Origin of the sequence: Chryseobacterium formosense, assembly GCF_900116415.1 — a bacterium.
In the GTDB taxonomy this organism is placed as follows: Bacteria; Bacteroidota; Bacteroidia; order Flavobacteriales; family Weeksellaceae; genus Chryseobacterium; species Chryseobacterium formosense.
The window spans coordinates 115,343-230,685 of record NZ_FPAP01000005.1 but is presented as its reverse complement, the minus strand read 5'-3'; the positions used below and the strand labels follow the sequence as shown (position 1 = coordinate 230,685).

At 35.1% G+C, this 115,343-nt stretch carries 102 protein-coding genes and 1 tRNA gene (2 of these 103 running past the window's edge); 47 read left to right on the top strand and 56 right to left on the bottom strand.

The window, feature by feature from the left end; translation table 11 throughout:
• The 4 genes from BM371_RS18070 to BM371_RS18050 all read right to left on the bottom strand — a co-directional run.
• Positions 1–671, bottom strand: the 5' portion of a protein-coding gene (locus tag BM371_RS18070; RefSeq protein WP_034679272.1) for a serine hydrolase domain-containing protein. It extends 412 nt beyond the left edge of the window; only the first 671 of its 1,083 coding nucleotides appear in the window; its start codon is at positions 669–671; its stop codon lies beyond the left edge, outside the window.
• A 177-nt stretch (positions 672–848) separates the two neighbouring features.
• Positions 849–1,445 (bottom strand): hypothetical protein, encoded by a 597-nt coding sequence (locus BM371_RS18065; protein WP_034678936.1) that lies wholly within the window; start codon positions 1,443–1,445, stop codon positions 849–851.
• A 41-nt stretch (positions 1,446–1,486) separates the two neighbouring features.
• A complete protein-coding gene (locus tag BM371_RS18060) occupies positions 1,487–2,191 on the bottom strand; it encodes a Dph6-related ATP pyrophosphatase (RefSeq protein ID WP_034678938.1) in 705 nt (234 codons plus the stop codon).
• A gap of 381 nt (positions 2,192–2,572) precedes the next feature.
• Complete coding sequence (locus BM371_RS18050; protein ID WP_034678943.1) at positions 2,573–5,920, bottom strand: methylmalonyl-CoA mutase family protein; 3,348 nt, start codon at positions 5,918–5,920, stop codon at positions 2,573–2,575.
• A gap of 210 nt (positions 5,921–6,130) precedes the next feature.
• On the opposite strand from BM371_RS18050, the gene BM371_RS18045 reads away from it, so the two are divergent.
• From BM371_RS18045 to rpsB, 4 genes are all read left to right on the top strand, one after another.
• On the top strand, positions 6,131–6,463 hold the full coding sequence (locus BM371_RS18045) for a hypothetical protein (RefSeq protein ID WP_034678946.1): 333 nt from the start codon (positions 6,131–6,133) through the stop codon (positions 6,461–6,463).
• 231 nt (positions 6,464–6,694) lie between these two features.
• On the top strand, positions 6,695–7,150 hold the full coding sequence (gene rplM / locus BM371_RS18040; protein ID WP_034678947.1) for a 50S ribosomal protein L13: 456 nt from the start codon (positions 6,695–6,697) through the stop codon (positions 7,148–7,150).
• Between the two features lie 7 nt (positions 7,151–7,157).
• On the top strand, positions 7,158–7,544 hold the full coding sequence (gene rpsI / locus BM371_RS18035; protein WP_034678948.1) for a 30S ribosomal protein S9: 387 nt from the start codon (positions 7,158–7,160) through the stop codon (positions 7,542–7,544).
• A 208-nt stretch (positions 7,545–7,752) separates the two neighbouring features.
• Entirely contained in the window at positions 7,753–8,514 is a 762-nt protein-coding gene (rpsB, locus tag BM371_RS18030; RefSeq protein ID WP_034678949.1) for a 30S ribosomal protein S2, read from the top strand.
• Positions 8,515–8,591: 77 nt separating this feature from the next.
• Here rpsB and BM371_RS18025 read toward each other — a convergent pair whose 3' ends face one another.
• From BM371_RS18025 to tsf, 10 genes are all read right to left on the bottom strand, one after another.
• Entirely contained in the window at positions 8,592–9,314 is a 723-nt protein-coding gene (locus BM371_RS18025) for a DUF6759 domain-containing protein (RefSeq protein ID WP_074958871.1), read from the bottom strand.
• An 81-nt stretch (positions 9,315–9,395) separates the two neighbouring features.
• Positions 9,396–9,851, bottom strand: a complete 456-nt coding sequence (locus BM371_RS18020; protein ID WP_034679275.1) for a DUF6759 domain-containing protein — start codon at positions 9,849–9,851, stop codon at positions 9,396–9,398.
• A gap of 103 nt (positions 9,852–9,954) precedes the next feature.
• On the bottom strand, positions 9,955–10,632 hold the full coding sequence (gene trmB / locus BM371_RS18015; protein WP_034678951.1) for a tRNA (guanosine(46)-N7)-methyltransferase TrmB: 678 nt from the start codon (positions 10,630–10,632) through the stop codon (positions 9,955–9,957).
• 86 nt (positions 10,633–10,718) lie between these two features.
• The gene (locus BM371_RS18010) at positions 10,719–11,498 is read right to left on the bottom strand and encodes a DUF6759 domain-containing protein (protein WP_034678952.1); all 780 of its coding nucleotides are present in this window, start codon (positions 11,496–11,498) and stop codon (positions 10,719–10,721) included.
• 156 nt (positions 11,499–11,654) lie between these two features.
• A complete protein-coding gene (locus tag BM371_RS18005; RefSeq protein WP_034678954.1) occupies positions 11,655–12,443 on the bottom strand; it encodes a hypothetical protein in 789 nt (262 codons plus the stop codon).
• Positions 12,444–12,566: 123 nt separating this feature from the next.
• Positions 12,567–15,989: a T9SS type B sorting domain-containing protein gene (locus BM371_RS18000; RefSeq protein ID WP_034678956.1), complete on the bottom strand. Its 3,423-nt coding sequence runs from the start codon at positions 15,987–15,989 to the stop codon at positions 12,567–12,569.
• Positions 15,990–16,104: 115 nt separating this feature from the next.
• Entirely contained in the window at positions 16,105–18,945 is a 2,841-nt protein-coding gene (locus BM371_RS17995) for a T9SS type B sorting domain-containing protein (RefSeq protein ID WP_034678958.1), read from the bottom strand.
• 137 nt (positions 18,946–19,082) lie between these two features.
• Positions 19,083–22,187 carry a T9SS C-terminal target domain-containing protein gene (locus tag BM371_RS17990; RefSeq protein WP_034678960.1) on the bottom strand — a complete coding sequence of 1,035 codons (3,105 nt, stop codon included), beginning with the start codon at positions 22,185–22,187 and terminating at the stop codon, positions 19,083–19,085.
• Between the two features lie 79 nt (positions 22,188–22,266).
• Positions 22,267–25,608 carry a T9SS C-terminal target domain-containing protein gene (locus tag BM371_RS17985; protein WP_034678962.1) on the bottom strand — a complete coding sequence of 1,114 codons (3,342 nt, stop codon included), beginning with the start codon at positions 25,606–25,608 and terminating at the stop codon, positions 22,267–22,269.
• Between the two features lie 197 nt (positions 25,609–25,805).
• Complete coding sequence (gene tsf, locus BM371_RS17980; protein ID WP_034678964.1) at positions 25,806–26,630, bottom strand: translation elongation factor Ts; 825 nt, start codon at positions 26,628–26,630, stop codon at positions 25,806–25,808.
• A gap of 149 nt (positions 26,631–26,779) precedes the next feature.
• On the opposite strand from tsf, the gene BM371_RS17975 reads away from it, so the two are divergent.
• Positions 26,780–27,481 (top strand): DUF6759 domain-containing protein, encoded by a 702-nt coding sequence (locus BM371_RS17975; RefSeq protein WP_034678967.1) that lies wholly within the window; start codon positions 26,780–26,782, stop codon positions 27,479–27,481.
• A gap of 57 nt (positions 27,482–27,538) precedes the next feature.
• On the opposite strand, the gene BM371_RS17970 is transcribed toward BM371_RS17975, so the two are convergent.
• From BM371_RS17970 to BM371_RS17960, 3 genes are read right to left on the bottom strand one after another with little or no spacing between them, the layout of a single operon-like run.
• Positions 27,539–28,495 carry an acetyl-CoA carboxylase carboxyltransferase subunit alpha gene (locus BM371_RS17970; protein ID WP_034678969.1) on the bottom strand — a complete coding sequence of 319 codons (957 nt, stop codon included), beginning with the start codon at positions 28,493–28,495 and terminating at the stop codon, positions 27,539–27,541.
• Between the two features lie 49 nt (positions 28,496–28,544).
• A complete protein-coding gene (gltX, locus tag BM371_RS17965; RefSeq protein ID WP_034678971.1) occupies positions 28,545–30,050 on the bottom strand; it encodes a glutamate--tRNA ligase in 1,506 nt (501 codons plus the stop codon).
• Between the two features lie 57 nt (positions 30,051–30,107).
• Positions 30,108–31,022: a glycosyltransferase family protein gene (locus tag BM371_RS17960; RefSeq protein ID WP_034678973.1), complete on the bottom strand. Its 915-nt coding sequence runs from the start codon at positions 31,020–31,022 to the stop codon at positions 30,108–30,110.
• Between the two features lie 98 nt (positions 31,023–31,120).
• On the opposite strand from BM371_RS17960, the gene BM371_RS17955 reads away from it, so the two are divergent.
• Positions 31,121–31,465 carry a phosphomannose isomerase type II C-terminal cupin domain gene (locus tag BM371_RS17955; protein ID WP_034678974.1) on the top strand — a complete coding sequence of 115 codons (345 nt, stop codon included), beginning with the start codon at positions 31,121–31,123 and terminating at the stop codon, positions 31,463–31,465.
• Between the two features lie 16 nt (positions 31,466–31,481).
• The gene (locus tag BM371_RS17950; protein WP_051883003.1) at positions 31,482–32,465 is read left to right on the top strand and encodes a glycosyltransferase family protein; all 984 of its coding nucleotides are present in this window, start codon (positions 31,482–31,484) and stop codon (positions 32,463–32,465) included.
• Here the strand turns inward: BM371_RS17950 and BM371_RS17945 are convergent.
• Positions 32,448–33,422 (bottom strand): hypothetical protein, encoded by a 975-nt coding sequence (locus BM371_RS17945; protein ID WP_131431014.1) that lies wholly within the window; start codon positions 33,420–33,422, stop codon positions 32,448–32,450. The genes BM371_RS17950 and BM371_RS17945 overlap by 18 nt on opposite strands.
• Before the next feature lie 74 nt (positions 33,423–33,496).
• On the opposite strand from BM371_RS17945, the gene BM371_RS17940 reads away from it, so the two are divergent.
• Entirely contained in the window at positions 33,497–34,387 is an 891-nt protein-coding gene (locus BM371_RS17940) for a glycosyltransferase family 2 protein (RefSeq protein WP_051883008.1), read from the top strand.
• Between the two features lie 11 nt (positions 34,388–34,398).
• Here the strand turns inward: BM371_RS17940 and BM371_RS17935 are convergent, their stop codons facing one another.
• The 11 genes from BM371_RS17935 to pdxA form a co-directional block, all read right to left on the bottom strand.
• Positions 34,399–35,610: a glycosyltransferase gene (locus BM371_RS17935; RefSeq protein ID WP_034678977.1), complete on the bottom strand. Its 1,212-nt coding sequence runs from the start codon at positions 35,608–35,610 to the stop codon at positions 34,399–34,401.
• Entirely contained in the window at positions 35,600–36,562 is a 963-nt protein-coding gene (locus BM371_RS17930) for a WaaS/CpsH family glycosyltransferase (RefSeq protein WP_034678978.1), read from the bottom strand. The genes BM371_RS17935 and BM371_RS17930 overlap by 11 nt, the downstream gene beginning before the upstream one ends.
• The gene (locus BM371_RS17925) at positions 36,559–37,548 is read right to left on the bottom strand and encodes a hypothetical protein (RefSeq protein WP_034678981.1); all 990 of its coding nucleotides are present in this window, start codon (positions 37,546–37,548) and stop codon (positions 36,559–36,561) included. The genes BM371_RS17930 and BM371_RS17925 overlap by 4 nt, the downstream gene beginning before the upstream one ends.
• Positions 37,549–37,638: 90 nt before the next feature.
• The gene (locus BM371_RS17920; protein WP_051883009.1) at positions 37,639–38,595 is read right to left on the bottom strand and encodes a WaaS/CpsH family glycosyltransferase; all 957 of its coding nucleotides are present in this window, start codon (positions 38,593–38,595) and stop codon (positions 37,639–37,641) included.
• Positions 38,596–38,612: 17 nt separating this feature from the next.
• Entirely contained in the window at positions 38,613–39,593 is a 981-nt protein-coding gene (locus BM371_RS17915; protein WP_165571797.1) for a glycosyltransferase family 9 protein, read from the bottom strand.
• 31 nt (positions 39,594–39,624) lie between these two features.
• Entirely contained in the window at positions 39,625–40,872 is a 1,248-nt protein-coding gene (rocD, locus tag BM371_RS17910; RefSeq protein WP_034678984.1) for an ornithine--oxo-acid transaminase, read from the bottom strand.
• Positions 40,873–41,115: 243 nt separating this feature from the next.
• Entirely contained in the window at positions 41,116–42,471 is a 1,356-nt protein-coding gene (accC, locus tag BM371_RS17905; RefSeq protein WP_034678986.1) for an acetyl-CoA carboxylase biotin carboxylase subunit, read from the bottom strand.
• A gap of 82 nt (positions 42,472–42,553) precedes the next feature.
• Positions 42,554–43,036 carry an acetyl-CoA carboxylase biotin carboxyl carrier protein gene (accB, locus tag BM371_RS17900; RefSeq protein ID WP_034678988.1) on the bottom strand — a complete coding sequence of 161 codons (483 nt, stop codon included), beginning with the start codon at positions 43,034–43,036 and terminating at the stop codon, positions 42,554–42,556.
• 127 nt (positions 43,037–43,163) lie between these two features.
• Positions 43,164–43,367: a 50S ribosomal protein L32 gene (gene rpmF, locus BM371_RS17895; RefSeq protein WP_034678990.1), complete on the bottom strand. Its 204-nt coding sequence runs from the start codon at positions 43,365–43,367 to the stop codon at positions 43,164–43,166.
• A 59-nt stretch (positions 43,368–43,426) separates the two neighbouring features.
• On the bottom strand, positions 43,427–43,951 hold the full coding sequence (locus BM371_RS17890; RefSeq protein ID WP_034678991.1) for a YceD family protein: 525 nt from the start codon (positions 43,949–43,951) through the stop codon (positions 43,427–43,429).
• Between the two features lie 83 nt (positions 43,952–44,034).
• Entirely contained in the window at positions 44,035–45,126 is a 1,092-nt protein-coding gene (gene pdxA / locus BM371_RS17885) for a 4-hydroxythreonine-4-phosphate dehydrogenase PdxA (RefSeq protein ID WP_034678994.1), read from the bottom strand.
• 49 nt (positions 45,127–45,175) lie between these two features.
• Here pdxA and BM371_RS17880 point away from each other — a divergent pair, with 49 nt between their 5' ends.
• The 3 genes from BM371_RS17880 to BM371_RS17870 are packed head-to-tail and all read left to right on the top strand — an operon-like array spanning position 45,176 to position 47,914.
• Entirely contained in the window at positions 45,176–45,772 is a 597-nt protein-coding gene (locus BM371_RS17880) for a riboflavin synthase (protein ID WP_034679283.1), read from the top strand.
• Positions 45,762–47,216 carry a sensor histidine kinase gene (locus BM371_RS17875; protein WP_034678996.1) on the top strand — a complete coding sequence of 485 codons (1,455 nt, stop codon included), beginning with the start codon at positions 45,762–45,764 and terminating at the stop codon, positions 47,214–47,216. Before BM371_RS17880 ends, BM371_RS17875 begins: the two co-directional genes overlap by 11 nt.
• Positions 47,216–47,914 (top strand): tRNA1(Val) (adenine(37)-N6)-methyltransferase, encoded by a 699-nt coding sequence (locus BM371_RS17870; protein WP_034678998.1) that lies wholly within the window; start codon positions 47,216–47,218, stop codon positions 47,912–47,914. Before BM371_RS17875 ends, BM371_RS17870 begins: the two co-directional genes overlap by 1 nt.
• Here BM371_RS17870 and BM371_RS17865 read toward each other — a convergent pair whose 3' ends face one another.
• On the bottom strand, positions 47,915–48,625 hold the full coding sequence (locus tag BM371_RS17865; protein WP_034679000.1) for a cell division ATP-binding protein FtsE: 711 nt from the start codon (positions 48,623–48,625) through the stop codon (positions 47,915–47,917).
• A 154-nt stretch (positions 48,626–48,779) separates the two neighbouring features.
• Entirely contained in the window at positions 48,780–48,938 is a 159-nt protein-coding gene (gene rpmH, locus BM371_RS17860) for a 50S ribosomal protein L34 (protein ID WP_034679005.1), read from the bottom strand.
• 222 nt (positions 48,939–49,160) lie between these two features.
• Here rpmH and BM371_RS17855 point away from each other — a divergent pair, with 222 nt between their 5' ends.
• The gene (locus BM371_RS17855; RefSeq protein ID WP_034679284.1) at positions 49,161–50,165 is read left to right on the top strand and encodes a DHH family phosphoesterase; all 1,005 of its coding nucleotides are present in this window, start codon (positions 49,161–49,163) and stop codon (positions 50,163–50,165) included.
• A gap of 6 nt (positions 50,166–50,171) precedes the next feature.
• Here BM371_RS17855 and BM371_RS17850 read toward each other — a convergent pair whose 3' ends face one another.
• The 7 genes from BM371_RS17850 to tilS form a co-directional block, all read right to left on the bottom strand.
• Positions 50,172–50,975, bottom strand: a complete 804-nt coding sequence (locus BM371_RS17850) for a patatin-like phospholipase family protein (protein WP_034679008.1) — start codon at positions 50,973–50,975, stop codon at positions 50,172–50,174.
• Positions 50,976–51,037: 62 nt separating this feature from the next.
• Positions 51,038–51,820 carry an alpha/beta fold hydrolase gene (locus tag BM371_RS17845; RefSeq protein WP_034679011.1) on the bottom strand — a complete coding sequence of 261 codons (783 nt, stop codon included), beginning with the start codon at positions 51,818–51,820 and terminating at the stop codon, positions 51,038–51,040.
• 11 nt (positions 51,821–51,831) lie between these two features.
• Positions 51,832–52,362 carry a hypothetical protein gene (locus tag BM371_RS17840; RefSeq protein ID WP_034679014.1) on the bottom strand — a complete coding sequence of 177 codons (531 nt, stop codon included), beginning with the start codon at positions 52,360–52,362 and terminating at the stop codon, positions 51,832–51,834.
• Positions 52,363–52,424: 62 nt separating this feature from the next.
• Complete coding sequence (locus BM371_RS17835; protein WP_034679017.1) at positions 52,425–52,955, bottom strand: ExbD/TolR family protein; 531 nt, start codon at positions 52,953–52,955, stop codon at positions 52,425–52,427.
• 192 nt (positions 52,956–53,147) lie between these two features.
• Complete coding sequence (locus tag BM371_RS17830) at positions 53,148–54,713, bottom strand: T9SS type A sorting domain-containing protein (RefSeq protein ID WP_051883011.1); 1,566 nt, start codon at positions 54,711–54,713, stop codon at positions 53,148–53,150.
• A gap of 143 nt (positions 54,714–54,856) precedes the next feature.
• Positions 54,857–56,923 carry a protein-disulfide reductase DsbD family protein gene (locus BM371_RS17825; RefSeq protein ID WP_034679019.1) on the bottom strand — a complete coding sequence of 689 codons (2,067 nt, stop codon included), beginning with the start codon at positions 56,921–56,923 and terminating at the stop codon, positions 54,857–54,859.
• A gap of 1 nt (position 56,924) precedes the next feature.
• Positions 56,925–58,286, bottom strand: a complete 1,362-nt coding sequence (gene tilS / locus BM371_RS17820; protein WP_228376804.1) for a tRNA lysidine(34) synthetase TilS — start codon at positions 58,284–58,286, stop codon at positions 56,925–56,927.
• A gap of 50 nt (positions 58,287–58,336) precedes the next feature.
• On the opposite strand from tilS, the gene BM371_RS17815 reads away from it, so the two are divergent.
• From BM371_RS17815 to BM371_RS17790, 6 genes are all read left to right on the top strand, one after another.
• Positions 58,337–59,170 carry an OmpA family protein gene (locus BM371_RS17815; RefSeq protein WP_034679025.1) on the top strand — a complete coding sequence of 278 codons (834 nt, stop codon included), beginning with the start codon at positions 58,337–58,339 and terminating at the stop codon, positions 59,168–59,170.
• A 365-nt stretch (positions 59,171–59,535) separates the two neighbouring features.
• Positions 59,536–60,183: an O-methyltransferase gene (locus BM371_RS17810; RefSeq protein ID WP_034679028.1), complete on the top strand. Its 648-nt coding sequence runs from the start codon at positions 59,536–59,538 to the stop codon at positions 60,181–60,183.
• A gap of 80 nt (positions 60,184–60,263) precedes the next feature.
• Positions 60,264–60,980 (top strand): C40 family peptidase, encoded by a 717-nt coding sequence (locus tag BM371_RS17805; RefSeq protein ID WP_034679029.1) that lies wholly within the window; start codon positions 60,264–60,266, stop codon positions 60,978–60,980.
• A 6-nt stretch (positions 60,981–60,986) separates the two neighbouring features.
• Complete coding sequence (locus BM371_RS17800; protein WP_051883013.1) at positions 60,987–61,454, top strand: DUF1648 domain-containing protein; 468 nt, start codon at positions 60,987–60,989, stop codon at positions 61,452–61,454.
• A 15-nt stretch (positions 61,455–61,469) separates the two neighbouring features.
• On the top strand, positions 61,470–61,985 hold the full coding sequence (locus BM371_RS17795; protein ID WP_034679030.1) for a hypothetical protein: 516 nt from the start codon (positions 61,470–61,472) through the stop codon (positions 61,983–61,985).
• On the top strand, positions 61,985–63,223 hold the full coding sequence (locus tag BM371_RS17790) for a 3-deoxy-D-manno-octulosonic acid transferase (protein WP_034679031.1): 1,239 nt from the start codon (positions 61,985–61,987) through the stop codon (positions 63,221–63,223). Before BM371_RS17795 ends, BM371_RS17790 begins: the two co-directional genes overlap by 1 nt.
• Here the strand turns inward: BM371_RS17790 and BM371_RS17785 are convergent.
• The 3 genes from BM371_RS17785 to BM371_RS17775 are packed head-to-tail and all read right to left on the bottom strand — an operon-like array spanning position 63,215 to position 65,598.
• On the bottom strand, positions 63,215–63,841 hold the full coding sequence (locus BM371_RS17785) for a hypothetical protein (RefSeq protein ID WP_034679033.1): 627 nt from the start codon (positions 63,839–63,841) through the stop codon (positions 63,215–63,217). The two genes, BM371_RS17790 and BM371_RS17785, sit on opposite strands and share 9 nt — an antisense overlap.
• Complete coding sequence (locus BM371_RS17780) at positions 63,841–64,599, bottom strand: glycosyltransferase family 2 protein (RefSeq protein WP_034679034.1); 759 nt, start codon at positions 64,597–64,599, stop codon at positions 63,841–63,843. Before BM371_RS17780 ends, BM371_RS17785 begins: the two co-directional genes overlap by 1 nt.
• A gap of 21 nt (positions 64,600–64,620) precedes the next feature.
• Complete coding sequence (locus BM371_RS17775; protein ID WP_051883015.1) at positions 64,621–65,598, bottom strand: acyltransferase family protein; 978 nt, start codon at positions 65,596–65,598, stop codon at positions 64,621–64,623.
• A gap of 200 nt (positions 65,599–65,798) precedes the next feature.
• Between BM371_RS17775 and BM371_RS17770 the strand changes: the two genes are divergently transcribed.
• The 11 genes from BM371_RS17770 (at position 65,799) to BM371_RS17720 (ending at position 76,353) form a co-directional block, all read left to right on the top strand.
• Complete coding sequence (locus BM371_RS17770) at positions 65,799–66,266, top strand: lipocalin family protein (RefSeq protein WP_034679036.1); 468 nt, start codon at positions 65,799–65,801, stop codon at positions 66,264–66,266.
• A 181-nt stretch (positions 66,267–66,447) separates the two neighbouring features.
• Positions 66,448–69,261 carry a leucine--tRNA ligase gene (gene leuS, locus BM371_RS17765; RefSeq protein WP_034679038.1) on the top strand — a complete coding sequence of 938 codons (2,814 nt, stop codon included), beginning with the start codon at positions 66,448–66,450 and terminating at the stop codon, positions 69,259–69,261.
• A 239-nt stretch (positions 69,262–69,500) separates the two neighbouring features.
• Entirely contained in the window at positions 69,501–70,364 is an 864-nt protein-coding gene (locus tag BM371_RS17760) for a MotA/TolQ/ExbB proton channel family protein (RefSeq protein ID WP_034679039.1), read from the top strand.
• 62 nt (positions 70,365–70,426) lie between these two features.
• Positions 70,427–71,038, top strand: a complete 612-nt coding sequence (locus tag BM371_RS17755) for an ExbD/TolR family protein (protein WP_034679040.1) — start codon at positions 70,427–70,429, stop codon at positions 71,036–71,038.
• Positions 71,039–71,050: 12 nt separating this feature from the next.
• Positions 71,051–71,620: an ExbD/TolR family protein gene (locus BM371_RS17750; RefSeq protein ID WP_034679041.1), complete on the top strand. Its 570-nt coding sequence runs from the start codon at positions 71,051–71,053 to the stop codon at positions 71,618–71,620.
• A gap of 24 nt (positions 71,621–71,644) precedes the next feature.
• The gene (locus BM371_RS17745; RefSeq protein ID WP_034679042.1) at positions 71,645–72,490 is read left to right on the top strand and encodes an energy transducer TonB; all 846 of its coding nucleotides are present in this window, start codon (positions 71,645–71,647) and stop codon (positions 72,488–72,490) included.
• Positions 72,491–72,561: 71 nt separating this feature from the next.
• Positions 72,562–72,759 carry a C4-dicarboxylate ABC transporter gene (locus BM371_RS17740; RefSeq protein WP_228376805.1) on the top strand — a complete coding sequence of 66 codons (198 nt, stop codon included), beginning with the start codon at positions 72,562–72,564 and terminating at the stop codon, positions 72,757–72,759.
• Positions 72,752–73,627: a PstS family phosphate ABC transporter substrate-binding protein gene (locus BM371_RS17735; protein ID WP_034679047.1), complete on the top strand. Its 876-nt coding sequence runs from the start codon at positions 72,752–72,754 to the stop codon at positions 73,625–73,627. The genes BM371_RS17740 and BM371_RS17735 overlap by 8 nt, the downstream gene beginning before the upstream one ends.
• A gap of 99 nt (positions 73,628–73,726) precedes the next feature.
• Positions 73,727–75,373, top strand: a complete 1,647-nt coding sequence (locus tag BM371_RS17730; RefSeq protein ID WP_034679050.1) for a tetratricopeptide repeat protein — start codon at positions 73,727–73,729, stop codon at positions 75,371–75,373.
• Positions 75,374–75,522: 149 nt separating this feature from the next.
• Positions 75,523–76,242 carry a bacillithiol biosynthesis deacetylase BshB1 gene (gene bshB1, locus BM371_RS17725; RefSeq protein WP_034679053.1) on the top strand — a complete coding sequence of 240 codons (720 nt, stop codon included), beginning with the start codon at positions 75,523–75,525 and terminating at the stop codon, positions 76,240–76,242.
• Between the two features lie 35 nt (positions 76,243–76,277).
• Positions 76,278–76,353: transfer RNA gene (locus tag BM371_RS17720), tRNA-His, on the top strand.
• Positions 76,354–76,470: 117 nt separating this feature from the next.
• On the opposite strand, the gene BM371_RS17715 is transcribed toward BM371_RS17720, so the two are convergent.
• Positions 76,471–76,806, bottom strand: a complete 336-nt coding sequence (locus BM371_RS17715; protein ID WP_034679055.1) for a DUF3276 family protein — start codon at positions 76,804–76,806, stop codon at positions 76,471–76,473.
• A 99-nt stretch (positions 76,807–76,905) separates the two neighbouring features.
• Entirely contained in the window at positions 76,906–78,567 is a 1,662-nt protein-coding gene (locus tag BM371_RS17710; protein WP_034679058.1) for an ABC transporter ATP-binding protein, read from the bottom strand.
• A gap of 90 nt (positions 78,568–78,657) precedes the next feature.
• Here BM371_RS17710 and nusB point away from each other — a divergent pair, with 90 nt between their 5' ends.
• The 4 genes from nusB to BM371_RS17690 all read left to right on the top strand — a co-directional run bounded on the left by nusB (position 78,658) and on the right by BM371_RS17690 (position 81,441).
• Complete coding sequence (gene nusB, locus BM371_RS17705; protein WP_034679060.1) at positions 78,658–79,563, top strand: transcription antitermination factor NusB; 906 nt, start codon at positions 78,658–78,660, stop codon at positions 79,561–79,563.
• 17 nt (positions 79,564–79,580) lie between these two features.
• The gene (locus tag BM371_RS17700; RefSeq protein WP_034679062.1) at positions 79,581–80,105 is read left to right on the top strand and encodes a DUF1573 domain-containing protein; all 525 of its coding nucleotides are present in this window, start codon (positions 79,581–79,583) and stop codon (positions 80,103–80,105) included.
• 11 nt (positions 80,106–80,116) lie between these two features.
• Positions 80,117–80,467 (top strand): preprotein translocase subunit YajC, encoded by a 351-nt coding sequence (yajC, locus tag BM371_RS17695; RefSeq protein WP_034679065.1) that lies wholly within the window; start codon positions 80,117–80,119, stop codon positions 80,465–80,467.
• Between the two features lie 242 nt (positions 80,468–80,709).
• Positions 80,710–81,441, top strand: coding sequence for an SDR family NAD(P)-dependent oxidoreductase (locus tag BM371_RS17690; protein ID WP_034679067.1), 732 nt, complete (start codon positions 80,710–80,712; stop codon positions 81,439–81,441).
• A 147-nt stretch (positions 81,442–81,588) separates the two neighbouring features.
• Here BM371_RS17690 and ligD read toward each other — a convergent pair whose 3' ends face one another.
• From ligD to BM371_RS17650, 8 genes are all read right to left on the bottom strand, one after another.
• Positions 81,589–83,463, bottom strand: coding sequence for a DNA ligase D (gene ligD, locus BM371_RS17685; protein WP_034679069.1), 1,875 nt, complete (start codon positions 83,461–83,463; stop codon positions 81,589–81,591).
• Positions 83,464–83,540: 77 nt separating this feature from the next.
• Positions 83,541–84,143: a DNA polymerase ligase N-terminal domain-containing protein gene (locus BM371_RS17680; RefSeq protein WP_034679072.1), complete on the bottom strand. Its 603-nt coding sequence runs from the start codon at positions 84,141–84,143 to the stop codon at positions 83,541–83,543.
• Entirely contained in the window at positions 84,143–84,928 is a 786-nt protein-coding gene (ku, locus tag BM371_RS17675; RefSeq protein WP_034679073.1) for a non-homologous end joining protein Ku, read from the bottom strand. Before ku ends, BM371_RS17680 begins: the two co-directional genes overlap by 1 nt.
• A gap of 70 nt (positions 84,929–84,998) precedes the next feature.
• The gene (locus BM371_RS17670) at positions 84,999–85,544 is read right to left on the bottom strand and encodes a YcxB family protein (RefSeq protein ID WP_034679075.1); all 546 of its coding nucleotides are present in this window, start codon (positions 85,542–85,544) and stop codon (positions 84,999–85,001) included.
• Positions 85,545–85,590: 46 nt separating this feature from the next.
• Entirely contained in the window at positions 85,591–87,345 is a 1,755-nt protein-coding gene (gene aspS / locus BM371_RS17665; protein ID WP_034679291.1) for an aspartate--tRNA ligase, read from the bottom strand.
• Positions 87,346–87,470: 125 nt separating this feature from the next.
• Entirely contained in the window at positions 87,471–87,905 is a 435-nt protein-coding gene (locus tag BM371_RS17660; protein WP_051883016.1) for an ankyrin repeat domain-containing protein, read from the bottom strand.
• 115 nt (positions 87,906–88,020) lie between these two features.
• Positions 88,021–88,227 carry a helix-turn-helix domain-containing protein gene (locus BM371_RS17655; protein ID WP_034679077.1) on the bottom strand — a complete coding sequence of 69 codons (207 nt, stop codon included), beginning with the start codon at positions 88,225–88,227 and terminating at the stop codon, positions 88,021–88,023.
• Positions 88,228–88,390: 163 nt separating this feature from the next.
• Complete coding sequence (locus BM371_RS17650) at positions 88,391–88,975, bottom strand: DUF2975 domain-containing protein (RefSeq protein ID WP_034679080.1); 585 nt, start codon at positions 88,973–88,975, stop codon at positions 88,391–88,393.
• Positions 88,976–89,130: 155 nt separating this feature from the next.
• Between BM371_RS17650 and BM371_RS17645 the strand changes: the two genes are divergently transcribed.
• Both BM371_RS17645 and BM371_RS17640 read left to right on the top strand, forming a co-directional pair.
• Complete coding sequence (locus BM371_RS17645) at positions 89,131–90,525, top strand: MATE family efflux transporter (protein ID WP_034679082.1); 1,395 nt, start codon at positions 89,131–89,133, stop codon at positions 90,523–90,525.
• A gap of 185 nt (positions 90,526–90,710) precedes the next feature.
• Positions 90,711–90,830 carry a 30S ribosomal protein THX gene (locus BM371_RS17640; protein WP_065720056.1) on the top strand — a complete coding sequence of 40 codons (120 nt, stop codon included), beginning with the start codon at positions 90,711–90,713 and terminating at the stop codon, positions 90,828–90,830.
• A 58-nt stretch (positions 90,831–90,888) separates the two neighbouring features.
• Here the strand turns inward: BM371_RS17640 and BM371_RS17635 are convergent, their stop codons facing one another.
• Complete coding sequence (locus BM371_RS17635) at positions 90,889–91,545, bottom strand: DUF937 domain-containing protein (RefSeq protein ID WP_034679085.1); 657 nt, start codon at positions 91,543–91,545, stop codon at positions 90,889–90,891.
• A 106-nt stretch (positions 91,546–91,651) separates the two neighbouring features.
• Positions 91,652–92,161 (bottom strand): DUF2480 family protein, encoded by a 510-nt coding sequence (locus BM371_RS17630; protein WP_034679086.1) that lies wholly within the window; start codon positions 92,159–92,161, stop codon positions 91,652–91,654.
• A gap of 108 nt (positions 92,162–92,269) precedes the next feature.
• Between BM371_RS17630 and lpxB the strand changes: the two genes are divergently transcribed.
• The 10 genes from lpxB to BM371_RS17580 all read left to right on the top strand — a co-directional run bounded on the left by lpxB (position 92,270) and on the right by BM371_RS17580 (position 105,715).
• Positions 92,270–93,379: a lipid-A-disaccharide synthase gene (lpxB, locus tag BM371_RS17625; RefSeq protein WP_034679087.1), complete on the top strand. Its 1,110-nt coding sequence runs from the start codon at positions 92,270–92,272 to the stop codon at positions 93,377–93,379.
• Positions 93,380–93,434: 55 nt separating this feature from the next.
• Positions 93,435–95,210, top strand: a complete 1,776-nt coding sequence (locus tag BM371_RS17620) for a ComEC/Rec2 family competence protein (RefSeq protein ID WP_051883018.1) — start codon at positions 93,435–93,437, stop codon at positions 95,208–95,210.
• A 144-nt stretch (positions 95,211–95,354) separates the two neighbouring features.
• On the top strand, positions 95,355–96,017 hold the full coding sequence (locus BM371_RS17615; RefSeq protein WP_034679089.1) for a succinate dehydrogenase cytochrome b subunit: 663 nt from the start codon (positions 95,355–95,357) through the stop codon (positions 96,015–96,017).
• Between the two features lie 15 nt (positions 96,018–96,032).
• Positions 96,033–98,045, top strand: coding sequence for a fumarate reductase/succinate dehydrogenase flavoprotein subunit (locus BM371_RS17610; RefSeq protein WP_034679091.1), 2,013 nt, complete (start codon positions 96,033–96,035; stop codon positions 98,043–98,045).
• Between the two features lie 24 nt (positions 98,046–98,069).
• On the top strand, positions 98,070–98,837 hold the full coding sequence (locus BM371_RS17605; RefSeq protein ID WP_034679092.1) for a succinate dehydrogenase/fumarate reductase iron-sulfur subunit: 768 nt from the start codon (positions 98,070–98,072) through the stop codon (positions 98,835–98,837).
• A 138-nt stretch (positions 98,838–98,975) separates the two neighbouring features.
• Positions 98,976–100,571, top strand: coding sequence for a TlpA family protein disulfide reductase (locus BM371_RS17600; RefSeq protein WP_228376806.1), 1,596 nt, complete (start codon positions 98,976–98,978; stop codon positions 100,569–100,571).
• A gap of 111 nt (positions 100,572–100,682) precedes the next feature.
• Positions 100,683–102,098: a 23S rRNA (uracil(1939)-C(5))-methyltransferase RlmD gene (rlmD, locus tag BM371_RS17595; RefSeq protein WP_034679296.1), complete on the top strand. Its 1,416-nt coding sequence runs from the start codon at positions 100,683–100,685 to the stop codon at positions 102,096–102,098.
• Between the two features lie 41 nt (positions 102,099–102,139).
• The gene (locus tag BM371_RS17590; RefSeq protein WP_081874595.1) at positions 102,140–104,611 is read left to right on the top strand and encodes a zinc-dependent metalloprotease; all 2,472 of its coding nucleotides are present in this window, start codon (positions 102,140–102,142) and stop codon (positions 104,609–104,611) included.
• 8 nt (positions 104,612–104,619) lie between these two features.
• The gene (locus BM371_RS17585; RefSeq protein ID WP_034679093.1) at positions 104,620–105,087 is read left to right on the top strand and encodes a DUF6452 family protein; all 468 of its coding nucleotides are present in this window, start codon (positions 104,620–104,622) and stop codon (positions 105,085–105,087) included.
• Complete coding sequence (locus BM371_RS17580; protein WP_034679094.1) at positions 105,053–105,715, top strand: DUF6048 family protein; 663 nt, start codon at positions 105,053–105,055, stop codon at positions 105,713–105,715. Before BM371_RS17585 ends, BM371_RS17580 begins: the two co-directional genes overlap by 35 nt.
• A 20-nt stretch (positions 105,716–105,735) precedes the next feature.
• Here BM371_RS17580 and BM371_RS17575 read toward each other — a convergent pair whose 3' ends face one another.
• Entirely contained in the window at positions 105,736–106,095 is a 360-nt protein-coding gene (locus tag BM371_RS17575) for a hypothetical protein (RefSeq protein WP_131431015.1), read from the bottom strand.
• Positions 106,096–106,332: 237 nt separating this feature from the next.
• On the opposite strand from BM371_RS17575, the gene BM371_RS17570 reads away from it, so the two are divergent.
• The gene (locus BM371_RS17570) at positions 106,333–109,266 is read left to right on the top strand and encodes a reprolysin-like metallopeptidase (protein WP_034679098.1); all 2,934 of its coding nucleotides are present in this window, start codon (positions 106,333–106,335) and stop codon (positions 109,264–109,266) included.
• 387 nt (positions 109,267–109,653) lie between these two features.
• Positions 109,654–113,745, top strand: coding sequence for a fibronectin type III domain-containing protein (locus tag BM371_RS17565; protein ID WP_081874590.1), 4,092 nt, complete (start codon positions 109,654–109,656; stop codon positions 113,743–113,745).
• A gap of 107 nt (positions 113,746–113,852) precedes the next feature.
• Here the strand turns inward: BM371_RS17565 and coaE are convergent, their stop codons facing one another.
• Both coaE and BM371_RS17555 read right to left on the bottom strand, forming a co-directional pair.
• Positions 113,853–114,488 (bottom strand): dephospho-CoA kinase, encoded by a 636-nt coding sequence (coaE, locus tag BM371_RS17560; protein ID WP_034679100.1) that lies wholly within the window; start codon positions 114,486–114,488, stop codon positions 113,853–113,855.
• 9 nt (positions 114,489–114,497) lie between these two features.
• Positions 114,498–115,343, bottom strand: partial view of an MBL fold metallo-hydrolase gene (locus tag BM371_RS17555; protein WP_034679103.1) — the 3' portion only. 21 nt of this gene lie beyond the right edge of the window; only the last 846 of its 867 coding nucleotides appear in the window; the start codon falls outside the window, past its right edge; the stop codon is at positions 114,498–114,500.

Here is a 115,343-nt window from a genome sequence, read left to right as displayed (position 1 = left end):
TTCTGACTTTTCGAATTTCCTACGTATGTTTTAGCAAAATTTTCTCCATCAAATGAAGTTCCGGTTGATGAATTTTTCATTCCAGCTTTTTTGAATAATTCCAGCATATTTTCATCAAAAGATCTTCCTGAAACATTTTCTACAATTTTTCCTAAAGCATTATATCCGTCGTTGGAATAATTAAATCCGCTTCCACTTTTGAACATTAATCTTTCCCCGAAATTATTAAGTCCCGAACTGTGATTTAGAAGCTGCTGAATGGTGATGTTTTCATATTCCTTTTTCTGGAAATCTTTAAAATATTTTGAGGCTTTATCGTCAAGATTCAATTTTCCTTCTTCCATTTGAAGTAAGATCAGAACAGCGGTAAACTGCTTGCTTATCGAGGCAATTGAAAATACTGTAGCGTTGTTGATTTCAGTTTTATTTTCAAAATTCGAGAATCCATTATTTCTTCGGTAAAGTTCAGTGCTATCTTTAAAAACACCGACACTTGCGTTAAAATGATAAGCATTAAAAACCGAATCTATTTGCGCTTTATATAGTTTTTGCTGAAATGCTGTAACTGCAGAATCAATAATTACCTTTTTATCAACAGGCTTGGAGATTTCAACTTTTTGACAGGAAAATAAAATTAAGAAGACGGAAATAATCGTTACTAAAAACTTCATGATGTGCTTTTGATTTCTCTAAAATAAGAAAAAAAGATTTTTAATCAAAGTTTAAGGTTACGAACTGTGTGAAACTAAAACTATTCTAAATCAAATCATAAAATAAGAGAACGTACTATTTAATTTATTCATTATTGTTGAATGTGAAAAAGTTGAAAAAGCTATCAGTAAAGAATTTTATTTTATAAAAACAATGTAAATGTCATGAATGTTTTCTTTTGGAGTGAAGAATTTCACAAACTCTTTAGGAATGTAATGAACCTCATATTTATTGGAATATAAAGAGTAACTTTTATTAAATATTTTATAGTCTAATTTTTTTCCTTCAACAATTATAAGAGATTTTTCTGTAGCTAAAGGTGGACCGTATGAAATTTCACCATACATTTTATCTAAACCATTATATTCTAACTTTATCAGTTGTTTTTTACCAAGATTTTGAATGGTATAAATAACCATTTTTTTGTCATAAGCATAGTCGTTAGGAGCAAACTCCAATAGGCTTTCGTATTTAAGAATATCTTTCGGTATTTCGAGATGATAGTAGCCGTTTTTATCTGTTCTTGTGGTATAAACTTTCAAAGCAGTAATAAAGCTAATCTCTGAAGGAATCGGCTTTGTGTTTTCAGAATCAACTATTCTTCCGGAGATCACAAAATTGCCGTTATCTTTTCGAGGTTCTTCGTTTTCGATTTTTATATTTGAATCGGCTGAGACAACTATTTCGTTTGAATGTGCAACAGTGGTTTGTGAAGGATAAGTATGGGGTCTCATTGATTAGTTTAAAGTAAAACGAAAATTTTAGATTATTATTTCTAAATCAAATCACAAAACCAGAAAACATATTCTCCACCTTCATCATTATCATCAGTTTTCGGTTTTGGATAGGTCTTCTTTACAATCTCACCAATTTTAAAATCTATAGGATTTTTAAAAATGGGACCGTCAAAAGTAAAGGTATGGAATTCTCCGTTTTCTCCGCAGGGATCTACATTTTCAGGTAAATCATTAATGAAATCTTGATCAATAATTCTTCCGGCAAAAGTTTTATCCAGATAAATTTCGTTTACGCAAGTGACGATCGTTTTAAAACCTAAATCTAAAAACTCATGGATGAGGTCTGTTGTATTGATTTTCCAAAGAGGAAAAACCGCTTCCATTCCAATATTATTAAGTTGATCTTCTCTATACTTTCTCAAATCCTCTAAAAAAATATCTCCGAAAATAGAATGATTGACGTCTTGAGATTGTATCTCATTCATCGTTCTGGTCATAATTTCTTGATATTCTTCCATTGTCGGTTCCTTCGGGATTTCCATTTTAATTAAAGGAAATCCTAAACTTTCCGCCTGTTTTTCTAACAAAGAAACATGAACACCATGCATCGAGATTCTTTGAAATTCCTGATTAATGCTTGTCAGCAAAGAAGTGACTTCAAATTGATTTTTTTTTAAAATTTTGTATAAAGCTAATGCAGAATCTTTTCCGCTGCTCCAGTTGAATATGGCTTTGGGTTTCATTCGCTATTTTGACCTGAATGACTTAAGATTTAAATCGTTCAATTTATTTATGATCTGGTCTACCGAAATTGTTTAGTTCATTAGGTTCGATCTTGTTTTTTTCAGTTTGTTGCCTTTTTTGTAATTCTTCTGTGTTCCTGTCCATATCGCTTTTGTGTGTGGCATCCATAGGGTATGAATTACAGCTTTTTAAAAATGTAACAGTGAAAATTATAATTGCTGTGATAAAGAATTTTTTCATTGATTTTTTAAGGAGTGTTAAAAATAATTATACAAATTATTCAAAAATACAAAAACCTCAAAGAAAAATTCCTTGAGGTTTTAATTTATAATTTTTGAAACAGTTTGTAGTCAAAAATCGTTTGCCCTACACGGGCCGGACTACATATTTCTTCTGTATTTACCGCCTACTTCAAACAAAGCATTGGTAATCTGCCCAAGAGAGCAATATTTCACGGCATCCATCATGACATTAAATAAATTCTGCTGATTGATGGCAGCGTGTTGTAATGTTTTTAAAGCGGCTTCGGACTTATCTTCATTAGCCTGTTGGAAATTATGAAGCATTTCGATCTGGAACTGCTTTTCTTCCTCAGTCGAACGGATAACTTCTCCCGGACGAACTGTTGGTGAACCGTCTTTTCCTAAGAAAGTATTCACTCCGATAATCGGATATTCTCCGGTATGTTTCAGCCATTCGTAATGCATTGATTCTTCCTGAATTTTTGAACGTTGATACATCGTTTCCATTGCGCCCAAAACACCACCTCTTTCTGTAATTCTGTCGAATTCTGCATAAACAGCTTCTTCCACAAGATCCGTCAATTCTTCAATAATAAATGAACCTTGAAGCGGATTTTCGTTTTTCGCTAATCCTAATTCTTTATTAATAATCAACTGAATCGCCATCGCTCTTCTTACAGACTGCTCAGTCGGAGTTGTAATTGCCTCGTCATAAGCGTTTGTGTGGAGTGAATTACAGTTATCATAGATGGCATAAAGCGCCTGGAGCGTCGTTCTGATGTCGTTGAAATCAATTTCCTGAGCGTGAAGCGAACGTCCTGAAGTTTGAATATGGTATTTCAACATCTGACTTCTTTCATCTGCACCGTATTTCAGTTTCATGGCTTTTGCCCAGATTCTTCTCGCCACACGTCCGATTACTGAATATTCAGGGTCGATACCGTTGGAAAAGAAGAAAGATAGGTTTGGTGCAAAATCATTGATATCCATTCCTCTTGACAAATAATATTCAACATAAGTGAAACCATTTGCCAGCGTAAATGCCAACTGAGAAACCGGATTCGCACCCGCTTCTGCAATGTGATAACCAGAAATAGAAACAGAATAGAAGTTTCTTACTTTTTCTGTAATAAAATATTCCTGAACGTCACCCATTAATCTTAGGGCAAATTCAGTAGAGAAAATACAAGTATTTTGAGCCTGATCTTCTTTTAAAATATCAGCCTGAACCGTTCCACGAACGGTCGCGATTGTTTTAGCCTTAATTTCAGCATAAGCCTCAGCAGGAATCACTTCATCTCCCGTTAAGCCTAATAATTTTAATCCTAAACCATTATTGGAAGGAGGCAATTCTCCGTTATATTTTGGTCTTTCTAAACCTTTGTCGTCGAATTTTGCTTTTAAAGCTTTCTCAACATTAGCTTCAAGCTTATGTTCAGTAATATATTTTTCAACATTCTGATCAATCGCCGCATTCATGAAGAAAGCCAACAACATCGGCGCAGGTCCGTTGATGGTCATTGAAACTGAAGTCATTGCATTCACCAAATCAAATCCGGAATACAGTTTTTTCGCATCATCTAATGTTGCGATAGAAACTCCCGCATTTCCGATCTTACCATAAATATCCGGTGGTAGGGCAGGATCCTGTCCGTATAACGTCACAGAGTCAAACGCTGTAGACAAACGTTTTGCATCCATTTCCGCAGAAACGTAGTGGAATCTTCTGTTGGTTCTTTCAGGACCGCCTTCTCCGGCGAACATTCTTGTTGGGTCTTCTCCTGTTCTTTTAAAAGGATAAATTCCGGCGGTGTAAGGAAATCCTCCCGGAAGATTTTCCTGTCCTTTCCATTTAATTAAATCACCCCAATCGTTGTATTTTGGTAAAGCGATTTTTGGAATTCTTAAATGAGATAAAGATTCTGTTGAGGTCTCCACTTTAATTTCTTTTCCTCTTACGAAATAGGAGTAAAATTCTTCATGGAAAGCCTTTTTCGTATCATCCCAAGTTTTTAGGAAGTCGATATTTTCCTGTTGAAGTTCTTTCTCTGCCTTTTGATATTCAGCGTCTAAAGTTTCGTTGGAAAGGAAATTTCTAACGCCTTCAATATGATACATTTTTCTTGCAAGCTCAGCTTGTTTTTCGATGTTTGCATCATAAATTCTGTTGTTTTCAACAATTTCAGATAAATAACGAACTCTTTTTGGAGGAATAATCGTCACTTCGTCTGTAATTTCCTGCTCAACAAAACCGTGTAAATTTAAGCCTGAATATTTTTCGTTTACTTTTGCAACTAATCTATTGTATAATTCAGTTGTTCCGTGGTCATTGAACTGAGATGCTTTTGTTGCGTAAACAGGCATATCATCCAACGGACTTTCCCACAGCAAATGGTTTCTCTGGAACTGCTTTCTAACCGCTTGAAGGGCATCTAAAGCACCTCGTTTGTCAGATTTATTTAAAGCAACTAAATCTGCGTAATCCAACATGTCGATTTTTTCCAACTGCGTTGAAGCTCCATATTCAGGAGTCATTACGTACATGGAAACATCTGCAAAATCTGAAACTTCCGAACCGGATTGTCCGATACCCGAAGTTTCCAGAATAATTACATCAGGATGAGCTAATTTCAACACATTCAACGCTGAATGAATGAAAGGCGAAACAGAAACGTTGTTTTCTCTCGTCGCCATCGAACGCATATAAACTCGTGGGTCATTGATCGCGTTCATACGAATTCTATCTCCCAATAATGCACCTCCGGTTTTCTTTTTTGAAGGGTCAATAGATATGATAGCAATTTTTTTATCGGTGTTGGAGCGTAAGAAACGTCTTACCAATTCGTCTGTCAAAGAAGATTTTCCGGCTCCACCTGTACCCGTGATACCGATGATCGGGATATTTAAATCTTTTGATTTTTCGTCAATGGCTTTTACCAATTCAGGTTTTTCGTCTGAAAAGTTTTCGACCGCAGAAATGATTTTAGCAATACTTGTAGAATTTTCAAAACTAATTGAATCTAAGTCATTTGCCGTCACATCTTTTCCTGTTGCGAAATCTGATCTTTTTACCAGATCGTCGATCATTCCCTGTAAACCAAGCTCACGGCCGTCGTCCGGAGAATAAATTCTGTCGATTCCGTAAGACATGATGTCTTCGATTTCTTCAGGCAGAATTACACCGCCGCCGCCGCCAAATATTTTGATTTGCGGAGAGTTTTTTTCTCTTAAAAGATCGTAAATGTATTTAAAATATTCGTTGTGACCGCCTTGGTAAGAGGTCAGTGCAATGGCGTTGGCATCTTCCTGAATAGCAGTGTTCACCACTTCTTCAGCAGATTTGTCGTGACCAAGGTGGATAACTTCGCATCCCGTTCCCTGAATGACACGACGCATGATATTAATCGCAGCATCATGACCGTCGAATAACGATGCAGCTGTTACGATTCTTACTTTATTTGTTGGAGTATATTTTTGGGTTTCCATAAAAAACTAGAAAATTTCTGAATTTCCAAATATAATAATAAAATAAGAACCGCTGATTTGTAGTCATTTAATTGATTTTTAAAGCTTTGTATGTTTTGTCAGTGTGATTTTTGTACCTGAACTAACATTCGTTCAGGTGTTTGCAAGGTTATTCTTTCATTTTGAGTTTTTCGGAATTAAATTTTTATTTTTGCACATAGAATTTTAGGAATGAAAAGAGCGTTAATCTATTTTGCATTGGGAACGGTATTGAGTTTTTTAATCAATTATCTATTTATAGATGGTGAACATATCGGTCTGGAAATATATTATGCAATCGCTTTCGGACTTGCTTGGGGAATGGCGTATTCTCTCGATAATCCTAAATTTTCTCTTGTTCAGAAAATGGGTTCTTCATTTGGAGTAATGGCTCTTCTGGTTGCGGTAGGTGCTGTTATTTTCAATCTTGAACTGGCAATTCCGTCTATTTTGAAGTTTTCTACTGTTTTTGTGGCTTATTATTTAATAGCAAGTTTCCGAGGGAGTAAATCTTTACGCAATTAAAAATTATTCTCAATATTCAATCTTTAAACTAAAGATTTTCAATTTTCAGATTTTATTTATCGTTTTTCGACTTTACAAAAGTTGAGATTTTGATTTCTTCAGATGTGATAACTTACTTAATATCACTATTTTCAATACTTTAATTCAAAATATATTTTCAGATTAGAAAAATATGTGTACCTTTGCACACCCTTTTAAGGGAAAATTATGTTTAATCTTTAACTAAAACGTGTGAATACATTAAGTTACAAAACTGTTTCAGCGAACAAAGCTACTGCTAATAAAGAATGGGTTGTGGTAGACGCTGAAGGACAACCGTTGGGAAGACTAGCTTCTACGGTTGCAAAGATTTTGAGAGGTAAGCACAAAGCAAACTTTACACCTCACGTAGATTGTGGTGATAACGTTATTGTTTTGAATGCTGGGAAAGTAACTCTTTCTGGAAACAAGTGGAACGATAAGACTTATATCTGGCATACAGGTTACCCTGGTGGACAGAAGTCTATGACTGCAGCTGAACTTCAGAAGAAAGATTCTTTAAAAGTATTGGAAAAATCTGTAAAAGGTATGTTGCCGAAAAACAGATTAGGATCTGCTTTATTGAAGAACCTTTATCTTTATGAAGGAACTGAGCACAAACATGAAGCTCAACAGCCTAAAACAATTAATGTTAACGAATTTAAATAATTAATTTATGTCTATAGTTCACAAAATCGGAAGAAGAAAAACTTCTGTAGCTAGAGTTTATGTAAAGCCAGGAACTGGTAACATTACAGTAAACGGTAAAGATGCTGCAACTTATTTCTCTACAGACGTGATGGTTTACAAATTGAACCAGCCGTTCATCCTTTCTGAAACTGTTGGTCAGTACGATGTTACCGTAAATGTTTTCGGTGGTGGTAATACAGGTCAGGCAGAAGCTATCAGATTAGGTATTTCTAGAGCGCTTTGCGAAATTAATGCTGAATTCAGATTAGCATTGAAGCCTGCAGGTTTACTTACAAGAGATGCAAGAATGGTGGAAAGAAAGAAACCAGGTCAGAAAAAAGCAAGAAAGAGATTCCAATTCTCAAAACGTTAAGATTTGCTGGTGGCGAATGGCTTTTAGCTATTGGCTTCAGGAATTTATTAAAATTTTTTTTAAACTTAATCTCGGCGAAAAGCCAATTGCCACAAGCAAAAAGCAAACCGCCAATTGCCCGTTACGTTTAGCATCCAAACGCTTCTCCCATCTAAAGAAGTTGTTGATTGTTTAAAAAACGGAAAGTAAACTAACAAAAACAGAAAACATGGCAAAAGCAAATGTAAAAGACCTTCTAGAGGCTGGTGTACACTTCGGTCACATGACTAGAAAGTGGAATCCAAATATGGCTCCATACATTTTTATGGAGAAAAACGGTATTCACATTGTAGACTTACATAAAACAGCAGTTAAATTGGATGAAGCTTGTAACGCTTTAGAAAAATTAACTTCTGCAGGTAAAAAAGTTCTTTTCGTAGCTACTAAGAAGCAAGCGAAAGAGGTGGTTGCTAAGCACGCTGCTGAACTTAATATGCCTTATATTACAGAAAGATGGCCGGGAGGTATGTTAACAAACTTCGTTACGATCAGAAAAGCTGTAAAGAAAATGAACGCTATCGACAAAATGAAAAAAGACGGTACGTTCGAAACTTTATCTAAAAAAGAAAGATTACAGGTAGACAGACAAAGAGCTAACTTAGAGAAAAACTTAGGTTCTATCTCTGACATGGTGCGTCTTCCTTCTGCAATCTTCGTTGTAGATATCATGAGAGAGCACATCGCTGTAACTGAAGCTAAGAAATTAGGTATTCCAGTTTTCGGTATTGTTGATACAAACTCTGACCCAAGAAAAGTAGACTTCGTTATCCCAGGAAACGATGATGCTTCTAAATCTATCGATATGATCTTGAATGTAGTTTCAGATTCTATCAAAGAAGGTCAGTCTCAGAGAAAAGCTGATAAAGAAAAATCTAAAGAAGAAGGAGAAGTAGTGTCTGCTGATAAAGATGCTGATTTCGATGCTGAATAATTAAAGATTTTCTTTAAAATACAAAAACCGCTGAAGTAATTTGGCGGTTTTTTGTTGTTCTGAAACTGAATGATTATTTATTTTTTCTTCTTTCTTTTTGCTGTTGATGTAGGCTTTGTTTTTGTGTTTTTTGGTGCTTTTCCAGAATTGTTTTGAGCAAGCAGATTTTTTTCATCAATCGATGGAAGTCCCGGATTTTGTAAAACAACAACCATACTTTTACTAATATCTTTAGAACTCTTATATTTTACATCACAAACATTTCCCGAAAAAATGTAAGAATCTTTATTCAGGACGATAAAATTTTCGCCTTTCGCGGGAACCGCCAGATTATAAAACTTCTTTCCGGAGATTTCTAAAATCAAGTTGCAGTCTGAATTATTTTTCAGCAAAACAATCGCTTCGTTATGATTAATATCTTCATTAAACATATTATTGAGAAGCTTTCTGGTTTTTTCTTTATGTTCATCCGAAGTTTCAGTCATCAGTTTTCTGAAAACCTCCTGATTGGCTTCATTATTTCTTTTATTAATCGAAAAATCGGGAAGTTCCATAAAAACGGGTCTTGCTTCCATGGGTTTTGCATTTTTTGCACCTTTTGTCCATTCTGTATTTTTCAGCGCAATGATTCGCTGTTTTAGAATTCCTCGTTTAGGATCTTGAGGATGTGCTTTTACAAGATATTCTTCAATCTTACTGATGTCTGTACTTCTGAGAACATCACCTCCGTCTGCAGTATTACTTGCGCAGGATGAAACGATAAGACTGAAGAAGAAAAAAGCGAAAGTATTTTTCTTCATCGAATTGTGTTTTAGTAATTTGTTCTGAATTTTGTTCAGAAATTATCGGATTGCAAATGTAAGCAATTAATTTTAAATCATTTAGTTAGACAACATGATGCTGTAAGAATTTGCAATAAATTTTGTTTTCTGATATTTTGAATTGCAAACCATTGCCGACAAACTGTAATTCTGATTTTTTGGAACCATAGCGTACCCAATCTTACCTGCCGCAATCGGAATTTTTTTGAAATAATTGTTTCCGCTTATCGTAAGAACCATATTGCATCTGGACTTATTTTCTACCGATACTGATGTTTTGGTATTGTTTGATGAGCTGTTCAGCAGGTCATTCAGAACATCTGCCGTTTCCGGCTTATATATTTTTAATAAAGCCTGGTATTCTTGCTCGGTTGTTGATGCAGGATTTGTTTTTGTTCCGGTGTTTGAGTTTTTAGGAAATGTATTTTTTGGAGTTGGCTTGGTATTATGATTTGTGCTTCCGCAGCTATTTAGAAATGAGAGGATAAGAATGATAAGAAGAAAATGTTTTTTCATATTAAAATTTAGCTTGAATTTAGTCATAAATAAAACTCGGAAATGCTCACTTTATTGTATTAAAAAAGGCTGTATTATGTACAACCTTTTCTTATTTTGAAAATTAATTAATTTTAAATTTAATATAAGTAATCGTTTTTCCTTTAGTAGAAAACAACTCTTCATAATGCGTTCTGATATCTCTTAAATGTGGTGTATTCGGATCGTATTCCAGAGCTCCGTAAATATCGTGATGAGCAGAAGTGATTTCGTATCCGGCACCCTGCAAATAACCTAGCGTATAGCCATGTAAAAATTCTGAATCTGTTTTTAAATGTACAATGCCGCCCGGTTTTAGAAATCTTTTATATCTTTCAAGAAAATCGGGATGTGTTAATCTATGTTTTGTACGCTTGAATTTGATCTGAGGATCGGGAAAGGTAATCCAGATTTCATCGACTTCATTTTCGGCAAAAAAATAATCTACAAGCTCGATTTGTGATCGTAAGAATGCAACATTGTTCATTCCGTTTTCTACCGCTTCTTTAGCTCCAAACCAGAATCTTGCACCTTTGATGTCAATTCCGATAAAATTTTTATCTGTAAAGGTTTTTGCAAGCCCTACTGTATATTCTCCTTTACCACAACCTAATTCCAAAACGATCGGCTGTTCGTTTTTAAAGAAATCTTTTCTCCAGTTTCCTTTAAGTTTAAAACCTTCGAGAGCTTCATCTCTGGTTGGCTGAATGACGTTGGGTAATATTCTGTTCTCTGCGAATCTTCTTAATTTGTTTTTGCCCATGAACTATGTATGAAAGTCTGCAAAATTACGAAAATTATGCAGCATTCAAGCTTTTAAAATGCAAGGTTACTATTTTGAATTTCAAATTATTTTGCAGAGCTGCCTAAAGCCACCATCATAGGTTTCTGAATGGTTTTTTGTGAAGCGTACTGAGCGCCGCAAACAATACTGGATAAAAGATAATCTCCTTTTTGTACAACAATCGAATTATCGCCATGTGCAGGAACAGGAAGTCTGTATTTGGTATTTCCGACTCCTTCAATCCTTACAATGATGTTGCAGTCTGATCTGTTTTCGATCATGACGATACATTCTTTTGCATTCGGATCGTTGTCGAATAATGAATTCAGGATCTTCACGGTTTTATTTTTATGCTCTGTTGAGTTTTCTCCCATCAGCATATTGAATTCCGATGCTTCGGTATCTGCAATCACTTTTGTGTTTTTTGTAGCAGTCGTATTGGTAACATATACATTCTGCGCAGTACTTGGTGTATAAACAACAGCAGACTGGCCCACCTGCAACTGCTTCTGGTATTTCAAGATTTGTTTCTGCTTGATCATGGCGTTCATCTCTTCAAAAGAAATTTTCGTTGAAGGACCTCTTCTCAGTCTTGCCAGATTTTCCTGCATCTCTTTTACTTTTCTGTCTCCCGGAGGTGCCGTTTTAATGTATTCTTTCATCATGTCCATTACTCTTGGCTTTAGGACAGATCTTCGGGGATCATCGGGATGAGCATCTCTCAGGAAAGCATTGATCTCGTAAATATTTTTGCTTTTAAGGATCTCGCTGTAATCTTTACCCTTTTTTTGAGCTGAAAAAGAAACAAATAATAAAGTAGTAAAAAGTAAAACTAACTTTTTCATTGAATAATATTTTATGGTGTGCAGTGCGTTTCTCAATATTGATGAAGTTTAATGAATGATTAGGCTCATTAAAAATAAACAAAATTTGAAAGAATATATTGCCTGAATTATTAAGATTTAATTTAATTAATGGTTTAGAGCTTCAAACTCATCAGATTAATTTACAATTTCCTGAAGATGAGAATTTTTCAGTCTTCTCTGATATATCGGCAGGTATTTTTCGATCGGAATCTTTACCGCTTCAATATTTCCGCTTTGTATATAAACATCGATATTTTCTGATGTATAAACAAACTGTAGGAAATTGTCGATAAGGTTTTCCGGAATCTTAAATCTTGTAAAGTATTCTTTTCCTAAATAATTTTTGACTTGGGTAACAGAATTGCTCATTCTTTCATAAGCGACCAATCTCTGTTTTTTCTTGCGTTCTCCCGAAAGAATATCAAAAATACTTTCAATGCTGAAAGTAAGACCTCCGTCTCTTAACCCGGCAACCGGAAGCTGAGGAGAAGTTCCGTCACCTTTAGGCTCGGGAAGACCGATTACTTTTTTCAGGGCTAAAGCCTTATCTTCTTTGCGAAGGGAATTCACATCATATCTTAGATTTCCTGTAGGACGGAATCTGCTGATGACCACTTCCTGAATATCGTGATAAGCAATCTTTAATTCAACCAGATTTTTAGAGTTGAACATTTGAGGAGTCAGCTTTACATCTTTTCTTTCTGTAACAATAGACGTGAAACGAATCACATCGCCCGGCTCAGCGTTGATGTTGAAATCTCCGTTGTATGTGGTAAGAACAGTTTTCAGGGTTGTGAGATTGGTGACATACACCTGATTAAGATACAATGATGAATTGTCTCTTAAAAATACCTCTCCCGAAAAAATCTGCGCATTAATTTTAACTGCAAAAACCAACAGCATTACTAGTATAAGTTTCTTCATATGTTGTGCAAAATTACATAAGAATTGCGTCAATTTTCATGCAGGATGAGCCAATAGGTGGTTAAAGTTATATTAAACTTTAGATTAAACTGTTAATGAATGTTATAGAAATTTTATTTGAATTTATTTATCCCATAAATTATCATTTCTGTGTTTTACCAGAAGCCAGCTCGAATACTTTACGGTTGTGATATTTCCGAGTTCTGTCCAGCTCAGGAAATACCAGTATGTTGCCGTTGGTACAGGTCTTCCTTTCATGTTGCCATCCCAGGTAAATTTGTTGGTTGGTGTACCACGGAATACTTCAGCACCATATCTGTCGAAAATTCGGAATTCAAGATTTTCTTTGTTCATTAATGAAGAATAATCGATTTCGTCATTTCTTCCGTCTCCGTTTGGTGTGATCGTATTGATCAGTTTAATGATCACAAAATTTTCTTTTACAATATCACACACTAAAGAATCTCTTACGTAAACGGTATATGTTCCTATGCTTAAATTGGTGAATGTATTTGAACTTTGCCAGTTGAATCCGTCAATTGAATATTCATACGCCGGGGTTCCACCGCTTACACCAATTATTACGGTTGTTCCGTTTATTTCTATTGAATTGATAACCGGTAATGTAGATTGGGAAACATTTACAAATTGTCTGTATGTACAGCCATCGAAAGTAAGGTCTACCCAATAATTTCCGACAGTGACATTTGAGATTGCAGGTGTTGTAGCACCGGTACTCCAAAGATAAGCGTCAAAACCTGAGCCTGCATCGAGATTAGTCGCCGTATCCGGACAAATAAACTGATCTTTCAGAATATCTGATTTTTTTGGAACTTTTAAAGTAACATTTATTGTTGCTACATCCGGACAGAATCCGCTCTTTTCAAATCGGACATAGTAAGTATGCACACCTGTAAGAGTTACGGCGGCGCTTATGGGAGCAACATCATTCTGAGCATCTGCCAATGTTGCATGATAGCTTGCCGTTACGAGAGGATCTGTTGTGAACTGATTTAAGAATTGGGAAAGATTCATTGGTTTCACTCCGTCTAAATCGTCATCACAGAATGTCGTTGTAAGTGTTTTCGTTATTAAGGTTAATTTTGATCCGACTGTGAAATTTACCGGCTGAATTACCGGTGCACAACCATTTGGAGAATCTACTCTGATATAAATTGTTGTATTAACCGTGTAGCTCCAGTTATTGGGAAGCGTATTGGCATTTCCTGCGTTTGCGTCTGTTAACTGAGCATAATATCTTACATTGGTAAAATAGGCCGGGTTATTTAAAATTAATTGTGTAATGTCTGATAAAACTATGTTTACGGTACCGTCAAGATTTTCATCACACTGAACACCCATATTTACTGGTGTAACAACGGCTAACGGATAAAGATTCAAAGTAATCTGGGCAATATTTTTACATCCTGTGCTATTTTTCACAACCGCATAAACAATCGTTCCGTTGGGTGCAGGATATGTATTTGGCACCGTGATTAATGCCGACGGTGTTTCATTCTGTGCAGTTGCAAGAGAGGGGTAGTATGTAATTGTTACCGGTGAATTTGTTGTAACATTGGCACTTGTAAGATCAAATGTTCCTGAACCATTTACATTACATGCATTTATAGTTGCATTATTTACTGTAACAGGCTGAATATTAATTGTAACGGTTATTGTTTCACAATCCGGAAATTCAGTGTTATTTCCGCAAAATGTATAAACAAAAGTATCTGTTCCTCCTGCTGCCGGATTGGTAGCGGTGTATGTAATAACTCCTGTAGCAGTATTTACAGTAGCTGTTCCTAATGTTGGAGTTGTGGTAATCGATACGGTTGATGCAACCGGTGTTTGAGTAGAAGTTGTAAACGCTGGTGTAATAACTTTTACATCACAAATATTATAAGATACCGAAGATTGTTTTGTACAGTTTAAAACTTTAAAAGGTACCGTAATCAATGGTGCACAAGTTCCCATCGTAACAGCACAGGTATAATTCCCAGATCCTGTAGGAGTATATGAAGGTGATGTTGCGCCAGTAATAAGTACACCGCCAACATACCATTGATACGATTCATAAATGGTAGGATCAACAGTAAGAACAATCCCTGGAACGCAATCTCCTCCTGATTTTAAGATAATAGGCTGAGTGGGAAATCCGGCAAAAAAACCGCCATAACCTACGGCGTCACTTCCTGCTGTAATACCCGCTGTGATTGCTTTTGTAGATGTTACAGTGATTGTTCCTGTAGTATTCGGAATTCCATACGTTACCCAATTCACATTTCCTGTCATGTCGAAAGGTCCTGTTCCCGCAGGAGGTGGAGCATTATTAACCAAAACTGCAGCTCCCCGTTCTGTAATTAAATTTAGTTTTGTAGGAATTGTAAGTATTCCGGCAGGATTATTATTTGTATGAACAAAGTTTTCATTAATTAAACCTATTTCATTAATCTGTTTAGGAAGATAACAGTTTAAGCCGGGAATAAAATTGAAACCTCCGGTTGCTACTTCATTTCCTGTACTTGCGGCTCCTGCAAGAAGCTGATAGACATATGCGTTTTTACTCGTTACAATATAGAGATTATAGTGACCTGTCGTCCCCTGCAATCTATATTTTGTGTCGGGAACTACAAAGTATTGTCCGGTATTTAATGTTGCGATTGGAGCTGTTTCATCATTGACGTAGACCAAAGTATTGTCCTGCGTTGCAATAATCAATGCACCTTCCATATTGCTGCCAATATTTCCGTTACCTTTTACAAGAGCAAAAGTGCTTCCAAGCTGATTTACCGGTATAGACTGATCCATCAGAATATCAGAACTTGTGGGGTTATTACCGGCATATTGACCATTGAAGTTACCGTTGGTAATATTTACAGGTTTTGTGGCTGTAATTTTAGCACCAATAAAACCGTCAAAATTTCCTGCAATATCCCCGATCCCATCAATAATATATGACTGACCTTTATTTAATGTAAAAGTTAGGGTAGGGTTTGTTGCTCCTGTTGTTCCGTTAGAAAACTGAACGGCAGTTTTATAGCCGGATACCGTTACGGTTGTATTGTCTTCAGTTGCCAATACACTGGTCATAAAATTCAGAATTGCATTGCTTACCGTAACCGGCGCTGTAGCAACATGGAAAGTTGTGCCGGTAGATGCAATACCTTTTGAAGTAATAATTTCTGCGTGGTTATAAACTGAAAATCTTAAGTTCGCATAAAACGGAAAATCTGCTTTTAGATATAACCCTTTTGTTGTAGGGGTGAAAAGATCGGTCTGTTGAGTTGTGATTATGTAATTTCTGAGAACATCAAATTTTTGCGGATTGTTTTTGCTGATTGTAACTGTACCGATTACGACATTATTGTTGTAAATAGTTACTGCAAACGGGGTAGTACGATTGGTTGATAAGTAAAGTTTTTGATATGGATTCGGATTTCCGGTACGATCTACCATTGGCGCAAACCAATGTTCTCTGTCCAGCTGTGCAAAAGATATAGAGAATATATAAAAAATAAGAAAAAAAGATAGAATTTTCTTCATTTTGAACTCGAATTTCTCACAAATTTAATAATAAAATACGTTAATTGTTTTAAAAATAAACAAAAAACCACGATTTAATATCGTGGTTTTTATCATATTTAAATTACATAATAATTTATTCTCTGTTTTTAACTAAAATCCAGCCTGAGAATTTAATAGGTGTTTTAGTTCTGTTGTTCTCATTCCAGCTGATGTTGTACCAGTAATTTCCTGTAGAAACTTTCTTCTTATCATTGGTAGTTCCATCCCATGTATAACCGTTGTCTTTATTACCCTGGTGAATTCTGTTTCCGTATCTGTCAAAGATGTTGAATACCAAATTCGGTTTGTTGGCAAGTGCTGAATAATCTAAAATATCATTTACACCATCAGAATTCGGAGTAATTACATTTACAATGTTAGGAATCGTAATATTTACTTCCATAGGAACACAATTGAATGTGTCTCTTACGTAAACTTTAACGTCACCTCTTGGAAGATCTGTAAATACATTAGATGACTGCCAGTTGATATTGTTTATTGAATATTCATATGGTGCAACACCTCCTGTTACGGAAACCGTAATACTTGTACTCGAAACCTCAACATTGGTAATAACAGGCTGCTCTGATGCATAAACTTTTACTTCTTGTTTTGTGATGCAATCTCCTGTTTTCAATTTTACCCAATATGTTCCAACGCCGATGTTGGAAGTCGTCTGAGTTGTGTCGCCTGTGCTCCATTCGTATCCGTCAAATCCTGGTCCTGCGTCTAAAACTGTTTTGTCTTCAATACAGATTACTTTGTCTTCTAAAACCGTAGATTTTACCGGAGGAAGAACAATAAGTGTTACTTCGGCTACTCGGTAACATCCGTTAGCATTGCTTACTCTTACATATACAACACCATTCGGAGCAATATACGGATTTGGCTGAAGAATTTCATTTGTTTGATTATGTGCATCAGTCAATGATGGATAATACGTTTTTGTTACGCCGGTCTGTGTAGTCACTATTGCAGTTGTTAAGTCAAATTGACCTGTTGCAACATTACTTTCAAGGAAGCAGGTTCTTAATGTAGCATTAGTTACTATAGGGCTTGCTGCTACTGTAAGCGTCAATGTAATTTGTTCACAATCTACAAATTCAGGATCATTTCCACAGAATTTATAAACAATTGTATCTGTTCCCACAAAATTATTGTTTGGAGTATATCCTATAACTCCGGTAGTAGGATTGATTATTGCAGTACCGTTTGTTGGCGGAGTGATAATCTGTACACTTGCCGGTGTAAATGTTTGTGATGACGATGTAAATGCAGGAACGATATTTAAATAACCTTCACATACCGTTTTTGTAGCTGTAGTTTCATTTAGACATGTAAATACTTTAAATACAGGAGTGGTTTCCGGAAGGCAAGATCCTACCGTAATGGTTACTGTATAGTTTCCTGATTGTGTTGGAGTGTATGAATTACTGTTTGCACCTGGGATAGCAATACCATTTCTAAACCACTGAAAAGTATCATAACTGTCATCTACTTCCAATACAAGTCCCGGAATACATTCTCCGGTCTTTTTTGCAATAAGTGGAATTGAAGAAAACCCCGCGAAATATCCTCCGTATCCTGAAGTGCTATGTCCTCCGTTAATTCCAGCGGTTACCGCCTTGTTAGATTGTATAGCAATATTGCCGGTAATCGGTTGTATGGCATAGGTTACCCAGTTGGTATTTCCTGTCAGCTGGAACGGTCCTTGTGCAGCCGTTGGTGTAATTGGTGCACCACCGTTGACGGTGTAAGTAACCGTTGCACCTACTTCAGTTAAAATATTTAATTTTACAACAGTGTTAGCTGGTACAACACTCGCTCCTGCAGTTCCTGTTGGCATTTCACCCACTTTACCAATCTCATCAATTTTCCTTGGTAAAAAACAGTTTAAAGGCGGAATGTAGTTAAAGCCACAAGTTGCACTATCATCATTTACAGAAACCAATTGATATAAATAAACATTTTTTGTAGTGCTTATAAACATATTAGCATGTGATCCTCCCGGCTGTGTAATATAGCTGCTTCCGGAAATTCTGTACCATTGCCCTTGGGCTAAAGTTGCTACGGGAGTTGTAGCCCCGTTTAAATATACTTCTGTATTGTTTTCAGTAGCGATTACAATTCCTCCTTCCAAATCTGGAAGTGTAGATCTCGTTCTTACCATTGCAAAAGTATTTCCGAGTCTGCTTGTCGGTACAGACTGGTCTAAAATAATATCTCTTCCTGAAGCGGTGTTTGTTCCAAAATTAGCAGTCACATTCCCATTAGTTAGCGTAATAGGCTTGTTCGAAACAATTTTTGCACCCATAAAAGGTACCGTAGCAGATATTGGCCCTGCAAAAACAAAAGATTGTCCTTTATTTAAAACAAAGGTATGCGTATTTGTTGTTGGCGTTGCTCCAAAAAACGTGAAAACAGCAGTAGCGCTCCATGTCGCAGTAACTGTTGTATTGTCTTCCGTTGCTAAAACTCCAGCAGTGAAATTATTTGATGCAATCTGAGTAGACGGTGTGCTGGCAACAAAAAACTGTGTGCCGATACCTGCTTTACCCTTACTGGTTACTACTTCAGCATGCTGAGTTGAATTCACCATTCTAAGTGTACAGTAAAAAGGTTTTTCAGCTTTAACATATAATCCCTTATTAATTACAGTAAAAGCTTCCGATTCGGTGTTTACCGCAATTCGTGCAGAAGGAACAATGTATGTTTGTGGACTTCCTTTGCTGATTGTTACCGTTCCTAACGCAACGTTGTTACTATAAACAGTTACCACAAAAGGCGTTACGGAATCTGTAGAAAGATAAAGCGACTGTGCAGTAACAGTTGTTGTTTCATAGTACGGCGCTATCCAGTGTTCTGTATCTCTCTGGGCAAAAATAAAATTGCCACTGAAGATCAGTAATAAAAAAGTGAGTAAAAGTTTTCTCATAAGCGTAGAATTAGGATTTGTACAAAAATAATAGAATAATTTAAATGTATTATAAAAAATATGAAAAAAAATTAAAAAATAATTAACAAAAAGCCACAACATTTAAGTTGTGGCTCATATTTACTATTATTTTTTTCTTATTCTCTGTTCTTCACTAAAATCCATCCGGTGTATTTGATTGGAGTTTTGGTTAAATCCGGCTCATTCCATGTAATGTGATACCAGTATGTGCCGGTAACAACTTTTTTATTGGATTGAGTTCCGTCCCATCTGAAGTTATTAAGCTTATCACCAGTGAAAATCTTATTACCATATCTGTCATAGATAACGAAGGTAAGATTTTCTTTGTATGCTAATTCTCTATAATCTACATAGTCGTTTACATTATCACCGTTCGGAGTTATTGCATTTACCAAATTCGGTACTGTAACCTCTACAGAAATAGGCGTACATCCGAAAGAATCTCTTACATAGAATGTATGCTGCCCTCTTGATAGATTTGTGAATACATTCGAATCTTGCCATGTTGTTGTTCCGTCAACAGCAAATTCGTATGGTGCAATTCCGCCGGTTACTATTACGGTCGCCGTGTTGTTTGAGATTTCAATTGAAGTGATTACCGGATCCTGTGCTTTCTTTACACTTACAAATTGTTTCACAGGACATCCCGAATCCTGAAGTATTACCCAGTATTCTCCTACCGGTACTTGCTGTATAGATTGTGTAGTTGCGCCTGTGCTCCAACGGTAAGATTGATAACCAGGTCCTGCATCTAATGTTGTTCTGTCATCAATACAAATATATTTGTCTACCAACAATGGTGATCTCTTAGGTGGAGTCACTTTTAAGTTGATTTTAGCAATGGCATAACATCCGTTCGCATTAAATACTCTAGTATATACAACACCGTTTCCTGAAATATAAGTATCTACACCCAGAATTTTATTGGTTCCGTTACTTGCATCGGTAAATGTAGGATAGAACTCTTGAGTAATAGGAGATTCTGTAGTTACGTTCGCCGTAGTAAGGTTAAACAGAGCTTTAGTTTCATTGTTTTCCAAGAAACATTCTGTCAGGGTAGCTTCGTATACCACCGGAGTAGGATGGAAGTCTAAAGTTATTTTAGCATTTCCAACACATCCTTCTGCTGTAAGAACTCTTACATATACTGATCCCAATCCTGAGAAATAATTGGTAGGATCTGTGATCTGATTTGTATTTGCATTAAGATCAGCTAAAGTAGGATAGAATTTTTTGGTTGTCGGAATTGCGTTGTCTGTAACGTTTGCTGTTGTTAAATCAAAATATCCTTTTCCTGCATACTGACAAGCTTTAATTGTTCTGTCCGTAAGTACGAAAGGAACCACATTAAGGTTAAGTGTTACTTGCTCACAGTCTACAAATTCAGTGGCATTTCCGCAAAATTTAAATACAATTTTATCTGGTCCTAAGTATCCAGCATTAGGAACATAAGTAATTACTCCTGTTGAAGGATTAAGGGTTGCTGTTCCGTTTGTAGGCTGAGTGATAATTGATACTGTACTTGGTACAGGTGTTTGCGTAGAATTTGTAAAAGTAGGTACAATAGCTTTTGTACCACAGATGTTTATATTCTGTGTTGTTTGTCCTAAACAAGTAAATACTTTGTAAATAGGAGTTGTCACCGGAGGGCAGCTTCCCATTGTTACTCTTACAGTATAGTTACCTGCAACCGTTGGCGTTATCGTGTGGCTGGTAGCTCCTGCAATTGGAGCGTTATTTAAAAACCACTGATAGGTATCGTAGCTGTCGTCTACCTCCAGAATGATTCCCGGAATACATTCTCCTGTCTGCTTGGCAATTACCGGAACAGAAGAGAATCCTGCAAAGTATCCTCCATAACCTGATGTGCTATATCCTCCATTAATACCCGCTGTTACAGCTTTATTAGATTGGATGGTTATCGTTCCCGACATATTTTCCAATCCGTAGGTTACCCAGGCTGTACTTCCATTGAGAGTGTACGGACCTTGAGCAGCAGTAGGTGTCGTAGCAGGTCCTCCGTTAACACTGTATGTAACGGTAGCTCCCGCCTCTGTAATGATGTTTAATTTGATATTCTGTGTGTTCATCGGTACAACACTTGCTCCACCAGCTCCTGTAGGCATTTCGTCAACCTTTGGTAATTCGTCAATTTTTCTAGGAAGGAAACAGTTCAAAGGCGGAATGTAATTGAATCCACCTGTTTCATTCTGATTTAAGATAGATACCAATTGATATAAATACACATTTTTAGAAGTGGTAACAAGCATATTAAAATGTCCGGATGTACCCTGTGCTACATAATCGTTTCCTGATATTCTGTACATTTGACCTTGATTAAGCGTTGCAACAGAAATACCTGATCCGTTCAGAAATACCTGAGTATTGTTTTCTGTAGCGACAATAATACCTCCTTCCATATCTGCGGAAGAAGATCGCGATCTTACCATAGCGAAGGTACTTCCTAATCTTTCTACCGGTACTGATTGGTCTAAAATAATATCGGATCCTCCACTTGTCACATTCCCGAAATTACCATTCACATTTCCGTTGGTTAATACAATTGGTTTGCTTGCTACAATCTTTGCACCAATAAAGTTATTGATGTTCGAATTGCCTATACCCGCATATACAAAAGACTCTCCTTTATTTAAAGTGAAAGTATTGGTTGTCGTTGTAGGAGCACCACCTATAAATGTAACTGGTGCATTCCAAGCAGTTGTAACGACCGTATTGTCTTCAGTCGCCATTACCCCTGCCGTGAAATTACTAGAAGTGGCAGTAGATGGTGTAGCCACCACAAAAAATTCTTTTCCTGTACCTGCTTTTCCTTTACTGGTTAAGATTTCCGCGTGTGCAGTACCGCTTACCAACCTTAAGGTGCAAAAAAATGGTTTGATCCCCTTAAGATAAAGGCCTCGATTAATTACATTAAATGCATTTGCTGCAGTATTTACGGAAACATTGGCTGAAGGAACCGTAAATACTTGCGGATTTCCTTTGCTGATGGAAACAACTCCTAATACATTTCCAGGAGCTGTTGAACTGTTACTGGTAATTGTAACATCAAAAGGCGTTACAGAATCTGTAGACAGATAAACAGACTGGGTGGTAGAAGAAGATGCATAGAAGGGAGCAATCCAATGATCGGTATCTCTTTGTGCAAAAAGAGAACCGAATGTCAGAAAAACTAATACTAAGCTCAGTAGAAATCTTTTCATAAATTATAGAATTAGGATTTCTACAAAATTAAAATAAAATTTAATATATTGTTAATAAATCTTAAATAAATTGTAATATTTATTCTCTATTTTTAATTAATAGCCATCCAGAATGTGAAACTGGTAATTTTGTATCAGGCTCAACCCATCTGATAATATACCAATATGTGCCTGTTGGCAGACTTCTTCCGCCGGGTTTACCATCCCATTTATAATTGTTGTTCGAAGATTTGTAAACTGTTGCGCCATAGCGATCTGCTACTTCGATATTTACCTGATCTTTAATCTTTAAATCAGAATAATCTAAAACATCATTTCTTCCGTCACCATTTGGTGTTATGGTATTGATCAAATTTAAAATTAAGAAATCTTTAATGACTGGAAGACATCCATCTCTTCCGATCACATATACTTTGTGAGGCCCTCTTGTAAGTCCGGAAAATACGTTTGAATTCTGATAGTCGGATCCGTTCAGAGAATACTGATAAGGAGCTGTGCCTCCTGAAACATTTATCGTAGCAGTAGTTCCCGTTACCACAATACTTGTAATTGTAGGAGCTTGTGCTGCAGTTACATTTACGGTTTGTCTGTAAACACAACCGTTGAATTCAAGATCTACAAAATAAGTTCCTACACCGACCGTAATCGTAGATGTTGTTGCACCAGTGCTCCATAAATAAGATGTAAACCCGTCACCTGCATTTAAAACTGCTTTGTCATCTGAACAAATAATCTGGTCTCTAAGAATATCAGATTTTTTAGGAGATTTTAAACTAATAATTAAGGTAGCAGTATTCGGACAGCCATTTCCACTTGTAAATCTTATGTAGAAAGTTTTAGGTGAAGTAATTGTCTGGCTTGGAGCTAATGTATTTATTCCAGCCTGAGCATCAGCTAATGTTGAGTGAAAAGTCAATGTCACCGATGGATCTGTAGTAAATTGGTTCTTATAGTCGTTTAAATTAACATTCTGAGAACCATTTAAATCATTGTCACAAATTTCGGTTGTAACATTTGTGGTTAATAAAGTTATTTTATTACCAATTTTGAAATCGATCTGTCCGAAAGACGAAGGGCATACAGAGCTTGAACCGTCAACTCTTACATAGACTGTTGTGTTTGCTGTGTAAGTCCAGTTTACTGGAAGCGTGTTGCCGTTTCCTGCATTGGCGTCAGTCTGATTTAAATAATATCTTACCGTAAAGCTTCCTGAATTTGCTACAATCTGAGGAGTTACCGTATTAAAATTTACATTAATGATTCCGTCAAAATTATCATCACAAAGAACAGCATTGTAGTTTGAAGTATTGATGTTCGGGGATGGAGTAACCGTTAAAGTGATTTGAGCAACTTTTGTACATCCATAAGCGGAAGTAATATTGGCATAAATAATTCCTGTAGGCCCTGTATAATTTGTAGGTAAAGGTATTTGGCCGGTTAAATTCGAATTGGTAAAATAAGTAATCGTAGTTCCTGTTGCTGAAGTAATATTTGCGGTAGTCAGATCGTAAGTTCCGTTTCCTGAAGCATTGCTACATGAACTTAGTGAAGCATTGTTTGCCTGAAGAACATCTGTATTAATAATAATCTTAAAGTATTCAAATGCAAAAGGATTTCCGTTACCCTGAATATAATAGATAAATGTATCTGTTGTGTTTACCGTTGTTGGGTTTGGTGTGTAGGTAATCTGTCCGTTTGTCGGGTTTACGGTCGCAGTACCAGAAGTTGGCTGAGAAATTATTGTGGTAAGCGACGGAACAATAGTTTGTGTAGAACTGGTAAAAACTGGTGTTATTACTTTTGTATTACAAGATCCGATTGTATAAGTTGTTGTAGAAATCGGCGGACACAAAGTGTAATTATAAACCGTAGTTAACTTGGTTTCACAATTATTTTTTGTTACAGAACAAGTATAAGCTCCGGCTCCGTACAACTCGGGGTTGATAAAATAGGTGGTCGCTCCAGTTATCGCTACACCGTTCAGAAACCATTGATAGCCATCATAATTGTTGTCTACCTGAAGTCGAATTCCGGCATAGCAGTCACCTGTTTTTGTAATTGCCGGAACTGATGAAAACCCTGCAAAATAACCGCCATATCCTACAGCGCCACTTCCAGCTGCAATCCCTGCAGTCATTGCTTTTGTAGAATTCAAAGTAACGTTTCCTGTAACATTCTGAATAGAGTAGCTTACCCAGTTCGGATTTCCTGTTACGGGATAAGGGCCGTTTGCAGCCGCAATGTTTGTTCCGTTCAAAGTTACTGTTGCTCCCGCTTGAGTAATGATATTTAATCTTGTGGCGAAATTCTGACCCCCGATCTGGTTAATATAACCTATCTCATCAATCTTACTTGGCATGAAACAGCTTAAAGGCGGTATGAAATTCATTCCTCCAGAAGCATACTCATTTCCGTTAGTGGCACCGGACAATAATTGATATACATAAATGTTTTTCGTTGAAGAAATATTCATATTGTAATGGCCATTTCCCTGATGCTGATATCTTGCGCTCGGTACAATGTAATATTGTCCTTCGTTAAGCGTTGTTGTAGCTCCTGACCCGTTAAAAGTTATCTGAGTGTTGTTTTCTGTAGCGATAATCAAAGCGGTTTCCATCTGGGAAGTTACCGTTCCGTTGCCTTTTACCACCACAAAGTCTTTTCCTAAACGGTCTACAGGTACAGCCTGATCCATCAGAATATCATTGTTGGTAAGATTCAGAGAAGTATATGCTGCATTAAAGTTTCCATTAGTGACAGAAATTGCTTTTGTTGCAACAATTTTCGCTCCTACTAATCCGTTTTTGTTGATGTTCGACCATGAGCTTACCACATCCAGAATGTAAGATTTTCCTTTATTAAGGGTAAAAGTTCTTGTAGGTGAAGAAACCCCGTCGGAAAAAGTAATTCCAGGATTATAACCCGAAATTGTTACGACTGTATTGTCTTCAGTAGCAGTTACTCCGATGGTTGCATTCATGTGATCTTCAGATCCTGAAATAGGAGCAACCCCTGCATAAAATGTAGTACCTAAACCTGCAGCACCCTTTGAGGTTAAAATTTCCGCATGGTTTTGCATGGCAAATCGGTAGTTGGCAAAGAATTTTTTTGTTCCTTTTACATTTAATCCCATATTGTTTGGTGTAAACAATTGAGATTGAGAGGATGCAATTAAAAAATTATTGGGTATAATAACCTGAGCAGGATTGTTTTTGCTTACCTGAACGGTTGTGTACAAAGTATTGTTGTTGAAGATCTGTACAGAAAACGGAACGTTTTCGTCAGTAGATAAATATAAATATCCTTCAAGTCCGTTTGTTCCGGCTTTAGCCGACATCGGTGCAAACCAGTGTTCATTATCAAGTTGAGCATTAAGGATTAAGCACCAAAATGTACAAATAATTAGTAGAAGTCTTTTCATGCCTCAGTTTTAGGGGCGACAAATTTAGGTATTAATAATCAATTTTTTATGCAATATTTTTAACATTTAATTATAATTTAATAAAATTTCAATAATTTAAAATAAACTTCATATAGTATTAATATTGTAATTGCGCTATTCCACAAAAAAATCCCGATGAAAAATTCACCGGGATTAATATTTTAAAATCTAAAAGATTACAAGCTCACTCTGATAAATCCAGTTACTTTAAGATCTCCGTTTACAGACTTCACATAATCAGCAACTGAAATAGAGCTGTCTTTAATGAAATCCTGGTGTACCAAAGTATTGTCTTTGTAGAATCTCTGCATTTTACCTTTCAGGATATTGTCGATAATGTTTGCAGGCTTACCTTCTTCAGTAAGTTTATGTCTTTCGATTTCTAATTCTTTATCGATAGTTTCCTGAGAAACTCTGGTTTCGTCAAGAGCGATCGGGTTCATTGCAGCAGCCTGCATAGATACAGATTTAGCAGCTTCGTCAGCACCATCTACTTTTGCAGAAAGTGAAGTGATAGCAGCGATTTTGTTTCCAGCGTGGATGTAAGCTCCTAAGAATGGCCCTTCGATTCTTTCGAATGCACCGATCTCGATTTTTTCACCGATAACACCTGTTTGCTCGATCAATTTCTCAGCAACAGTCATTCCGTGGAAATCTGTAGCCAATAATTCTTCTTTAGTAGCAGCGAAAATAGCCATTTCAGCCAATTCGTAAGCAAGCTCGATGAACGCCTCGTTTTTAGCAACGAAGTCAGTCTCACAGTTTAGAGAAATTACAACACCTAAAGTGTTATCTTCATTTACTCTTGCGATTACAGCCCCCTCAGAAGATTCTCTGTCTGCTCTGTTAGCTGCAACTTTCTGTCCTTTTTTTCTAAGGATATCAACTGCTTTTTCGAAGTCTCCTTCTGCTTCAACTAGAGCTTTCTTGCAGTCCATCATACCTGCACCTGTTTGGTTTCTTAATTTTGCTACGTCTGCAGCAGCTGGTGTATAAGACATAATATTTATTATTTTTTTATTTAAAATTATTATTAACTTTAATAGTTTATTTTTAAGCAGTGCAAAGATAATGATTTTAATGATAAACTAAAAAATGACTTTTAACGTTATAGTATTTATTTAATAATTTTTTAAAAGGTTTTATCTACATGAAAAAAATATTCCTAATCATATTCCTTTTCGTTTTCAGTATAGGCTTTGCTCAGAAGAAGAAAAAAGCCAAGGCGACTAAAGCTGTCGCAGAAAAAGAAGTAGTCATTATTTATACATTGGAAGAAGCTATGGCAAGCTCAGAACCAAGAATTATCGCGGGTTTTATCAAGCAAAACCCCGGACACGAAAAAAATAATGATCTTAAAAGAAAATTGGTCACCATCATTATGGCAGATAATTCTATTGAAGCCAAACCGACCATAAAACCAATCAGTAAAGACAAAATTGAGAAAATTGTCAGCAATAACGAGCTGAATAAAGGTAAAGATTTGGCATCCACTGCAAAAGCAGCAACGCCGGAACGTACCGTAACATATGCATCAATGGGAAGTTCAAGCAAAAAATCGGAGCCGAGTGAGCAGGCAAAAAAGACAGCCTCGTTGCTTACTCATCTTTTTAGTAATGACCCGAATAATAATGAAGCGTACGTTAACATCAAAAACCTTTCAAAATGCCGACTTATCGTAAAAATCAGCGGTAAAAAATATTATAATCTCGATGTTCCTGCAAAAGGAGATAATTTTGTTTTGATTGAAAAAGGCGATTATGTGGTGACGACGTCCGTTTGCGATGCAAAATATTCTTCGCTGAAAAAAATAAACAAAGACATAGAAATTCAGTTGAATGTCGCTGAATAGAAATAAAAAATCGGTTAAGAAATTTTCTTAACCGATTTTTTTTATTTTTCAATATTACTATCCTTTAAACTGTCCCATTGCAATGAACTTATCTTGTCTTTGGGTTTCGAGTTCTTTCCCTGTGAATTTTGAGAACGCTTTGATGTTCTGCAAAATTGAACTTTTAAGGTTTAAATAGGTTGTTTCCGGATCGTAATGCGCTCCTCCAAGAGGTTCTTCCACGATTCCGTCGATGAATTTTTCTCTTAAAGCATCTTTCGGAGTAAGATTCAATGCATTGGCTGCATCTTCTTTATGATCCCAGTTTCTCCAAAGGATTGATGAGCAGCTTTCCGGTGCAATTACCGTGTACCAAGTGTTTTCTAACATATACACTTTGTTTCCGACACCAATTCCTAATGCTCCGCCGCTTGCTCCTTCACCGATAATGTAAGTGAAAATAGGAGTTTTTAGCATGGTCATTTCGAAAATATTTCTTGCGATTGCTTCACCTTGTCCTCTTTCTTCAGCTTCAAGACCTGGATAAGCTCCCGGTGTATCGACCAAAGTTACTACAGGAATTTTAAACTTTTCAGCTAATTTCATTAGTCTTAAAGCTTTTCTGTATCCTTCAGGATTGGGCATCCCGAATCTTCTGTATTGTCTTTCTTTTGTAGTTCTTCCTTTCTGGGTTCCGATAATCATTACTTTCTGTCCGTCAAGCGTAGCAAGCCCACCGATCATTGCAGGATCATCTGCGAAATTTCTGTCACCGTGAAGCTCAAGGAAGCTGCCTTTATCTACCATCCCATTGATATAGTCTAATGTGTAAGGACGATCCGGATGACGAGACAGTTGTACTCTTTGCCAAGGCGTAAGATTTCCATAGATTTCTTTTTTCTTTTCTATGATCTTGTCTTCGATCTGGCTGCATGCTAATTTTACATCAACACCACTTTCTTCTCCTACTAAAGAACAAGTTTGGTATTGATCCATCAAATCTTTTATAGGAAGTTCGAAACTTAAATATTCCATTTCTTGAAGTAAATTAAATCTTTCAAATGTATGAAAAATTATGGTAATTTTATTTAAAATTGTTTATAGCATTGCTTATCCTGGAGGTAGTTTCCTCTTTACCAAGAAGTTCCATGATATCTGGAACGTCCGGTCCTTTCAATTCGCCTACCAAAGCTAAACGTAACGGCATCATTACTTTCCCCATTCCCAAACCTTTGTTTTCAGCAAAATGGTGAACGGTCTGCTTTAAAGCTTCAGCATTGAATTCAGTGCTTTCTAAATGTGTTGCTAATTCTCCTAAAATTGAGGAAGTTTCTTCATTCCAGGCTTTTTTCGATGCTTTTTCATCGTAAGAAGCTGGTGCTTCGAAGAAAAATTTTCCGTTTTCGTAAATATCTTTCGGGAACGTTGCTCTTTCTTTCATCAGATGAATGATCCTGATTAATTTATCATCTGAAATATTTAAATTTAAATCTGAATTTTTAAGGATGTTCAATAATTCTTCATCCGAAGTTTTCTGGATATACTGATGGTTGAACCATTCTGCTTTTTCTTTGCTGAACCTTGCTCCGGCTTTATGAACTTTGTGTAGATCAAATTCTTTCGCCATTTCATCCAAAGACAAAATTTCTTTATCATCTGAAGGAGACCAACCCAAAAGTGCCACCATATTGATGAAAGCTTCCGGAAGGTAGCCGCTTTCTCTGTAGCCTTTTGAAACATTTCCCGTTTCAGGATCTGTAAAATTTAATGGGAAAACCGGGAATCCGAACTTGTCGCCGTCTCTTTTACTTAGTTTACCTTTTCCTTCAGGTTTTAAAATTAAAGAAAGATGCGCAAACTGAGGTGCTTCCCAACCCATTGCTTCATACAATAAAGTGTGTAATCCTAAAGAAGGTAACCATTCTTCTCCACGAATTACATGAGAAATTTCCATTTCGTGATCATCGATGATGTTGGCAAAATGATACGTCGGCATCCCGTCGTTTTTCACCAAAACTTTATCATCTAAAGTGTCTGTGTTTACAGCAGAATTTCCTCTGATAATATCTACTAAACCCAATGTTCTGTCAACAGGCATTTTGAATCGTACGACATGCGGTGTCTTTTCATTCAATAATTTTTGCACTTCTTCTTCAGGAAGGGCAAGACTGTTTCTTAAAAGGTTTCTGGTTTTATTATCATAAGAAAAAACATCACCTCTTGCCTCATATTCAGCGCGGATGGCATCCAATTCTTCGGCGGTATCAAAAGCGATGTATGCATAATCTGTTTTTAAGATCTGCTCGGTATATCTGTCGTAGATGTCTCTTCTTTCAGATTGTCTGTATGGAGCAAATTTCCCTCCTTTTTTAGGACTTTCATCAGCGATAATCCCGCACCATTCAAGGGCTTCTTCGATGTAGTCTTCTGCACCTTCCACATATCTTGCAGTATCTGTATCTTCTATTCTCAATACAAATTCTCCGCCTTGGTTTTTAGCAAAAAGATAATCATATAATGCGGTTCTTACGCCTCCCAAATGCAAAGGTCCTGTAGGACTTGGAGCAAAACGGACTCTTACTTTCTCCATTTTTAATTTTAATTTTGGTGCAAATTTAACGAGACTTTCTTGTAAAAAAAAGGAATTCTATTTTGGATTTTTTATCAGAATGTAATTTTTGTATTCTCCGAACCGGATTTTCAGCAAATCTTCGATGGGTTGTAGGTATCGGTCTTTCTTTTTCCAGACTGCTTGAGATTTATCGTGATTAAAAATGAAATCATAGCTTGCAATAGCTTCTGCCATTACTTTGGGATGTGTTCCGGTAAATTTTATTACCCGGTCTACCGTATTATAATTGAACTCGTCTTTTGGAGCTTCTTCTAATTTTTTATCAGAATGACCATAATAATAAACAAAATTATTGGCCTTTAAGGACATTGTTCTTTTAGATTTTACCGAACTGTAATGATATATCGGTGCATTTAATGCTAAAACTCTTAGTTTTTCACCCTTTTCAGATCCATTTTCATAATTTTCAATAGATTTGAATTTTCTGAATCCCTGAGAATCGATGTAAGCTCTGATATTGGGATCATACTTGAAAATTCTTATTTCATTTTTATGAACCCTACGACTATTACGGATGCTGTTATAATCGCCCCAGAAATGAATAAATGGTTGTAAAAGTCCATCAATGTCAGGGTAAGAATCAGCTTCTTTAATTTTAGATAAAATTAAAGGATAATCTTTCTCGTGCAGTACTTCATCTGCCTGAATATGAATAATCCAATCCGCAGATTTTGAAACGTTTTCGTATGCAATGTTGCATTGTTGGGCAAATATTTTACCACCTCTTGTCAAACTGTCGTCCCAGATCGTGTCAATGATTTTTATTTTCGGATCCCCAAGATTTAAAATAGCTTCCTTGGTTCCGTCTGTAGAATCACCAACTGCTATTACGAACTCATCACAAAGTGGGAGAACCGACTGAATCGACTCCAGAAAAGGAACACCATAAGTAAAGCCGTTTCTTACATAGCTGAATGCACTGATTTTCATTTGGTAGTATTAGTGAGGGCAAAAATCTAACTTTTTTTTTAAACCCGAATCATTTTGAAAAAAATAATTTTACTTTTGTAGGTATATAAAGTTATAATATGCTAGAAATTGGAGAAAGACCTTGGGGAAAATACTATGTTTTGGCTGATGAGCCCAATTATAAGTTGAAAAGGATAGAAGTAAACCCGGGTCAGAAATTATCTTACCAATACCATCACAAAAGACAGGAACAATGGACGATCATTGAAGGTGATGCCACTGTTGTTCTTGATGATAAAGAAATTGAATTAGGTTACGGCGAAAGCATTTTTATTCCGCTTGGCGCAAAACACAGAATGATGAATCTTTCTGAAAAACCTGTGGTATTTATCGAAGTACAGACCGGAACTTATTTCGGGGAAGATGATATTGTGAGGATTGAGGATATTTACGATAGAGAATAAAATATAATTCCAGCAAGTGAAAATTATTTTCCATGAAAATCAATTGTGCTACAGAGGGACGTCTAATGCACTTTTTGATTATGCAAATTATAATGAGACAATTTTAAATAATGAGTCTGTAATTCTTTATCCAAAAAATAGTCCGAATAATATCAGTGAGGCAATAACTCGATTTGAAAGTAGATTTGAGGTGATAGCTTACAATGATGTTGCAGATAGAGATCGTATCATCAATAGCTTAAATGCAGACCTTTTTTATGCAATAAAGTCCGGAGAAAAAGAGACTGATGCTCCTGTAGATTTAATCAAAACAGTTATTCATGCTGTTTTTAAATATAATGAACCATACGGAGATGTTTATGCCTATGTCTCAGAATGGTTATCAAAAACGATGAGTGACGGGAAATTACCTTTTGTACCTCATATAGTTGATTTGCCCGAAGTGAAAGGAAATCTACGTGAGGAGCTAAATATTCCTAAAGATGCAATTGTATTTGCCAGATACGGCGGCGCTGATACTTTTGATATAGATTTTGTGATGGATGCGGTAAAGAAAACTGCCATTAAAAACAAAAATATTTTTTTCATTTTTATGGGTACCAATGAATTCGTAAAAAGGAATCTTTTCAGATCATATAAAAATATTATTTTCCTTCCTCCAACAACTGATGTAGAAAGAAAAGTTAAATTCATTAATACTTCCGATGCTTTTCTTCACGCAAGGCAGCAAGGTGAAAGCTTTGGTATGGCAGTAGGTGAGTTTTCAATTAAAAATAAACCAATAATTACTTGGTCTGGTTCTGATGAAAAATCACATTTGGATATTTTAGGTGAAAAAGCAGTGCTATATAATGATAAAAAAGATTTACTACATATTTTAAATAATTTTAAGCCTGATCCTACTCAAGATTGGGATTCTTATTCCAGGCTATTCAATCCTTCAGCAGTGATGAAGAAATTCGAAGATGTGTTTATATATGACCTAGAAAAGAGATTTTAGATAAAGTTTTAATTTTTTACTAAATTTTAGCGCTAGTTTAAGGTCTTTTTGTGGATGTTCATTTTCAAACTTTATAATGAATTCATCAATATTCTTAGCCGGGAAAAATGATAATTCTTTCCATAGTTTACCCTCTAAAGGATGAAAGTTTTTAAACTGTTTGTAATTATCAGCATTTAGACTTTTCCACATCTCAAAGAATTTGGATGTGTCAAAATCATTTTTGTGTCCCCAATTATTTATTTTTTCTGTAATCTCTTCTTCATCTCTTGCCCATGATTGATGTATAAGATGATAATCTAATGCAAAGTTTTGCTCTCTATTGGTATATCTTGCATATTCGTATTTAGGATAGTTTGTAATTAGGTTACATTTCTCTTCAAAAGGTTTAATCACAAAGAAGCCTTCATCATTATGCTTAAATAATGTAACGAAATTAACCTGAAAGTTGAATTGCTTTTTGTTTGCGATTCTTAATAAATATTTATTTTTTCTTAAAAATTTACTTAATTTTTGAAAATCATATGCATATTCATCACCGTCTATCTGTATGTGCCATCCATCAAAACCTAGTTTTTCAGCCATCATATTTCTTTGTCGAGTTTCCAATTCCATTGGCTGTATTCCTGGAATATAAAATTGATCTTTATAAAGAATAATTTTATTTTTTTTATCAAATTCTTTTATTTCTGAAAAAAAACTTTTAGGTATTTCCACATCATTCCCTGCCCACGTTTTATTATTTATGTCGTAACTTATTACAATGCTGTCTACATATTCATAAATGTGCTTTAAAGAGGTTAATATATAAGAGTAATCGTAAGAAAGTAGATAACCAACCTTAATAATTTTTTTTCTTCCCATAGATGAAAATGATTCTAATAAATATTGTGGAAAAATAGCAAAATAAAATATGTAATCAAAAAGACTTTTGAGAATTTTGAATACTTGTCTCAAATAAGTTTTTTATAGTAAATTGATTACTTTTTTGTATGCTTGTACAATTTTTTAGATTTATATATTTTTGAGACATGAAAGATTTGGCAATAATAATTTTGAATTATAATTCATCGCAGAAAATTGTAGATCAGGTTAACAGATTAAAGGCTCAGGGTGTTGATCCTTCTTCTTTATACATAGTTGATAATTATTCTTCTCCTCATGATAGAGAAAAATTAAGAAAATATACTTCAAATAACCAACTTCATTTTATTCAGTCACAAGAGAATGGCGGTTATGCTAAAGGAAACAGATTGGCTATTGACAAAGCTCTGAATGATAATAAAAATTATTTTCTAATATTAAATCCAGACATAGAAATTTCATATCAGGTGGTGCAAGGTTTATATGATGCTCTTGCAAATGAAAGTAATCTTTATTTTGTAGGACCGAGAATTTGCGATAAGTTTGATAGAGAATATATCTTCTCCGATGGAGGAAAAGTGGATATGGATCTATATTTTAAAGCAAGTCATACAAATGGAGGGAAAAAAATAAGTGATGTGACAATTGCTGAAATCAATACGGATATTGACTATGTAAATGGCAGTGCAATGATGTTTAAAAAAGAAACTCTAGATTTGATAGGAATGATGCGTGAAGATTTTTTTATGTATTTTGAAGAAACAGAATGGTGTTATCGTTTAAAAAGTATTCCGTATGCAAAACAAGCAATTATCACAACGTTAATTGCATATCATGAAATGAGTAAGCAGGATGACTTTCAAAATTTTTACATGACAAGAAATAGAATTTTTCTTTGCCGATTATATAATTTACCCCACAGTAAATTAATTTCAGACTTTTTATATCAAGCGCAAAAAAAATTATTCAATAAAAAAGGAAGTTTTAAAGATAATTTAACAACATTTATCTCGCAATTGAAAGCAATTACCGAGGGAAAATTTAAAAAACTGGTTTAGATTGCTCTTAATTATGATAGTAATCTAAACATTTCCTCTTTTTGAGCTTCAATTGAAAAAGGGAAAATTGCTTTTGCAGAGTTGTTCTGTAAAGTATCCCATAACTGCTTATTCGTACAAACTTCAATGATGTTTTCAGCAAATTTTTGATAATCTTCGTTTTCTGATATTAATGCAGTAAATCTGTCTTCAAGAAACATTCCCTCTGCGCCAATGGTTGTGGTAACAACAGGAAGTGCATACTCAAAAGCCTGACCTATTTTACCTTTTACTCCGGCTCCATATCGTAAAGGAGAAACAGAAGCAAAACAGTTTTCATAAAATGGAATAATATTTTCTACAAATCCTTTTACCTGAAAAAGATCGGAATTCATATTTGAAATTTCTTCTGAAGGTTCCTGACCGATAATAAAAACTTTAAGATTGGGTAACGTCTTCCAAACAATCGGAAGAATCTTATTGTATAAATGTTTTACTGAATCTACATTAGGATCATGAAGAAAAGATCCTATAAAAAAAATTCCTTGCCTTTCTTCAAAAGGAGGCATTTCTTGTGGCTTAACTTTCAAGTTGTGAACGTTACTAATGGTGAATAGTTTTGATTCATCAATAAAATCTGACATGAAGTCTTTTTCCTTTTGACTTATTACTACGACTTTATCTGCTTTTTTGCTCAGATTAGTTTCTATATTTTTGTAATATTCAATTTGTTTTTCCTTCTTTTTGTCAAATTGTATTTCAAGACCTCTTTGCATTCTTAAAAAATGAATGTCAACCATATCATATATAATCTGTGCCTGTGGTGTTTTTTTTCTAAAGAAATCTAAATAATATTCATAAATTTCAGGACGATGGCACCAGACATAGTCGATTTTTGGCGCTAATTTGTTCAGAAAACTTTTTTTACCACGCATTATACCATATTTATTTATAAAAGGAGTATAAACCGTAACATTCAAATCACTGAAGTTTTGAATGTATTTTTTTTGTTCTACTCGTGGAATGGGTTTTAACCAATTCATTAAATAAACATTGTAATGCTTTGCAAGAAAAGCGGCAATTTCTGTAAGTCTGTTCGAGCCAGAGTCTTTATCAAACATGGGAATCTGATTATCAACAATAAGAATCGTTTTCTTACCATCATCATGAACAATCGTTTTGTCAGATAAAGGATAATATTTCTTTATATGAATATAGTTTTTTATCTTTCTTTTAATTCCCATCGGGTAGTAGTTTAAAAATGTTGGCGGTAAAAGTTTTTACACTGTATTTATCGAGTATATACTGTGGAATTTCCACATACGGAAGATCAATAAAATCTTTTATAGAATCTGTATTAACATTTTTGCTGTCAATAATCATCATATTATCCGGATGGAAAAAATCATATTCCTTCACGGCTGAATTGGTTGTGATAAGTTTCTTTCGATAGCCAAGACTTTCAAAAGTTCGGAATGAAAGACCTTTCTGATCTGCTCTTTGTATATCGATCATCGATTTAGACCGTGAAATAAAATTCTTAGTTTCTTCTAAGCTAAGATATTTTGTTATGGAAGAGAGATGCGGATAATTTAATTTTTCAAACCAAAATAAAATAAATTTTATTCTCAATCCTGCATCAACTAAAACCTTCGACAAATTATTGATCTCTTCAATTCGATTATCATAAGATGAAATATTGAAAATATCGTACTCAGTTTCTCTTGATTCTATTTTTTCGTCGTAAATGAAATTGGTCGTTTCAATAAAACCGTACTTTTTTATATCTTCTTTTTCGTAAGAATAAATCTCATCAAAAAAATGTGCAATTTCAAGTTGTTGAGGATATTTTTTACAACTGTCGTAATAGTAAGCGATAAAACAGTCTGTTCTTTTTTTAAGCTCCTCCAAAACGTGCAAATCCATAAGATCGGGACGGATAATAAAAATAATATCCTGTTTTTCTTTGATCTGCTGAAGAATTTGTTCGTTAAAAAATTCTCTTTTTCTGTTCTTTCCAAACAGTTTCGTGATTCCGTTCCAGACTTTAGCACCTATATGCGGATACTTATATTTTATAACATCCGTTTTTATATCTGTAACATTTATTGATGAATAAGACTGCAATTCTTTGACTACAAAATCAATATAGCCATACGCAAAAGGATAGATTAAGGTAATTTTCTTTAAGGTCATTTTTTAAATATTTCCTGCAGCTTTTTTTCGAATGTTATTTCTTCATTCAGTACCATATCCTTATAAACTCTGAATTGCGGAATATGTTGCGGATAATTGTTCAAAACTTCTTTTATTTTCTTTACGATCGCCGGAATTTTACTTTCGCTGAATTCAAATTTATACTCTTCAGGAATCATTAAATCTTCATAATAAGCAGAAGAACCATTCTTTCCCGAGATAATACAGCAATCCTGAGAAACGGATTCTCTCAACATTTTATCTCTGCCCGGATTTTCACCAAAATCTACATACAATAAAGATTTTGACATCAGTTCCTTGATCTGCGAAGCATTCATGTTTTGAATAGGAATCCATTGCAGATCAGGAGAAGCTTTGATGAGCTCAGGAATTTCTTTTTTACCTTTTTTAGGGTTGTATAGGATCGTTTTGTTGTTAAGATCTTTTTGAATAGGTTCTTTGTTTTCTAAAAATATCGGATTGATGTAATCACACACAAAATCGATCTGGCTTTCAGGGATGCCATGATCTTTCAGATAAATACTCGACCGGTAAGATTGTGCCCATTGATAAACATTGGGTAGTGCTTCAAAATGATATTCCTTATCGTTTTGATTGTAGAATATTTTGGTAATGAAGCTTTGTTTTCTGACCCTGTAATCCATTAAAATCTTATAAAAATCTACACTCAGCCACCAGATTACTTTCTGGCTCTTGGGGTATTTTTTTATTAGAAAAGTCATTGATTCAGGGATGATCAATATATTGTCGGGATGGTCTTCAAAACTGTGAATCTCCTGAGTTTTGTAAATATTATAGTTTACAGCTTTTGCATTTGCTTTCTTAGGAACATAATGCATGTATACATTATCAAACCCCAATTCATAAAGCTTGTTTGAAAGCTGGTGCAATGCTTCCGGACCACCTGTCACTTTCTTCGGGGGACAAAATATGATGATCTTGGAAGTATTTTTATAAGAAATCATAGAATCTCAGTTAATAAATAGGGTTTGATTGAGATGTTTTCTCAATTTGAAGGTGCGATAATACCATTTAATTTTTAAAATTACAAAATATTAATTAACCAAATCTTCTACCCAGTTTTCTATCAGATATTTATGAAGAATATTTTTAGGGACTTCACGATAAGGAGTGTTAAGAAATATTTCAGGAATCGTGATGTTTTCGATGTCTTCAATAACCAGAATGTTTTCAGGATTATAAAAATCGTAGTTCACAATATCTTTATTGGTTGTAATCAGCTTTTTTCTCTGCCCTAAACTTTCAAAAACTCTGAAGCTCAAACCTTGCTGCCTCGATCTGCTCACATCAAGCACAATCTCTGACTCGTCAAGAAAATTATTGATTTCTGCTATGGTTAAAGGAGATTTAGAAAACTCCAGATAAGGTTCGGTATTTTCCTTTTTTGAAAAAATAATAATCTTACTTTTTACATTCATGGTGTACAAAGTTTCGGCAATCTTTTTTATAATCGGAAACCTATTGTCATAAGAGCTTATATTGAATACTTTATATTTGAATTTTGTCTGAATGGTATCCGCAGTTTTATAAATAAAATTTGTTTTAAAGCTTAAATTATACTTTTTGCAGTCCTTCTTTTCAAACGAAAATACCTTATCGAAAAGGGAAAGTATATTTTTGGTTTTAGGATACCTGTTGATAGAATCACTAATGATCAGTACCGAATTTTTTGATTTTGCATTAATGGCTTCAATGGTTTGTTTTGATAAAAAATCAGCCTTAATGTAAATTGCCGTATCGATACTTTTAATATCATTAAGCTTACTTAAAATAACCTCGTTATAATAAACATGTTTAAGATTTACAATTCCTAAGTTTTTAGTGAAAAAATTTAACGTTTTATGAGCAATTCCGGGATATTTGTATTTAAAACTGTGAAAATCAATATGCATTACATGGTACGATTTGTCCTGCAATGCATCAGCAATATATTGGTTATAACCCCAATTATCGTAAGTTATAAGAAGTACAAGCTTTTTAGGTTCTTTCATCCTTTGAAAATCAGCAATTAATTTAATATGGTTTTGTCCAAAAATTCTTTTAAATCTTTTTCCAAAAGCGAAGGCTTGAAGTCTGAATAATTTGTTGAATTTGGCACATAATCGGTTACATGCAAAAACTTATCCATTTTGGGATTGCTGGTCCATGCCCAGTCTGATAATTTTATCTGAGGTGAAAAAATAGTAAATGTCGGAACATTAAGTGCTTTACTGATATTTGTTGCTCCGCCTTCATTACCAATCAGGCATTTACAAAGACTCGTAACGGCAATAAATTCGCGTAAGTTTTTTGTATCAAATGTTTTGATGATCGTTTTTTGTGTTTTTTCCGGCAAAGAATTGTATAAATTGGAAAACTTCTCTTTCTGTGCAGGCATATAATTGCAAAGAATTTTTACTTCAGGCTTATAATCTGCGATAGATTTCAGAAGTTCTGCCATATACTCTATGGGGTACGTTTTTTCTTCTGAGCTACCAAATGTACTGATCATGATGAGTTGATCATTTACCGATAGATTGTTTTCTGCAAGAATTTTTTTTGCGTTTTCAGTTTCTTCATCCAATAAGTAAACTTTAGGAAAAACTTCTCCAAAAGGTATGTTTAATGGTTCAAGCATTTGAAGGCGATGCTCAATTCCGAGTGTTGTATTTGCAGATTTTACCTGCATTTGTCTTTTTACAGGCTTGTTGTAGAAAATCTGCGTGTAATTTTTGAAAAAGCCAATTCTGGTCTTCGCTCCTGAAAACAGAGAAATAATTCCGGTTTCTATTTTGGAATAAAGATCAATGACAAGATCAAATTTCTTGCTTTTTACCTGAGATACAGTTTTTAAAAGCCCATCTTCATGGAAAAAAAGAAAATGATCGACAAAAGGATTTCCTTTTAATATCTGAGCATGCTTTTCATCCAAAAGAAAGCTGATTTCTGATTGAGGATATTTTTTTTTGAGTTGAGGTAATATCGTTGAGGTCACGAGGACGTCACCCATGAATTTTTTTTGTATAATTAAAATTTTCATTTTATCCTCCAAACTCCAATACCGTTTTTTCAATAATTTTCACACAGTCGAGCAACTGCTCTTCTGTAATCACCAAAGGCGGTGCCAATCTGATGATGTTTCCGTGGGTTGGTTTGGCAAGCAATCCGTTTTCTTTTAGCTTTAAACAAAGATTCCATGCAGTTGAGCTTTCAGGAGTATCGTTGATCAAAATAGCATTCAATAAGCCTTTTCCTCGTACTTTGGTGATAAGGTCAGATTTTTCGATCACTTTTTCAATCTCACTTCTGAATAATTTCCCTAATTCTTCAGCTCTTTCAGAAAGCTTTTCTTCCTCTACGACATCCAAAGCAGCAATTGCAACAGCACACGCAATAGGATTTCCTCCGAAAGTAGAACCATGTTGTCCCGGTTTGATGACGTGCATGATCTCATCATTTGCCAAAACTGCAGAAACAGGATACATTCCACCTGAAAGTGCTTTTCCTAAAATTAAAATATCAGGTTGTACATCTTCGTGGTGACATGCAATTAATTTTCCGGTTCTCGCAATACCAGTCTGCACTTCATCAGCGATGAAAAGAACATTGTATTTTTTGCATAATTCTGAGGCATTTTTCAGAAAGTTTTCATCAGGAACATAAACTCCTGCTTCACCCTGAATAGGCTCAACCAAAAATGCAGCAACATTCTGAGCTTCATTTTTTAGAATTTCTTCCAATGCAGCAATATCGTTATAAGGAATTTTGATAAATCCGGGTGTAAATGGTCCGTAATTCTGATTCGCATCAGGATCATTCGAGAAAGAAACAATCGTAGTCGTTCTTCCATGGAAATTGTTTTCGCAAACAATTATTTTGGCAGCATTTTCAGAAATGCCTTTTACTTCATAGCTCCATTTTCTGGCCAGTTTTACAGCAGTTTCAACAGCTTCTGCGCCGGAGTTTATCGGTAAAACTTTATCGAATCCAAATAGGGTAGTGATCTTTTTTTCGTACTCACCTAAATTTGAATTGTAAAATGCTCTTGATGTTAAGGCCAGTTTTTTAGCCTGATTTACCAATGCGTCAACAATTTTAGGATGAGAATGCCCTTGGTTTACAGCTGAATATGCAGAAAGAAAATCGTAATATTTTTTGCCTTCTACATCCCACACAAAAACACCTTCTCCTTTATCTAAAACCACAGGAAGCGGATGATAGTTGTGAGCACCGTGCTGATCTTCAAGATCGATAAAATATTGTGAGTTTTTTGCTGTAACTGTTGACATAAATTTTGGTTTTTACAAATTTACATATTATAAATTACATATCTGTACAGAATAACAATCCTGTAAAATAAGCAGAATTAAGTATGTTTTGACGTTTAAAATTAAAAGTTGAGAAAATATTCGTAAAGTAGGTTACACTTTTAGTTTTTATATCTTTTGACTTTAATAAAATTAAATCAGTTAAAAATTTAACATAAAAAAACCGCCTCAAATTGAGACGGTTAAGTTTATTTTAAAATAATCTTAATGATTATCGTATTTCTTATCCATTACAAAATCTTCCATGAATTTTGTCGTGTAATCTCCCGAAAGATATCTTTCGTCTTCCATCAGCTGTCTGTGGAAAGGAATGGTTGTTTTTACTCCTTCAATATAAAATTCTTCCAATGCACGCTTCATTTTTGCAATTGCTTCTTCACGGGTTTGTGCCGTTGTGATTAATTTTGCAATCATTGAATCGTAGTTTGAAGGAATGGTATATCCTGAATAAACGTGAGTGTCAACTCTGATCCCGTGTCCTCCAGGAATGTTTAATCCTGTGATTTTTCCAGGTGACGGTCTGAAATCAGCATAAGGATCTTCTGCGTTAATTCTGCACTCAATTGAATGTAATTTTGGGTAATGGTTAATTCCCGAAATCGGAGTTCCAGCAGCCAAAAGAATCTGCTCTCTGATCAAGTCATAATCAATAACCTGCTCAGTGATCGGATGCTCAACCTGAATTCTCGTATTCATCTCCATGAAATAGAATTTTCTGTGCTTGTCAACCAAAAACTCGATCGTTCCAACACCTTCATATCCTATATACTCAGCCGCTTTTACAGCTGCATCACCCATTTGCTCACGAAGTTCGTCGGTCATGAACGGAGAAGGAGTTTCTTCCGTCAATTTCTGGTTTCTTCTCTGAACCGAACAGTCTCTTTCAGAAAGGTGACAAGCTTTACCAAACTGGTCTCCTGCAACCTGAATTTCAATATGTCTCGGCTCTTCAATCAGTTTTTCCATATACATTCCTCCGTTTCCGAAGGCTGCTACAGCTTCCTGAATGGCAGATTCCCAGTGATCTTTAAGGTCTTCAGCTTTCCATACCGCTCTCATTCCTTTTCCACCACCACCTGCAGTTGCTTTAATCATCACAGGATATCCTGTTTCTTCAGCAATTTTTACAGCGTGTTCGTAAGATTCGATCAAACCGTCAGAACCCGGTACACAAGGTACACCTGCAGCTTTCATGGTTGCTTTAGCATTTGCTTTGTCTCCCATTTTTTCAATTTGTTCAGGAGAAGCACCGATGAATTTAATGCCGTTCTTCTGGCAGATTCTTGAGAAATTAGCATTCTCAGACAAGAAACCGTAACCAGGATGAATAGCGTCTGCGTTTGTAATTTCTGCAGCAGCAATAATATTAGGAATTTTCAGATATGAGTCTTTACTCATTGCAGGACCGATGCAAACTGCTTCATCAGCAAATCTTACGTGAAGACTGTCTTTATCTGCTGTGGAATATACCGCAACGGTTTTGATCCCCATTTCTTTACAAGTACGTAAAATACGCATTGCAATTTCGCCACGATTGGCAATTAATATTTTTTTGAACATCTTAATTGGATTTGAAATTTGAAAACTTGAAATTTGAAATTGATTTTTTCATCAATTATCAATCATCATTAATCAACTATAATTAAGATGGATCTACTAAGAATAGTGGTTGGTCGTATTCTACAGGAGTTGCATCGTCAACTAAAATCTTTACGATTTTTCCGCTTACTTCAGACTCGATCTGATTGAATAACTTCATTGCTTCGATTACACAAACCACTTTTCCGTTAGAAACTTCATCACCAACGTTTACAAATACATCTTTATCCGGAGATGGCTTTCTGTAGAAAGTTCCGATCATTGGGGATTTAATCGTTACATATTTGCTGTCATCAGAAGAAGCTTCAGTATTTTGAGCAGGTGCAGCCGGAGTTGCAGCCGGAGCCGGAGCAGCAGCTACTTGTTGAGGAGCTGTATGGTATACAGCGGGTTGAGCATAAGCTACTTCACTTCCAGCTAATGGAGTTTTAATAGTGATTTCGAAATCTTTAGTTTTATATTTTACTTCTGAAACCTCAGCTTTAGATACAAACTTAATAAGATTCTGTATGTCTTTAATGTCCATAAAATTGATATTTGATTTGCTGTCAAAGATACCAAAAAAACATAAAAAACAACAAAAAACCGCCAAATTTTATCAAAATCGGACGGTTTTCGTATTAAAATGAGTGTTTTTCGATGAAAAACAACTCTTAATTTTCTTCAGTAGTTGCTACTTCTTTTTCTAGTACTACTTTACCTCTGTAGTAAAGTTTTCCTTCATGCCAGTGAGCTCTGTGGTAAAGGTGCATCTCACCTGTTGTTGCATCTTTAGCTAATTGAGGAACTACAGCTTTGTAGTGAGTTCTTCTCTTATCTCTTCTTGTGGACGATTGTCTTCTCTTTGGATGTGCCATTTTGTAATAACTTTTTTAATTGATGAGCGATGAGATTCATCATCCCATCATTAAACTATTTAATTTTTATTCTTTAAATTTTTTAGTGCGTCCCATCTCGGGTCGCTTTCGTGTTCTTCCTCTTCTTCGGTTTCTTTTGGACTGAATTTTTCAAGAATTGCCAGATCTTCATCACTTACATTGGGTGAAATCTTTTTCATTGGGATTGAAAGTGCCACATTTTCGTAGATCAACTGAGCTACATTAAATGCATGATCATTGGTAGGAATGGTAATAACATCTTCTTCGCTGTCATCGTATTCTTCGCCAAACTTTACCAAAATACCAATCTGATTTTCAATCGGGTGAGTGAAATTTTCGTTCGTGATATCACAAACCAATTCTACTGTACCATCAACTTTAATCTCAAATTCTAAAAAAGTAGTGTGTTTATCAAGCAAAACGCCTACTGCAATTTTAGGATCTGTAAATTCCTGTTCAGTGTCAAATAATTGAAAGAACTCTTTATCTATCTCAAACCTGAACTCGTGCTTGCCAGTTTTTAAACCGGAAAAGCTTACGTCATAGTTTCTTAACTTGTCCATAAAATGAGTGTGCAAAAATATGCATTTTTTTTAATATTACAAATAAAATATATAACAAATTAATTTTAATTCGATTACAAATTTTACATTTCAGTTTCTACAGGCAGATCTTCATCAATTCCGTTATCCGAAGGCATTCTTCTTGGCTGCAGACGATTGCTCATCAAATCTTTATAATCATTTCTGTTATTAAAGATTTTGATGGCTGTGAAAATTGCTTCCATAAAACTCTGCTCGTCCGCAATATTTTTACCCGCAATATCATAAGCAACCCCGTGATCCGGAGATGTTCTGATGAAAGGAAGTGCGGCTGTATAGTTTACCCCTTCTTCATAAGCCAAAGTTTTAAAAGGAGCCAATCCCTGATCGTGATACATCGCTAAAACTGCATCGTAATTCCTGTATTTGCTTGGTTGGAAAAAACTGTCTGCCGGAAAAGGACCGAAAGTAAGGATTCCGTTGTCTGAAAGTTCTCTAATTGTTGGAGCAATAATTTCAATCTCTTCATTTCCGATCACTCCGCCATCTCCTGAATGCGGATTCAATCCTAAAACAGCAATCTTTGGTCTTGTTACGGCAAAATCTTCAATTAAAGTTTGGTTTAAGGCTTTGATCTGCTTCTTTATTTTTTCTTTAGAAATATTTTCAGCTACCTGTGAAATTGGAATGTGGTGTGTTGAAACTGCCACTTTCAAATCTTCGCTGACCAAAAACATTAATCCTTTTTTGTTGAATTTTTCTTCAAAATATCCAGTGTGACCTGCATGCTTGAAACCCATTTTTACCATTTCATCCTTGTTGATCGGTGCGGTTACCAAAACATCAATTTCTCCTTTCATTAAGGCTTCGGTTGCTGCTTCAAGAGAATCGATGGCCATTTTTGTGGATTCTTCAGTGGGTTTTCCCAATTCTACATTAGAGTTTTCTTTTGTAAGGTTTACCATGTTCAGCTTTCCGTTTTGTGCTTGGGAAGCTTCTGTAATGTAGTTGAAATTTAAATTCAGCTTGAAAATATTCTTCTGAAAAGTGAAAAGTTTGCCCGAACCAAAAATAACAGGAGTGAAAAAGTCTGTAATGGTTTTGTCTTTCAGAGATTTCATGATGATTTCCGGGCCGATGCCGTTGAAGTCACCAATTGAAATTCCTACTCGTACTTTATGGTTTTTTGGGCTCATTTTGATTATCTTTGAAGATTATAATTTTACAAATTTAGCAAAAATAAATATGTTCACAGGAATTATTGAAGCAGTAGGAGTTATTGAAAAAATACAGGAAAACGGAACGAATATAGACTTTACCCTAAGTTGTCCTTTTACGAACGAATTAAAAATAGATCAGAGCCTTGCTCATAACGGCTGTTGTCTTACGGTAGTTGAGATTAAAGACGATAAATATGTTGTCACGGCAATTAATGAGACTTTAGAAAAAACAAATTTAGGTAACTGGAAAGAGGGCAGTGTTGTCAATTTGGAACGTTGTATGATGATGAATGGCAGACTGGATGGGCATATTGTTCAGGGGCATGTTGACAAAACCGGAGAAATTGTAAGCATCGAAAACAAAGATGGCAGCTATTTTGTTACTGTACAATATAATTCAGAAGGTAATTTTGTTACAGTTCCTCAAGGTTCAATCACAGTAAATGGAATTAGTTTGACGGTAGCTAAGAGTGAAGATTTTCAGTTTTCTGTGGCTATTATCCCTTACACATGGGAATTTACCAATATGAATACGCTTCAGGTGGGCGATAAAGTGAATCTGGAGTTTGATATTATTGGTAAATATATTTCGAAACTAATTAATAAGCAGAATGTCGTTTAATAAATATAAAGGATATAGTTTAAGAAATCGTGTGTTTTTCGGTTTCTTACTGATATGTCTTTTAAGTGTTGCAGCTTCTTCTCTTGTTCCTTATTTCGTTTTAAGGAATAATGCGCTCCAGCAGAGTAAGATTGATATGCAGGACAAAACGAATGCGGTCATGGCGTATTTTGATTATGCTCTGAGCCGTACTTCTGTGCAAACCGGCGATCTTAAAAAAGTTTTAGGCAACAAAATATTTGAAATTGCAGATATTAATCAGCACGATATTGTTATTTATGATCTGAAAGGAAATTATCTTCTTTCCAATAAAGAGTCTAATCAGGTCGATAAAAAGAAAATTCCGCTCAAAATTGTCAACGAAATTCTTTCTAAAGAAACCCGCTATGACATTCGTGGGTATGATGCAGAAAAAGACGCGGTTTATACTTCTTCTTATTTAGTTCTTAAAAATAATAACTGGGAACCGATTGGGATTATTTATATCCCACTTTATCATAACGAATCTGCTTACATGGATGTTTTACATAAATATGTGGTTTATATTTTATTGGTAGATCTGGTTATTATTGCTTTCAGTATTTGGTTGAGTTGGGTTACCTCTAATAATTTGGCTAAAAATATTACAAAATTTTCGGATATGATCACACGTATTACGCTTTTTGAAAACGAAATGCGCCCGATCAAATATTACAAAAATGATGAGCTTAATGCTTTGGCAAGAGCTTATAATAGGATGATTCTTCAGATTCAGGATCAGAAAGAGAGGCTTCGGTTTAAAGCATCGGAAGAAGCGTGGCGCGAAATGGCAAAACAGGTTGCTCATGAAGTGAAAAATCCTTTAACGCCGATGAAGCTGACGATTCAGAATTTTGAAAGAAAATTTGATCCGAATGACCCGAATGTTACTGAGCGTGTGAAACAGATGAGCAAAACCATGGTTGATCAGATCGATGTGATTGCGACAGTTGCTTCTGCTTTTTCTGAGTTTGCAAAGCTTCCTGAAAAAAACAATGAAGTCATTAATCTTAATAACGAAATTGATGATATTCTAAGGGTTTTCAACGATGATCAGATATTTGTTCATGCCAATAAGAGCAATATTATGATTACGATGGATCGGGTTTTTCTTTCCCGAATCATCACGAATCTGGTTACCAATGCAAAGCAGGCAAAAAGTGACGACAGAAATCTTTTGGTAAATGTAGATATTGAGCAGCACCAGCGTAGAGTTATTATCTCAGTTCAGGATAACGGAATCGGAATTCCTGAAGAGATGTACGAAAAAATTTTTGAACCGAATTTCACCTCCAAAAACAGCGGAATGGGGCTCGGTTTATCAATGGTTCGCAAAATGGTGGAAGATTATAAAGGTGAAATTACCGTAAAATCTGAAGTCGGAAAAGGTTCTACATTCACGATCGCTTTACCTACCAATTTATAGTGAGGCCTTTTAAGTTTAAACAATTTGAAATTCAACAGTCAAAAGACGTCTTCCGTGTCGGAACAGACGGTGTTTTGCTGGGAGCTTTGGCTAATATTGTTAATGCTAAAAAAGTTTTGGAAGTGGGAACCGGAACCGGTTTGATTTCTTTAATGTTGGCTCAAAAAAATTCTTCTGCTGAGTTTTTAGGAATTGATATTAATGAAGAAGCTGTAAATCTTACCCGACTCAATTTTGAGAATTCACCTTTTCATCTAAGATTAAAAAATATCCATCAGGATTTTAAAAAATTTGAACCCGATGAAAAGTTTGATTTCGTTGTTTCAAATCCTCCGTATTTTGAAGAATCAGGCTCTGAAAAAGATAAATTGGCACGTCAAACTGTTGAGCTGAATTTCCAGCAATTGATTTCAAAATCTTCCAAATTACTTTCTGAAGACGGTATTTTCTCAGTGATTATTCCTTTTGAAATTGGAGGTGATTTTATAAAATTAGCTCATGAAAATCAATTGTATTTAATCCGAAAAATCAATATTAAAGGAATTGAAAATTCTAAAACAAAAAGACTCATTTTGGAATTTTCTTTAATGGAAAAAGAATTAGAAGAATCAGAATTTATTATAGAAAAAAGTCCGAGACAATACTCGGACCAATATCTTGAACTCACTAAAGAGTTTCATGTTTTTAAAGAGAAATAATTACTCAAAAAGTTCAGCCGTATCAAGTACAGAAACCTTTCCGTCTTCGCATCTGATCGCTTCTCCCGGGAAATTCTGAATCATGTGATAATCGTGAGTTGCCATTACCACCGCAGCTCCGTTTTCCAGAGCAACCTGCTTTAGTAGTGTCATAATTTCATTTGATGTTTCCGGATCAAGATTTCCTGTAGGCTCATCGGCTAAGATTAAATCAGGGTGATTTAAAAGTGCTCTTGCAATCGCAATACGTTGCTGTTCACCACCGGAAAGTTCGTGCGGCATTTTATGTTTTTTGCCTTTCATGTTTACGCTCGAAAGAACTTCATTGATGCGCTCGTCGATTTTATGTTTGTCATTCCATCCTGTGGCTTCCAAAACGAATTTCAGGTTTTTTTCAACCGTTCTGTCGGAAAGCAATTGGAAATCCTGGAAAACAATACCCAATTTTCTTCTCAGATTGGGAACGTCTGAAGCTCTTAGCTTTGCAATGTCGAATCCTACAACTGTACCAACTCCGCTGGCTAAAGGGATGTGACCATAAAGTGTTTTAAGCAGTGAGCTTTTTCCGGAACCTGTTTTCCCGATAAGGTAGCAGAATCTTCCTTTTTTTATATTAAGGTTAACATCAGAAAGAACAGTGAAGTTTTTCTGTGCAATCTTTGCGTGCTGCAGACTTACAATGCTGTCTCCGGAGATATTGGTATGTGGCATAAATCTATTTTTAGGTGCTTTTGAGAAAGCGCTTTTTCAGATTTTAAAAATAAAAAAAGATATTCTATAAACCTAAGAAATTAATATATTTTAACAACAAAAAATGCCTGAAAAAGTACTTTTCAAGCATGATTTGTATATTGTAACTAAAGAATTATCTTTTAGCTCTTGCAGAACTTACTGTTAAGCTTTTTCTTCCTTTAGCTCTTCTTGCAGCTAAAACTCTTCTACCGTTTGGTGTAGACATTCTTTCTCTGAAACCGTGTTTGTTTCTTTTCTTTCTTTCTGATGGTTGGAATGTTCTTTTGCTCATTACTATATGTTTAAGTCGTAATTATCTATTAATTTTCAGGTTGCAAATATATGCATATTTTTATTAAGTGCAAATGTTACTTGTCTTTTTTTGAAATTATTTTATGGCAATTATCTGTATATTATTAAAAAACCTTTCTGCAAAAGCCTTCCTTTGCTTTCTCAATTATTAGTCTGCAATACGTATAAAAACTTTATCTTTGGAAACTCAAATTTAAAGAAAATGTTTACACCTGCAGAGCTTTTAGAAATCAATACCCTTCTTGTACCGGAAAATAAAATTGTTATTCTTACCCATTATAATCCGGATGGAGATGCGATTGGCTCAAGTTTAGGTTTAAAACATTACTTAAAAGCTAAAGGTCTGGAAGCAGAAGTTGTTGTACCCAACGATTTTCCGAAATTCCTGAAATGGATGCCTGAAGCAAAGAAAAATATCATCGGCGAATACAAAAGAAAAGTTGCTTTTGATATAGTTAATGAAGCAGATGTTATTTTCTGTCTTGATTTTAATTCTCCGGCAAGGATCGGAATTTTAGGTGACTGGTTGATGAAAGCGAAAGCTAAAAAAATTCTTATCGATCATCATCAGCAACCTGAAGATTTTGATTTTGTGTATTCAGATACCATTATTCCGGCAACTTGTCAGATGATTTATCATTTTATTGAAGCGATGGATGACGAGAAACTGGTCAATAAAGATATTGCCGAATGTCTTTATACAGGAATTATGACCGATACAGGTGGTTTCCGTTTTCGTTCTACGAGTGCGACGACGCACAGAATTGTTGCTAATTTAATTGAAAAAGGTGCGGATCCTTCTATTATTACTTCGAATACATGGGACACGAACACGGTTTCACGTTTACATTTGCTGGCTTTAATTTTAGGACGAATTGAAGTGGTGAATGATGGTAAAGTTGCTGTTTTATATTTAACGAGAAAAGAACTTCAGGAATACGGCTTCCAGAAAGGTGATACCGAAGGTTTTGTAAACTACGGGCTAAGTATTGTCGGGGTAAGAATGGCGGCTTTCTTTATGGAAGATCTTTATGAAGATTTTATTAAAATTTCTTTCAGAAGTAAAGATGATGTAGATGTGAATCAGTTTTCGAGAAAATATTTCAATGGAGGAGGTCATATCAATGCAGCGGGAGGAAAATCAATGGAATCTTTATCTGATACAATTGAAACTTTTAAAAGCAGAATTGCGGAAGAAAATTTATAATGAAGATTACAGTCTGTCTGCCACTTTTTTATAACCTTTGTTTTCTAATTCTTTACACGTGTAATCGTAAACTTCTGCAAACATTTCGTCAAGAAAATTCTTTTTAAATAAGCTGAACTTTGTCATTTTAGGCGGGTCTAAAAAGATGTCGCAATGACTTGCTTTAGAATAAACCGATTTTGCAATGGCTAAATGCAGAATGCGGTCAAATTCTTTCATTAAACTCATGTTTTCCAAGCCGTCATAGCTGATCGAATTTACGTGTGAGCCGATAAGGAAATCGCATTTGTCGATAATCGGTTCTATCGGGAGATTGTCTAAAACTCCACCGTCAACATAAATTTTCTCACCAATTTTTACGGGAGGTAAAACGAAGGGTACGCTCGATGAGGCTAAAAGTGGTCCGAAAAGTTCACCTTCAGAGAAAAAATCTACGATACCATGGGTCATTTCTGTTGCCGCAACATAAACCGGTATTTTTAAAACTTTAAAATCATCTTCGGGAAAATGGTCGTTGAAAAGCTTCAGGATAAATTTGGAACTGAAAATTCCGTTTTTGGATAATTTTAAATAAGAACGTGAAAAAAAGGTGGTGTTTTTCACAATGTCCATCATTTCATCCGGAGTTTTCCCAAACGAATAAAATGCTCCGATAATGGATCCTGCGCTTGTTCCTGAAATGATATCCGGCTTTAAGTCATATTCTTCCAGGGCTTTGAGAACAGCAATATGGGCGATTCCGCGCATTCCGCCTCCGGAAAGTGTGAGTCCTATTACAGGTTTCTTTTTTTTGAAAGAGAATATGCCCATTTAGAATTTTAAGCCTTACTAAGATAATAATTTCAAATCATGAATATCGTTCTGCCTAAAGTTTAAAGTAAAAGTTTTTTAGGTAAGTGATGCAAAAGTTCGGTATTGATGATTTCTGCACAGATGGAAGGTTTTTCCCAATGACCATTGTGTCCGCAATCTAAAACATAAGATTTGATGTTGGTGCGATCCGGAAGATTATTGATGGTTATATCTGTTTTTACTGCATTGTCGTGTTTCCCGGCAAGAACCAAAATTTTAGCTTCTAACGTTTCTAAAATATGTTTTTTGTCGGTTCTTTCCACCATTCCTTTCACACAGGCTAAAGCTCCAAGATTATTGGTTGAAAGAGCGACTTCCAAAGCAGTTTCTATTTTTCCTTCTAAAACGTCTCTTTCATTTGGATTAAATAAATTCGGAACTCCGACTCTTGCATAATGGGCAAAAGCATCTTTTATAATTCGGTAACTTTTGATACGCTGTTCTTTTTTTTCTGCATCATCAGGAAAATAAGTGGAGAAAAATAAGGTAAGACTCTTTAAATATCCGGGAAATTTCTCGGCAAATGCCAGTGAAACATAGCCTCCCATCGAATGTCCGAGCAAATGGATTGTATTTAAATTTTGATGATCCAGAACTTTTTTTACTTCTTCTGCCATCATCTCCATGGTGTGGACTTCAGCTAAAATGTCAGATTGTCCGTGTCCCGGAAGATCGATTTTTAAAAGTGTAAAATCTTTGGAAAGATGTTTTTCGAGGTCGCTCCAGATCGAAATATTTTCCATAAAACCATGAAGCAGAACCAAAGTTTCTTTTCCGTCACCTTTTTTTTCAAAATTGAGCATAATTTTAGATTTTAATATTGAATATCGATGTAATCTACAAATCCTGAACCATTTACCATATCCTGAAGTCTGTATGTTTTTCCGCCGTCTTTAGAAGCAAATGTTTTGGTTCCTTTTCTGGTGTATGGTTTTCCGTTATCGTTTACAGAGATTTTTTGGGTAATTTCTCCGGTAAAATTCATGTGTTTGGCAGAAACTACCTGTACAAATCCTTTGATGTTTACAGAGTTATTTCCGGATTTTATACTTCCTGCAATATTGTAATTATCTCTTTCTCCCTCAATTTTTTTAAAGTCTATTGTTCCGGAATATTTCGGTGAACTGTCGTTTTGGTAAATGAATTTATGGCTTCCGTTGAAATCTTTAAAGCGGTTTTTGCTGTTCAGTGCTTTAATACTGTCGTTTATTTTTGTCGTTACAGCATTTATTGAGTCTGCAATTTTTACGCTGTCGGATTTTTTGTCTGTGCTTGTGGTTTCTTTCTTTGAGCAGGAAAAACTCAGAATTGCAATTCCGAATAAAATGAAGATGTTTTTCATCATGGGTAGAAATTTTATGCTCAAATTTATATAAAAAAAGAGCATTATAAAAATGCTCTGAGGTTTTATTTTATTACGTTTTCGTAAACTTTCTTTTCCCATGGTTTGACTTCGGCAATTCCGTATCGTTCTTTTTTGGCAATCGAAATATTATCCATCATATCTACGAAATTTTTGTAATTCGAATCGTCAGTTGGTTTTACAATGACTGTGAATATCTCTTTTTTCGGAGCTTTGGCGTAAGCTTGTGAAATGATCTTGGAAACATTCATGCCGTTGTAATCTGTTTCCTTTAAACCGGCTTCTGTTAACTCTTTTTCGTTGCTCTGATGATAAAAAATTCTGTTGTTTTCTCCGATGATAAATGTAATTTGGTTACGTTGGTCAATTACAATATTATCAGTGCGGGTAGGATTTGGATCTTTTGCAGGCAAGCCTAAATCCATGACGTTGGGTTTGGTAAAATTGGTGGTAAACATAAAAAAGGTAATCAATAAAAATCCTAGGTCAACCATTGGGGTCATGTCGATACCGATTCTTTTTTTACTCTGACGGGATTTTCCGCCTTGTTTTTCGTTTGTGATAACTTCAGCCATAATTCAGTTTTTAGTATTGAACAAATTTTCAGATTTAATGAATTATTAATTCATTGTAAAATGATTCTATGCAAAGTTTATACCTAATTATGGAATTGTTTGAGAAATTTTGATTTTATTGATTTGGAAATGCAAAAAAAGCTTATGACGATTGTATTCTCACAAGCTTTTATGATATTTTAAGAGCCTGGATTATTTCTTAATGAGCAATTTTTTAGAAAGAATATTTTTTTCTTCACTGTCAATCTGAAGAGTATACATTCCGTCTATAAATGCTGAAACATCAATAGAAATGTTTGTTTCAGAATATTTTTTACTGAAAATCTTTCTTCCTGCGGTGTCAAAAATAGCCACTGTACTTTCTCTGGGAAGATGATTGATGCGAACAATATCTTTTGCAGGATTGGGATATATTTCCGGTTTTTCAGGAACATTACTTTCATTGATTCCTAACTCTTTAGAACCACTTAGCTTTACAATCCAAAAATCTGATTGACCATAATTGCCGGTAACGTCTCCGCTGTCAGGATTTGTGCTCGAATGTCCTGCAGCAGCTAAACCTCCATCTGTGGTTGGAATAATGCTCCACGCTGTCTCATGTCCATCTCCGCCCAGAACTTTATTCCATAGCAGAGTTCCTGAATTATCCAGTTTCACAATCCAGAAGTTCGTGCCATTTTGGAGTCCAGATTCAACAATTCCCGTATTTGAAGAAATGTAGCCTGTTGCTACATAATTTCCGTCCGGAGTTTGAGCTACTGAATACGCTTGGTCATAGGTAAGGCTGCCCATTGCATTTTGCCATTGCAGGTTTCCTGCAGCATCAAGTTTTAGGATCCAGAAATCTCCTTGTCCATTATAGGTACTGTTTCCGATATTTGAAGTCGTTGTCCCGGATGCTATATAACCGCCGTCTAAAGTCTGCGCTACGGAATAGGTAATATCGTTTCCGATACCTCCGAAACGTTTTTCCCACATGATATTACCGGTTGCTCCCAGTTTTACAATCCAGGAATCTTTTACCCCTAAATAAGCGCCGGAAATATCTCCGCTGCTTTGGGAGCTGGTTTCTCCAGCGATGATATATCCTCCGTCAGTAGTTTGCTTAATGTCGTAAGCAAATTCTTCACCAGATCCGCCAAGAGCTTTTTGCCATTGTAAATTTCCCGAAGTGTCCAATTTTATAACCCAATAATCATTAAGGTACAGACTGTGATTTCCGCTAACGTCTCCATCATTTGAGCTCGTATTTCCCGTTACAATATAGCCACCGTCAGTTGTCTGTTTCACAGATTTTGCTATATCCTGATATGCACCTCCATAAGTCTTTTGCCATTCTATATTTCCTAGTGCATTCAGTTTTACAATCCAGTAATCGGCAAATCCTTTGTTAAGTGTAATATCACCGTTGGATGAAGTGGTAGATCCGGCAAGAATATATCCTCCGTCCGAGGTTAAAGAAATTGAGTTTGCCTGATCATCACCAGATCCGCCAAGAGATTTTTGCCACTGAAGAATTCCTAAAGCATCCATTTTCACAATCCAGAAATCATTATCTCCGTGATTAAACGTTGCATTTCCATCAGAAGATTTTGAATATCCTGCAGTAATATATCCTCCATCTGGTGTTTGCACAATAGATTTTGCAATTTCACTATTTGACCCGCCAAAAGATTTTTGCCATTCGATGGTTGGAGCCTGAGCTTTGGCAATGAAAGAAAAGGAAAAAATTAAAAGAATAGATTTGAAATATTTCATAAGCATTTGGTTTGGTGTGGATTATTCAAAATTAAATAAAATTATTCAAATTTTAATGAATAATTAAACTTTTACATAGGATCTGATGAAAAACAAGAAGACTCACACTTTTCAGTATGAGTCTTTAAATATATCTTGAACTTCTATTTATTATTCTTGAAGTAATTTACACCACATTCTAAGAATTTTTTGAATTTCTCTTTTTCCATATATCCGGAAACCGGTGTGTTAATTACTTTTCCGTCCGGAGTTAAAAGAACATAATGCGGCTGAGAATTATTATTAAAATTAGCAGTCTGGAATAAACTCCATCTGTCACCGATTGTTTTTACTTTTTTCACCTGTCCGTCTCCCAGATCAATTTTGGTTTTTTGATCTTCAGGAAGTTCTTCTTTGTCATCTACATAAAGTGAAGCAAGAACAACATCGTTTTGAAGAATTGGTAAAATATCCGGTTCGCTCCATACAAACTCTTCCATTTTACGGCAGTTTTCGCAACCATAACCTGTGAAGTCTATTAAGATCGGTTTTTTCTCTTTTTTTGCCAATTCGATGGCAGCGAAGAAATCATGTTCAGGGTGCATTCCCAGAATTCCGTCTTTTTCGTCATGGAAATAACTTACATTTAGTGGAGGCAAAATTCCGCTTAACAATTGCAGTTTTGGTCTTTCGGCAGGAATTATTCCCTGAATCAAATAAACAATAAATCCAATTCCTAAAACACCAATGATTTTTCTTGTTAGAGAAATTTTAGGCTTCTTATCATCATGTGGAAATCTTATTAATCCGAATAAATAAATAACCAATCCGATAGCAACCACAATCCATATTGCGATGAATAATTCTCTTTTAATTAAGAATGTTTTAGAAACCAAATCTGCTTTTGATAAGAATTTTAAAGCCAAAGCCAATTCTACAAAACCTAAAACAACTTTTACGGTATTCATCCAACCTCCTGATTTCGGAAGACTTTGTAATGCTTGCGGGAATAAGGCCAGTAAACCGAATACAATTGCCCAAGCTAAACCAAAACCTCCTAAAGCAAATGTCAACAGCATCGGAACGTTTGCCGAACCTGTAATGGCGCTTCCCAATAAACTTCCCAAAATAGGTCCTGTACAAGAGAAAGAAACGATTACTAAAGTTAAAGCCATGAAGAAAATACCGATCATTCCGCCTGCTTCTTCAGCTTTTGAAGATTTGTTGGCAATCGAACTTGGCAAAGTAATATCGTAATATCCGAAGAAACTTCCTGCGAAGAAGATAAAGATGATGAAGAATACAATATTCAACCAAACATTCGTAGAAATTTCATTAAAAATATTTCCTGCAATTCCGTCAATTAAATGGAAAGGAACACTCAATAAAACAAAGATTAAAAGAATGAAAAATCCGTAAATCAGTGCATCTCTTTTTCCTTTTGCCGGGTTTTTATTTCCTTTTGTAAAGAAAGAAACCGTCAACGGGATCATCGGGAAAACGCATGGAGTCAGCAAAGCAATTAACCCCCCAAGGAAACCCAATAAAAGATACGTCCAATAATTTTCATCGATTTTTGATGAGCCTGTTCCGCAATCTGTCAAAGGTTTTGCAATATCAATAGAAGCAATTTTTAATTGTTTCGGGTCAAGTTTTGGGGCGTCTGTAACAGTAATTTCTCCTTTTGCAGGATTTTCAACTAGTGTTTCAGTGGTTTTTACAGAATCTTTTGCCGGCTCTATTTTTTCATCAATTGCAGTTTCTGCGGTTCCATTCGGAGTAACTGTTTTATTGAATTCTAAAGTATTCGGAGCAAGACAAACCCGGTCATCACAAGTTTGGTAGGTGATTTCTGCAACAACATCTCCTAGTTTTGTAGGATCTTTTAGTTTGAATTTTTGCTTAAAACCTGCGGAATTTGAATAATAAATAATGGTTCCTCCAAAAGCTTCAGAAAATTCTTCATGCTTTTTCCCTATTTCCTGAAATTTTCCGATCAGTTCAATGTTTTTCCCCGAAACCACATATTCTGTAGGAATTCCTGTATCTTCCGGAATATCTCTTGAATAAATGTGCCATCCGCTTTCCAGTGTTGCGTTCAGAACGGCTTCGTACTGATTATTGCCAAGATCGTTGACTGCGAATTTGAATTTTACGGGATTTTTGATTTGTGCATTGATTCCTGTTGCCAAAAACAATAGAATCAGTAAAAACCAGCTTTTAAATTTCATTTTACTTTCGATTAAAAATTGTGAGAACTTTTTGGGTTTTCTCATCTTTTGCGTATCGTCTGTCTTGCCTGAACGGAATTATGCCTAAAACATTATCGTCTCCGTCACTTAGCAGCCAGATTTTTTGCTTCGCTAAAATAGACAATTTTTCGTCCTTAAAAAACTTAGAAACTTTCTTTTTCCCCGAAAAATCATTCGGGTAGAATAAGTCTCCTTCTTTTTTGGTGCGAAGTTTTAGCGGATGCGTGATTTTTTCGGCATCAAATTCCCAATTGAAGTCTTTATTGATTTCTTCGATGAGCTCAATGGACTGCGAAATGTCGATGCTAAAGTGATTTTGATGCGATTCTGTGGTATTGGTTAAAACGATTTCTTCCTGAATTTTAATGTTGGGATTTAATTCAATGAAAATCAATTCGTTTCTGTTGATGATTAATTTATATTCTTTTGAATAAAATATACTTCCGGTTTCAGCAATGAAGATTTTCTGAATTTCTCCGGGTTGATTGAATCCGTATTTTTTTAAAATTTCAAATTGAATAAATTCAGTTTTATGATTCAGTTTTTCTTTATTTAAAATAGTGTTTTCTTCAGATTCAATTAAAATATTTTTTTCAATTTCTTGAATTTGATGATGAACAAAATCTTTAGTCTGACTTAAATACGAAATGCTTTTTCTGAAATTTTCTAAAAACTGTTCGTTGGTCTCCGAAAGTTTCGGGACGATTTCATTTCTGATTTTATTTCTCAGGTAATCATTTTTTTTATTGGAAAGATCTTCCCGGAAATCAATTTTGTTTTCCTCTGCAAATCTGTAAATTTCTTCTTTTGAAAAATTTAGTAAAGGTCGAAGAATATTATTTTCATTTGCCGGAATTCCACTTAAACCATTTATTCCGGAAGCTTTTGAAAGATTGATGATAAAAGTTTCTAATTGGTCGTTCAGATGATGAGCTGTCACCAGAAAATTTAAATTCTCTTTTCCCTGAATCTCTTTAAAAAACCGGTAACGAAGTTCTCTTGCCCAAAGCTGAATAGAATTTTCAGGCTTTTCATCTTTCTTCGAAACTTCATATAAATGAAATTTAATATTATTTTTTTCGCAAAAATCTTCCACTACTTTCTGATCCGAATCCGAATCTTCCCCACGAAGTTTATAATTAATGTGCGCAACCTGAAATTGGTATCCAAAATCCCGTAATTCATTAAACAGATATGCTAAAACCATAGAATCTGCACCGCCGCTTACCGCCAAAAGATAAGTTTGGTTGTCAGATAATTGGGTGAGGTTTTGAAGCTGTTTTTCGAAAGCGGATCGTGAAAGCGTCATGCTTAGAATTTCTTTTGTACAAAGATAAACCATATTATTAAAATGAATTTTGTTACCTTTGAGATCGTTTAAAAAGTTTATTTATGAAGATTTTTAAAATTTTAATGGCTTCGGCAGTGGTGTTGGGAATGACATCTTGTGTAAGTAAAAAACAGTATGATGCTCTTAGTGGCAACTACAAACAGTGTATTGAAAATATTGGCGAAAGACAGCGTGAGATTCAGGATCTGAAAGGTCAGAATTCTACGTTGACAGCAGAAAACAACCTTTTGAAAAGTCAGCATGATGCTTTGAAATCATCTTTGGATGCATGTCTTTCAAATACGGGGAAAAGCTCTGCAAATATTGATAAATTGGTTGGAGAGATCAATGCTTCAAACTCTTATATCAAACAGCTTATTTCAGCAAATGCTAAGAATGACAGCTTGAATTTAGCTTTATCAAACAAACTGAAAAGATCTTTGGATAATGTTGCGGATCAGGATGTTCAGGTGAAAGTTCTTAAAGGAGTGGTAATGATTTCATTATCAGATAATATGCTTTACAAAACAGGTGATTACAATGTTTTGCCGGCTGCTCAGGAAGTTTTGGGTAAAGTAGCTAAAGTAATCAACGATTACGACAAATATTCTGTACTCATTGAAGGTAACACAGATAATGCACCTTTAAGTTCCTCTAATCTTCCGAGAGACAACTGGGATCTTTCTGCATTGAGAGGTACTGCCGTAGCGAAAGTTTTACAGTCACAGTTCGGAGTTGATCCTTCAAGAATCACTGCAGGTGGCCGTTCTGAGTATAATCCTAAAGCGACAAACATGAGCGTTTCGGGAAGAGCAGAGAACAGAAGAACGGAAATCATCATTATGCCTAAGCTGGATGAATTCATGAAGTTGATGGATATTAAAGAAAAGAAATAAAGAATTAAGCTCCAAAATAAAATTCCGATAAGTAATTATCGGAATTTTTTTGTGTTTTTTTCAGACTACATCTTCTTTTTTCAAAAGCTGTATAATCTGTTTTAAAAATTGACTGCGTTTGCTATTTCGGGTAGTGTTTGTTGCGGAAGGAGAAGTTTTTGTGTTTTTTTGGATTCCTTTCGCAGCGGATAAATTTATTTTCGTCTCCATAATAGTATTTACCTCGTTTTTTTAAAGCAGTGATGCAAAGGTAACTGGGAATGGTGATGTAAACAATCCGTGTTTTTACGGTAATTTTCATTTGTGTTTCGATTTTCATTGAGCGCACCGATTTATTTTAATTAAATTTGAACAAATAAAAAATAATGAGCTTTTTTGAAGAAAAAAATCCTGAAATGGATAGGTATTTAGAAAATCATGCCTCATCAGAGCCTGAAATTCTAAAAAAATTGAGAAGGGAAACTTTTCAGAAGACGACTCAGCCACACATGATTTCCGGTTATCAGCAGGGAAGGCTTTTAACCATAGTTGCTCAGATGATGCAGCCAAAAAATGTTCTGGAAATCGGAACGTTTACAGGTTATGCCACACTCTGTTTAGCGGAAGGATTATCATCGGAAGGAAAAATTACAACACTTGATGTAAACGAGGATCTTGCTTATTTGCCAAGGAAATATTTTTCTGAAAGTGAATATTCAAACCAAATTAATTTCAAGATCCAGGATGCAAAAGAGTTTTTAAGAAATACGGATGAGGTTTTTGATCTGGTTTTTATTGATGCCGATAAAGAAAATTATGCAGAATATTTCAGATTGATTAAACCTAAAACAAAATCGGGTTCTGTCGTAATGTTTGATAATGTCTTATGGTATGGAAAGGTGTTAGATGAAAACCCGAAACAGAAATCTACTCAGGTTATCAAGGAGCTTAATGATTTGGTGGCAAAAGATGAAGATTTTGAAAATCTTATTTTACCTTTGCGAGACGGAGTAAATTTCCTGAGAAGGAAGTAATTTGAGGTTGGATGGTCAAGATTTTACAGCGTTATTTTGTCAACCTAAGCCTCAACCCTAATCTATAATTGAAAATATAAATGAATAAAGGAATTTGTGTCGTGACCGTTGCACCTGTTCGTGCTGAAAATTCAGATAAGGCAGAAATCGTTACCGAAATTTTGTTTGGCGAAAGTGCAGATATTCTGGAAGTGAATAAAAACTGGACTAAAATAAAAATGCACTACGACGGATACGAAGGCTGGATGGATACCAAACAGATCAAGCCGGTAACCGACGAATATCTTGCCAACAGAAAAGTAACCTTAATTACAGAAGACTTTTCTTCGATAATGACCAATGATGGAAAAACACTTCTTTCAATGGGTTCTGAAGTTGAATTTCCTGCCGTTGCATCAAGACGTAGTCATGATGTGAGAGAAAGTATTGCTTTAACAGCGAAAGAATTTTTGAACATTCCTTATTTGTGGGGTGGGAAAAGTTTTTTTGCGGTAGATTGCTCCGGTTTTGTGCAATTGGTTTACAAAATTCATCATGTGAAAATGCCGCGGGATACTTATCAGCAAGCAGAAGTTGGTGAAGCTTTAACTTTTGTCGAAGAAAGCCAACCCGGTGATTTAGCTTTTTTCGAAAATTCTGAAGGAAAAATTATTCACGTAGGAATTATGCTCGAAAACCAAAAGATCATTCATGCTTCAGGGAAAGTAAGAATTGATACGCTTGATTCTTCGGGAATTTTTAATAAAGAATTGAATAAGCACACGCATAAATTAAGAGTCATTAAAAGCATTTTATAAATTTCTATGGGAAGCGTAATTTTTAGCGTATTTGATGTACTGAATTTGATTTTAGTTCTGCTATTGTGGATCTACACTTTGAAAATATATAAAAAGCTTCCCGAAAAAATCCCGACTCACTTTGATTTTGAAGGAAAACCGGATCATTTTGGTAAAAAGCGATTTGCTTTTTTATTACCGGTTTTATCAGCAATCTTCTATATTGCTTTTATTTTTATCAGCAAATTTCCTGAGACAGGTAATTTCCCGGTTGAGATTACGGATGTCAATTCATCTGCTCAGTTTTTCATTATGATTCTTCTGATGAAAGGGCTTTTATTCTTTATTTTATTATTATTTTTAAATATTCAGGATTATACGTTTCGTTATAGCTTTAATGCGGAGTCAAAAGCAAGAGTTCCTATTTTAATATTTATACCTTTTATTTTTTTAAGTGTCATGGCTGCGATAATTGCAGCTTACGTATATAGATAATTTTTAAAACTAAACATGAAAACCACAAAAACATTAGCTCAGATTTCAAATTCAAAAAGTTTCCAGCTGTCGGAAATTTTGGTGAGCTGGCAATATTATACAGAAGAAACAGTAATTTTAGCATATTCTGAAATCAAAAGGAGAGGAATTCAGATCAATGAAGAAATTGAAAAACTGATTACAGCATTTGCTGTAGCTCAGGGAAAGCCGATTGATCAACTCGAAGCTGAATTTTTTGAAAGTAAAAATGTAGAAAATTATCAGGAATACCATAACTCATTACCACAGTTTTCTGAAACAGTTACCGAAGAAAACAAAAAGCTTGAAAAACTAAGAAGAGATCAGGCATTCCAAAGAGAAGTTTTTGAAAAAAAACAGGCCAATAAAGATATTCTTTATGGCGGACTTTGGTTTGTTGGCGGACTTGCCATTACTTTAGCTTCTCTCGCAAGCGGAAAGGGTGGTTTTATTGCTTACGGAGCGGTGATCTTCGGTGGAGTTCAGTTTTTTAGAGGTTTAATGAAAAATTGATGACTTTTTTATATTCTATATTTGTGCATCTTCTCATGTTCGGAATGCAAGTTTTATCGTTGTTTCATGATAAAACTAAAAAGGGCGTTGAAGGAAGAAAGCAATCCTTAAATATTGTAAAATCTGCATTTTCAAAATCTGACAAGGTTTTATGGATGCATGCTGCCAGTCTGGGAGAATATGAACAGGGGCTTCCTGTTTTAGAAAAACTCAAAGAAAATTTCCCGGATCATAAAATTCTGATTACCTTTTTTTCGCCATCGGGTTATGAAAATGTCGCAAAGAAAAAACATATTGCAGACGCTGTTTGTTATCTCCCTTTCGATAAAAAGAATACTATAAAAGAATTTGTTTCTCAATTTAACTGCGAATTGTTTTTCACGGTAAAATACGATTACTGGTACAATCTTTTAGCAGAACTTAAAAATCAGAATGTAAAAACTTTTGTGATCTCGGCATTGTTTTATGAAAGCCAATCTTTCTTCACAAGCTACGGAAGATGGTTTGTAGAACAACTGAAAAAAAATATGACCTGGTTTTTTCATCAGACGCATCATTCATATGTTTTGGCTAAAAGTATTGGTCTACTAAATTCTTCGGTAACCGGAGATACCCGATTTGACAGGGTAAAACAACTTAAGCTTAGAAATAATCATGTTGATTTTATTGAAGAATTTATTGGCGGAAAAAAAGTGATTGTTTTTGGAAGTTCTTGGCAGGCTGAAGAAAAAATTGCAAAAATTATTTCTGAAAATAATGAAGATTTAAAAATAGTCATCGCTCCTCACGACTTAAAAAGAGTAGAGCATTTAAAAGAAATTTTCCCTGAAGCGTTGTTGTACAGTGAATTGAAAAACGCTCAAACTCTCAAACTCTCAGACTCTCAAACCTTAATTATTGATAGTATAGGATTGCTCTCCAAGCTTTATTCTTATGGTGGTATTGCTGTTGTCGGTGGCGGTTTTCACGATGCGGGACTTCATAATATTCTGGAAGCAGCAACTTTCGGTGTTCCTGTAATTTTCGGAAATCATTACAAAAAAAATCCGGAAGCAGATGATCTGATTGTTGCAAAAGGAGGGGCGTCTTTTGAAGATGAAAATTCTGCAGCCAGATTTGTTTTAAATTTAGTTAAGGATGAGAATTTGCTCAAAGAAATGTCTGAAAACGCGGCTGGATTTGTTGAAAAACAGCCGAACTCTACCGAATTGATTATTAGTAAGATTTTGTCACTTTAAAAATCCCTGACTTTTAATATCCTTAATAATCAGGTCAAAATGATCAGGAATTCTTTCGACATTAAACCAATTAAAATCGATTCCATTATTAATGAAAAGTTTTTCGAGATAAATATTGCTGGTTACTTTTTCATGTACGGTTGAAAGAAGTTCGTCTATTTCCATCCAGTAATCTTCATCGAGTTTTTTAGTTAACGCTAAAGCTTTTACAATTTTATTGATGATATAGAGGTAAAGTTTATAAATGTCATTGAATCTCTGTCTGCTCAGTTTATCGTTGTATTCTAAAATCTGATTAATTAAAAATAAATTCAAAGAAACATCACCGAATTTATCGGTTGTTACCTTTACATGTTCTGTAATTTCTGCACTGATCTTGCGAATCAGAACAACGAAATATTTTTGATTGCTAATATATTTTGCAGCATATTCTACTTTCTCCTTCACGATTTCTTCCATCTGGTCACGTTTCTGATCGGTAGTTTCTTCATCGATTAATTCGAAATACAATTTTTTAGAAAGAATTTTGTCTTTTTTCAGTAGCCTGAAAATTAACCGGTCTTTTTCAATATTTGAAAGTTGGCTTAAAGCTGCTTTAAATTCTTTAGAATACTCCATTAATTAAATATTTTAGAATATTTCATAAATCCGTTCAGTGCCCAGTTTGCTGTGTAATATAAAGATTTTACAGTAGAAAACCCCATGAAATCTTTATACACAAGATATTGATCTTTAATGATATTTTTTTTCTTTCTGGAAACACTGTTTTTACGCATTCTGTATTTTGCCATTGTCTTTTTAAGAGGATAACCTTTAGGAATCTCTTTTAATAAATTCAGCCACATCACATGATCTTCACGTTTGCTTTTTATAGGAAAGTAAAATTTCCCCACTCTTTTGGTGTCGTAAATGGTAGAAACAGGAGCAAGTCTGCAGGTTTTAAGCAAATTGGAAAACGTTACGATTTTATCTGCTTCAAAATCTTTTAAAATTGGCTCCATCGTATATTCGTCACATCTTGAATAGTTGCAATATACCAATTCTGCATTGTTTTTCTGCATAAAACAGGTCATTGTTTCAAGATATTCCGGATACCAGAGATCATCAGAGTCCAGGAATGAAATATATCTTCCCTGAGCTCTCTCAAGGCTTTTGTTACGGGCATTTCCTGCGCCGCCGTTCTTCTCGAGAACCTGTAGTTTTATTCGCGGATCATTATATTTTTTTATAATTTCAACTGTATTGTCTTCTGAGCGATCGTCGGAGATAATCCATTCCCAGTTTTCATAGGTTTGGTTAAGGACAGACTGTATCGTTTCCTCAATAAATTCAGCAGAGTTATAAGATGGCGTAATGATGGAAACAAGATCTTTCATTATGATTAAATTACATTAAAATTATAAAAATCTTTTCTCATAAAAATGCCATGAACTCACCCCGACTGCGATGACAATCAGCATACAGAAGAACGCCATCAAGTAAGGATTGTAATCTTCAAATAATCCTAAAGTGGTAAATGTTCTGATAATGGGAAAGTGAAAAATATAAATCCCGTATGTGAAGTCTCCATATTTCCCGAAATTATTTAAAAATTTCAAAGAATAAGCAATATACAATACAATAATCCCGATCATCATTGGGGAAAATAGCTGGATGTTGATGAATAAATCGATCCAGACCGTTAAAACAGCGATGATAAACAGTGAATTTTTATGTTTAATAAATTTATCAAAATTAAAATAGATCAACATTCCCGGGATAAAATAAGATAGTGTTCCGGGAAGCTGTTTTGCCATTGAAATTTTACCTACTGATTCAAAATAATTAAGATAAGCAAGTGATAAAAAGTAGAGAATGATTAAACTGACGTTTCTGTATTTATTGTTTTTTCCGAATAATAAAAACAGCAAAGGCACACAGAAATAATAGCACATTTCTATTTTCAGAGTCCAGAGTGCACCATTCACCGCCTGATTTCCGAAAACTCCGGGAAGCCAGGGTGCTTTGAAATTTAGAAATAAAGAATTCCAGAAAAGATATTTATAGACCTGTGTATTGGCGAAATAATCGGTAAGAGAATAAGTACTCACCAAGCTCAGCAATATCGCACACAGGAAAATGACCAATAAATAAGCAGGAACAATTCTTTTTATTCTTTTCTTTACGTAGCTTTTAAGGCTTGAGGATCTTTCATAACTTCTTGCAATCAAAAATCCGCTGACAACAAAAAATCCGAAAACTGCAATTTCAACAGGGCTGTGTTGAAGAAATTTTAGTTCAGTAGAAGCACTTAAAGCGCCTAAGTGTCCTAAGAAAACAATAAAAGCCAATAGAACTCGGAGGAAGTCGAAATTATTTTTCGTGATGTCTTGCATTTGTCGTGTTTTGTGCAAAAATAGTTTTTTTTACAGAATACAGTGTATTTCCGTTGCTTGAATATTTGTTAAATCAACGTCATTTAAAGCATTTGTAAAGGCAAAAAGATATGAGATAATAAATTTTTATAATATTTCTTCAAAAAATATGTTTAATAATATAAATAAATCATAATTTTAAGCCTTGAAAAATTTGATCTATGAAGAAATTAGCATTAATTGCAGGATTATCATTATTAGCTTTTACAGGATGTAACGACGACGACGCTCCGGAACAGGTGTTTCCTCTTGTAGGAACATGGTCTCCGACTAAAGAGGTGATTACCGAAGTTGAGGTAGACGGAACGGGGGTATCTGATGAAATTGTTTACACAGATTGTCAGAAAGAGTCGAGATGGGTTTTTAACGAAAATCTTTCCGGGAAAAGAACCAATAAAGATATGGCTGGATCTACTCCTACGTGCAGCACAATTTCTGAACGTAATTTCTCTTACGTATATAATGCTTCTGAAAAAAATATAGAGATCAAATATCAGGGAACTGTTGTTGCAGATAAAGGTAAAGTGACTTTACTGGATGCTCAGACATTGAATCTTAAAATTGAAGATACAACGGATCCTACAGTTTATAAGTCTACAACTTATACATTCAAAAGAATAGCTCAATAATAATTCAGTATTGCTTTAATATATAATCTCATCGTAAGATGAGATTTTTTGTTTATAAGTATCGCATATATTTAATTTGAAATTCAATTTCCATTTCTTATAAATTCATTATTTTTGTGAAAATTAGAATTGGAATTTTAAATCTAAGGTCTAATTACTAACATCTAATATCTATAAAAAAGTGTTTTACGATCATCAGCAGATAGAAAAAAAGTGGCAGAAATACTGGGAAGACAATCAAACGTACAAGACTTCCAATAACACAGACAAACCGAAATTTTATGTTCTCGATATGTTTCCGTATCCTTCCGGAGCAGGACTTCACGTAGGTCACCCGCTTGGATATATTGCTTCCGATATTTATGCAAGATACAAAAGAAATCAAGGTTTTAATGTGCTTCACCCGGTTGGTTACGATAGTTTCGGGCTTCCTGCTGAACAGTATGCAATTCAGACAGGACAACATCCTGCGATTACTACTGAGCAAAACATTAATAGATACGAGGAGCAATTAAGAAAAATCGGTTTCTCTTTCGACTGGAGCAGAGAAGTGAGAACTTCCGATGCTTCCTATTATAAATGGACCCAATGGATTTTTATTGAATTGTTTCATTCTTGGTATAATAAAAATACAGACAAGGCAGAATCGATTTCTACTTTAATCAAACATTTTGAAGAAAAAGGAACAGCAGATTTAAATGCCAATCAAAACGATGAATTAAATTTCACCGCAGAAGAATGGAAAAATGCTTCTGAGATTGATAAAGAAGATATTTTATTAAATTACCGTTTAGCGTACAGAGCAGAAACGACTGTAAACTGGTGTCCTGCTTTAGGAACAGTGTTGGCGAACGATGAAGTGAAGGACGGAAAATCAGAAAGAGGAGGTTTTCCTGTTTTCCAAAAGAAAATGATGCAGTGGAGCATGAGAATTTCTGCATACTCTGAAAGATTGTTGCAAGGTTTAAAAACTTTGGACTGGCCACAACCTTTGAAAGATTCTCAGGAATACTGGATCGGAAAATCTCAGGGAGCACAAGTGAAATTCAATGTTGATGGTCACGACGAAACCGTTGAGGTTTTCACCACAAGACCTGATACAATTTTTGGAGCAACGTTTATGGTGTTGGCTCCGGAAAACCCTTTAGTGGAAACAATTACTACAGCCGAACAAAAAGCTGAGGTAGATACTTATATTGAAGAAACTTCCAAAAAAACCGAAAGAGACAGAATGTCTGACGTGAAAAACGTTTCCGGTGCTTTCACGGGAAGTTACGCGATCAATCCTTTCAGCAATGAAAAGATGCCGATCTATATTTCAGATTATGTTTTGATGGGTTACGGAACGGGAGCTGTAATGGCTGTTCCTGCACACGATGAGCGTGATCACAGATTTGCGAAGAAATTTAATTTAGAAATTAAAAAAGTTGTAGAAACAGACGAGGACGTTCAGGAAAAATCTTTTGATTCTAAAGATTCTGTTTGTGTAAATTCTGATTTCTTAAACGGCTTAAATTATAATGAAGCAAAAGTATTAATTATTGATGCCATAGAAAAGAAGGGGATCGGCCACGGAACAACGAATTACAGACAGCGTGATGCAATTTTTTCAAGACAAAGATATTGGGGAGAACCAGTTCCTATCTATTATAAAGATGGAATGCCTTATACGTTGCCGACTTCCGCACTGCCTCTGGAACTTCCTGAAGTTGAAAAATATTTGCCGACTGAAGACGGAGATCCGCCATTAGGAAATGCAAAATCGTTTGCTTGGGACGAAGCGAATCAGAAAATTGTTGATACCAATTTAATTGACGAAAAAACAATTTTCCCATTAGAATTATCTACAATGCCGGGTTGGGCAGGAAGTTCTTGGTATTTCCTTAGGTATATGGATCCGAAAAATGATAAAATGTTTGCCTCACCAGAGGCTTCAAATTATTGGGGTCAGGTTGATTTATATATCGGTGGTAGCGAGCACGCGACCGGTCACTTATTATATTCCCGTTTCTGGAATATGTTCTTAAAAGACAGAGGATATATTAATAATGATGAGCCTTTCCAAAAGTTGATCAATCAAGGGATGATTTTGGGAATGAGTGCTTTTGTATATAGAATTGACGGTACAAATCAATATGTATCAAAAAATCTAGCAAAAGAGTATCAGACTCAGGCAATCCACGTTGATGTATCTTTATTAAAAGGAACTTCTGACGAATTAGACACAGAAGCTTTCAAAGCTTGGAGACCGGATTATGCTGATGCAGAATTTATTTTAGAAGACGGAAAATACATCACAGGTCGTGAAGTAGAAAAAATGTCCAAGTCAAAATACAATGTTGTAAATCCTGATGATATCTGTGAAGAATACGGAGCAGACGGTTTAAGATTGTATGAAATGTTCTTAGGTCCATTAGAACAATCTAAGCCATGGAACACGCAAGGTCTTAGCGGAGTTTACGGTTTCCTGAAAAAATTCTGGAATTTATATTTTAATGGTGAGGTTTTTGAAGTATCGGAAGAAGAGCCGACAAAAGCAGAATATAAAGTTTTGCATACATTAATAAAGAAGGTAGTTTACGACATCGAAAACTTCTCTTTCAATACATCTGTATCTTCATTTATGATTGCTGTAAATGAGTTGCAGAAAATAAAATGTAACAAACGCAATATTTTAGAACCTCTTGCCGTTATCATCTCTCCGTATGCTCCGCACATCTGTGAAGAGCTTTGGAGTAAATTAGGTCATAATGAGACAATAGAATTTGAAAAATTCCCTTTGCTGAACGAAGATTATCTGATAGAAGATGAAATTTTGTATCCTGTAAGTGTAAATGGCAAGATGAAATTTAAAATTTCCCTTCCGTCAACATTATCTCCAAAGGAAGTTGAAGATTCAGTGCTTCAGGATGACAAAATGGGACAGATTTTGGAGGGGAAAACTCCGAAAAAAATCATAGTTGTGCCAAAAAAAATTGTAAATATTGTAATTTAAAAGAAATTTAACATTGGTAAATTATAAAAAAAACATATGTAATTTTTTTAAATTTTAAATGTATTTTTCAAAATTTGAAATAATTGATAAAATATCTGGAAATATTTGCATTTTTAGAATTGAGGTGTATTAAACCTTTGAAAAAAAGATAAAATGTTTTCTCATACTCTTGTATTTTAATTATTTTTGCCTTTATTTTACAAACTCTAAAATTTTAAAACAATATAATTTAGTTAAATATGGAAATGAATGTTTCAAAAAATGATGAGCAAGTAGTTGCTAAAAAAGCAGGAGGTCTTAATCCAGCTGTAATTATCCCTATTCTATTGGCAATAGGTATTTGTATTTATTTATTCGTTCTTGGTAGTCCGGGGAACTTTAAAGATGCAGAAAAATTAGGTTCTGGATCAGTTGCTTTTTCAAGTGTTGAAGGGAAAGACATTCACCCAGATTCGTTTTTAGGAATTATCTACAAAGGAGGGGTTATCGTACCAATCTTGATTACTTTCATGATTACTGTAATCGTTTTCTCTTTCGAAAGATATTTCATCCTTAGCAAAGCTGCAGGAAAAGGAAACTTAGACAACTTCGTTGTAAAAGTAAGAAGCTTACTAAACCAAAACAAAGTTGACGAAGCTCTTGAAGAGTGTGACAGACAAGAAGGTTCTGTTGGTAACGTAGTAAAAGAAGGTCTTACGACTTACAAAGCGTTATCTCATGATACTACATTGAACAAAGAACAAAAAATGGTTGCTCTTAACAAAGCTATCGAAGAAGCTACAACTCTTGAGATGCCAATGTTAGAGAAAAACATGATGATTCTTTCTACTTTAGGTACAGTTGCTACCCTAATCGCTCTACTTGGAACGGTAATCGGGATGATCAAGGCATTCTTTGCTTTAGGTTCTGGTGGTGGTACTCCTGATGCTGCTGCACTTTCTACAGGTATCTCTGAAGCATTGATCAACACGGCTTTAGGTATTGGTACTTCTGCAATTGCGATTATGCTTTACAACTTCTTTACTTCTAAAATTGATGGATTAACTTATAAGATCGATGAGATCGCTATGAGCATCCAGCAGTCTTTCGCAGAATTCAACTAAGAATTTTGTAGCAAGATATTTGCATTATTTAGAAAGAAGTTTAATTAAAAAATTATAAAATAATGGCGAGAGTCAAACCAAAAAGACACGGAGTAATTACGGATATGACGGCAATGTGTGACGTTGCATTCCTATTACTTACGTTCTTTATCTTGACCACACAGTTCAAAAAACCTGATGTGGAGCAGATCAAACCGCCATCTTCAATATCAGAAAAATTACTCCCTGATGCAAGTTTAATGACTATTAATGCTACGCCGGACGGAAAATTTTATTTTCAGCCAGTAGACAATGCTTCAGAAAGAGTAGATCTTCTTAAAAAAATGGGTGAGAAGTATAATCTTCCTGCTTTTTCTCCAAACGAAATTGCAGCATTCCAAAGAGTTCAGGCAGTTGGTGTTCCTATGGCACAGCTAAAGAGCTTTCTTAACCTGTCAGAAGATGAGCGAAAGAATTATAAGAGTCCTACAGGGATTCCTATGGATAGTACTAATAAACAATTAGTTGACTGGGTAGAGCAGAGTCTTAGCGTTAATCCTGATTACAAATTAGCAATCAAAGGTGACGTTACTACGGAGTACCCTAAAGTTAAAAGTTTATTTGAGGGTTTAAGAGATATTGATTTTCTTAAATTTTGGTTGATTACATCACAAGAAGGTAAACCTAACGAATAATATCGATTAGAAATGGCAGAAGTACAAGTACAGGAAAAAGGCGCCAAAGGCGGCAAGGTACGTTCCAAGAAACAGAGTACCAGAGTTGATATGACTCCGATGGTGGACTTGGGTTTTCTATTGATTACCTTCTTTATGTTCACAACCACATTCTCTAAACCGAATGTTATGGATTTGGGTCTTCCGGCTAAACCGAAAGAAAATACTCCAAAACCACCTCCGACAGAAATTAAACTTTCAAATTCAATTTCTCTATTATTAGGAAAGGATAACAGAATTTTTTGGCATCAGCAAGATAATACTTCTCTGACTGACCAAAATCTGAACGAAACTAATTTTGACAGAGAAGGAATCAGAAAAGTAATCGAGCAAGCAAAAGCTAATGCGGCAGATAAAACTAAGTTTACAGTAATTATCAAACCGACTGACGATGCAGTGTATAAGAACTTTGTAGATATTCTTGACGAAATGGCTATTACCAAAAGTGAGCAGTACGGTGTTACCGATCTGAAGCCTTGGGAAAAAGCAATCTATGACAAGAAAGTAGGAAATCCAGCTGGTGCTGCTCCTGCAACAAAGTAATTTAACCATTAATATTGAATTACAATGGCAGATGAAAATGTGTACAGTCAGAATCTTACTTTAGACGAGATTGTATTTGAAAATAGAAATAAAGAATATGGTGCATATGATATCAGACATCAGTATCCTAGATTACTGACAAAATCTTTTATCATTGGAACATCTCTATTCTTGGTGGCTGCTTTATCTCCGTTTATCTATCTTACAATTAAAAACATGAATGCTCCTGAAAAGCAGGAAGTTCAGTTGGATTTGAAAGATGTATTGCAGGAAGATAAAATTATTGAAGAGCCAAAAGAAGAAGAACCACCTCCACCACCACCACCTCCAAAAGAGGAAGAGAAAATAGAAGTTATCCAGAATGTAGTTCCGGAACCGGTGAAAGCTCCGAAAATTGAGACTCCACCGCCGCCGATTTCTAAGCAGTTAGAAACAACTACTGGTTTGCAGAATCAGGAAGGTGTTAAAGCTCCGGCTTATACACCACCACCGCCACCACCATCAACAGGTACTAAGGCTTCAACAGCTGAAGTTAAGCCTCAGGTGAGTGATACTCAGATCTACAATGAAGTAGAACAAAATGCGGAATTCCCTGGCGGAATTAACGCATTCAGAACTAAAATTTCTAATAATTTTGATGGTTCTGCAATGAGTGGTGATGAAGGAACTGTAAAAACTGAAATTACTTTCGTTGTTGAAAGAGATGGATCTATTACAGACGTAAAAGCTAATGGCAAAAATTCTGATTTTAATGCAGAAGCTGTTAGAACTGTAAAATCAATTAAAAATAAATGGACACCAGGGAAAATCAATGGCCAGCCTGTACGTTTGCGTTTCAGACTACCTTTAACAATGAATTTCGAAGGTTAATTTATTTTAATAATAATTAAAAAAGAGAGGCTTATGCTTCTCTTTTTTATTTTTTTTAATATTTTTGTTGTATGATGTTCAATTGGTTATCCTTAGTCACAGGATTATTCTATATTATTCTCGGAATTGTAATTATTGTTTACAAATTCTTTTTTACCGTTTTGGAACCTACTGTTGCTTATCCGTTGGGTGGGCTTGTAATGCTTTATGGTTTTTTCAGAATCTGGAGAGCAGTTTCAAAAATTAAAAACAAAGGAGACAATGAATAAACTAAAACCAGTATTGGTACTATTTCTATTCTTGATATTAGCTGTTGCTTGCTCAAAAAAAGAAGAAAAATCGCCATCTTATCATAAAGGAGAAATGACAATTTTAACGGATGAATCATTTAAAAGTGTAACAGAAGCTTTGGCAGAAGGATATATGATAAGCTATCCTGATACTAAAATAAAAGTTATGGCAAAGAAGGAAGATTTAGGCTTTATAGATTTGCTTAATGACAAAGCGAGAATTGCGGTGATGTCTAAAGAATTGTCTCCTGAAGAAATTAAACTTTACGAAAAACAAGTTGATTTAAAATATCTGCCTGCTAAATTTGCAGCTGACGCAGTGGTATTTTTTGTTCCGAAAAATTCAGTAAAGACGAGCATTACAATGGAAGAAATAACAGCAGGATTGCAGTCTGATGATAAGAATTTTGTTTTTGATGGAACCAATTCCAGTAATCTGAACTTTGTAGCTCAAAAACTTAAGAAAGAACCTCGTGATCTTAAATTTTCTATTATTCCGGGAAGTATAAATGTTATTGAAGAATTGAATAAATATCCCAATAAAATTGGCGTTATCGGCTTGAATACAATTAGCCGTCCTTACGATAAAGAAATGGAAAAGTTAAGAGAAATGATTAAAATTCTTCCAGTCACCACCAATGGAAAATCATATTATCCGAATACTGATGGATTGAGAGAAATGAAATATCCTTTTACAAGAGTTCTTTATTTCTTAACAAATGAAGGAAATTTTAACATTGCTAATGGGTTCATTCGATATTCTTGTACACAACTGGGTCAGATGATTGTCGAAAAAGAGGGGCTTCAGCCATATAACATCTACAGACGCGAAGTTCAAATGCGTTAAAAAATCTTAATATTACCTTTTATACAATTTAAATGCATTATTTTGGTCTGAAAATTGTGTAATTGTAATTCGTTTTTTAATACAAGTTTTAAAATAATAATGAAAGATATAATGATTATGAATGTAAAGAAGATTGCTTTAGGTGCATCAGTGGTATTTTTTACCAATTTTGCTTTTGCTCAGACGTTGCAGGATGGTATTAACAGCATAGACAGTGATAAATTTGCTGCTGCTAAGACCAACTTTTCTTCAATGATTGCAAAAGAACCTACAGCAGAAAACTATTTCTACCTAGGGAATACATTTTTGAGACAAGGTGAGCCGGATTTTGCCCAGGCTTCAGAAAATTTCAATAAAGGTTTAGCGGCCGATAAAAAAAGTTATTTAAATCAAATTGGTTTAGCGGCTGTAAAACTTGGAAAAGGTGATAAATCGGCGATTGCTGAAATTCAGAAGATTGTTACAGATTCAAGAGAAAAAGATGCAGAAGTTCTGTACAGAGCTGCTGAAGCATTAACTTTATTCGAGAAAAACAACTCACCTGATTTAGCAATTCAATATTTAAATAAAGCTGTAGAAAGAGCTAAGAAAGAAGTTCCTGCATATTATTACTATACTTTAGGAGATGCTTACAGATTAAAGAGAATTCCTGGTGATGCAATGACGGCTTATGATAAAGCTTTGCCTTTAGCTAAAAATAAAGCTTCTGTTCACACGAGAATCGGAACTTTATGGATGGCTGCTCAACAATGGCAACAAGCTAAAACAAGTATTGATAAAGCAATTGCTACCGATGCAACTTATGCTCCTGCATATAAAGCTTTAGCAGCCTATGATATCAAATATCAGGAAAATGCAAAAGCAACTCAGGATTTGATCAACTATACAAAATATGCTGATGAAGATCCATATACGCAGTTAGAGATTGCAAAATTATATTTCACTAATGAAGATTATGCAAATTCAAAAGCAATTTTAGATAAGATTTTTGATAAAATTGATGATCCGATCAAATTTAAATTAAGAGCTTATGTAAATTATGCAGACGGACAATATGCTGAAGCTAAACAAAACATGGATTCTTTCGTATCAAAAGCTGAAAAATCTAGAGTTCAACCGGCTGATCAGGGATTGATGGGATTAATTGCAGCAGGTTTAGCAAAAACTGAAACGGACGCTGCTAAAAAATCAGCTTTACAAGCAGAATCTCAACAGAAAGTAGCATTGGCTAAAGCAGCAAAAGATGAGACTTTGAAGTGGGACATGGAGTTGGCTAAAATCAATGGTGGAGGAGCTTCTCAGGCTTCAGTAGATGCAGGGCCAACTACTCCTGAAATTGAAGCTGCTAAGAAGCAAGTAGCTGCAAACGCACAGGATTCTGATGCGCTTTACAAGTTGGCAAATGCTTATCAGGATGCTAAAAACTGGAATGGTGCAATCCTTACATGGGGTAAAATGAGCGCACTTCTTCCTGATTGGGCACCAGCATATTACAGTCAAGGTTATGCATACCAACAAGCCGGGAATAATGATGCGGCTAAAATTTCTTACGAGAAATTTATTTCTACGGTAAAGCCGGCAGAAGTAGAAGCTAATAAACAGACTCTTGCTTATGCATACTTTGCGGTTGCATATCTTGAAAAAGATAAAGATTTGGCAAAAGCAAAAGATTATGTTGCTAAATCATTGCAACTTGATCCTTCTTATCAGGACGCTGTAAAACTAAGTGCAGAGATTAACAAGTAATTTAAAATTTAAATTATAGATACTAAAACTTCCCATTCGTAAGGCTTGGGAAGTTTTTATTTTAAAGCTTACCTTTGAAAAATGAAATACTTTTTATTACCGATTCTAAAGTACTTGATTGGTATTTCGATTAAAATAAATATGAATAAATGAAAGTAGATATACTTGCTTTTGGAGCGCATCCTGATGATGTTGAACTTGGATGTGGCGGAACTATTGCTAAATTAATTTCAGAAGGAAAAACCTGTGCAATTGTAGATCTTACCAGAGGTGAGCTCGGAACCAGAGGAACTGATCTTACCAGAAAAAAGGAAGCTACCGAAGCGGCAAAAATTTTAGGTGTTTCAGCAAGGGAAAATTTAGGATTAAAAGATGGTTTTTTGGTTAACTCGGAAGAATATCAGATGGAGATTGTAAAGATGGTCCGCAAATACCGTCCGGAAATTGTCTTAGCCAATGCAATTGATGATAGACATCCAGATCATGCAAAAGGAGCGAAATTAGTATCTGATGCGTGCTTTTTAGCTGGCTTAAGAAAAATAGAGACTGTTTTAGATAGAGAAAACCAGGAAGTTTGGAGGCCGAAACATATTTTTCATTATATTCAGTGGAAAAATATAGAACCTGAATTCGTAATTGATATTTCTGACCATCTTGATAAAAAGATAGAAGCTTGTATGGCATTCAAGACTCAATTCTATGACCCAACTTCTAAGGAACCGGAGACACCAATAACATCAAAAGACTTTTATGAAAGTCTTACTTATCGTGCTCAGGACTTGGGCAGATTGTCCGGAGTAACGTACGCAGAAGGCTTTACAACAGAAAAATTGATTGCTTTGAAAAATTTTGACGGAATTATTTTGTAGCTTAAAAATTATTCCTATATTTGCACTCACAAAACGGTGATTGTAGCTCAGTTGGTTAGAGCGTCGGATTGTGGTTCCGAAGGTCGGGGGTTCGAGACCCCTCATTCACCCAAAAAAGTACACTTTTATAGTGTACTTTTTTATTTTATATCCAATGAGTATTTTGAAATTCAGGCATAAAAAAAGCACCTTTTTCCAGATGCTTGTGTTTTTAGATATTCTTTTTAGTTAAACTTCATCGTCAGAATCGATTGTATAACTTTTGCTTTTGAAGTCTTTATCATGTTTTTCTGAAATGACATCCTCACCCTTTTCATTAATGATGAAATCTGTAGATTCATTAAACATCTCCTGAAAACTTTTGAAATCCTCTTTGTAAAGATAGATTTTGTGCTTCTCGAATGTCGCCTCCCCATTCTCTCCGAAATTCTTTTTGCTTTCGGTAATTGTAAGATAATAATCTCCCGCTTTCGTCTCGCGCACATCAAAGAAATAAGTTCTTCTCCCCGCTTTTAACACCTTGGTGAAAATTTCATTTTCATGGCGTTCCTTGTATTCACTCATTATTAGATATTTTTTAATCTTGTTAAGAACAAATATAAAATTTTTCTTCCAACCACAAAATTTTTTTTATGATTTATTTAACAATTCAAAATTTTTTGACTATGCCGTTGCAGAATTGGTAATTTCACTAAGATTAAGGATTTTATCGGCTCTTTGAGCGCTAGACTCTCTGTGAGTGATGATTATGGAAGTTGCGTTATGAATTTTTGAATCAATGTTTTCGAGGATGTTTTGTTCGGTTTCTGTGTCTAAAGCGGAAAGAGAATCATCAAAAATAATGATATTCGGATCTTTAATTAAGGCTCTTGCAATACAGATTCTCTGTTTCTGACCTCCCGAAAGCATCACTCCTCGTTCACCGACCATAGTTTTGTATTGATCTTTAAACTCAATAATGTTTTTGTGAACATCAGCGATTTTAGAATATTCCACTACTTTTTCGTGAGAAGGATTGTCTATGGAGAAACCGATATTATGTTCGATAGAATCAGAAAAAAGATAACTTTCCTGCGGAATATATCCAATAAAATTTCTGTAATTCTCTAAGTTATGTTCCTTCAGGTTTTTTCCATCGATTAAAATTTCTCCTTCAGTTGGGTCAATCAGTCTGCACAGAAGTAAGGCGATGGTAGATTTTCCACTTCCGGTTTTTCCCATGATGGCTAAAGATTTTCCGGCTTCTATTTTAAAACTTAAATTACTCAAAGCTTTAATTCCGGTATTCGGATAAACATAGGAAACGTTTCTAAATTCAATATCACCTTTGATAGGATAGTTTTCAAAATTCTTGTTATAAATTTCTGATTGCTTTTCTAAAAATTCGTTGATTCTCTGCATCGAAGCTTCTGCTCTCTGGTTGATCGAAGTTACCCAACCCACCATTGAGAATGGCCATATCAAAATATTGATATACATGAAGAAATCAGCAATTTTGCCGACTGTAAGTTCTCCGGCAATATATTTTTCGCCACCGATTAAAATCACGGCAACATTCAATAAACCGATTACAAATAAAATAATCGTAAAGAAATATGCTTCCGTTTTTGCTAAATCTAAAGCTTTATCCTGATAATCGCTGACTTTGGTTCCGTAATTCTTCTGGATGTATTTTTCTTTCGCAAAATATTTTACCACTCTGATGCCCGAAAAACTGTCTTGTACAAAAGTTGAAATCGCAGACTGGCTTTTTTGCATCACTTTCGATTTTTTATTGATGATCGAGCTTACTTTAAAAATGATATATGATAAAATAGGAAGCGGTAACAAGGTCCATAAAGTCATCGAAACATCCGTTTTGAGCATGTAAACACTTGTGATTAAAAGCAAAACCACCAAGTTGACAACATACATGACACCCGGTCCCAAATACATTCTTACCGCAACGATATCTTCACTCAATCGGTTCATCAAATCTCCGATCGTTGTCTGTTTGTAATCCGTTAAAGATAAATCCTGATAATGTCTGTAGATTTTGTTTTTCAGCTCGTATTCAATTCTTCTTGAAGCAACAATGATCGTTTGTCGCATCATAAAAGTGAAAAATCCTGTAAGAAGCGAACAGCCGACAATAATAGCAACGTAAATCAGAACCTGTCTGTTGAAGCCTAAATTGCCATGTTTCGTAAGCTCGTCAACCGATTTTCCGACAAACTGTACTTTATAAATGTTGAAAAAATTACTGGCGATGATGAATAGTAACCCCCAAAACAATAATATTTTGTGCTTCCAAAAGTAAGGGTTCAGAGTTTTCAGTGCTTTCATAAACTTTCACAAAATTACAAAAATTGAAGGAGACTGAGAATTTCATAAATTTTAAATTTCATATCTTTGCACCCATAAAAAGCTCTTTGAATGTTAGGAAGAAGACAAATCCGTGAAAAAGTAGTAGAAAGTGTGTATTCGTACTACCAAAATCCTGTAAAAATTGATGTTTTGGAAAAGAACATGTTTACAGGAATAGAGAAAATTTACAATCTCTATATTTACCAGCTGAATTTTTTGGTAGGTCTGAAAGATCTTGCAGAAAATCAGATGGAAATTGGTAAGAATAAATACTTCAAGACTGATTCTGACGTCAACCCCAATCAAAAATTTATTAATAATCAGGTTTTAAAAAAGCTTGAAGAAAACCCTGAAAGATTATTCTTCTCTGGTCAGCATAAAGATTTGAAGTGGGATTTGCATGATGATATGCTGGTAAAAACTTTCCAGAGAATGACTGCAGGAAAACGTTATCAGGATTTTATGAAAGAGGAAGGGTATTCTTTTGAAGAAGATCAGAAATTTATCGGAAAATTATTTTTAAGATATATTGCTGAAAATGACGATTTTCATGACTACATTAGTGATAGAGAGCTTACCTGGGCAGATGATATTCACATTGCCAATTCAATGGTTCAGAAAACAATTGGTTTTTTGAAAGAAGATGAAGAAAGCCGTACTTTAATTAAAATGATTAAAGATGAAGAGGATAAAACTTTCGCAAGCAAGCTACTAAGAGACACGCTGAATAATTGGGAAGCCAACGAGAAGAAACTTTCTGAGCGTCTTGAAAATTGGGATTTGGAGAGAGTTGCGTTGATGGATAAAGTGATTTTAACGACTGCCATTTCTGAACTTGATAATTTTCCTTTTACACCTTCAAGAGTTGTCATTAACGAATATATTGAGATCGCAAAAGTATTTGCAACCGACCGATCAAATATATTCATCAACGGGATTTTAGATAAATACTGTAAAGATTTAAATAGAATATAAATTAAAATTAATTTAATATGAAAAAGACATTATCAATCATTGCTTTGTCTGTTATCGGATTCGGATTGGTTTCTTGTAAAAAAGAAGAAAATAAATCATCAGAAACTTCACAGGTAGCTGGAGTAGATTCTACAAATGCCCCTTCTGCTGACTCTATGACAACACCTGCAGCTCCGGCTACAGCTGTTACAGGAACTGAAGTTGCAACACCAGTAAAATCTAATCAGCCTACAACAACCATTGCATTATCTGAAAGCAATTTCGATTTTGGAAATATTAAAAAAGGAGCAAAAGTAAACCACGTTTACGAAGTGACCAATACAGGTACAAACCCATTAATTATCTCTGAAGTAAAGCCTGGGTGCGGATGTACTGCTCCTGATTTTACAAAAGATCCGATTATGCCGGGTAAAAAAGGGAAAATTACTTTGAGCTTTGATTCCACAAACTTTGACGGAAGTGTACAAAAATATGCAGATGTTTTCGCTAATGTAGAAAACGCTCCTGTAAAATTGACATTCAATGCTAATATTCAACCATAATTAAAATATTTATGTTGACATTATTTTTACAAGCACCTGCACAGGGAAACTCTACCACCATGCTCATGATGATGGGAGTGATGATCGTTGGATTTTATTTTCTGATGATCAGACCGCAGATGAGAAAGCAGAAACAAGAGAAAAAATTTCAGGAAGATCTTAAAGTGGGAAGCAGAGTAGTGCTTACTTCAGGTCTTCACGGAAGAATTGCTCAGATTCAGGAAGATGGAGTGGTTATTGAAACACTTTCAGGAAAACTGAAATTTGAAAAAGCGGCCATCTCAAGAGAATTTACAGCAACCAGATTTGGTGACAAAGCTACAGCTGATAAAAAAGAAACTACAGAAACTGAAAAGAAATAATTTTTAGTTTTGATAATATTGTGTTTCGGCGCGGTGAGCAAAGCTCACCGCGCCGATTCTTTTTAATGGTTAGGTAAACTGTCATTCAGAACGAAACGTAGTGGAGTGAAGAATCTTTTCTAATAAAAAGTTCGATGATATATAATAGATTTCTCCTTCGTCGAAATGACGAAACGTTCGTGTTATTTGTGAAAATATTCGTGAAATTAGCGTTTAAGAAATTAAAAAAATATCTTTGCCCCATGAATCAAAACACAAACAAAAACGTTCTCATTCTCGGTGCAAATTCTGACGTTGCGAAACAATGTATCAAACAATACATCGAAAAAGATTTTTCTGTTATTGCAGCTTCCAGAAATATACAATCTCTGGAAGAATTTGTTCAGCAAAGTAATCTTCAGTCAAAAGTTACGATTTTAAGTTTTGATTCTGTTGATTTTGATTCTCACCAAAAATTTTATGATGAACTTCCCATAAAACCTCATATTGTTGTTTATGCTGCCGGTTTTTTAGTGGATAATGAAAAAGCTTTGCGAGACTTCAAAGGAACTCAACAAATGATGTTGGTCAATTATATGGGAGCGGTTTCTATACTCAATATTATTGCAACGGATCAAAACAACAAAAATTTAGAAAGGATTATCGGATTATCTTCTCTTTCGGGAGTTCGTGGACGGAAAAGTAATTTCGTTTATGGAAGTACAAAAGCGGCTTTTACCACTTACTTGGCCGGTTTGAGACAGGAATTAGCTTCAAGAAATATAAAAGTCAACGCGTTGGTCATTGGTTATATTCGAACAAAAATTAATGAAGGTTTACAGTTGAATGAATCTTTAATGATGGAGCCGGATTATGTAGCAAAATTTATTGTAAACGCCAGGAATTCTTTTACCATAGTTCCCAATTTTAAATGGAAAATAATTTATTTGATTTTAAAAATGTTGCCGGAGAGTTTGGTGGCGAAACTTCCGTAATTATCTATTTTTGGTTAATCAGCGGTCAGTTTGTCATCCCGTAGGGATCTCAACATAGCATTAGAGAAGTAAGATAGCAATTCTTGCTTAGATTCTTTCAGAATGACAAACATACTATAAAAAACAAATTGTTATTATTTGCGAACATCAATCTAATCCTTCCAACAATTCCAACGTCTTCATCATATCAATCCCTTTTCCCAAAACAGCTTTAAACAAATCTCCTTTCTCCTTAATTCTTTCCAAAGCATTATGAATATTGAAATCAGTCGGTCTCAAGCCTTTTTTTACTTCATCCCATTCTAAAGGCATCGAAACAGAGGCTCCTTCTTTCGGTCGTAAACTGTAGACACTTGCCAAAGTTTGTCCGGTACGGTTTTGAAGATAATCAAGATAGATTTTTTTATCGTCACGTTTCTGTAGGCTTCTTTCTAAAGTGGTAATTTTGGGTAGTCGGTCATGAACCTGTTTCATTAAAATATGGGCAAAATCTTTTACCTGGTCAAAATCATATTTACCACCCATCGGAATGTAAACGTGAATTCCCGTACTTCCGGAAGTTTTACAATAACCGTCAATTTTGATGGTTTTTAAAACTTCGTTTACTTGCAAAGCCGTTTCAATCACATCATCAAACGTATTTTTTTTCGAAGGATCGAGATCTAAAACCAAAAAATCGGGATGATCCAAATCGGGAAGTGAAGAGTTCCACGGATTGAGGTCGATACAACCTAAATTATTCAGATAAGCCAATGCCGCTTTATCATTGCAGTAGATATAATCGATATTTTTATCGGTAGAATCTGAAAACACCTGTGTTGTTTTAACCCAATCCGGAATGCTGTCTCCTGCATCTTTTTGATAAAAACCTTGTTCTTCAATCCCATTCGGAAAGCGATTTAAAGAAAGCGGACGGTTTTTAAGGTGTGGCAAAATATATTCAGCAACTGACTGATAATATGCTATCACATCACCTTTGGTAATGTTGTCTTTCGGAAAATAAATTTTATCCTGATTTGTCAATTTTACTTTATGACGGTTTAGAGTAATTTCTTTGTCTGAATCTGAATTTTTTGAACGACTGCTCGTTTTCATAAGTTTCGATTTTGGTGTATTTTTTAGTTCTGTTGACGAAGTTTTTACTTCTTTTGGCTCTTTGTCTTCACGTATTGTTACAAAAACAGGGTGGCGGAAAATTCCGTCTTTGGTAATTTCTGAGAATTTTATTTCGCAAACCAGTTCAGGCTTCGTCCAAGTTACCGGCATATTGGTTTTTGGCTTATTTTCGAATGGAGAAGTTTTGATGATCAATTTTTTTAATTTTTCAAGAACTTCATGAATCAATTCACGATTGAATCCGGTTCCTGTATGCCCTGCATAAATCAGTTTTCCGTCTATATATTTTCCTAAAATCAATGCTCCGAAACCTTCTCTTGAACCGCGTGGTTCTGTAAACCCACAGATGATTGCTTCTTCGGTATTGGTAAATTTTATTTTGAGCCAATCGAAACTTCGGTGATTTTCGCTATAAATACTGTCAGATTTTTTCGCAATCATCCCCTCAAGTTCCATTTTTTTCATCTGATTAAAAAAATCGATGCCTTTTTCCGTGATGTGATCACAATATTTGATAATGTCGGTCTCAACGAGAGCATCTTTCAGCAATTCTTTTCTCTGAATTAAAGGAAGTTCTTTAGTAGAATGACCATTCAGCCAAAGCAAATCAAAAACCTGATAGGTTAAAGCTAAGTCGGGATTGTCACCAATCTGTTGTAGCATTTGAAAGCTAGGCTTTCCGTTTTCATCATAAGCAACAATTTCTCCGTCGAGAATCATTTTGTGTTTTTGATTGTCGAAATCTTCTGCAACTTTGTTGAATTTGGATAAAAAGGAAATCCCGTTTCGGGAATAGAATAACGACTGTTTTTTACTGAGATCAGCAATGGCACGGTAACCATCCCACTTTATTTCGAAAAGCCAGTCTTCATCATCAAATGCTTTGTCGTGAGGTTTTGCAAGCATCGGTTTGATAAAGCTTTTTAATTTCTTTTCGTCAACTAAAGAATTAAACCGCTGAAATTTGGGCTTCGTATCTGAGCTTATGACTTCTTTTTGCTGCTTTTTAGGCTTTTTTTTTCCTCTAAAAATTTGGTTACTGAAGAATTTTTTGCAGTGTTCTCTTCTGCATCATATTCATCTTTTGCAAATTTATCTTTGTGTTTAATGAGAAGCCATGCATTATTTTCAGCATTTTTCATTTTAACTAAAGCAAATTCACCTTTTAGTTTTTTACCATGAAGGATAAATTTTAAAGAACCGGCTTTTAGTTCTTTCAGCAATTCTTTTTCATCTGAAATTTTTGAGGTATTATCTAAAGGCTCATATGTCCCACTGTCCCAGACTTCAACTTGTCCGGCTCCATAATTTCCTTCGGGAATATTTCCTTCAAAATCTTTGTAATCATACGGATGATCTTCCACCATCATGGCGAGACGTTTATCGTCGGGATTTAAAGATGGACCTTTCGGAACTGCCCAGCTTTTCAAGACTCCCTCCATTTCAAGACGAAAATCGTAATGCAATCTCGATGCAGCATGCCTTTGAATGACAAAAATAAGCTGGTCTTTGCTCTTTTTTGTTTCTCCTTTTGGTTCGCTTGTTTCGTCGAATTTCCTTTTGTCGTTATAATCTTTCAGAGCCATCAAGAAGCGGTTTTAGATTTTGGACTTTGTAAACTGGCCTTTAACTGCGCCATTAAATCAATCACTTTGCCTTCTTTTGCAGGAGCTGTCTTTTTGGTTTTTACACTCTTACCTTTTGCTTTTTTCTTAATAATTTTAAGCAGAGATTCGGAGTAGGTGTCTTTATACATTTCAGGATCGAATTCCTGAGAAAGCTGTTCTATAAGATTAATCGCCATTTTCAGTTCGGCAGGTTTTGGAGCTTTTTTAGTTGGAATTTTAAGGTCTTTGTAATCTCTGATTTCCTGGGCAAATCGTAATCGGTTTAAAACTAAAACATCATCGTTGTAAGGTCGAATCAGACCAATGGCTTCGCTGTCACGAAGTACGAAGGTTCCGACACCTACCATTTTAGTTTTAGCCAAAGCATTCAGCAAAAGCCGGTATGCACTTTCACCGTTTTTCTGTGGCTCGAGATAATATGGGTTTTCAAAATAAACAGAATCAACCTCAACTTCTTTTACAAATTGATCAATCGACAGTATTTTTGACTTTTCAGGACTTGCAGCAGCATAATCATCTTCATCCAAAACAATATATTTATCGTCCATGAGATAACCTTTCACAATGTTTTCCCATTTTACTTCTTTGCCGGTTTTTTCGTTGACTCTTTTGAATTTAATATTTGAATAATCAGATTTATCCAGCATATCCAGATCCAATTTGCTGGTTTCTGTCGCAGAATAAATCTTCACAGGAATATTGACTAAACCAAAACCAATGGCGCCGTTCCAGATTGCTTTCATTGTTCTTTATTTTATGTGAAAAATACAATGATTGTGCCGTGAGGAAAAGATTATTTAAATGTAGTATGAATTAAACTTCTTTAAAACGTGAATATTTTTCAAGGTATTTGATAGTTTTATTCATATTTTCTTCATCAAGATTGGCTTTATCTAAAATAAAATTTATAATTGAGGAAGCATTGATGTAGAGATATTGATCATCAAGAATGCAATAGGTAATTTCGCTCCAAAGGAATTTAAATTCAGATTTGTAGTTTTTAAAAGAAAAGTGTGATGGGGTAAATTCCCAGATAACGTCTTTTGAATTTGTATTTATACGATTAATTTCATGATTTAATTTTTCCTGAAAAACTTTTTTATAGTTTCTAAACTGAGAGCGATAATTAAAATAGGTTGAAATTGTGGCCAAAGAAAAGCCGAAAAAGAAACCTGCAAACCCAAAATCTTTTAAACAGTAGAGTAAAATCCCAGCTAAAAGGGATAATACTCCATAAATAAGATTTCTGTTATTTTTATTTAGATTGTTTTTCCATTGTCGTTTGAACTCATATTGGTTTATTTTTCTCAAAATTTGTTCTGAATTTGGAGTGTTGTAGGTAAGAATTTCTTTGTTCATGATTTGTTTTAAAATAAAAAGCGGAGAAAAAATCTCCGCTTCTAATTTATGCTTTTAAATTTAATTGCAATTCCAATTCATCGAGCTGTTCATCAGCAATTGAAGAAGGCGCATCAATCATCACATCTCGTCCCGAATTATTTTTAGGGAAAGCAATATAATCTCTGATCACCTCGTTTCCGTCCAAAATTGCCACCAAACGGTCAAATCCGAAAGCCAGACCACCGTGAGGCGGAGCTCCGTATTTGAAGGCGTTCATTAAGAATCCGAACTGAGCTTCTGCTTCTTCTTTCGAGAATCCTAATAAATCAAACATTCTTGATTGTAAATCTTTATCGAAAATTCTGATAGAACCTCCACCGATTTCATTTCCGTTAAGAACCATATCGTAAGCGTTAGCTCTTGCTTTTCCCGGATCAGTTTCCAATAAATGAATATCTTCTGGTTTTGGAGAGGTGAAAGGGTGGTGCATTGCATGGTAACGTCCGCTTTCTTCGTCAAATTCCAATAATGGGAAATCTACAACCCAAAGTGGTGCGAAAACGTCGCCTTTTCTTAATCCCAAACGGTTTCCAAGCTCCATTCTCAACGCAGAAAGCTGAGTTCTTACTTTGTGCTCGTTTCCTGAAAGAATCAACATTAAATCGCCTTCTTTCGCTCCGAATTTTTCGATGATTTTAGCTAAGTCTTCCTCGTTGTAGAATTTATTCACAGAAGAAGTTTTCACCCCATCATTCTGGAATTTAGCCCAAACCATTCCTGAAGCTCCGATTTGTGGTCTTTTAACCCAATCAACAAGCTCATCGATCTGTTTTCTTGTATAATCTGCACATCCTTCAACATTAATTCCAACAACCAATTCTGCTTCATCAAATATTTTGAAATCTTTTCCTTTTACTAAATCGTTTAATTCTACGAACTCCATTCCGAAACGGATGTCCGGTTTGTCGTTTCCGTATTTCTGCATCGCATCTGCGAATGTCATTCTTGGAAATGCTCCGAATTCCTGACCTGTAATGTCTTTGATCAACGTTTTCGTCATTCCTTCAAACACATTCATCACGTCTTCCTGCTCTACAAAAGCCATTTCACAGTCGATTTGTGTAAATTCCGGCTGTCTGTCGGCTCTTAAATCCTCATCACGGAAACATTTTACAATCTGGAAATACTTATCCATTCCACCCACCATCAACAATTGTTTGAAAGTTTGTGGAGATTGTGGCAATGCGTAAAACTGTCCCGGATTCATTCTGCTTGGAACTACGAAGTCTCTCGCTCCTTCCGGTGTAGATTTGATTAAAACCGGAGTTTCCACTTCGATAAATCCTTCGTCTGAAAGATAATTTCTTACTTTCTGCGCCATTTTGTGACGGAAGATCAGTTTATCTCTTACCGGAGCTCTTCTGATATCCAGATAACGGTATTTCATTCTTAATTCTTCCCCACCGTCCGTTTCATCTTCAATCGTGAAAGGCGGAAGCTGAGATTCATTAAGAACTTCTAATTTTTTAACTAAAATTTCAATTTCTCCTGTTGGAATATTGGGGTTTTTGCTTACTCTTTCAATTACCTTTCCTGTAACCTGAATTACAAATTCACGTCCCAGTTTTTTTGCATTTTCCATCAATTCCGCTGTAGAACGGTCCTGATCAAAAACCAACTGAGTAATTCCGTAACGATCTCGAAGATCTATCCAAATCATAAATCCTTTATCACGAATGGTTTGTACCCATCCTGAAAGTGTAACTTCTTCATTAAGATGTTGAAGAGATAATTCTCCGTTTGTGTGCGATCGAAACATTTTAAATTTATTTGAAATTGTACGTTTGAAATTTGAAATTTGCAGTTGCAAAGATAATATTTTTGAAGGGTTTATAAACAAAAAAACTCCCCGAAGGAAGTTTTAAATATTATTTACAGAATTTTTTACAGAATTGCAGCTGTTGCAGTCTGTTTATTTTCTGTAGCGTAATCTTTTGCTGTTTTCCCGTTAAGATCTTTTGCATTTTTATTCGCTCCTTTTTTTAGAAGTAATTTTGCTGCTTCAGTTTCTCCGTATGTTGCTGCAACCATTAAAGGAGTTAGTCCTTTACAAGCTTTATTAACATCAGAATTATTTGCAAGTAAAAAGTTGGTAATGTTCTTTCTGTTATGTCTGATACTGTACGACAACATTGTGTATGAACGTTCCTTTATATCAATGCATTTGTCATACTCAGCTTTTGTAAATGCACTTTTGAAAGTCTCAATATTATCTGTTTGTATTGCTTGACGCTGAACTTTTGTTGCCTGTTGTGCATAGATTGAATTTGTTAAAGCAACAAATCCAATTAATAAAGTTGTGGTAATTATTTTTTTCATAAATATCAATTTTATCTAAATAATACACAAAGCTAAATAAATTTTTTGATTCATGTTGTTAATTATTAATCCATTTCGTTCGTTTTTCTAAAATGATAATTCATGTAGAATTTTATTAATCTTTTATGTACTCTAAAAGATCTCCCGGTTGACAATCGAGAATTTTACAGATGGCTTCCAATGTTGAAAGTTTCAATGCTTTTGCTTTTCCGGTTTTTAAAATAGAAAGGTTTGCCTGTGTAATTCCTATTTTCTCTGCAAGTTCCTGAGACTGCATTTTTCTTTTCGCCAACATGACGTCTACGTTAATGATGATTGGCATATTTTAATTTTTTTAGATTGTTTTCAGATTGTAATTTATTCCAATTTTTTAAAAGTAGGATTGCAAAGTAAGACAATCCCAAAAGGATAAAACATACTGTAGAAATGGTGTAGTTTAGAATTATATCTAAAAGATATATCCAGATTAAAATGATTGGCATATTTTATATTGTTAAATCATTTTCAGATTGTAATTGGTAACCTTTTTTGAAAAACGCAGAAGTAAAATACATTGTAATTCCTAAAAAGAAGAAAATTAAGCAAGTAATAATTATAGAGCCATCTAAACTGGCATTAAAAAGATACACCCAAATGAAAAAATAGAGCGGGGCGTACAGAATATTAATAATAGAAAATATTTTCAGCTGCTGTATTATTTTTTCAGTGAAAAGATTATGGTTGTTTAGATGATTAAAGATTTTATACAAAAACAAAAAAAATAGACAGAAGAATATATTCTGAAAAGAATGAAACATTACCGTTTGCTTGGTGAAAAACCCCATCATCATTTGCTGATTTGAAAACGGATATTTGAAGATAAAGTAAACATCAAACGGAGGCGGATGATTTCCTCTTGATTTTCCAATCTCAATGACTTCAGGTAATAAGTGTTCAGAGTTGGTATAGTTGTAATAGCTTACTCCAAATAAAAAAGTCATATAAATTGTATGGAGTAACAGAAAGATAAACAGTAGTAAGAATAAATAAGATAATCCTGTAGAAATAGATTTTGGTCCGAGTAATTTCATTTGCTAAATATTTTATTATTGCAAATATATAATTAATTATTGTTTTACAATAATTAATTATCAAAATTTTAATTAAAAATTAAAATTGAAAAACTTTCCATATGTCAAGCTGCGTTCATTTCTGAATTGATATTTTTGCTCAAAACAAACTGATCATGTCTAAATACATCACTTTCCTGAAAAAAGCATTGAGTGGCGAAGAAGTCGATTACACCAAAGCATCTATAAAAAGTGCGGTTCTTCTTTTGGCAATTCCGATGATGCTCGAAATGGCTATGGAATCTGTATTTGCATTAGTAGATCTGTATTTTGTAGGACATTTGAAAGAAAGCGGTTATGCCATTCAGACAGTTGGTCTCACAGAATCTGTACTTTCCGTCATGTATTCTATTGCGATCGGAATGAGTATGGCGGCAACAGCAATGGTTGCAAGACGAATTGGTGAGAAAAATCCTGAGCAGGCTTCAAGAAGTGCCGCACAGGTTTTACTGGTTTCATTTTTGGTAACCTTAGTTTTAAGTTTGTTTGGAGTAATTTATGCTGAAGAAATTTTAATTCTGATGGGTTCAAAACCAGAAGCTGCAGCTTATGGAAAAGATTTTACAAGAATTATGATGGGAAGCAGCGTCATTATCATGCTGTTATTTTTAATTAATGGGATTTTCCGTGGAGCAGGAAATGCGGCGATTGCAATGAAATCTTTGTGGATTGCCAATATTGCCAATATTATTTTGTGCCCTGTTTTGATTAAAGGTTTCGGACCTGTTCCTGCAATGGGGTTAACGGGAGCTGCTTTGGCAACGACGATCGGAAGAAGTATTGGTGTTATTTACCAATTGTATCATCTTTTAATTGCCGATACTCAGATCAGAATTCACCTTAACTATTTTAAGCCAAAATTTGATGTTATAAAATCTGTCGTAAAAATTGCCACACCCGGAATTTTTCAGTTTGTCATTGCTTCCTGTAGTTGGATTTTCTTAGCCAATTTGGTTGCAACAACCGGTGGTGAAAATGCTTCTGCGGGTTATCAGACCGCTTTACGGCTAATGATGTTCTTCATGCTTCCGGCTTGGGGACTGAGCAATGCTGCTTCAACTTTGGTTGGTCAGAATATGGGAGCCAACGAAATGCAGAGAGCCGAAGAATCGGTTATGAAAACCGTAAAATATAACGTGATTTTCATGTTGACGGTAAGTCTGGTATTTTTTCTTTTAGGTGATTTTTTGGTTGCATTTTTCACTCAGGAGCCTGAAATTGTAAATTTTGCTAAAAATGCTTTACACATTATGAGTGTTGGCTTTATTTTCTACGGTATCGGAATGGTGATGATTAATGCATTCAACGGAGCCGGAGATACCTGGACACCAACCTGGGTGAATCTTTTCGGATTTTGGCTGTTTCAGATTCCATTAGCTTACTTTCTTGCAAAATATCTGGAGATGGGACCAAAAGGTGTTTTTATTTCAATTCCTGCTGCAGAAACTTTAATAACGATCGTTGCTTTTATCTTATTTAAAAGAGGAAAATGGAAAACGGTAAAAGTGTAGGAAGGATGGTTTCTTGAAGCTGATGACGGAAGTTCATTACTGGAATGCAAATTTTAGGGTTAAAAAACTTCCAGCTTCCATCATCAATCTTTCAGCCAAAAAACATTATAAAAATTTTAACAGCCTAAATCTTTGATTTTTAACCTCAGTTTTATAAATTCGTATATCAACCAAAATTTATTGCTATGGGAAAAGGAGACAAAAAATCAAGAAGAGGTAAGATCAACAATGGTAGCTACGGAAAAAGAAGACCGAGAAAAGATGCTAAATCAGTTGTAGCCTCTGAAGAAAAATCTAAAAAGTAAAAGGAATAAAAAAGACCAGAGAAATTCTCTCTGGTCTTTTTTTATCATTTCAAAAGGTTTATTTTCCCCCAAAAAGTCCGCCAAGAAGGTCTCCAATGCCGCCTCCGCCTTGCTGCTTTTGTTGGCCTCCTCCCAAAACACTTCCTAAGATGTCATTCAGAGGATTTCCTGAAGATTGCGATTGTCCGCCACCTAAAACGCTTCCAAGAATATCATTTAAAGGATTTGATTGTTGTTGCTGAGCCTGATTTTGAGCTCCACCCAAAATTCCGCCTAAAAGATCTCCAAGACCTCCGGCTCCAACATTATTCTGTTGTTTTTCTTTACCGATATATCCCATAATCACAGGAGCAAGCATCGCTAAGATCGGACCTATTTTATCAATAGAAATTCCTGTGTTTTGCGACAATTGGTTTTCAACAGTATTTTTTTCGCTTCCGAAAATGTGAGAAAGAATAGAACCTCCTTCATTTTGTCTGGATTCGAGTTGCGAAGTGTCATTCAGAATACTTCCGTCATGATCTTTGTCCAAAGCGTTGTTTAAAGCTTCAGCTTCTTTTGCATCCTGAGATTTGTTTCGTAAATAAGAAATAACAAGTGGTGTAGCGACTGCTAAGAGCGCAATAATCTGATTTTTGCTGATTCCGAATTTGTTTTCAGCCTGTTCTGCAACCTGGTTTCCTGTATTACCAGTAAGTAAATCAATTAAACTCATTTTGTGTTTATATTTTTATTTGTTAATCAACTCAAAGTTATCAAAAAATATGAAATACAGTCATTTATTCACAATTAAAATTTAATCAAACATCAAAAAATTAGGCTTAATTCTTTAAAATAGGGACATTGGAACAAGCTTCACCAAACATTAAAGATTTTACAACCGGACTCAGTTTTTCTACCAATTCTACATATGCGTTCTCCGGAATAGATTTGTCTGAACATCCTTTTACCAAGACTCTTTTGCCGTTCATTTCAGAGAAGTCATAATCTCTTACGGCTTCATGCATCAGGATCATTTCAAGGTTTTCAGCACTACCGTAAACAATTTTTTTAGCAGTATCAGTCAGTTTTGCCGTAATCAGGAAATAAGCCCAAAGCGGAACAATCGCATCTGCCGAATTGTAAACATAAATATAAGCGTCTTTGTATTCTTCTAAGTTGATTGCTGCTACCTTCTCACGAAAATCTTTTTCTTTTAAAACCATCTCCATAAAAAGAAAATCTTTCAGATCAATTCCTTTTCTTTCTCCTTTTGGGAGCAATGTAGACAAGTCGAAATTGATTAATCCGCTTGCTGCCACTTTATTTTTTATTTCAAATTCTTCTGACATTTTTATCATTATCTTTGAAGCAAATTTACTCAATTATAATTTGAATTTTGATGTTTGAAACTGTCAGTTCAATAGATAAAATCATTCATCGTACATCAATTATTATTTATGAAATATTACATCATTGCAGGAGAAGCTTCCGGAGATTTGCACGGAAGCAATTTAATGAAAGCTTTAAAGGAAAAAGATTCCAACGCAGAATTCAGATTTTGGGGTGGAGATCTTATGCAGAAACAAGGCGGAACTTTGGTGAAACATTATCGTGACCTTGCTTTTATGGGATTTCTTGAAGTAGCGATGAACCTGAGAACAATTTTAAATAACATTAAATTCTGCAAGGAAGACATTAAAAATAATAAACCGGATGTTCTTATTTTGGTAGATTATCCCGGATTCAATCTTAGAATCGCAAAATTTGCCAAAGAATTAGGGATAAAAGTGGTTTACTATATTTCACCACAACTTTGGGCGTGGAAGGAAGGCCGTGTGGAAATCATCAAAAAATATGTCGATGAAATGATGGTAATCCTACCTTTCGAGGAAGATTTTTATCATAAACATGGTGTAAAATCTCATTTTGTGGGACATCCCTTGCTGGATGCGATTTCTTCACTTCAAGAAATCAATATTGAGAATTTTAAATCTGAAAATGGTTTAAACGAAAAAGAAATCATTGCACTTTTACCGGGTTCCAGAAAACAGGAAGTCGAAAAAATGTTGGAAATCATGCTTTCTGTTCGTCCGTATTTTGAAAATTACCAGTTTGTGATTGCAGGTGCGCCAAGCTTAGATAAAGAGTTTTACCAAAAATATGTGGATGAAAATGTGCATTTTGTTTCTAATAAAACATACGATTTGTTGAGGTGTTCGAAAGCCGCTTTGGTCACTTCGGGAACGGCAACATTAGAAACTGCTTTGCTGAATATTCCTGAAGTAGTTTGCTATCGCGGAAGTAAAATTTCTTATGCTATTGCCAAAAGACTGGTTAAAAATATCAAATATATTTCTCTGGTCAATTTGATTATGGATAGGGAAGTGGTGAAAGAATTGATTCAGAACGAACTCAATACTCAAAACCTTGTTAAAGAACTGAATTTCGTTGTTGAAGGCAAAAAAAGAAGCAAAATGCTTCAAGATTTTAAGTTACTTAGAGAGAAATTAGGCGGGGAAGGAGCGAGCGAAAATGCTGCGGATGTTATTTTAAATCTAAAAAAGTAGTCATTATTTAATTTTTGTGTTCTAAAATTTTCTAACTTAGTTTGTTCAAACACAGATGATTTTGAACAGACAGCCTCTTTTGATTCTTGTCATTTCTTTTATCCTTGGAATTTTCTTTCAGGATAAAATTTCTTTTGCACAAAGCTCTGTTACTATAATTCTCGTAATTTCTATCTTAATTTCTGGATTGTTTTTTATAAAAAATCAAATTTTATTTAAAATCAGAAATATTCTTCTCGTGATATTGTTTTTCGGGCTGGGAATATCATTCCATTTTTATAATCAAATTAATTATGAAAAATTTAATTTAAAAACCAATGAAACCATAGTTTTTAAAGTTTCAAAAAAATTAAATTCCAATGAAAAGTATAAAAAATATGAAGTTGTAGCTGAAGTTGAAAACCAAGTGTTTGAAGCGATTGTTAATGTTGAAAAGGGTAAAAAGGAACTTGATTTTAACCATTATTACAAAGCAAAAGCTTATGTTGTTCAACCGAAATCTCCTGAACATGATTTTCAGTTTGATTATTCTAAATATTTGCAGCGAAAAAATATTTTCTATCAATGCTACATCAACGGAGAGATTTCTTCTGCTTTGAGAGCTGATTTAAATTTTTCTGAAAAAATTAGGCAGAAACGTTTAGAAACCTTACAAGAAATTGACAATTCTAAAATATCTTTTCGCAGCCGTGAATTTTTAAAAGGAATTATTCTCGCAGACCGTACTGAAATTGATGCTGAAACGGTTGAGGATTTTAGCCGTTCGGGTCTGGTGCATTTTCTGGCAATTTCGGGAACGCACATTGTTGTGATTTTCGGGATGTTTTATTTTCTGATGATGAGGTTTTCTCCGGTTGGTTTTAGAAAATACGCCATCATTATCAGTTTATTTTTTATCTGGATTTTTGCGGTCTTTATCGGATTTGGAAATTCTGTGATGCGCTCCTGCATTATGATTTCGGTGTATTTTATTTATGTTTTGCTTCAAAGAAAACCAGATTTGCTTCATTCGATGGCACTTTCTGCGTTTATTATTTTAATGATTGATACGCAGCAGATTTTCGATGTTGGTTTTCAGTTGAGTTTTCTGGCGGTTTTGGGAATTTATTGGCTGAATCAACCGATCCTGAAATATCTTCCGAGGCAGGATCATTATTTCAAGAAAATAATTTACAATACGATTTCGATTTCCATTGCAGCGCAATTGGCAACTTTGCCCATGGTTTTGTATTATTTTCATCAGTTTTCTTTGATTTCAATTTTTGCCAATTTCTTTATCGTGCCGTTTTCGGAGTTGATTATTGTTTTTTCTTTTGTGATGACTGCTTTGATCGGTTTTAATGTAGATTTTGAAGGTATCAACGTTATTTATGATTTTGTGATTCAGGTTTTGTTGAAAGTCATTCATTGGTTTGCAGGTTTCGATTCGGTATTTTTTGAAAATATTCCTTTAAACTTAGTTGAGGTTTTTGCTCTGTTCGGGATTGTTTATTTTCTGAAATTTATGCTTGTGAAATTTAATTTTAAAAATATATCCAATGTTATCTTATCTGTTTTGATATTTATTCTGATTAAAGTTTCTTTTAATATTATTGAAAATCAAAAAGATGAATTTTTGGTTCATCATTATAAAAAAGATAAAATTATCTCGATCAAGAGTGGAGATCAAGCCATTTTTTGGCTAAATTCTAATGATGAGAGAGATAAGATTCAACAATATATTGTGAATTCTTATGTTTCAAAACGCAGAATTAAAAATGTTACAATTAAAAAGTTTCCGGCTTCAGCAAAAACGGTAAAATTCAAAAACAAAATATATTACTTAGATTAATATCAATAATTGAAAGTTTTCGAGTTTTTATTATTGTTTTAATTCTTATTTAGAAACATTACAAACTGCCTAATAGTGAGATTTCTCAGTTTCACGTATTGTTAACATTTCCTAATTTTGTGGAAATTCAAATTTAAGCTTAATATGGCAAGTTTAACAAGTTCTACAATAGGTAGGAAATATGCAATGGCACTTTCGGCAATGTTTCTGCTGATTTTCTTAGTGATGCACATGTCTACCAACATGACATCTGTTTTTAGTGAGGATGTTTTTAATCAGGCTTCTCATTTTATGGGATACAATCCTTTGGTGCAGTATCTTATGCAACCCGTTTTGATGTTTGCGGTAATCTTTCACTTTGTGATGGGTTTTGTTTTAGAAATTAAAAACAACAAAGCACGTCCTGTAAAATATGCGAACAATAATGGTGCAGCAAACTCTTCTTGGATGTCAAGAAACATGATTATTTCAGGAGCGGTAATTCTTGCGTTTCTTGTACTTCACTTCTACGATTTTTATTTTCCGGAAATGAATTATAAATACATTCAGGGAAATACTCCGGATGAAACAAGGTATTTTGCTGAATTACACCACAAATTTCATGATATCTGGAGAGTGGTTCTTTATGTGGTTGCTTTTGTGCTTTTAGGTTTGCACTTGGCTCACGGTTTCCAGTCTTCTTTCCAGTCTGTTGGAGCAAGACATCCGAAATATACACCAGTAATTAAAGCTTTCGGGAACTGGTATTCTATCCTTATTCCACTAGGTTTTATTTTTATTGCAATTTTTCATTACGTAACTCAATAATATCAATATACTAATATGAGTAAATTAGATTCAAAAATTCCAGCAGGTCCGCTTAAGGATAAATGGAAGCATCATAAAGACCATATGAACCTTGTTGCACCAAACAACAGAGATAAGATTGATATTATTGTTGTAGGAACAGGTTTGGCAGGAGGTTCTGCTGCAGCTACTTTGGCTGAGCAGGGTTATAATGTAAAAGCATTCTGCTATCAGGATTCCCCAAGAAGAGCGCACTCTATTGCAGCTCAGGGGGGGATCAACGCAGCTAAAAATTATCAGGGAGATGGTGACTCTACCTACAGATTGTTTTACGATACCATCAAGGGTGGTGACTACAGAGCGAGAGAGGCAAATGTTTACAGATTGGCTGAAGTTTCTGCAAATATTATTGACCAGTGTGTTGCTCAGGGAGTTCCTTTCGGGCGTGAGTACGGAGGTCAGTTAGATAACCGTTCTTTCGGTGGTGTTCAGGTAAAAAGAACTTTCTATGCAAAAGGACAGACAGGTCAGCAGTTATTATTAGGTGCCTATTCTGCAATGAGCCGCCAGATCGGTAAAGGTAGAATTAAAATGTACAACCGTCATGAAATGATGGAACTGGTAATAGTAGACGGAAAAGCAAGAGGAATCATCGCAAGAAATCTGGTAACAGGTGAAATAGAGAGACATTCTGCTCACGCGGTTGTCATTGCTTCAGGAGGTTACGGAAACGTATATTTCCTTTCTACCAACGCAATGGGTTCGAACGTTTCTGCAGCTTGGAAAATTCACAAAAAAGGAGCGTATTTCGCAAATCCTTGTTATGTACAGATTCACCCGACTTGTATTCCGGTTCACGGAACGCAGCAGTCTAAACTGACTTTGATGTCTGAATCTCTTAGAAACTCAGGAAGAATCTGGGTTCCTAAAAAGATTGAAGATTCAGTAGCGATCAGAGAAGGTAAATTGAGACCTGAAAATATTAAAGAAGAAGACAGAGATTATTATTTGGAAAGAAGATACCCTGCATTCGGAAACCTGGTTCCTAGAGACGTTGCGTCCAGAGCGGGTAAAGAAAGATGTGATGCTGGTTTCGGAATCGAAAATAATGATACTAAAGAAGGTGTTTACCTTGATTTCTCTACAGAGATCATGAAAAAAGGTAAAGAAGCCGCTATCGAAAAACATATTCACAATCCTACAGAACAGCAAATCTATGATTTAGGAAAAGCTTGGGTTGAAGAAAAGTATGGTAACTTATTCGTGATGTACGAAAAAATTACGGCGGATGATCCTTACAAAACTCCAATGAAGATTTATCCTGCAGTACATTATACAATGGGTGGTGTTTGGGTTGATTATAACTTACAGTCTACAATCCCAGGATGTTTTGTAATTGGTGAAGCTAATTTCTCGGATCACGGAGCAAACAGATTAGGAGCTTCTGCATTGATGCAAGGTTTGGCAGACGGATATTTTGTACTTCCTTATACGATTGCAGATTATCTTTCTGCAGACATCAGAACGGGAGCGATTCCTACAGATTCTAACGAATTTAATCAGGCTGAAAAAGAAATTAAAGATAAAGTAGACTTCTTCTTAAATAATAAAGGATTTCATTCAGTAGATTATTTCCACAAAAAATTAGGACACATTATGTGGAATAAGGTAGGAATGGGAAGAACTCCTGAAGGTTTAAGAGAGGCTATCACTGAAATCGAACAGGTAAAGAAAGATTTCTGGAGCGATGTGAAGGTTCCTGGAGATGCAGACGGAATGAACACTGAACTTGAAAAAGCATTCAGAGTTGCCGATTTTATCGAATTAGGTCAATTAATGGCTATCGATGCATTACACAGAAACGAATCTTGTGGTGGACACTTCAGAGAAGATCATGCTACTCCTGAAGGTGAAGCAGAAAGAGATGATGTAAACTTCAAATATGTAGGAGCTTGGGAATATCAAGGTGATGATATCAGAAATGAAGTTCTGCACAAAGAAGATCTTATCTATGAAAACATTGAAGTTAAAGCAAGAAGTTACAAATAATCTCCAACCTATAAATAAATAATTATGAGTGCAAAAAAAGGCCTTCATCTTACCCTGAAAATTTGGAGACAAAAAAATAGCAAAACTAAAGGTCAGTTTGAGACCTACAAAATATCGGATGTTTCTACAGATTCTTCATTCCTGGAGATGCTGGATATTCTTAACGAAAACCTTATCAACGATGGGAAAGAACCAATCGCTTTCGATCACGACTGTCGTGAAGGAATCTGCGGAATGTGTTCTCTTTACATCAACGGTAGAGCACACGGTCCTGATACAGGAATTACTACGTGTCAGCTTCATATGAGAATGTTCAAAGATGGTGAAACTATCGTTATTGAACCTTGGAGAAGTGCGGCGTTCCCTGTTATTAAAGATTTAATGGTAGACAGAAGTGCATTCGACAGAGTAATGGCTGCAGGTGGTTTTATCTCGGTAAACACTTCGGGAAATACGCTTGATGCAAACGCAATTCCGGTTCCTAAAGAAGATGCAGATAAAGCAATGGATGCTGCAGCTTGTATCGGATGTGGAGCTTGTGTAGCTACATGTAAAAACGGTTCTGCAATGTTATTCGTAGGAGCTAAGGTTTCTCAGTATGCTCTTTTACCTCAAGGTAGAGTAGAAGCAAAACGTAGAGTTCTGAACATGGTGAAAGCTATGGACGACGAAGGATTCGGAAACTGTTCAAATACAGGAGCTTGTGAAGTAGAATGTCCTAAAGGAATTTCTCTTGAGAATATCGCAAGAATGAACAGAGAGTATATGGCTGCTTATGCAGACAGAGGATAATCTGTTTGAAAAATAAATTACAAAAATCGTCTTCTCACAGGAAGGCGATTTTTTAGTTAAATCTTTCATAAAATAAGTTTAAATATTATATCTGTTGACTTGAAAAACTTATTTTTGCTAAATTATTTAAAAACAAAAATGAAATCGAAGATTCAGTCATTCCAAAAAAATAATTATACAATAATGATTAAAAAATATCTTTTGTTGTTTGTCATTGCCATATTTGCAATGTCTTGTTCAAAAAAAGTTGAAGTAAAAGGAAAAATCGCAGGAAGTTCTCCTCTAGAGAGAATCGAGTTTGTAGAAGCTTCAGGAGTGGCAACTCTTCCGCTTGCCAATTTCGGGATCGATAAAGACGGAAACTTTACAGGAACTTTCGAAGCTCCGAAAAACGGAATGTACGTTATGAATTATGCCGGAAAACAAAACTTGATTTTCCTTAAAGGAGGTCAGAAATTAAATATCTCAGGTAATTCAGCGACGTTCCCCAACGAATATGTCGTTACAGGTGATGCTAAAAATGATAACGATTTCTTTCAGGCTTGTCAGAAATTCTTAATGAGCTATGGTCAGGGTCTAAATATTCAGGAACTGGTTGCTGGTGACGAAAACAATTATGTAAAGGCAATGCAGAAAATCGAAGCAGACATCAATAAAAACATTGATGAAAATGTGAAGAAATACAATCCTGGTAAAGAAGTAGTGGAGTGGAAAAAGATTGATGCTAAAACGGCAATTCTTAATTTATTGGTAAATTATGAAATGTCTAAAAAGATGGGCGGCAATCCATCTTTCAAATTGGGTAAAGTTTTCACAGATTATGAGAACAAACTGCAGGAAAATAAAGATACAATGGTAAAAACAAGTCCGTTCTACAGACAGTATCTTTTAACCAAAATGAGTCCTGATTTCCAAAAGTTTGCTCAGGCAAAAACTCAGGGAAAAACAGATGTTACCACTTCAGAATTGTTTAACGAGTTTTTAAAAGGTAAAAAAGAAATTTCTCAGACAGAGAAAGATTATTTATTGGCTTTCGTAATGGCTCAGTCAGATATGCATCCGCAAACTCCGGCTGCTGCAACAGACAAAATCAAAAAAATTATCGAGGAAGACATTAAAGATGCTACCATCAAAGCTGACCTGAAAAAAATGCAGTTTGCGATCAACGGGTTTAAAGTTGGAGACGATGCACCAGAAGCCTCATTGGTAAAAGAAGATGGTTCAGCTTACAAATTAAGCGAAAACAAAGGTAAACCTTACATGATTGTATTCTATGCATCTTGGAATCCTTATATTAAAGAAGGTACTGTTCCTGTTCTGAAAGAAGTTGTAAATTTCTACAAATCTAAAATGAACTTTGTATTTGTAAATCTTGATGATACCAAAGAGCAGTTTGGGAAAACAAGCAAAGCAATGTTCAATGGAATTACCGGAACTAATGTTTACGGAGATGGAGGTCTTAATTCTGATATTGCTAAAAAATATGGAATTTATGGATTTAAATTACCAAGCTTTATTATTGTTGATAAAAACGGTAAAATCGCAAGCAGACCTTTCAATAATCTGGGTGATCAGGATTTGGTGACATTATTAGATAAGCAAACAGGGTTATCTGCGCCAAAAGTTGCACCGCAACCACAATTGCAGCTTGATCCGTCAGCTTTCCAGCAGGCTCCACAGGTAGAAGAAGCCCCTAAAACACAAGAGGCGCCTGCTCCTGCTCCAACTAAATAATCGAGTTAAAAAAGTATAAAAGAAACCTTGTCTTCGGATAAGGTTTTTTTTATTGTATTTTTGCAGACTGAAACCGGACAAGTTTCAATTAGAAAAAATAGAAAAATCAGAATGGGTAGGAAGAATAATAAGAAAAATTTAATTCTTGAAAATATAAAATTAGTTTCTGCAGGAGCAAAAGGTGTTGCTATCGGAAGAACCGAAGAAGGTAAAGCGGTGATGGTTTCCGGAGCAATTCCGGGTGATGTTGTTAACGTACGAGTTAAAAAAGCGAAATCAAACTATTTTGAAGGGGAAGCTGTAGATGTTATCGAAAGGTCTCCTTACAGAGTTGAGCCAAAATGTATTCACTTCGGAACTTGTGGTGGCTGCAAATGGCAGAATATGAGCTACGAAAAGCAGCTTGATTTTAAACAGGAAGAAGTTTATAATAATATTAAAAGAATTGGCGGAATTGATGATTTCGTTACTGTTCCTATTCTAGGTTCTGAAGAACAATATTTTTACAGAAACAAAATGGAATTCTCATTCTCGAATGCAAGATGGCTGACTCAGTATGAGATCAGTTCAGAAGAGAATTTCGGAAGCAAAGATGCTCTTGGTTTCCATATTCCAGGGATGTGGAGTAAGATTTTGGATCTTAAAGAATGTTTCCTACAGGAAGATCCTTCCAACGCAATTCGTTTAGCTGTAAAAAAATATGGAGTTGATCATGGTTTAGATTTTTTCGATGTTAAAAATCAAGAGGGTTTTCTGAGAACTTTGATGATGAGACAAAATTCCAAAGGAGAATGGATGGTTTTGTTCCAACTTTACAGAGAAGAAAAAGAAAACAGAGAGAAATTGTTTACTTATTTGCTGGAAAATTTTCCTCAGATCAAAACTTTGGTGTATGCAATTAATCCAAAACAGAATGATTCAATTTATGATTTAAATGTAAATGTGTATTTTGGTGAAGGGTTTTTAATGGAAGAAATGGATGGTTTGAAATTTAAAATCGGCCCGAAATCATTCTTCCAGACCAATTACAAGCAGGCTTTAGAATTATATAGAAAAACACTTGAATTTGCCGATTTAAAAGGTGATGAAGTTGTTTACGATTTATATACAGGAACCGGAACAATTGCTCAGTATGTTGCAAGAAATGCAAAGCAGGTAATCGGAATTGAATCGGTTCAGGAAGCTATCGACGCAGCAATTGAGCACGCCGAATTGAACGGTTTAACGAATACGACATTCTATTGTGGAGATATGAAAGATGTTTTCACAAAAGAATTTTTAGAAAATCATCCAAAAGCGGATGTATTGATTACCGATCCGCCAAGAGACGGAATGCACCAGAAAGTAGTAGAGCAGATTTTAAAATTAGCTCCCGAAAAAGTAGTGTATGTGAGCTGTAATTCTGCAACTCAGGCGAGAGATTTGGCTTTGATGAAAGACCACTACACTCTGGTGAAAATTCTGCCGGTAGATATGTTCCCGCAAACCCACCATGTGGAGAATATTGCGCTCCTTATCAAGAAATAATTACGTAGATTTGAATTGATTTTATTAAAAGTTTAATGAATATGATAAAGAACTGTAAAGCTTTTTTTCTGTTGACTGCTTTGATTTTTGGTCAGCAAACCATTTCCGCTCAGGAAAAAGATTCAACGGCAGTAAAAAAAGATACCGCTGTAGTAAAAAAAGATGATAAAAAGAAAAGTCCGATCAAACCATTTAAAGATATTATTACCGATAAAGCGGTTTCTGATCAGGGAGTTTTTACGGTTCATAAAGTAGACGATAAATATTATTTCGAAATTCCGGATGCAATGCTGAAAAAGGAATTTCTTCTCGTGACAAGATTAACGAAAGCTGCTGCAGGAATGCGTTCCGGAACTTCCGGTTATGCAGGAGACCAAATCGGTCAGCAAGTAATCGCTTTTGAAAAAGGTCCTAAAGATAAAATCTTGTTACGTTCAATATCTCACGTTGATTATGCGAAAGATTCTACATCTCAGATGTATAATTCGGTAACGAGAAATAACGTACAGTCTATCATTAAATCTTTTGATGTAAAAGCTTACGGATTGAAGAAAAATTCTTCTGTGATTGAAGTTACCGATGTTTTAAATTCTGATAACGAACTGACATCTTTTTCGGTTTGGGCTAAAGATTCCTACAGAGTAGGAACTTTTCAGAAAGATATGTCTTTTGTGAATTTCGTTAAATCTTTTCCAAACAATATTGAAATTAATACCACTAAAACTTTCGCAAGAACTTTAGGCAGACCTGCAACTCCGGCTGTTCCGGGAATGCCCGCTCCTAAAATCAGCGGAAATTATACCGTAGAAATCAATTCTTCTTTTGTACTTCTTCCTGAAAACAAAATGCAGGCAAGATATTTTGATCCAAGAGTTGGTTATTTTACCGTAGGTTATACCGATTTCGATTTGGATCCTCAAGGTGTAAAAAGAGTTTCTTTGGTAAAAAGATGGCGTCTTGAGCCAAAACCACAGGATGTAGAAAAATACAATAAAGGTGAGCTGGTAGAACCTTCCAAACCAATTGTATTCTATATCGACCCTGCAACTCCGAAAAAATGGGTTCCTTATTTAATTCAAGGGGTGAATGATTGGCAAAAAGCTTTTGAAAAAGCAGGATTCAAAAATGCAATTGTTGCAAAAGTTCCGGATCCTAAAGTTGATACAGAATGGAGTCTGGAAGATGCAAGATTTTCTGCCATCGTTTATAAACCTTCAGATGTCCCCAACGCTTCAGGACCTTCAATTGCCGATCCGAGAACGGGTGAGATTTTAGAAAGTCACATCAATTGGTATCATAACGTCATGTTGTTGTTGAGAAACTGGTATTTTGTACAGGCTTCTCCAAACGATCCAAGAGCCAGAAAGATGGAATTCGACGAAAAACTGATGGGCGAATTAATTCGTTTTGTTTCCTCGCATGAAGTGGGTCACACTTTAGGTTTAAGACATAACTATGGTTCAAGCTCAACTGTTCCTGTTGAAAAACTAAGAGATAAAAAATGGCTGGAGAAAAACGGTCATACTCCTTCGATTATGGATTATGCAAGATTTAATTATGTTGCGCAACCTGAAGATAATATTGGTGATTCAGGGATTTTCCCGAGAATTGGTGATTATGATGATTGGGCAATCGAGTGGGGATACAAAAGATTTAATCAGTTTAAAACTCCCGATGCTGAAAAAGAATACCTTAATCAGTGGGTCATCAAAAATCTGAAAAACGAAAGGCTTTGGTTCGGTACAGAGACAAATCCTTTAGATCCAAGATCGCAGAGTGAGCAGGTTGGTGACAATGCGATGATTGCAAGTACTTACGGAATCAAAAATCTGAAAAGAATTGTAGATAATCTTGATAGCTGGACGAAAACTCCGAATGAAGATTACAAAAATCTTGAAATGATGTATGATCAGGTGACTACACAGTTCAGAAGATATTTAGGTCACGTTTCAAAATATATTGGCGGACAAATGGAAACTCCGAAAACGGCAGAACAGTCTGGCTCCGTTTATGAAGTAGTTGCCAAGAAAGATCAAAAAGAAGCTTTACAGTTTTTAGATGAAAATATTTTCACGACTCCACAATGGTTGCTGAAAAAAGATATTTTTGAGAAAACAGGAAAAACTCCTGTAAAAACAGTTGAAGAAATTCAGAACGGAGTTTTAGGAAGAATTTTAAGTCAGATGGTTCTTCAGAGTTTGTATGAGTCGGAAGCCGTTAATCAGAATTCATATTCATTGATCGAATATTTTTCAGATTTAAACAATTCAATTATTAAAAAAGACAACGCAGATATTTACGGAAGAAATCTTCAGAGAAATTATGTTGATGCTTTAATTAAATTAATTGATACCAAAAATTCAGATAAGTCTGATGTTTCAGCGATTGTGAGAGGAAATTTGAACACCATTAAAAAAGATCTTGCAGCGAAAACTACTTCCAACGATTTGGTTAATAAATACCATTACGAAGATTTGGTTTTCCGTATTGAGAAAGCTTTAGATCCGAAATAAATTCAGCTATGAAATATTTAAAATTCATATTATTCATATTTACTTTGTCATTGATTTCTTGCGGAAGTGATGACGACATCTGTGAAAGCGGTGAAGGAACCCCAAGAATGAAAATCATGTTTAAAAGAGAAGGGAAAATCACAGATATAGACTCCATAAGAGTTTATGCAGACCTTGGAACAAGCATTATCGATTTGGGATGGAAGCTAAAGGTTGACTCTGTGTTTGTTCCTTTGCGCGTTGATGATTCTCCTTTTACCGATCTTTATATTAAAACAACAACAGAAGAAGATTCTACGAGAGTAAGAGTAAGCTATACCACTAAATCTATTTACGTTTCTCCAGGATGTGGTGTAAAAAGAAATTATGAAAATGTAAACTCCGTATTATCAACCCCAAATTCCTTAAAAAGTCTTGAGCAGGGACAAAATTTTATAGACAATGAAGAAAAAACTAATTTATTCTTTAATTTTTAGTGTTTTAAGTTTTTGGAATCTTTCTGCACAGGAAAAAGAAGAAACCGAAAAACCAAAATGGAAATATGAACCCAACTTTATAGTAGGCGTAGATGTTCTGAATGCAGGTGTTTCTTTTTTCTCCGACAGGCAATTGTTTCAGGGGTTTATTTCTTCCAAAGTAAAAGATAACCTTCACGGGATAATTGAAGCTGGTTTTGATAAAAATATTTACCAGAACAATGGCTACGATGCGAAAGCAAGTGGCCCTTTTGCAAAGATCGGAGCTTTTTATATGCTGGCAAGAGATCGTGAGAATGATTTTAACGGATTTTATGGAGGGGGCAAAATAGCCGGTTCATTCTATAAACAGGAATATATGGCAATTCCGGTAAGAGGTTTTGGCGGAAACAGTTCTACGGTATCCATGCCTTCATCATCACAGTCATCTTTTTGGCTGGAAGGAACGTTAGGGGGAAGAGTACAGTTGTTTGAATCGAATTTTTACATTGATGTAAGTATGCAGCCGAGATATTTAATGGTAACCTCGAAACAGGACGAAGTTGTACCAATGATTGTTCCGGGCTTCGGAAAAAGCTCCAGCAAATTCAATATGGGCTTTGCATGGAATATTGCCTACAAGTTTTAAAATAAAAAAAAGAGCAGGTTTTACTTGCTCTTTTTTGTTTCTATTACTTTCTTCATTTCATCATAAAGATTTTTCAGTTCAATAGGAGGATTTCCTGCATCGAATTCTGAAGATTGATAATCAGTTCCGTTTTTAGTAATAGTAATAGAAGAAGCGAAAGCTGCGTCGCTGTATCTTTTCGTCGATGGTGATTCAAGTTTTGAGATTCCTTCTAAATTAATCTTTTCAGCAGCCTCAGAAATTTTTGCCCAGTTATCCTGTGTAATTTCTTCTGTTTTACTATTTCCGTTTAAAGCTGTTTCAAGCTTGCCATTTGTTAAGATGAAGATACGGTTTGTACCCCTCGTTCGTTCTGTTAAAGAAATTTTTTCTGTACTCAATTTTAATTTTTTAGTAGAAGTACTCTTTGATTTGCAATTCAATAGTATTGCGGATATTATTAACAAAAATATCGTAATATATTTCATTGTAATTTGTTTTTTGATAATGGGTTAAAATAAAAATTTTGTTGTATTCTAAGCAAATTAATGATTTTTTTTAAATAAAATTAATAGAATATTAATGTAAATGTAATTTATATTATATTTGCGAAAGATTTAAATTAATTCTAAAATAGTATGAAAAAACTCATTACTGCTTTATTTTGTAGTTTACTTGGTGGTTCCGCTATTGCACAGTGGTCACCAATAACTATAAGTAGAAGTAAAGAGATTGTTCCAGGATCAATCTCACAGCATTTTAAATTGGATCTTAACTTATTAAAATCACAATTAAAAGATGCTCAAGAAACCGGACCCGTTGCAAAACCAGTCTATATTTCATTACCTAATATAAAAGGTAAAATGGAGAGATTTGCAGTATATAGCTTCCCTGTAATGGTAAAAGAATTGGCAGATCAATATCAATTGGGTTCGTATGTAGGTGTTAGTGTGGATAATCCAACTAAATTCCTTAGATTCTCAGTGTCTCCGAATGATTTTAGCTCAATGGTTATCAATAATGGTACTTACGAATTTATTGATGCACAAAATAGTGATAAAACTGTTTATGGAGTTTATCATAAATCATCAAAAGACGGAAAAGCTTTTGTTTGTAATACTTCAGAAGGAACAGCTGCGATTACTCAGATGAAAGAGCTTCAACAAAGTGGTCAGGTATTTACCAATCAACCAACCGATTTTTCTAAAAGTTCTGATAAAAAATACAGAACGATGAGATTGGCATTGTCTGCAACAGGTGAATATACAGCATTCCATGGTGGAACAGTTGCTTTAGCACTTGCTGCTATGAATACAACAATGACGAGAGTAAATGGGGTTTTTGAAAAAGATTTAGCTTTGCACTTAAATATTCAGAATTATCCTGCCATTATTTACACTAATGCTGCTCAAGATCCTTACACAGGTAACTTAAATGTACAGTTGCAACAAACTTTAACATCGATAGTAGGAAATGATAATTATGATATCGGGCATGTATTTAATGCTGCGGGAAATAATGGAAATGCAGGATGTATTGGCTGTGTATGTATAAACCCAGCAACACCAACAACAACTGCAAAAGGATCAGGTTTTACACAAAGTACAAGTCCTGTAGGTCCTGGTTTTGATATTGATTTTGTAGCTCATGAAATGGGTCACCAATTGGGAGGTAATCATACATTTGCACATGCTTTAGAAGGATCCGGTACCAATGTTGAACCAGGCTCAGGATCTACAATTATGGGGTATGCCGGAATTACAGGTGCAACTACTGATGTACAGACAAATTCTGATCCATTCTTTCATAAAGTAAGTATACTTCAGATTCAGAATAATTTGAATGTAAAAACTTGTGATGTGGAAACTACGATTAATAATAATCCACCAGTAATCGCTGCTTTACCTACATATAATATTCCTAAAGGAACTGCGTTTGTTTTAACTGCTTCTGCCACAGATCCAGAAAATGACCCGCTTACTTATATGTGGGAGCAAGTAGATAATGCTTCAGTTGTAATTAATAAAACAAATATTGGATCTACGACTACAGGGGCAACTTTTAGGTCATTGGTGCCTACAGCTAGTGCTACAAGATATTTTCCTAAGTTAGCATCAGTTTTAAATGGAGTTTTAGATAACTCTAACGATGAATGGGAATCAGTTTCAAAAGTTGCTAGAACTACAAAGTTTTCGGTTACAGTAAGGGATAATAATCCTATAGCAACACAACAACAAACTCAATTTGCTGAACAAACTATTGTTGTAGGTAATGAAGGTCCATTTAAACTAAATACAATTTTTGCAAACATCAGTATTCCTACTCCAATTGAATGGGATGTAGCAGGAACTAATGCTGCACCATACAATGTTGCTAATGTTAAAATTGACTATACTGTTGATAATGGTGCTACTTGGACTGTTTTGAGCGCTTCTACACCTAATGACGGAACAGAAAATTTCACGTTTGCATCATCTATGAATGGTCAAACGATTAAAGTGAGAGTATCTTCAATTGGAAATGTATTTTATGCGATAAAATCTATTACTGTAACTCAATTTGCTCCTTGTAATGGTACTGCACCATCAAGTATTGTAGTTAATAATGTTACAACTAGTTCTGCAACAGTGAACTGGGCGCCAGTTGCGAATGCTACTTTTGTAGTCAGATATAAAAAGATTGTTGATACGAGTTGGACGACTTTGACGACATCGTCAACAACTATTGTACTTCCGAATCTTCTTGATGGTACTGCTTATGAAGTACAAATAGCAACTGTTTGTAGTGGAACTCAAGGTAGCTTCTCCGCTTCTTCTAACTTTACTACAACAGCAATGACCACTTATTGTCCAGTAGTTTCAGGGGGTGCTACTGATGATTATATTTCAAATGTAAGTTTGGCTAATATGACTAATGCATCAGGTGCAAGTACTTATACTAGCTATGTTTCTAATCCTGCATTACAGATTAATTTAAATTCTGGTGCTACGTATACATTATCAATTACTAGAGCTTACTTGCAAAGTCCTGGTGGGCCTTATCCTGCAGCAACATCTGTATGGATGGATTACAATAGGAATGGTGTTTTTGAAGAGTCAGAGAGAATACTGACATCTCCTACCGCTAATGGTACTCCAAATCCTCTTACCTTCGCATTCACAGTTCCAAATAATGCAGTTCAAGGTCTTGGATTAAGAATGAGAGTTGGTATGCTATACGTAAATTCTGCAGGTGTATCTTTGATAGGAGCATGCGGTAATTATGCAAATTATTTAGGTGAGTTTGAAGATTATAATGTTGTAATCACTGGTAATTTGGCTACAAATGAATCTGGTACTGTAAAAAATAATGGAATTCAAATCTATCCAAATCCTGCAACAGATTTCTTGAATGTAACAAAAGTTTCTGATAAAGCGATGTATAAAATTTATAGCGCAGCAGGCCAGTTAATTTCTAGTGGAAATATTTTAAGTGGAAAAATTAATGTATCATCATTAATTAAAGGAGCTTATGTAATTTCTATTGAAGATAAAGGAAAAGAGAAATTTAATAGCAAGTTCATTAAAAAATAAAACCTTCGTTTTTAATACTTATAAATCCTCAGAATTGTCTGGGGATTTTTTTATTATTTTAGTTTTTAGTTGTGTTTAGTTAATTACTATTAAAAAAATATATGTAAATGTATTTATTGTTATTAAAATTGATTAGATTTGTATTGATTAAATAAATTTTGCCTATGAGGAAATCTTCTACATTTTTACTGCATCAACGTTGCTTGATAAGCCGTTTTTTACATCGAAACGTGTTGTTGCACCAGACTAAATTCTATGTCAGCCAGATACGAAATATGTACCTGTTGGCGTTTTTAGAAAAAATAGAATCAGTAATTACAGAAATGAATTCACTGATTTACTTAAAACGTAATACCACTTCATTGTATTTTTAATTTTTTACTATTTATGAAGAAATTTCTATTCTCGTGGCTATTGTTTATAGTCACATGCATCAATGCCCAGATAAATTTGGGTGTAGGAAGTACTACGACGGGGATTGCCCCCATCAGTACATATTATGGATATTCTTATGTTCAGCAGATTTTTCCTAAAACTGAAATTAATGCTGCAGCTGCCGGAAATATTACTGGCCTGAGATTTTATTTAAGTTCATCTGCTACCCTTACCAACTCTGCGAGTTGGACGGTGTATTTAGGACATACAACAAAAAATACTTTTGATTCTAATACAGATTGGATTCCTGTAACTTCTCTGACTCAGGTTTTTATAGGTACGGTTACAAATAATGCAGGGGTTGTCGAAATCACATTGCCAACACCTTTTGCATATAACAATACCGATAACTTAGTCATAGCAGCAAGAGAAACTTCTCCGGATTATGACTCGAACAATTTTGCGGAAGCGATGTATGTTTATACTACCGCTACCAATAGATCGATCTATTATAGAAGTGATCCTACAAATCCTAATCCGGCGGCACCACCAACGGCATTAGGTAGGAATAACTATAATTCAGCAACAACTATTTTAGGATTAGCTCCAAGTCCTATTCCTGCATGTCCTACAGTGACTGCTCCGGCAGCAGCTGCAACTGGTGTTAGTTTAACACCAGCAATTACTTGGAATTCAGTGAGTGGAGCAACAGGTTATCGATTGTCAGTGGGTACAACATCTGGTGGTACTAATATTATCAACAATCAAGATCTTGGAAATGTGACAACGTTTACAATTCCAGCAGCGGCAGGATTGCAGTATAATACTCAATATTATTATACGATAAGCTCTTATAGTGCTACTAATCCGTCTGCAGCATGTTCTGTGAGAAGTTTTACAACTCAAACAATTCCTTGTCCTGCGGTATCTGCTCCTGCAGCTGGTGCAGTAGGAGTTTCTACAACGCCAACCATTACTTGGGCTGCGGTAACCGGTGCTACAGGTTATCGATTGACAGTTGGAACAACTACAAATGGAACTCAGGTTTTAAATAATGTAGATTTGGGAAATGTTACATCATACACATTCCCTACTGCACTTCAAAATAATACGCAGTACTTCTACAGAGTAAATTCTTACAATGCAGGAGGATCATCAGCATCATGTACAGAAAGAAATTTTAGAACAGTATGTAACGCGGTTACTGTATTACCATGGACTGAGAATTTCAATACACTGACTCCTATTGGTACAGGCATTGTTCCTCCATGCTGGGTTCAGGTTGCCGGAACGTACTCTTGGGTGTCTTCAAGTGCTGCTGCCTCTACAACATCACCTGGTCCTAGATCTGCGCCGAATTATATGAGAATTCAGTACAGCAATACAAACCCAAGTCAATTGTGGACTCCATCATTTACGCTAAACGCGGGAACTACTTACGAGTTTTCATTCTACTACCATACTGGTGGAACAGCAACTAACTTGATCGGTTTTACCGGAAATGTATTGGTTAATACGGCTCAGAGTATGACGGGCGCTACAAATCTCACCACATTTATTACGGCGACTCAAGGTACAGCGGCTTACACGCAACATAAAATTTTCTATACACCAACGACTACAGGAAATTATACTTTTGGGTTAAATGTTTCATCTAATGGTACTCCTTGGTACTTGGGAGTTGACGATTTCAGATTGAGAGTGGCTCCTACCTGTATAGAACCGTTAGGTGTAGTATCAACAGGTACTACAGGAAATACAGCACAAATTTCTTGGAATGCACCTACAACTAACCCTGCCGGATATGAAATTTATTACAGCACCACTACTACTCCGCCTACTACTCCACAGGTAACAGGTATTCCGGGAACAAGTACGAGTTATACTGTTCCGGGTCTAAGCCCATCAACAGTATATAACATATGGGTTAAGGCTATTTGTAGTGCTACAGATCAAAGTGATTTATCAGAACCGGTTTCGGTGATGACGACGCAAATTCCTGCAACCTTACCATATATTCAGCCATTTACAGGACCAAATGATTTTGGATTCTTAAATGGAACGCAAACCAATAAATGGGTTTACGGTTCTGCAACAGGGAATACAGGTAACTCGATCTATATTTCAAACACCACTGGAACAACGAATGCTTATTCAACATCAAATACTTCTGTTACACAAGCATATAGAGATATTTTAATTCCTGCCGGAACAACAATTGCAAACTTCTCTTTCGACTGGAAAGCACAGGGAGAATCAATTGGTAGTACACATTATGATTACCTAAGAGTATGGTTGGTTCCATCTAACTTTTTGCCTACTCCTGGAACACAAATTGGTGCTGCAACGGGTAGAATTCAAGTGGGACAGTTTAACCTTCAAGGTACTGCATGGCAGAATTTTTCTAATAACAGCTTAAATGTAAGTGGTTTTGCCGGAACGGTTATGCGTTTGGTATTTGAATGGAGAAATGATGGCAGTGGAGGTACACAGCCACCGGCAGCAGTAGATAATATTATATTAAGAGTTTGTAGTACAGATACACCAGTTGTTACTGTAACTCCGGCTTCTATTACACACAATTCTGCAACGATAGTTTGGCCACAGGATCCGGGAGGAGCATCTTATCAAATTAGATACAGACCGGTAGGTTCTACCCAATGGTTGCCTACGACTGGCCCGATCGGTGTGGCAGGTGTTTTAACACCAAATAATACTTATCAATTACAAGGTTTGCTATCATATACACTTTATGAAGTAGAAGTTGCTGCGGTTTGTAATACAACAAATGTTGGAGTTTTCTCTCATAATGAGTTTACAACAAGATGTGATCCTACTCCTCCGAATATTACAATTAGTAATATTACCCCTACATCTGCTTTAATAACATGGAATCCACTTGCAGCTGGTTCTACTTATGAATTGCAATGGAAAGAAGTAGGTGCTCCAGTATGGAACCCTGTTTTACCTTCAACACCACAACCACCGGCAAATAGCTATTTGCTGCAAGGTTTAAGTTCTTATAAAACCTATGAAGTAAGGATACGAAATACATGTATCGGATCTACAACTCCTAACCCATGGTCTACATCTCAGGTGTTTACTACAGTAAGAGTTTGCGAAATTCCGCCTCCGGGATTAACGATCAATCAGTTGACTCCTACAACTGCTGAAGTTGTTTGGGATGCTTATACAGGTCCTGGAGCTACAAATACTTATATTTTAAGATATAGAAAAGTTGGAATTCCAAGCTGGACTAACGTAAATGTTAACACAAACACTCATACTTTGGTTGGATTATTAGAATTGACTAAATATGAAATGCAGGTTGCAAACATTTGTAGTGGTACTCCGGGTAACTTTACGCCATTATATTATTTCACTACACCTACAGTAGTATATTGTCCGATGCAATCTGGTAGTGCAGCTACAGAATTTATTTCAAAAGTTACTGCTAAACCGACAGGTAAGCCTGAAATGACAAATGCTACTGCTGGAGCTCCTTATTCAGACTTTACAGCCAACCCGGTGAAATTCATCGATATGATTCAAGGGTCTGTAGGTAACCAGATTATTGTTGATAAAACAATGTCTTCTGGAGCAAATGCAGGAGTTTCTGTTTGGATTGACTTTGACAGAAGCGGAACTTTCGATCTAAATGAAAGAATTTTAGCTGATGGTCCGAATACAAATGCAACAGCGAGTGCGACATTTGGTGTTCCTGCTAACGCTTATGTAGGCTCTACCGACAAATATGTTGTGATGAGAGTTGCAATGTCAAAAGACGGTATTCCTGTAAACTGTACAAACTTTGCTAACGGGGAAGTAGAAGATTATACTGTAAGAATCTCTAAATTACCTTCAGCGAATACAGTGAACCAAGACGAAATTCTTATCTATCCAAACCCTGTAAAATCAGTGTTGAATGTTAAGAATGTTAGCAAGAAAGCTAATTATAAGATTTACAGTGCTGCAGGTCAGTTAGTTTCAAGCGGTGTGATCTTAAACAATAAGATCGACGTGAGCAGATTGATCAATGGAGTATATGTAATAGATATTGATGATGTTCAGGGTACTGCCCAGAAAAAATTCATCAAAGAATAATAATCAATAAATAAGATAAGCTCTCAGAAATGAGAGCTTATTTTTTGGCAATATTTTTAAAATTAAGTAAAACAAAAGTCCCTCTGAAATTTTCAGCGGGACTTTGTTTATTCTATATCAAAGATAATTTTTTCCGTTTGTTCTTTTAAATCTTCAAGATTAGTATTGTTGTAGATAACGCAGTCGGCAAGTTTTATTTTGTCCTTTTCAGGCATTTGTTTTTCCATAACAGCTTGTACTTCTCTGTAGGTCTTTCCGTCACGATCCATTACCCTTTTAATTCTGAAATTATCCTCTGCAGTAACTAAGACTGAACGATAACATTGAAGATTTAGTTTTAATTCAAACAATAACGCAGTCTCTTTAAAAACAAGATACTTTTTTTGTTTCTTTACCCAATCTTCAAAATCAATTCGAACTGCCGGATGGATGATTCCGTTTAAGCTTTGCAGTAAATCTTTATTATTAAAAACCTTTTCAGCAACGAATTTTCGGTTGTAAAAACCATTTTCATCATAAGCCTCATTACCTAAAAGTTCTTTGATTTTTAGCTTTAAATCCTCATTATCATTCACAATATCTTTTGCTCTGTCATCCGAGTAATACACTGGGAATCCGCATTCTTCAATGAATTTGGCAACAGTAGTTTTTCCGGAACCTATTCCGCCTGTCAAACCAATGATTTTGGGAGCAGATAACGGGTCAGGTTCTAATTTCTGGGTTTCTGAATGTAGTTCTTCCATAATTAAAAATTAATATCCAAAAACATCATTAAAACTAAAAGTCTCATCCAGTCTTACCCCTTTTTCAGTCATTTTAAGACTTGCCAATTCGTGATGAGCATCGTGCTCGAAAAACAACAGATAATCATTATCTACACATTGTTTCAGAAATTTTCCTTTTTCTTCTAAAGTTAAAAGTGGTCTTGTATCATAACCCATCACATACACATGAGGAATGTGTCCTGCTGTAGGAATTAAATCCGCCGCAAAAACAATCGTTTTTTCCTGATATTGAAGTACAGGAAGCATTTGTTTTTCAGTATGACCATCAACAAAAATTACATCCATTTTCAGATCCGGAGCAAACCCATAATTTCCGTTTTGAGGAAGTGGTAAAAAGTTCAGTTGTCCACTCTCCTGAATCGGAATAATATTTTCCCTCAAGAAGCTCGCTTTTTCCCTTGCATTAGGTTCGGTAGCCCATTGCCAATGGTTTTCGTTCGTCCAGAACTGTGCATTTTTGAATGCTGGTCTGTAACCTGTTTTGTCATCGTTCCATTCAATTGCGCCACCGCAGTGGTCGAAATGAAGGTGGGTTAAGAAAACATCGGTGATGTCTTCTCTTACGAAACCATATTTTTTTAAGTTTTTGTCTAAATTGTCGTCTCCCCAAAGCGAATAATGCCCGAAAAATTTATCGTCCTGTTTGTTTCCAAGACCGCAATCTATTAATATCAATTTTTTCCCGTCTTCCACAAGAAGAGAACGTGTTCCCAGTTCAATTAGATTTTTTTCGTCTGCAGGATTGGTTTTTTCCCACAGACTCTTTGGGACGACTCCAAACATCGCTCCACCGTCGAGCTTAAATTTTCCACA

Bases quoted from the DNA above. Each gene is read 5' to 3' on its own strand.
- BM371_RS18065 (WP_034678936.1), bottom strand. From the start codon at position 1,445: ATGAGACCCCATACTTATCCTTCACAAACCACTGTTGCACATTCAAAC.
- BM371_RS18060 (WP_034678938.1), bottom strand. From the start codon at position 2,191: ATGAAACCCAAAGCCATATTCAACTGGAGCAGCGGAAAAGATTCTGCA.
- BM371_RS18050 (WP_034678943.1), bottom strand. From the start codon at position 5,920: ATGGAAACCCAAAAATATACTCCAACAAATAAAGTAAGAATCGTAACA.
- BM371_RS18045 (WP_034678946.1), top strand. From the start codon at position 6,131: ATGAAAAGAGCGTTAATCTATTTTGCATTGGGAACGGTATTGAGTTTT.
- rpsI (WP_034678948.1), top strand. From the start codon at position 7,158: ATGTCTATAGTTCACAAAATCGGAAGAAGAAAAACTTCTGTAGCTAGA.
- rpsB (WP_034678949.1), top strand. From the start codon at position 7,753: ATGGCAAAAGCAAATGTAAAAGACCTTCTAGAGGCTGGTGTACACTTC.
- BM371_RS18025 (WP_074958871.1), bottom strand. From the start codon at position 9,314: ATGAAGAAAAATACTTTCGCTTTTTTCTTCTTCAGTCTTATCGTTTCA.
- BM371_RS18020 (WP_034679275.1), bottom strand. From the start codon at position 9,851: ATGAAAAAACATTTTCTTCTTATCATTCTTATCCTCTCATTTCTAAAT.
- trmB (WP_034678951.1), bottom strand. From the start codon at position 10,632: ATGGGCAAAAACAAATTAAGAAGATTCGCAGAGAACAGAATATTACCC.
- BM371_RS18010 (WP_034678952.1), bottom strand. From the start codon at position 11,498: ATGAAAAAGTTAGTTTTACTTTTTACTACTTTATTATTTGTTTCTTTT.
- BM371_RS18005 (WP_034678954.1), bottom strand. From the start codon at position 12,443: ATGAAGAAACTTATACTAGTAATGCTGTTGGTTTTTGCAGTTAAAATT.
- BM371_RS18000 (WP_034678956.1), bottom strand. From the start codon at position 15,989: ATGAAGAAAATTCTATCTTTTTTTCTTATTTTTTATATATTCTCTATA.
- BM371_RS17995 (WP_034678958.1), bottom strand. From the start codon at position 18,945: ATGAGAAAACTTTTACTCACTTTTTTATTACTGATCTTCAGTGGCAAT.
- BM371_RS17990 (WP_034678960.1), bottom strand. From the start codon at position 22,187: ATGAAAAGATTTCTACTGAGCTTAGTATTAGTTTTTCTGACATTCGGT.
- BM371_RS17985 (WP_034678962.1), bottom strand. From the start codon at position 25,608: ATGAAAAGACTTCTACTAATTATTTGTACATTTTGGTGCTTAATCCTT.
- tsf (WP_034678964.1), bottom strand. From the start codon at position 26,630: ATGTCTTATACACCAGCTGCTGCAGACGTAGCAAAATTAAGAAACCAA.
- BM371_RS17975 (WP_034678967.1), top strand. From the start codon at position 26,780: ATGAAAAAAATATTCCTAATCATATTCCTTTTCGTTTTCAGTATAGGC.
- BM371_RS17970 (WP_034678969.1), bottom strand. From the start codon at position 28,495: ATGGAATATTTAAGTTTCGAACTTCCTATAAAAGATTTGATGGATCAA.
- gltX (WP_034678971.1), bottom strand. From the start codon at position 30,050: ATGGAGAAAGTAAGAGTCCGTTTTGCTCCAAGTCCTACAGGACCTTTG.
- BM371_RS17960 (WP_034678973.1), bottom strand. From the start codon at position 31,022: ATGAAAATCAGTGCATTCAGCTATGTAAGAAACGGCTTTACTTATGGT.
- BM371_RS17955 (WP_034678974.1), top strand. From the start codon at position 31,121: ATGCTAGAAATTGGAGAAAGACCTTGGGGAAAATACTATGTTTTGGCT.
- BM371_RS17940 (WP_051883008.1), top strand. From the start codon at position 33,497: ATGAAAGATTTGGCAATAATAATTTTGAATTATAATTCATCGCAGAAA.
- BM371_RS17935 (WP_034678977.1), bottom strand. From the start codon at position 35,610: ATGGGAATTAAAAGAAAGATAAAAAACTATATTCATATAAAGAAATAT.
- BM371_RS17930 (WP_034678978.1), bottom strand. From the start codon at position 36,562: ATGACCTTAAAGAAAATTACCTTAATCTATCCTTTTGCGTATGGCTAT.
- BM371_RS17925 (WP_034678981.1), bottom strand. From the start codon at position 37,548: ATGATTTCTTATAAAAATACTTCCAAGATCATCATATTTTGTCCCCCG.
- BM371_RS17920 (WP_051883009.1), bottom strand. From the start codon at position 38,595: ATGAAAGAACCTAAAAAGCTTGTACTTCTTATAACTTACGATAATTGG.
- BM371_RS17915 (WP_165571797.1), bottom strand. From the start codon at position 39,593: ATGGGTGACGTCCTCGTGACCTCAACGATATTACCTCAACTCAAAAAA.
- rocD (WP_034678984.1), bottom strand. From the start codon at position 40,872: ATGTCAACAGTTACAGCAAAAAACTCACAATATTTTATCGATCTTGAA.
- accC (WP_034678986.1), bottom strand. From the start codon at position 42,471: ATGTTCAAAAAAATATTAATTGCCAATCGTGGCGAAATTGCAATGCGT.
- accB (WP_034678988.1), bottom strand. From the start codon at position 43,036: ATGGACATTAAAGACATACAGAATCTTATTAAGTTTGTATCTAAAGCT.
- rpmF (WP_034678990.1), bottom strand. From the start codon at position 43,367: ATGGCACATCCAAAGAGAAGACAATCGTCCACAAGAAGAGATAAGAGA.
- BM371_RS17890 (WP_034678991.1), bottom strand. From the start codon at position 43,951: ATGGACAAGTTAAGAAACTATGACGTAAGCTTTTCCGGTTTAAAAACT.
- pdxA (WP_034678994.1), bottom strand. From the start codon at position 45,126: ATGAGCCCAAAAAACCATAAAGTACGAGTAGGAATTTCAATTGGTGAC.
- BM371_RS17880 (WP_034679283.1), top strand. From the start codon at position 45,176: ATGTTCACAGGAATTATTGAAGCAGTAGGAGTTATTGAAAAAATACAG.
- BM371_RS17875 (WP_034678996.1), top strand. From the start codon at position 45,762: ATGTCGTTTAATAAATATAAAGGATATAGTTTAAGAAATCGTGTGTTT.
- BM371_RS17865 (WP_034679000.1), bottom strand. From the start codon at position 48,625: ATGCCACATACCAATATCTCCGGAGACAGCATTGTAAGTCTGCAGCAC.
- rpmH (WP_034679005.1), bottom strand. From the start codon at position 48,938: ATGAGCAAAAGAACATTCCAACCATCAGAAAGAAAGAAAAGAAACAAA.
- BM371_RS17855 (WP_034679284.1), top strand. From the start codon at position 49,161: ATGTTTACACCTGCAGAGCTTTTAGAAATCAATACCCTTCTTGTACCG.
- BM371_RS17850 (WP_034679008.1), bottom strand. From the start codon at position 50,975: ATGGGCATATTCTCTTTCAAAAAAAAGAAACCTGTAATAGGACTCACA.
- BM371_RS17845 (WP_034679011.1), bottom strand. From the start codon at position 51,820: ATGCTCAATTTTGAAAAAAAAGGTGACGGAAAAGAAACTTTGGTTCTG.
- BM371_RS17840 (WP_034679014.1), bottom strand. From the start codon at position 52,362: ATGATGAAAAACATCTTCATTTTATTCGGAATTGCAATTCTGAGTTTT.
- BM371_RS17835 (WP_034679017.1), bottom strand. From the start codon at position 52,955: ATGGCTGAAGTTATCACAAACGAAAAACAAGGCGGAAAATCCCGTCAG.
- BM371_RS17830 (WP_051883011.1), bottom strand. From the start codon at position 54,713: ATGAAATATTTCAAATCTATTCTTTTAATTTTTTCCTTTTCTTTCATT.
- BM371_RS17825 (WP_034679019.1), bottom strand. From the start codon at position 56,923: ATGAAATTTAAAAGCTGGTTTTTACTGATTCTATTGTTTTTGGCAACA.
- tilS (WP_228376804.1), bottom strand. From the start codon at position 58,286: ATGGTTTATCTTTGTACAAAAGAAATTCTAAGCATGACGCTTTCACGA.
- BM371_RS17815 (WP_034679025.1), top strand. From the start codon at position 58,337: ATGAAGATTTTTAAAATTTTAATGGCTTCGGCAGTGGTGTTGGGAATG.
- BM371_RS17810 (WP_034679028.1), top strand. From the start codon at position 59,536: ATGAGCTTTTTTGAAGAAAAAAATCCTGAAATGGATAGGTATTTAGAA.
- BM371_RS17805 (WP_034679029.1), top strand. From the start codon at position 60,264: ATGAATAAAGGAATTTGTGTCGTGACCGTTGCACCTGTTCGTGCTGAA.
- BM371_RS17800 (WP_051883013.1), top strand. From the start codon at position 60,987: ATGGGAAGCGTAATTTTTAGCGTATTTGATGTACTGAATTTGATTTTA.
- BM371_RS17795 (WP_034679030.1), top strand. From the start codon at position 61,470: ATGAAAACCACAAAAACATTAGCTCAGATTTCAAATTCAAAAAGTTTC.
- BM371_RS17790 (WP_034679031.1), top strand. From the start codon at position 61,985: ATGACTTTTTTATATTCTATATTTGTGCATCTTCTCATGTTCGGAATG.
- BM371_RS17785 (WP_034679033.1), bottom strand. From the start codon at position 63,841: ATGGAGTATTCTAAAGAATTTAAAGCAGCTTTAAGCCAACTTTCAAAT.
- BM371_RS17780 (WP_034679034.1), bottom strand. From the start codon at position 64,599: ATGAAAGATCTTGTTTCCATCATTACGCCATCTTATAACTCTGCTGAA.
- BM371_RS17775 (WP_051883015.1), bottom strand. From the start codon at position 65,598: ATGCAAGACATCACGAAAAATAATTTCGACTTCCTCCGAGTTCTATTG.
- BM371_RS17770 (WP_034679036.1), top strand. From the start codon at position 65,799: ATGAAGAAATTAGCATTAATTGCAGGATTATCATTATTAGCTTTTACA.
- BM371_RS17760 (WP_034679039.1), top strand. From the start codon at position 69,501: ATGGAAATGAATGTTTCAAAAAATGATGAGCAAGTAGTTGCTAAAAAA.
- BM371_RS17755 (WP_034679040.1), top strand. From the start codon at position 70,427: ATGGCGAGAGTCAAACCAAAAAGACACGGAGTAATTACGGATATGACG.
- BM371_RS17750 (WP_034679041.1), top strand. From the start codon at position 71,051: ATGGCAGAAGTACAAGTACAGGAAAAAGGCGCCAAAGGCGGCAAGGTA.
- BM371_RS17745 (WP_034679042.1), top strand. From the start codon at position 71,645: ATGGCAGATGAAAATGTGTACAGTCAGAATCTTACTTTAGACGAGATT.
- BM371_RS17740 (WP_228376805.1), top strand. From the start codon at position 72,562: ATGATGTTCAATTGGTTATCCTTAGTCACAGGATTATTCTATATTATT.
- BM371_RS17735 (WP_034679047.1), top strand. From the start codon at position 72,752: ATGAATAAACTAAAACCAGTATTGGTACTATTTCTATTCTTGATATTA.
- BM371_RS17730 (WP_034679050.1), top strand. From the start codon at position 73,727: ATGAAAGATATAATGATTATGAATGTAAAGAAGATTGCTTTAGGTGCA.
- bshB1 (WP_034679053.1), top strand. From the start codon at position 75,523: ATGAAAGTAGATATACTTGCTTTTGGAGCGCATCCTGATGATGTTGAA.
- BM371_RS17715 (WP_034679055.1), bottom strand. From the start codon at position 76,806: ATGAGTGAATACAAGGAACGCCATGAAAATGAAATTTTCACCAAGGTG.
- BM371_RS17710 (WP_034679058.1), bottom strand. From the start codon at position 78,567: ATGAAAGCACTGAAAACTCTGAACCCTTACTTTTGGAAGCACAAAATA.
- nusB (WP_034679060.1), top strand. From the start codon at position 78,658: ATGTTAGGAAGAAGACAAATCCGTGAAAAAGTAGTAGAAAGTGTGTAT.
- BM371_RS17700 (WP_034679062.1), top strand. From the start codon at position 79,581: ATGAAAAAGACATTATCAATCATTGCTTTGTCTGTTATCGGATTCGGA.
- yajC (WP_034679065.1), top strand. From the start codon at position 80,117: ATGTTGACATTATTTTTACAAGCACCTGCACAGGGAAACTCTACCACC.
- BM371_RS17690 (WP_034679067.1), top strand. From the start codon at position 80,710: ATGAATCAAAACACAAACAAAAACGTTCTCATTCTCGGTGCAAATTCT.
- ligD (WP_034679069.1), bottom strand. From the start codon at position 83,463: ATGCTTGCAAAACCTCACGACAAAGCATTTGATGATGAAGACTGGCTT.
- BM371_RS17680 (WP_034679072.1), bottom strand. From the start codon at position 84,143: ATGGCTCTGAAAGATTATAACGACAAAAGGAAATTCGACGAAACAAGC.
- ku (WP_034679073.1), bottom strand. From the start codon at position 84,928: ATGAAAGCAATCTGGAACGGCGCCATTGGTTTTGGTTTAGTCAATATT.
- BM371_RS17670 (WP_034679075.1), bottom strand. From the start codon at position 85,544: ATGAACAAAGAAATTCTTACCTACAACACTCCAAATTCAGAACAAATT.
- aspS (WP_034679291.1), bottom strand. From the start codon at position 87,345: ATGTTTCGATCGCACACAAACGGAGAATTATCTCTTCAACATCTTAAT.
- BM371_RS17660 (WP_051883016.1), bottom strand. From the start codon at position 87,905: ATGAAAAAAATAATTACCACAACTTTATTAATTGGATTTGTTGCTTTA.
- BM371_RS17655 (WP_034679077.1), bottom strand. From the start codon at position 88,227: ATGCCAATCATCATTAACGTAGACGTCATGTTGGCGAAAAGAAAAATG.
- BM371_RS17650 (WP_034679080.1), bottom strand. From the start codon at position 88,975: ATGAAATTACTCGGACCAAAATCTATTTCTACAGGATTATCTTATTTA.
- BM371_RS17645 (WP_034679082.1), top strand. From the start codon at position 89,131: ATGTCTAAATACATCACTTTCCTGAAAAAAGCATTGAGTGGCGAAGAA.
- BM371_RS17640 (WP_065720056.1), top strand. From the start codon at position 90,711: ATGGGAAAAGGAGACAAAAAATCAAGAAGAGGTAAGATCAACAATGGT.
- BM371_RS17635 (WP_034679085.1), bottom strand. From the start codon at position 91,545: ATGAGTTTAATTGATTTACTTACTGGTAATACAGGAAACCAGGTTGCA.
- BM371_RS17630 (WP_034679086.1), bottom strand. From the start codon at position 92,161: ATGTCAGAAGAATTTGAAATAAAAAATAAAGTGGCAGCAAGCGGATTA.
- lpxB (WP_034679087.1), top strand. From the start codon at position 92,270: ATGAAATATTACATCATTGCAGGAGAAGCTTCCGGAGATTTGCACGGA.
- BM371_RS17620 (WP_051883018.1), top strand. From the start codon at position 93,435: ATGATTTTGAACAGACAGCCTCTTTTGATTCTTGTCATTTCTTTTATC.
- BM371_RS17615 (WP_034679089.1), top strand. From the start codon at position 95,355: ATGGCAAGTTTAACAAGTTCTACAATAGGTAGGAAATATGCAATGGCA.
- BM371_RS17610 (WP_034679091.1), top strand. From the start codon at position 96,033: ATGAGTAAATTAGATTCAAAAATTCCAGCAGGTCCGCTTAAGGATAAA.
- BM371_RS17605 (WP_034679092.1), top strand. From the start codon at position 98,070: ATGAGTGCAAAAAAAGGCCTTCATCTTACCCTGAAAATTTGGAGACAA.
- BM371_RS17600 (WP_228376806.1), top strand. From the start codon at position 98,976: ATGAAATCGAAGATTCAGTCATTCCAAAAAAATAATTATACAATAATG.
- rlmD (WP_034679296.1), top strand. From the start codon at position 100,683: ATGGGTAGGAAGAATAATAAGAAAAATTTAATTCTTGAAAATATAAAA.
- BM371_RS17590 (WP_081874595.1), top strand. From the start codon at position 102,140: ATGATAAAGAACTGTAAAGCTTTTTTTCTGTTGACTGCTTTGATTTTT.
- BM371_RS17585 (WP_034679093.1), top strand. From the start codon at position 104,620: ATGAAATATTTAAAATTCATATTATTCATATTTACTTTGTCATTGATT.
- BM371_RS17580 (WP_034679094.1), top strand. From the start codon at position 105,053: ATGAAGAAAAAACTAATTTATTCTTTAATTTTTAGTGTTTTAAGTTTT.
- BM371_RS17570 (WP_034679098.1), top strand. From the start codon at position 106,333: ATGAAAAAACTCATTACTGCTTTATTTTGTAGTTTACTTGGTGGTTCC.
- BM371_RS17565 (WP_081874590.1), top strand. From the start codon at position 109,654: ATGAAGAAATTTCTATTCTCGTGGCTATTGTTTATAGTCACATGCATC.
- coaE (WP_034679100.1), bottom strand. From the start codon at position 114,488: ATGGAAGAACTACATTCAGAAACCCAGAAATTAGAACCTGACCCGTTA.